Consider the following 96,888-nt stretch of genomic DNA (forward strand, 5'->3'; position numbering starts at 1 on the left):
GACTCGTCGGCGGCATCCCCTGGTTCGTCCCACCACCCCACGTCGACCCCCGCCGAAGACCCCGCCGCAACACCCTCCACACCAGACACCCGGCCCCACTCGCCGCCTGACCAGCAACCAGCCGCCGGGAGACGAGCGTGCCCCGGCTCGCCCGCCTACCCGGCGGGGATACCCAGCCAGCGGCCGTCGGTGCGGGGATGCCGCTGGCCGGACCGGCCGAGCTCGTCGCCGTGGGTGGACGACGCCCACCGCGGCCGCTGGCCAGGACGGCACCCGGTGAGGTGGCCGTGAACGTGCTCAGCCTTGGCGTGTTGGTCGCACTGCTGGTGTTGCTGGACGTCGACCGCCCGCTGGTCCGGTTCGGACTGCCGGTGGCGTTCGCCGGCTACGCCGCTGTCCGCATCGCGATCGTGGCCGGCAGGCAGCGACGGCGACGCTGAGGCCGACCCTGCCGCCCCGCCGCCCGAGGCGCCTCGAACCGCCCGTCTCGGCCGAGCCGGGAGCGCCGTGGCGACGAGGTCGCCCAGCTCGGGGACCCACGCGGCACTAGCCTGGAAATGATGGAGATCCAGCAGGCGATCGATCACGTGGGGTTCGGCCGGTTCCAGCGCAGGCTGTTCCTCGTCTGCGGGGTCACCTGGGCCGCGGACGCGGCGGAGATCTTCCTGATCTCCTTCGCGCTTCCCGGGTTCCGCGACGAGTTCGGCCTGTCGGCGACCGAGGCGGGTCTGGTCGTGACGGCGACCTTCGCGGGCATGCTGGCCGGGGCGTGGGTGTGGGGAGCCGTGGCGGACCGGGTGGGCAGGCGCCTCGGTTTCCAGCTCACGATCGCGATCTTCGCGTTCGCCGGGCTGGCGTCCGCGTTCGCCCCCGACGCGGTGTGGCTGGCGGTCCTGCGTGCGCTGACCGGGTTCGGGCTCGGTGGCGCGCTGCCGCTGGACTTCTCCCTGTTCGCCGAGTACCTGCCGACGCGCAACCGGGGACGATGGCTGGTCCTGTTGGAGAGTTTCTGGGCCGTCGGCACGGTGATCGCGGCCGTACTGGGACTGCTGCTGGTCCCGACACTGGGCTGGCGCTGGCTGCTGGCCACCTCGGCCGTCGCGGCGCTGCTGGTGCTGTGGGTGCGGCTGCGCGTCCCGGAGTCGGCCCGCTACCTGCTCACCCGAGGCCGCCAGGACGAGGCCAGACGGCTGCTGGACCGGATCGCCACGGAGAACGGGACGCGCCTGCCGCCCGGCGAGCTCACCGTGCCCGAGGGCAGCGGCCGGACCGGCCTCGGCCAGCTGCTCCGAGGCGGGCTACGCCGCACCACCCTGACGTTGTGGGCGCTGTGGCTGCTCATCGCCTTCTCCTACTACGGGATCTTCGTCTGGCTGCCGGACATCTTCGCCGAGCGCTACGGCTACGACCTGCTGAACAGCTACCGCTACGTCTTCTACCTCGCGCTCATCCAGCTCCCCGGGTACTTCAGCGCCGCCTGGCTGGTCGACCGGTGGGGACGCAAGCCGGTCCTCGCCACCTACCTCGCGGCGAGCGCCGTCGCCACCCTCCTGTGGTCGCTGGTCGCGGGCGTGGGGCCGATTCTCGCCACCGCCGGGCTGATGAGCTTCTTCACGCTCGGCGCCTGGGCGGCGCTCTACGCCTACACGCCGGAGGTCTACCCGACGCAGCTGCGCGCCGGGGGCATGGGCATCGCGAGCGGCTTCGCCCGGATCGGCGGCACGGTCGCCCCACTGCTCGGCGGGGTGCTGCTGTCGATCTCGCTGGTCGCCGCCCTCAGTGTCTTCGCGGTGGCGTTCGCGGGGGCCGCGCTCGTGGCGCTCGTCTTCGCCGGCGAGACGCGCGGACGTCCCCTCAGCGACACCCTCACCCAGCTCTCCGCGCTCGCTCCCGGCCGCACCCGGAATCCACGGAAGTAGGGCTGGACGGCCCAGACCTCGCTGCTCCGACTGGCGGACCGGCACGGGATCGCCACGGACGTCCCGGCTCGGCGGCTTAGGATTCGCCCGATGAACTCGAGCTCTCGCCAGGAGGAACGCATGTCAGCCGCCGGTCAGCCACGACGGTTCGCCACGGTGGACGCGTACAACGTCGCGCACCCCGGCCGCCGCATGCCCTCGGAGGCGCCCGAACGGCACCGCCTGCGCGGCTTCCACGCGGCCATGGCCGGCGTCGAGGACGATCTCACGGGCAGCGGAGCGTCACTGACCATCGACTTCCTGCCGGGTGGAGCGCCGAGGCCGGGCGAGGAGGACCGGCTCGGCAACGTCGTCGCCTCGCACTGGGGGCAGGCACCGATCGTCGTCCTCGCCGAGGAGGTCTCCTTGCGGGAGGCGTGGCGGGCCATCACCGGCTCCTGGCCCGCCCGCCTCTCCCAGGCCCGCCAGATCCTCGCCGACCTGCGCGCGGACGCCCGGCCTGCACCGGCAGGCTGATCGCCGCCCGCGTGGTTGACCCGCCCGCCCAGCGGGCGAACGATCGTGGCACTTCCCGCTCACCGTCCCTCCGGCGCGCCGGACGTGGGGGACCCGTTCCACGACGCCGAGGACGTCGGCACCCGGATGGCGAGCCTGGACCACGGCGCGCTGACGATCACCGGGCCACAGAGTGAGGCGGCCAAGCCGAGGCGGATCCCGACCTCCGGCTCGTGACGCGCCTCGCCGGGCGGTGTCTCCGGCGACCCGGCGTCATCGCTCGCCGTCGAGCACCTTGTCCGGAGCCGGGTGCTCGACGAGCGCGAGCACCCGGCTGGACATGAAGCGCGCGGTGCGCACAGGCGTGCCCGTGCGCGTCACCTCGGCGACCTCCACCACGCCGCGGCCGATGGTCACCTCGACCCGGCGCCCGATGCGGGTGGCGGCGATCTCGTAGGCACGGTTCCCGTCGCCCGCGTCGATCACCACTTCGACTCGGTCTCCACGCATCCCAGATCCACCGCCGACCGATTCTGTCCTATCCGGACGATTCTTCCGGGCTCTCACCGTCCGGCCGCGCCCAGTCCGCGAGCCTCGGTTCGAGTGCCGCGTAGACGTCCGGGTCGAGGCCCATCGCGGTATGACAGCTGCGCACCTCCACGCACTCGGCGTCCGGGTCGCGGCACAGCCGCCACGGCACGACGGCGTCGTTGCGGGAGTAGACGGCGACCGCGGGAACGTCGGCGGGCAACGGCGCCGCCAACCGCCGCACGTTGTCCCGGTAACAGGTCCCGGTGAAGCAGTCGTCGTCGAGCAGGCCGGGCACGCCGACCGCGGACAGACGCGTGAGCGCCCTGGCGATCCGCACCGTTCCCGGGTGGGCGCCGAGCGGATCGAGGACGGGGCTGGCGAGCATCACCAGGCCACGGACCAGGTCGGGTCTACGCACGGCCACGAGCCTGCCGAGCCAGCCACCCCGGCTCTGTCCGAGCACGACCACCCTCCCGCCGGTGGCCTCGGCATGGTCCTCGAGCCGCCGCTCGACCCGTTCCAGCAGGGTCGTCGTGCACCCGATGTTCAGCCCGATGCGGGCTCCCTCCGGCCGATAGCCGCGAGACCGCAGCCACCGGTGCGCGACCATCAGGCTCCGGTCACCGAAGCCGAAGCCCGGAACGAGCAGCACACCGCGGCCCGCGCCCTGCCGGGAACGTCCGCCGCGCCACACGGGATGCCGCAGCAGGCGCGGCAGCATGGCGGCGGTAGCGAGCACGACCTGTTCCCGGCCCGCCGCGCGCAGCGCGCCGACGGCACCGCCGGGCCGTTTGAGCGACCACATACCGAGGGATACCACGTCCGGACTGGACCGACACCCGCTCACCCGGCCGAGTCCGGGCAAGCCCTCGGGGAGGGAGATTCCCGTCCCGTCACGACCGGGCGGCGTGCCAGGATGCCCGCGTGAGCCGTTTCGCGTGGGACCACAACGCGTACTACCACCGGACCCTGCTGCGCACGCTCCCCGCCGCGCCCGGACGCGTCCTGGACGTGGGTTGCGGCGCCGGAGCCCTCGCCACCGCGCTCGCGGCCAGGTCACGGCACGTCGACGCGCTCGACCGTGCCCCGGAGATGATCGCCGCCGCCGAGCGGGCCGTACCGGGCAACGTCCGCTGTGTACACGCCGACTTCCTGCGCGACACCCACCCCGGCGCCGCCCCGGCCGGCCACTACGACGCGGTCGTCTCGGTCAGCGCGCTGCACCACATGCCGCTCTCGGACGCGCTGCCCCGCATGGCGAACGCGCTCCGGCCCGGCGGGGTGCTCGCCGCGATCGCGCTCCCCCGCACCGACCTGCCGCGTGAACTGCCGGTCGAACTGGCCGCGTTCGCCGCGCAGCGAGTGCTCGCCGCGACGTTCGCCGTGGCCAGGACGGTGGGCCGCGGCCGGTGGTACGCGCCGGAGCACTCGCACGACGCGATGCCCGTGGTGCTGGATCCGCCGCTCACCACGCGACAGGTCCGCGCGCGGGCCGCGGCGATCCTGCCCGGCGCCCGGGTGCGGAGGCTGCTGTTCTGGCGCTACCTGCTGGTCTGGCACAAGCCCGGAGGCTAGCGCCACTCCCCCGACGTCGATCCCATCGCCGTCAGGGGAGACCTCCGTCTACACGAGCAAGCCCAGGACATGCCGGCACGTTCGCCTACCACTCATACGGCCGTGCAGGACATGATGGGTCTGGTCGGCGCGATCACCGTGCTGCCGCGCAGCCAGCGCCAGTCGGTGAAGGCCGACGTGGACGTCATGCTGACCATGCAGCAGTGGTGGTGGGAGGCCGAGGGAGCGCTGGTCAACCCGTTCGGCAACGACGGCCACTTCGGCTGGTTCACCATCAACGGCCGCACCGGCGAGGCATCGGGTGGGCCGATCGACATCGCCGCCGGGGACCTCGTGCGGCTCAGGCTGTACAACGCGGGGCAAGGTGTGCACGCGATGCATCTCCACGGTCACGACCAGTTCCGGGTGGCCAAGAACGGCCACGCCGTGCCGGTCGTCCGCCAGACGACCCAGTCCATCAGCCCCGGCGACTTCTTCCTGGTCGAGTTCGTCGCCAGGCCGGGCAACTGGCTGTTCCACTGTCACTTCCCCCACCACACGGCCAACCGGATGCTGTCCGGCTGGCGGGGTTCACCGGTCGGCATGAGCCGGATCTTCCACACCGCAGGCGCGCCCCCGGTGCCGCCCGAGTACTTCAGCGACAACTACTACCTGCCCCCGCCCGGGGTGCCTCCCCGGTGAGCGCCCGCGGGCCCGAGCACGTCCGGGGTCAGCGCAGGCGCAGCCGGCCGAGGAACCCGTCGAGCTGGGCCAGCTGCCGCACGGGGGTGCTCTCGGCCGGCGAGAGCACCCCCTGGATCTGCAGGCCCATCAGCATGGCCAGCAGCTCGTCCACCGCGGCGGGGACGTCGACGGACGCGGCGACGGTGCCGTCGGCAACGGCCTCTTCGATGCGCTGGGTCATCTCGGCGCGCCACCGGTTGGTGGAGTTCGTGTAGAGCTCGGCCTTGTCGCTGGAGTTGAGCGCCTGCTGCCAGAAGGTGATGGCCAGGCGCGCCTCGGCCAGGCGCTCCTCGTCGAGCGGCATGATCTCCAGGCAGAGCGTGCGCAGGCCGGAAAGCCCTCTGCGGTCGGGCTCGACCTTGTCGGCGCGGGTGTTGGTGGCGTCGAAGATGTGCTGGAACGCGGCTGTGAGCACGGCGTCCTTGTTCGGGAAGTAGTACAGCAGCGCGCCGTTGGCGAAGCCGGCGGCCTCGGCGATCCGCCGGGTGGTCACCGACTGGATGCCCTCCTCCGCGATCAGCCGCCAGACGACGCCGATGATCTCCCTGCGGCGTGCCTCGTGGTCCACGATCTTCGGCACGAAACCCCCGTCCGGACGTCCTTCGCGGCACGGTGACCCCGCCGAGCCTACGCCCGGTCAGCTCGACGTTCGCCGTAGCCCCTTTTATTTTGTACGCTTGCTCAGAATAATGGGGCGCACCCGACTTCGGAAGGACCGCCAATGACGTCGCACACCCATCCGCTGTCCTCGCTCAGCCCGGCCGAGATCGCCACCGTCCGCCAGGTCATGGCCGATGCCGGGCTCGTCTCGGACACCACCCGGTTCGCCTACGTCGGACTCGACGAACCCGGCAAGCCCGACGTGCTCGCCGGCACCGTGACCGACCGGCGCGCCAGGGTGCTCCTGCTCGACATCGCGACCGGCAAGGCGGACGACGTCCGGGTGTCCGTCGCCGAGGGCGCGGTGCGGGAGGTGACCCCGATCGACGGCGCCGCGGGCCAGATCGCGATCCTCAACGAGGAGTTCGGCGTGATCGACGGGATCCTGGCCGGCTGCGCCGAGTGGACGCAGGCGCTGCGGGCACGGGGCGTCGACCCGGACACCGTGGTGTACGCCCCGCTGTCGGCGGGCAACTACGGGTACCCGGACGAGGAGGGCAAGCGCATGATGCGCGTGCTCGCCTTCCGCCAGGACCACCCCGGCGACCACTGCTGGGCGCATCCCGTCGACGGACTGTGCGCGTACGTCGATCTCATCGCGAGGTCCGTCCACAAGATCATCGACCACCGCGTGCACCCGGTACCGGCCGAGCCGGGCAACTACCACGATCCCGCGGTCGCGGGCCCGCCCCTCGAAGGCCTCCGGCCGATCTCGATCACCCAACCGGACGGACCGTCGTTCCGGTTCGACGGGGAGCGGCTGACCTGGGCGAACTGGTCACTGCGCGTCGGATTCGACATGCGCGAGGGCCTGGTCCTGCGCCAACTGTCCTACCGGGACGGCGACACCGAGCGGCCGGTCGTCTACCGCGCCTCCATCGCCGAGATGGTGGTGCCCTACGGCGACCCGTCCCCGGTCCGGTTCTGGCAGAACTACTTCGACACCGGGGAGTACCTCTACGGCCGCTACGCCAACTCGCTGCGGCTGGGCTGCGACTGCCTCGGGGAGATCACCTACCTCGACGCCACGATCGCCGACGAGTTCGGCAACCCGCACACGATCGGCAACGCCATCTGCGTCCACGAGGAGGACTTCGGCACGCTGTGGAAGCACAGCGACCTGTTCACCGGGGTGTCGGAGGTGCGCAGGCAGCGCAGGCTGGTGATCAGTTTCTTCACCACCGTCGGCAACTACGACTACGGCTTCTACTGGTACCTCTACCTCGACGGCACGATCGAGTGCGAGGCCAAGCTCACCGGCATCCCGTTCACCTCCGCCTATCCGGAGGAGGGATCCGCGTTCGCCACCGAACTCGCACCGGGCCTGGGCGCCCCGTACCACCAGCACCTGTTCTGCGCCCGGCTGGACATGACCGTGGACGGGGTGGAGAACGCGGTGGACGAGGTCGACGTCGTCCGGCTGCCGATGAGCGAGGCCAATCCGTACGGCAACGCGTTCACCAGCCGCACCACCCGGCTCGGCAACGAGCGGGACGGCGCGCGCGAAGCCGACGCGGCGGTCAGCCGCACGTGGCACATCGTCAACCCGGGCACGCGCAACCGCATGGGCACCCCGGTCGGCTACGCGCTGCTGCCCCAGCAGGCACCGACGCTGCTCGCCGACCCCGGTTCGGTGATCGCCGCCAGGGCGGCCTTCGCGACGAAACACCTCTGGGTCACCCGGTACTCGGCCGACGAACGCTACCCCGCAGGCGACCACGTCAACCAGAGCCCCGGCCACGGCGGGCTGCCCGGCTACACCGCGGCGGAACGGGACATCGACGGCCAGGACATCGTCGTCTGGCACACGTTCGGCCCCACCCACCTCCCCCGGCTCGAGGACTGGCCGATCATGCCGGTCGACTACGCCAAGTTCACCCTCAAACCGTTCGGGTTCTTCGACCGCAATCCCACCCTGAACGTGCCCGCGACACCGGGCGGCCACTGCCACGCCGACTGAGCGCCACCCCGCTACGCTCACCGCGTGGGCGGCGAGTCCCGGCGGAAGGCCCTGCGCGGGTACCTCGACCGGAAGATCCGGATCAGGCTCCGGATCTTCCTGCGCACGGTGGCCGGCAGGGTCGACGCGGTCGGCGCGGTGATCCTCGTGGCGTACCTGGTCTTCGCGGTCTTCCGCACCCGGATCGTCGGGCTGCGGGTGCACGGCCCCGCGGGCGGAGCGACCAGCGTGGCCGTGCTGGCCGGGGTGATGGCGGGCCAGGTGCTCGGCATCAGATACGGCCTGCGCCGGCTGTACCGCGAGGTCACGGGCACCTAGCCGGCCGGAGGCCCGGTACCGCGCCGGGATAACGACGCCGGTGCGTCCCGGCTATCGCGATTCGCTGACGGCCGTGAAAAAGACACTCTGGGTATCGCCGTCATTAACCCGAACAGCCCTTGTGGCGAACCGAAACGCGAGTTTGGGTTGCCAGGCGCGAATCGGACGATCCGCGGACCGCGGAGAACCGGAGGAAGAAATGAGAGCGATACTCGCCACCGCGACGATCGCAGTGCTGGCGGCGGTCCTGAGCGCGCCGGCCGCGTCGGCCCACGAGCAGGCGTTCGACCAGGTCTCCCCTCCGACGGCGGAGGAGAGACGCGCGGAGCTGACGGCGGCCCCGGACGGACAGGCCAAGTGCGTGAACGGCGTCGCGGCCGACACGTACGCCTGCGACGGCATCGACATGCTCGACCACCTCTGGCTGGAGGACCTCGGGCTCAGCTTCGCCAACGACATGTGGGGCTGGACCGATCCCGCCACCGGCAGGGACTACGCGATCATCGGCGGCACGGAGGGCACGGTGTTCGTCGACATCAGCGAGCCCACCGACGCCACCGTGGTCGGCATGCTGCCGGCGCACGTGCTCGACCCCAACCGGCCGTTCTGGCGGGACATCAAGGTCCATGACAACCACGCGTTCGTGGTGTCCGAGCAGATCCCGCACGGCATGCAGGTCTTCGACCTGACCCGGCTGCGGACCGAGACGGGCACGTTCACCGAGGACGCGCACTACCCGCTGTTCGGCAACGCCCACAACATCAACATCAACACCGACAGCGGCTACGCGTACGTGATCGGCACCAACACGTGCGCGGGCGGCCTGCACATGGTGGACGTCTCCACGCCGACGAGCCCCGAGTTCGCGGGCTGCTTCGCCACGCACGGCTACATCCACGACACCCAGTGCGTGACCTACTCCGGCCCGGACGCCGACTACGCGGGACGCGAGATCTGCCTCAACTCCAACGCGGCGAACGACGGCAACTTCGTGTCCATCGTGGACGTCACCGACAAGCTCGCGCCGCGGCCGATCGCCCGCGTGCCGTACACCGACAGCGGCTACAGCCACCAGGGCTGGCTCACGCCGGACCAGCGGTACTTCCTGCACGGTGACGAGCTGGACGAGCTCGACCACGGGATCAACACCAGGACCCGGATCTGGGACATGTCCGACCTGGACAACCCGCGGCACATCGGCTCGTTCGACAACGGCACCACCTCGATCGACCACAACATCTACACCGAGCGCAGGCTCGCCTACGCGTCGAACTACACGTCGGGGCTGCGCGTCTACCACACCGGCAAGATCGCCGACGGCGAGCTCAAGGAGGTCGCGCACTTCGACGTGTACCCGGAGAACGACAACGCCTCGTTCGAGGGCGGCACGTGGAGCAACTACGGCTACTTCAAGCGGGACGTCATCGGCGTCAGCACGATGGACAGGGGGCTGTTCATCCTCCGGCTGAGGTGACCACACCCGCGCGCCGCCGGGGCGGGCCGTCGCGGCCCGCCCCGGCGGCACCCGGCGTCAGGGCTGTTCGCCCGGCGGCGCCGCGTTCGCCCCACTGACCACGACGGCGACACGCTCACCCTGGCGGGGCCGGTACGCACCCGAGCGCAACGCGGCCACGCCCACCGCGGCCGCGGGTTCGGCCACCACCCGCACGGCCTGCCAGAGCTCCCGCTGCGCGGCCCGGATGTCGTCGTCGTGCACGAGCACGACCTCGCTGACGTACTTGCGCGCGAGGGGAAAGACCTGCGCCCCCACCCGGCGGGGAGCCAGCGCGTCGGCGGCGATGCCGCCGGTGGGCGCGTCGGCGGGCCCACCCCGTTCCAGCGCGACCGTCAGGGTCGGCGCACCGGCGGGCTCCACACCGACCACCCGGACCGCGCCGGCGAAGGCGGCGGCCACACCGCCGATCAGCCCGCCGCCACCGACCGGAACCAGCACGGTGTCCACATCGGGCACCTGGTCGGCGAGTTCCAGCCCGAGCGTGCCCTGGCCGAGCAGCGTCTCCCGCTGGTCGAACGCGTGGACGCCGAGCGCACCGGTCTCGGAGATCCACCGCTCGGCCGCGCCGAGCGCGTCCGCGTACCGGTCGCCACCCACCACGAGCTCCGCGCCGAGGGAACGGATGCGGTCGATCTTGGCGGGCGCCGAGATCGTGGGGACGTACACCCGGGCGGGCACGCCCAGCCGGTGCGCCGCGTACGCGACCGCCACGCCGTGGTTGCCGCCGGACGCGGCCACCACCCCGGCCCCGGGCACGGTCCGCAGCAGCAGGTTGGCGAACGCGCCGCGGACCTTGAAGGAGCCCGCCCGTTGCAGCTGCTCCAGTTTGAGGACCAGCCCCGCCCCGTCGGCGCCGGTGACTCCGAGGTCCGCGGGCTCCACCGCGACGACGGGAGTGCGGCGCACGTGGGGTGCGATCACCACCTGGGTTCGCGCGACGTCTTCCGGGGTGATCACGCCGCGGCCCGTTCCGGGTCGAGAATCGCGACCGCGTCCACCTCGACCGGGGTGCCCAGCGGGAGGGAGGCGACCCCGACGGCGGCGCGGGCGTGCGCGCCCGCGGGCCCCAGCACGTCGCGGAACAGCTGGGAAGCGCCGTCCGCCACCTGCGGATGCCGGGTGAAGTCCGGGGTGCTGGCGACGAACACCGTGACCCTGACCAGCCGCGTGACGGCGTCGAGCCCGCCCGCCGCGGCGGCGAGCTGCGCGAGGACGTTCAGCGCGCAGGCCCGGGCGGCGTCCTGCCCCGCCTCGACGTCGAGACCGGCACCGAGCACGCCGTCGGCGACGAGCGCGCCGTCGCGGGTGGCGATCTGCCCCGAGACGTACACCGTGTCACCCGCGCGGACGTAGGGTTCGAACGCCGCCACGGGAACGGGTGGCGGCGGCAGCTCCAGGCCCAGCGCGGAGAGCCGCTCGGCGGCGGTCGTGGGTGTGGTCATGGCGGACTCCCGTCGTTCGCTCGGTGTCACCAGCCACCGCCGAGGAGCCGTTTCACCTCGGCGATCCGTTCCTCGTCGCGCTGGTAGAACACCCATTGCTTGATCTTCTTGCTCCGCACCAGCCCGGCCCTGCTGAGCACCTTCAGGTGCTCGCCACAGGTCGGCTGGCTGACGCCGAGCTTGTCGGCGATGAACACCGAGCACACGCCGTCGCGGACGAGGTCGCCGTCGCGTTGCGGCGGGAAGTGCGCCTCCGGGTCGCGCAGCCAGTCGAGCACCAGCAGGCGCTTGTCGTTGGCCAGGGCCCTGAGCACGTCGACGTCGAGCACTTAGCCATTATGCTAATTAGCTAATCAACTGTCCAGCGCTCGCCGGTCCGGCCCCTACCGCGGCACCTCGTGCAGCCGCGCCAGGACACTGTCGACCGCGGCGGCGACGCGGTCGGGGTGGTCCTCCGGGGTGAAGTGCCTGCCACCGTCGATCCGGTCCAGGTCGGCCCCGAGGTCCTCCGCCAGCCGGACCCCATAGGAGACCCGCTGGAACTGGTCTGCCGCGCCCCACACCACCCGCGCGGGAACGCCGATCCCGGGAAGCCGGTCCGCGACGGCCAGCGTGTCCCGTGCCCGCAGCGCGGCCGCCTGCCGGGCGAGGCCGCGGGTGGCGCCGTGCGTCACGTAGTGCCGCCAGTGGATCCCGATCGACTCGGCCGCGCGCGCCCGGTCGTCGTGGCCGCGCCGCAGCAGGTTCACGAACGCGGGATAGAGCGCGGTGTCGGGCAGCAGCGGGAGGACACCCGCCAGCCGCTGGAGCACCCGGACGCTCGGGATGGGCCAGGAGTCGTAACAGACGGCGTTGGTCAGCACGAGCCCGGCGACCCGGTCCCGTTCGGTGGCGGCGAGGATCTGCGCGACGCCGCCGCCCAGGTCGTGCCCGACGAGCACGACCGGGCCGAGGTCGAGGTGGCGCAGCCATGCCGAGAGGTACCCGGCCTGCCGGGCCACCGCGATGTCGCGGCAGCGGCCGTGCGGGATGCTCGCCCCGTAACCGACCATCTCCCAGGCGAGGCAGCGGGCTCCGGGCACCCGGCCCAGCACGTGCCGCCACAGTTCCGGGGACGTGGGCACTCCGTGCACGAACACCACGGGCGCGCCCTCACCCCGCTCCAGCCAGCGCATGGGGATGCCGTCCACCGTCGCGGTGCGCTCGATCATGGGAATCACCTCCGCAACCGGCTCTCCCGGCCACGTTAGGCGCGTGCCCACGGCGCCGCAGCGCACCGGAACGGCCCGGCGGGCGCGCCTCTCCTCAGCGCCGGTCGGCCCGCCCCAGCACGGGCTTCACGTCGAGCACGGGGGTGCCGTCGATCGCCTCGAGCCCGCTCACCGTCACGGCGCCGTCCTCGACGGCGGTGACCGTGACCGGGTGGACGCCGATCGGGTTGGGCCGATCCGCCGAGCGGGTGCTGAACACACCCTGTCTCGGCCTTCGCTCGTCGTCGCGCGGATGCACCGACAGCGTGTCCCTCCGCGCGAGGTGCAACCACGTGAGCACGAGCACCTCGGCTCCCTCGCCCAGATCCGCCGCCGCCTCCCTGACCTCGGGCAGGAACACGATGCGTGCGACCGGTGCGCCCTCGTCACCCTGTCTGGGGGCGGCGGCCCGGTCGGTCAGCGGCGACTCCACCCGGCCCACCGGCCGCAGCGACGGCGGCTCCGCCGGGTCCCGGCCCGCCGCCGCGGCCTCCGGGGGCACCAGCCACCGGCCCTCGCGCATGAGCTCCCGGCCGGCGATCTCGTTCACCTCCCGCCAGGCCTGCACGCGCCGGGGCCGGATGCGGAAGAACTGGTACGGCGTGTCCAGCCCGCGAGGGTCGAAGCCGGTCTTGTCCACGAACGCCTCGGCGACCGGTGCGGCAGGCTCCGGAACCGCCTCCGCGACCCCGTGGAGGAGCACGACGTCGCGGGTCGGCCCGATCCCCACCCGCACCCGGCGGCTCTCCCGCAGGTTGCGGGCGGTCACACTGTCGACCGGTGTGGCGACGAGCAGCGACTCGCCGTCCCACCGGAACGACAGCGGCACCAGGTGCGGGCGGCCACCGCCGGCCGTGGCGATCCACGCGTCGACGTCGTCCTCCAGCCTGCGCAGGGTGTCCCGCATCCGCTCCTCGGGGCCGCGGGGTGCCGCCGTGCCACTCATCCGTGTCTCCTCCTCGTCGCCGCACACGACCCGGCTCGGGCCATGGCGATCAGCCTGCCAGCATCGGGCAGGGCGGAACGGCGCCCATTGCCCAGACCGAACGATCGTGCTATAAGTTGGGCATGAGTAAGGGCGACTCCACCAAGCGCGTGATCCTCGACGAGGCGACGGAGATCGCGAGCAAGGTGGGGTTGCAGGGACTCACCATCGGCACCCTCGCCACGCGTACCGAGCTGTCCAAGAGCGGGCTCTTCGCGCACTTCCGGTCCAAGGAGTCACTGCAGCTGGACGTGCTGCGGCACGCCAGGGAACGGTTCGTCGACCTGGTCGTGCGTCCCGCGCTCGCCGCGCCGCGCGGGGAGCGGCGCGTGCGGGCCCTGTTCGAGCACTGGCTCGCCTGGTGCCGGGGCGACGTGCTCGGCGGGGGATGCATCTTCACCGCCGCCGCGGCCGAGTTCGACGACCAGCCGGGCCCGGTGCGCGACCTGCTCGTCAACGACGAGCGCGACCTCGCCGACACGGTCGCCCAGGTGTTCCGCACGGGCATCACCGAGGGCCACTTCCGCGCCGAGGCCGATCCGTACCAGTTCGCCCAGGACCTGCACGGGATCCTGCTCGCCTACATCCACAGCGCCCGCCTGCTCGGTGACCCGATGGCCGAGCAGCGGGCGGCCCGTTCCTTCGAGGCACTGCTCGCGGCGGCCCGCTGACCGTCCGCGTCACTCCCACCGACCCCACCGTCCCCCGAGAGGCGGCACCGCATGTATCCCAGCCCGGAACTATCGGCCATAAATAGCACGATCGATCGGTTTTTTCCACGGGCACAGCCGCCCTCCGTGGTCGTGCGCGTACTGGAACCCGCCGATGTGCCGCTCGTCGACGCGATGTCGGACGCGCTCACCCCGAACTCCCTCTACCTGCGGTTCTTCGCCGGCACTCCCCGGATTCCCACCGCGCTGCTGCGCCAGCTCGCGGCGCTCGACCACGACACCCGTGAGGCGGTGCTCGCGGTCGCCGACGGGAAGGCCGTCGGGATGGCGCAGTACGTCCGCGACCCCGACGGCACCGCGAGCGCGGAGATCGCCGTGCTCGTCGCGGACGCCTGGCAGCGGCAGGGCATCGCCACGGCGCTGGTCAGCCACCTCACCGAACTCGCCGTCGCCCGCGGCATCACCCGGTTCGACGCGGCCGTGCTCCCGGAGAACGAAGCGGCCCACCTGGGGATCGCCCGCCGGTGGCCGGGAGCACTGGGCACCGCGACGGAGGACGGGATCGACTACCGTCTCCCGGTCGCCGCCCGGCGACCCCCGCGCGAGTCCCCCGCTCAGGCTCGCGAGTGCCGCGTTCGGATCGCGGAGTGACCCCTTCCCGGACCCGCCGCCGGTGGTGGTGCCACCGCAGCTCGGTGACCTTGGCGGCGGCCCGGTCCCTCCCTTCCGTGCCGATGTGTGGTGCTGGGGGCGGCACGACGACGGTGAGCCGGACGAGGTCGCCTGACGCCGAGCCGTATAGGTCGTTATACATCCGGCTGGGGAGAGCCGTCCCCGGCGGCCAGCTCCAGGGTCAGCAGGAAGTAGCTCAACGTCTTGCCGTGCCCGTCCAGTACCGGCGAGGCCGTGACACCGCCGCCGAGCACACCGGGCACCCGGAACACGAAGCCCGGCAGCCGCGGCAACACGTGCCTGCGCACCTCGCCCGCCACCGCGGGACCGAAATGCGCCCGCACCACCTCCGCCGTCAGGCACCGTTCCAGCACCGCGAACGCCGCCCGGCCCCGGGGCAGCACGGCGAGGATCAGCGTGCCGCCCTTGTCCCCCGCCCGCACGTCCGCGAGATCGTCCAGCCGCACCATCGAGCTCACCGCCCCAGCACCCGCACCGCGCCGCGGACCTCCTCCCGCGGCAGCACGCACGACCGCACGCTGACGAACTCCCGTGCGTCGGTCCGGGCACCACCGCCTCCGGCGGGACCGTTGGTGTACAACGACTCCACCTCCCAGCCGACCGCGCGGGCGGCCTCGGCCGAGGCGGCCCGCGCGGTCACCCGCAGCCGCACCTCCGCCGGGTCCGGCACCGGACACAGCCCGCGGAACGCACCGGCCGCGCCGACGTACTCGACGTCGACCGCCTCCTCCGCCAGTCCGTGGACACCCACCAGGCGCTCCCGGACCACGTCCGCGGCCAGCCGTGCCCGGTCGAGGCAACGCGGCCCCGCGTAGCCGATCTCCCCCTCCCCCAGCCAGCCGCCCCGGAACCCGAGCGTCACCTTCAGCTCGCCGGGGCGGGCCCGCCCGCGCGCTCCCCGCGCGCGGACCGTGTCGGGACCGAGCTGGTCGAACTCCACACCGGTGAAGTCGGCGACCACGTCCGGGGTGACATAGCCGGCTGGGTCGTCCAGTTCGTACAGCAACTGCTCGGCGCAGGTCCTGGTGTCGAGCACACCGCCAGTCCCGGCGAGCTTGCGCAGCACCGCCTCCGCCCCGACGTCGACGTCCGCGAACGGGAAGCCGAGCCACGCCAGCCCGGGCACCGGCTTCGTGCCGGGGTCGGCGAAGTACCCCCCGGTCAGCTGGCCCGCGCACTCCAGCAGGTGCCCGACCAGCGTCGCCCGCCCGAGCACGTCGACGTCGCGAGCACTCCACCCGAACCGGTGCCACAGCGGGCCGACGTACAGCGACGGGTCGGCCACCCGCCCGGTGACGACCACGTCCGCGCCGAGGTCCAGCGCCTCCACGACGGGTTCGGCGCCGAGGTAGGCGTTGGCCGAGATCAGCTCCTCCGGGCACGCGGAAACCCGCAGCCCGGTCTCCCACACCACCGGGTCGCGCTCGCGGACCGCGGCGAGCGCGTCGTCCCCGGTGACCACGGCCACCCGTGTGGCCGCCGCACCGACCTCGTCCGCGACGCGGACCGCGAGCGCACCCGCCGCCTCCGGGTTGGCGGCGCCCGCGTTGGTGACCACCACCGTGCCGGAGCGGGCACAGTGCGGCAGCACCGCGCGCAGCCGGGTACCCCACAGCGGGTCGTGCCCCTGTCGCGGGTCCCGCAGCCGCCGGGTCTGCCCGGCCGCCACCGTCCGCTCCCCGAGACACTCGAACACGAGGTAGTCGAGCTCCCCCCGGCGGGCCAGGTCCACGGCCGGATCCAGCCGGTCCCCCGCGAACCCCGCTCCGGCACCGAGCCGCACCGTGCGGGCGCTCATGCCGCCCACAGCGGAACCGCACCGGTGGCCAGCGCGACCGCCAGCATCACCACACCGGTGAGCCACGCCCAGCCGAGCAGGTGCCGGATGTGCCTGCCGATCTCGACCCCGCTGAGCCCGACCAGCAGGAAGAACGACCCGGTCAGCGGGCTGATCGGGAACCCGACCGTCTCCTCGCCGAGGAGGGACGCCTGGGCGATCGCGACCCCGCTGACGCCGAACTGCTCGCCCACGCCGATGAGTACCGGGAGCACTCCGAAGTAGTACGCGTCCGGACCGAACAGCAGGCTCAGCGGCACCGCGACCAGTCCAGCCAGCACCGGCAACGCGGGCGCGGCGCCCCCGGGGACCAGCGCCGCCGCGCTCCGCGCCATCGCCTCGATCATGCCGGTGCCCTCGAGAATCCCCAGGAAGACACCCGCCGCCAGCAACGTGGTCGCCATCAGCATGGCGCCCCGCGCGTGCGCCTCGATCCGCGCCGTCTGCCGCTTCAGCCCCGGGTAGTTCACGACCAGCGCCACCACCACGGCGGCGAGGAACAACAGCTCCGGGGGCGCCACGGCGGCCACCAGGCCGGCGACCACGGCGCCGGTGAGCACGACGTTGAACCAGAGCAGGCGCGGCCTGCGCAGCTCCTCCTCGGCAGCGTCCGCGGGCCCGTCCGCACCGGCCGCGGGCGGGCCCGCCGCACCGCCGGGCACCCCGGCACCACCGGTCGGCACGGTGCCGTCACCACCGGCGCCCACGGCCACCCCGTCGCGCGCGGCGACGGGGTGGCCGATCCGGCGGCTCTCCCTGCGGCCCAGGAACCACGCGATCGCCAGCGCGGCCACGATCCCGGCCACCTGCGCCGGGATCAACGGCACCCACAGATCGTTCACCGGAACGCCGGTGGTCGTGGCGGCCCTGGCGGTGGGCCCTCCCCACGGCAGCAGGTTCATCACGCCCGCACCCAGCCCGACACAGGTGGCCAGCACGAGCCTGCGCATGCCGAGCCGGTCGAAGACGGGCAGCATCGCCGGGATCGTGATCAGGAACGTCGTCGCCCCCGCCCCGTCGAGGTGGGCGGCGGCCGCCAGCGCCGTGGTGGCCACGCACACCGTGGCGGGTGCGCTGCCCGCGAAACCGACGATCCGCTCGATGACCGGATCGAACATGCCCGCGTCCCGCATCACTCCGAAGTAGACGATGGCGAAGACGAACATCGCGGTGACCCCGGCGACGTCGCCGATCCCCGACTCGACGAACTCGCCGATCTCCGCGGGGGCGAACCCGGCGACGAGGCCGGTGACCACCGGGACGCCCGCGAGCGCGACCACGGCGGCCACCCGGTTCGTCAGCAGCAGTACCAGGATCGCACCGACGGTCAGAAACCCCATGAGCGACAACATTGTCCGGGACCTCTCACGAGACGACAGGAAACGGCTCGCGCCGTGCGTGGAAGTGTGCTGGCCCCCGGCCATGGCGTCCAACATTGATCGGACATAGATTGATGCGTCATGAGCATAGATCTGTCGATCCGCCAGCTCCGGGTCGTGGTCGCGGTCGCCGACGCGGGCGGGTACACGGCGGCCGCACGCGACCTCCACCTCGCGCAGTCGTCGCTGAGCCGGGCCGTGCTCGACGTCGAACGCCGCGTTGGCGTCCAGCTGTTCGAGCGCACCACCCGGCAGGTGCGGCCGACACCGGACGGCGCGGAGTTCCTCGCCATCGCGCGGCGGCTGCTCGGCGAGTTCGACGCCGCCCTCAACCACTTCCACGGCTACCTGGCGGGCACGAGGGGTTCGGTGTCCGTCGCGGCGTTGCCCTCGCTCGCGGCGAGCATGCTCCCGCCCGCACTCGCCGCGTTCCGCCGCGACCGGCCGGATGTCTCGATCACCGTCCACGACGGACTGTCCGCCGAGGTGCTAGACCACGTGCGTTCCGGTGTGGTCGACATGGCCGTGACCGTCGCGCACACGGTGCCGCGCGCCCTGCGCGCCGAACCGGTCGCGGTCGACGCCTTCGTCTGCGTGTTCCCACCGGAGCACCGGTTCGCGCGCCGGGAGCGGGTTCGATGGCGCGATCTCCGCGGCGAACCGTTCGTGGCGTTCGACCACAACACCAGCATCCGGTCCTCAGTGGAACGTGCGCTGACCGAGCAGGGGGTCGAGCTCGGGCCCGTGACGGAGGCCCGCAACGTCGGCGCCGTCGCCGGGCTGACCGCGGCCGGGCTCGGTGTGTCCATGGTGCCCGCTCTCGTGCTGCCGATGATGGGCTTCGCCGGCCTGCGCTCACGTCCGGCGGCGGAACCGGCCGTGGAACGGGACATCCGGCTCGTCCACGACCCGAGGCGCCCGCTCTCCCGCACCGCCCGCGCGCTCATGACGCTGCTCGGCCAGGCCGCCGCGCAGGGGCTCGGCCTGCCCGACGGCGCCCGGTGGGTGCCCACCCGGCCGGGATAGGCAGCGGGCACTCCGGGTACCCGGCGACCATGACGACCTCCGAACCGTTCGAACCGAACCTGCACCCCGACCGCGACCCGATCCCGGCGGCCGACCCCGGCCGCGGCGCGCCCGACACCGCACCCGGTTTCGGCGCCGAGGGCGACGAACCGGAGGACGATCCCCGGCGCACGCCGCCCGGCGAGGACGGCGACCGGGACGACCCGCCCGCCGGCTGAGGGCGGCGCACGCGACCCGCCCGGCATCATGGGCCGATGACCATCGCCCCGCGCGTCCCCCGGCTCACCTCCGCCCGGTTCGTGCTCCGTGAATGGACCTACGCCGACGTGCCCACCGTCCGCGAGGCAGGGCGCGACCCCTACATCCCGCTCATCACGACCGTGCCGGGCAACGGCGACGACGAGGAATGCCGGGCGTTCGTCGAGCGCCAGTGGCGGCGGGCCGCGGAAGGCTCCGGGTACTCCTTCGCCGCCGCGGAATGGGGCCCCGGCCGCGCCATCGGCCACGTCAGCGTGTCGCTGCGGGACGCGGACCAGGGCCGCGCCTCGCTCGGCTACTGGCTGCTCGCGGGCGGTCGCGGCCGGGGCGCCGCCGCCGAGCTCCTGCGCACCGTGGCGGACTGGACACTGACCGAACTCGGCCTGCCGCGTCTCGAGCTCCACATCGAACCGTGGAACCGAGCGTCGATCCGCACCGGCGAGCGCGCCGGGTTCGTCCGGGAGGGGCTGCTGCGCCGTTGGCGCGAGATCGGCGGCGAGCGGCGCGACCTGTATCTGTACTCCCGGCTCGACACCGACCCGTTTCCCCCGGCTCACCCGGAAGGGCAACCGCGGTAACGGCGCGGCGGTGCGGGCGATGGTGAGGGCATCGCCCCCGCGATTCCCGCCGCTCCCGAAAGGCCCGCCCGTGTCCGTCCCCACCGCGGTACCCCCGCCCGCTCGCACCGTCGCCCCGCCCAGGTTCGGCGGGCTCGCCCGCGCCGCGGTACTGCTCGGCGTCGTCGGCCTCGCCGGCTCGGCAGTCCACTCGGTCAACCGGATCACCGTCCTCGCGGCGGTGGCGGGAATCCTCGCCGGGGCCGTCGCCCTGTTCGGTGGGCGCAGGGCGCTCGCCGCGATCGGCACGGCGTCCGGCGTGACCGGGGTCGTGCTCACCGTCGCGGTGCAGCTGTCCGGCTTCGACGCCGTCGACCGCGCACTCGACCGCATCAACTCCCGCGAGGTTCCGGCGGAGAGCGCGGTGGGCACCGTGCCCACCACGTATGTCCTCGGTGACACCCACCGCGGTGCGTCCCTCGACCTGACCGTCGCCAACCCGCGCACCCTGCCCACCGGGGCGCTCGCCTACGACGTGACCATCGCGAACAGGTCCGGCGAGGCGTTCCCCCTCGCGCTGCTCGACATCCGCGCCACCGTGGGCAGCACACCCGCCGCCCGGGACGCGGGCCTGCCCACGCCGTCTCCGCCGGAGCTGCCGCCGGGGCAGTCCGTCACGTTCGCGGTCGCCTTCACCGGCCCCGCGGAGGGCGAGGTGCTCCTGCAGCTCGGTTCGCCCCGGTCGGGCACCGTCTACTTCTCCCACATGCGCTGACCGGACGGCCTACGCACACCGGCGTACGCGCGAATGCCGTCGGCGAACCGACGCGGACCGGCAGGCCGGGCGCCCACGATGGGGGCATGACGACGAATCCCGTCGAGACCCACGGGCTCGGCAAGCGCTACGGAGGCACGGTCGCGGTCCGGGACCTCGATCTCACCGTGCGGCCCGGAGAGGTGTATGGCTTCCTCGGGCCCAACGGCGCGGGCAAGACGACCACCCTGCGCATGCTGCTCGGCCTCATCCGGCCCACCTCCGGCGGCGTCCGGCTGTTCGGGGCGCCACCGGGACCCGGCAGCCTGCGGCACGTCGGCGCGCTTGTCGAGGGCCCGGCCTTCTACCCGTATCTCTCGGGCCGCCGCAACCTCGCCGTGCTCGCCGACCACGCGGGGGTGCCCCGTTCCCGGGCCGGTACCGCGCTGGCTCGCGTGGGCCTGACCGGCCGCGCGGGCGACCGGTACTCCGGTTACTCGCTCGGTATGAAGCAACGCCTCGGGCTCGCCGCCGCCCTGCTCAAGGAGCCCCGGCTGCTCGTCCTCGACGAACCGACCAACGGCCTGGACCCGGCGGGCATGGCCGAGATGCGCCGGACGATCCGGGCCCTCGCCGATGGGGGCTGCACCGTCCTGCTGTCGAGCCACCTGCTCGCCGAGGTCGAGCAGATCTGTGACCGGGTGGGCGTGCTGCACGGTGGCAGGCTGGTCGCCGAATCCACTGTGGAGGAGCTACGGACCGGCGGTGCCCTCCGGGTGGTGGCCGGCCCGGAAGACCGGGCCAGGGACCGGGTCGTCGCGCTGCTCGGCGCGGAGCGGGTCCGCGCCGACGACGGTGGCGCGCTGCTCGTCGACGTCGAGCGCGACCAGGCTCCCCGGGTCAACGCCGAGCTGGTACGGGCCGGTGTCGACGTGCACGAGCTGTGCTGGAGCGAGCCGGACCTGGAGCGGAGGTTCCTCGAACTGACCGGAGGTGACCCGGATGTGGCGTGACGTGCGCGCGGAGCTCGCGAAGCAGGCCTACCGGCCGGCGAGCTGGCTCCTGCTGGCCATCGGCGTGGTGCTCAGCGCCACCTTCGCGCACGCGGTGCCGTACGCGGGCTACCGCGGCGCCGCGTCCGGGGCGCCCGGCGCGGGCCGGGGGCTCGCGGAGATGCTGCCCGCCCAGTTCGCGGGCAACGCGATCGCGGGCACGCCCGTCTTCGTCGGCGCGCTCGCGCTGATCTTCGGGGTTCTCGTGGCGGGCGGCGAGTACGGCTACGCGACGTGGAAGACCGTCCTCGTCCAGCAGCCGTCGCGGGCCACCGTCTACACCGCGAAGCTCGTCACGGTGGCGGTCGGCGCGCTGCTGCTGGTGCTGGCGCTGCTCGCGGTCAGCGCGGCCGCGAGCGCGGTGATCGCCGCGCTGGAGGACCAGCCTGGCGGCTGGCCGTCGGGCACCGCGGTCCTGCGCGGGGCGGGCGCGGGCTGGCTGGTCACCACGATGTGGGGCACGCTCGGGGTCCTCCTGGCGGTGGCCCTGCGCTCGGTGGCGTTGCCGGTCGGCCTGGGCCTGGTGTGGCTGCTCGCGGTGCAGAACCTGCTGGCCGCCATCGCGGCTCCGCTGCTGGACTGGGTCGCCGCACTCCAGAAGGGCCTGCCCGGCGCCAACGCGGGTTCGCTCGTGGCCGCGCTCGGCGCGCCCACCGGCACCCCCGGTGTGGCGCCGCTCGTCGGCGCCGGGCAGGCCGCGCTCGTCGTCGCCGGTTACCTGGCGGGCTTCGCCCTCCTCGCCGGGTGGTTACTGCGGGCACGGGACCTGGACTGACCCGGCCGTAGGGCTGTCTCATGCCGAGACGTATAGGTCGTTATACACCTGTCTGGGCGTGGCGACGTCGCGATCGCCGCCGGAAGGTCACCGAGCGGCCAGGTCCGCGGCCACCGCCGCCACGGCGGTGGCCGGATCGGGATCGGAGACCAGCGCCACCCCGTCGCAGACCACGGTGCAGGCGGCGGTCGCGGCGTTGAGCTGGCGTACGGACTCCCGCAGCGAAAGCCCGCGCCGCCGCGCGTCCCGCCAGACGGCGGGCAGCACCCAGGCGGTGTTGCGGGGATCGACGACCGTCAGCTCCACCTCCTCCGGGCCGAACCGCTCGCGCAGCGCGCGGTAGACGGCGCCCATCCGCTCCATCTCCGGCCGCGCGTGGGCGTACGGGTCGTCGCCGGTGTCGTGCAGCGCGCCCACGGCGTCCGCGCTGAGCCTGCCGCAACAGCCGGAACCTCCCATCTGCTGGTCCCACTCCCGGACCAGGAGCACCCGGTGCCGCGCCATGGCACTCACCTCCCCCGCCAGGATCCCACGGATCCGCGAGTCCGCCGTTCCAGAACGCGGATCCACGTCCGCCGCGTGCCGGACACCCGCCGCGAGCAGCGCGTTCGCCGCTACGGTCACCGCCGTCGCCGTACCGCCGGGAAGACGCCGCCGGTTCCCGATGATCGCGCCAGCACCGCGTCCAGCAGTGCCGCCTCGACCTGACCTCGCCACCCGCCCGGCCAGGACACCCACGGCGTCACACCGCACCCTTCGCCTCGGCCACGCTGCCCGGCACACGCCCGCCGTCCCATGCGGGGCGGGGGCACCGCGTTACACGATCGCGCAGCGGATCGTTACCGGCGCCCCGGCACGTTGTGCGTATCGGAACCTGGTGCGGGGTGGCGGCTCCTGCCAGAGTGAGGCGCGAGGGAGATCCACTGCGCCCTGCCCGGCGAACCTGTGCACGTGCTGTTCTTGGGGGTGAGCATGTTCGCCGGTCGGCTGGGCCAGGCGCTGACGATCCCGGCCTGCCCGTTCACTGCCCGGGTGGGCCGGGATCGGGTGCCCCGTCCCGCACCCGCAGCGCGAAGTACAGGTCGTACCGCACGGACGGCCCGTGCAGCAGCGAGCGGCGCAGCAGCGTCTCCGCGCGCACGAGCCGTTTGCGCACCGCGGGCACCGACACCCCGAGCTCGGCGGCAGCCGCGTCCAGCCGGGTGTTGTGCGCGAGCCAGGTGCGCACGGTCCCCAGCGTGCGCGGCCCGTCCTCGACCAGCGGCGCGAGCTGCCGCGCCGACCACTCGGCCGCGGCCGGGGTGCCGAGCAACGCGTCCAGCTCCGCGCGGCCGGCGCGTTCCTCCCCCGTCGCGTCCGCCGACAGGCGCAGCGCAAGATGCAGCGCCGCCTGCGTCGCCAGGTCGTGCACGTCCCGTCCCAGGATGCGCGCGACCCGTCCCAGGCGCGACGACAAGGTGTTGCGGTGGATCTTCAGCTGTGCCGCGGCCCGCCGGTGGAAGCTCAGCCACGAGTCCAGCGTGACCTCCAGCTCCGCGGCGGTGGGCTCCTTCGGCCGCGCGGGCACATGCTGCCGCAACGGCGCCAGCTGCGCGGCGGCCCACGCGTGCGCGGCCGGGCCGAGGACCGTCGCGAGGTCGTCGGCCGGGCTGAACTCGGCGTACCGCGCCGGGCCGCCGCGCGCGTGCGCCAGCGCGTGGAAGGCCTGCTCGTAGCCGTACCGCACGTTCCGCAGCACCACGGGTCCGCTCGCGCCGATCCGCGACCCGCCGCCGTCGGCGAGCTCGCGCAACGCCTCCCCCGCCCTGTCCGCGGCGGGCTCCGGCACGAGCGCGATGACGTGCCCCGGGTAGACGGGACAGCGCACGATCCACGCCGTCCCCGCCGTCAGCTCCGCGATGCCGGTGGCGAGCCGTTCCCGCGCGGCCGCGGCACTCTCGGCGACGAACACCCGCAACGTCGCGGGCAGGCGCGGACCGAGCGCGGCGGCGACCCGGTTCGCGGCGTCCCGCTCCCCCAGCATGAGCAGGTGCAGCACCGCCTCCCGCACGGCCACGTCCGCCCGGTCGACGCGCGCCCGGTCGCGCCGCGCGGCGTCCACCGCCCACCGCAGGGCGAGCAGCCGGGCTGCGTCGGCGACGACGCCGGACGCGGCCGCGAGGTCGTCCGCACCGGCCATCACGAGCAGCACCGGGCCTCCGGGGCCGTCGCTGATCGACATCGCGGACACCGTCGACCCACCGTGCCGGACGGTCGCCGAGCGGACCCGGCCCGTACGGATCCGCTCGATGTCCGCGGCGGCGGCCGGGAGCACGTCGGCCGGCAGGCGGGGATGCGCGTAGACGGGGGACCCGCCGCCGTCGAGGACCGCGGCCCGGCCGTTCACCTCGCGGGCGACCCGGCGGACGAGCCTGCGCAACCCGTCCTCGCGCGCGGCGTCGGCGTGCATGCGGCGGAGCACGTCGGTCTTCAGCCGCGAATCGGTCACCTCCATGGGACGCCGACAGTAGCGGACACGCGCTCCGGCTCCACGCCCGGATGCCGTGCCGAGCGGGGAAACGACGCGCCCGGCACGCGCGCCGCGCCGCTCGCACCCGGAACGGGGACTTCGCCGCCGTGAGCGCGGCACTCGCGCACCTGAGCGGGGGACTCGCGAGGGTGTCCTCAGTGGACTCTCTGGCGGTCCCAGGACAGCGGCAGGTGGGTGATGCCGTTGATGAAGTTGGACGTGAGCCGGGTGGGAGGTGCGGCGAGCCGGACCTCGGGCAGCCGGTCGAGCAACTCGGTGAAGAAGATCCGCAGCTGCATCCGGGCGAACTGGGCGCCGAGGCACAGGTGCGGGCCCTGACCGAAGGCGAGGTGGTCGTTGGGCGTGCGGGTGAGGTCGAACCGGTGCGGTTCGGGGAAGGCGCGCTCGTCGTAGTGCGCCGACACGTGGTAGACCACCACCTTGTCGCCGCGCCGGATGCGCTGTCCGCGCAGTTCGACGTCCCGCGTCGCGGTGCGGCGGAAGCTCAGCACGGGCGGGTGCCAGCGCAGCATCTCCTCGACGGCGGCGGGCAGCAGCGACCGGTCGGCGCGCAGCCTGCGGTACTCCCCCGGATGCTCGGCGAGCGCGAGCACGCCCCCGGGCAGCGCGCTGCGCACCGTGTCGTTGCCCGCGATCACCATGAGGAAGAAGAACATCTCGAGCTCGGCCTCGTCCAGCGAACGACCGTCCACTTCGGCCTGGACGAGCGCGGTCATCAGGTCGTCCCCTGGCTCCGCCCGCTTGCGAGCGGCGAGCCGCTGCGCGTAGTCGAACATGTCGCGCAGCATCGCGGGCGAACGCGGGTTGACGGGCTTGCCGTCGGGGCCGCGCACCACCTCGGCGTGCTCGGGGTCCTGGTAGCCGATGACGCGGTTGGTCCAGTGCAGCAGCAGCTGCCGGTCCTCGGCGGGCACGCCGATCAGGTCGGCGAGGTTGGCCAGCGGGAAGTCGTCGGTGACCTCCACCGGCAGGTCACACTCGCCGCGTGGCGCGACGGCGTCCAGCAGCGCCCGCGCCCGGCGCGCGATCCGTTCCGCCGAGCGTTCCAGCCTGCGCCGGGTGAACACCGCGGACACCAGCCTGCGCAGCCGCTGGTGCTCCGGCGGGTCCATGTTGAGGATCATGCGCCGGATGAAGTCCAGGTCGCCGGGCTCGGGATCGCGGATCTGGGTGGCGCCGAGCCACGACGAGTACACCTCGGGAGCGCGCAGGACGTGCCGGACGTCCTCGTACCGCGTGACGGCCCAGTAGCCGGGACCCGCGGGCCAGTCGAGGACCTCGTGTTCCTCCTGCCACGCGACCGGGGCGGTGTCGCGCAGCCGCCGGAACGCCTCGTGCGGGATGCCCTGGGCGAACACCCTCGGGTCGAAGACGTCCGGCACGTCGGGCGGCGCGGTCATCAGTGCGCCCCGAGGAAGCCCTCGACGGCCGTCGCGAGTGCCACCGGTGTCTCGTCCATCGCGTAGTGTCCCGCGTTGCCGAACACCTCGACCTCGCAGTTCGGATACCACGCGGCGAACGTGGCGCGCAGGGTCTCCGCCCCCAGGGCCGGGTCGTGCTCGCCCGCGATCACCTTCACCGGCACGGGACTCCCCTCGATCTCGGCGTGGAAGTCGGTGCGCGCCCAGGCGGGCAGGTACTCGGCGAACGCCCTCCGGTCGGAGTTCTCCAGCGAGTGCCGCACCATCGCGTCGAGCCAGACGCCGGAGAGGCGGTTGCCGGTCGTGAGGTCGATGATCGCCCTGCGGTTGCCGGGGTCCTCGGCGGCGCCGGCGAACAGGGCCCAGCCGTCGTCGTCGAACGGCACGCCGCTCGCCGGGACCGGGGAGACACCGACCAGGGCCCGCACCCGGTCCGGGGCGTCGGCGAGCACCCGCTGCATCACGCTGCCGCCCATCGAGTGCCCCACCAGGGAGAAGCGGTCGAAGCCCAGCCGGTCGGCGAGCGCCAGCACGTCGGCCGCGGCCTCCGCGATCGTGTGCTCGCCCGGCTCGTCCCGCCGGGCGCCATAGCCGCGGTAGTCCGGGAAGACGTAGCTGAACCGGTCGCCGTCGAGGTGGGGCCACAGCGGCCGCCACGCCGCCCCGGAGCCGAACCACCCGTGCAGGGCAAGCACGGGATGCTCGCCGTCGCCGACCCGCAGGACTTCCTCGGCCACCGGACCTCCTAGTGCTATATTCGCTCTTCCAGTGCTTTTTTCGCACACGTGAGGTGATGGTGAAACAGCCCACACCGGGTGTCAACACCACGGGCACGGCGTACTCGCAGACGCTCGGCAGGGGGCTGCGGGTGCTGGAGCTGCTGCGCGCCCACCCGGACGGACTCGGGGTGCACGCGGTGGCGGAACGGCTGGACCTGCACCGCACGGTCGTCTACCGGCTGCTCGGGACGCTGCGCGCGCACGGGCTGGTCATGCAGGGCGAGGGCGGGCGGTACCGGCTGGGCGCGGGCCTGCTGGCCCTGGCCGGCGGCGTGCGTGCCGACCTCCGCGCGGCGGCCGAGCCGCGGCTCGGCGCGCTCGCCGAGAAGGTGGGGGCCACCGCCTTCCTCACCCTGGCCGAGGGGGACGAGGCGGTCAACGCCTGCGCGGTGGAACCCCGGCACGCCCGGTTGCACGTGGGCTACCGGGTGGGCGTGCGGCACGCGCTCACGGTGAGCGCGGCCGGGCTCGCCATCCTCGCGGCCCGTCCCCCGGTAGCCGGTGAACGGGCGGCGGTCACCCGGGCCAGGGCCCGCGGCTACGCGGTCACGTCGGGCGAGCTCGAACCGGGCGCCTGGGGGCTCGCCGCCCCGCTGCCCGCGGCGGGAGTGGCGGCCAGTGTCGGCGTGGTCGCGCTCACCGAGCTGGCCGAGGCCGGCGTGGCGCGCGCCGTGCTGGACACGGCGCGCGCCATCGCCACCGACCTGTGAGACCGGCCGGGCCGGGAGTTACTGCTGGCCCGACTTGACCGAGTCGATGAAGTCGGGGTTGTCCTGCAGCCACTGCTCGACCGACTCGGCGTTCTTCTCGCCGTCGTTCTCGAAGAACATGATCTTCTCGAGCGAGCTCAGCTGCTCGTCGGTCATCGTGAAGTTCTTGATCCACTGGGCGGCCTCGGGGAAGTCCTCCGAGAAGCCCTGCCGCGCGAAGGCGTGGATCTCCTCCGGGTCACCGAGCGCGTTCTTCGGGTCCTCCAGGTCCCGGATGGGGAACGCGTCGTAGGCCCAGTGCGGCCGCCACAGCGTGACCACGACGTTCTCGCCGCGGTCGATCGCACCCTGCAGCTCGGCCAGCATGGCCGGGGTGGACGACTCGACGAGCTTCATGTTGTCCAGCCCGTACTGCGGGATCACCTGTTCCTTGGTGATCCGGGTGAGGCCGGCGCCCGGCTCGATGCCGACGATCTGGCCGCCGAACTCGTCGGCGTGCTCGCCGAGCTCCTCCAGCGACTGGATCGGGGCGTCCTCGTTGACCGCGATGGTCAGCGGCGCGTTGTCGTACCAGACGCCGAGGTCCTCGATGCTGTCCTTGTGCTCGGCCCAGTAGTCCTCGTGCGTGGCGGGCAGCCACGCGTCGAACGACACGTCGAACTGGCCCTGCGCCACCCCGGCGTAGACGGGGCCGGGGTCGGCCGTCTCGTAGCTGACGTTGGCACCCGCGTCCTCGAGGATGTGACCCCACAGGTACGAGGCCGCGATGCCCTCTTCCCAGCCGCTGAACACGCCGATCGTGACGTCCTTGCCCTGCAGCGGGCTCTCGCCGCCACCCTGGCCCTGGCCGCCGTCGTCACCCGCGTCGCCACCGCCGCCGCAGGCCGCGAGCACCAGTGCGCTGGCGGCGGCTCCGGCGATCAGGCGCGCGGACCTTCCGAACTTGCTGATTCGCATGTCATCTCTCCTTGGGCGTCCGAGACGGGACTGCGCGACACCCGCGTCGGTGACTTTCGATAGTGGCGTTCACGCGACCTTCTCCAGGCGCGCGACCGCCGACCGCGACCCGAGTGCCGCGGTCACCCTGTCCAGGTAGATCGCGAGGATCACCACGGACAGTCCGGCCTCGACACCGAGGCCGACGTCTAGCTGCGAGATGGACGAGATCACCTGCTGTCCCAGGCCCGGCGCGCCGACGAACCCGGCGAGCACGACCATCGACAGCGACAGCATGATGACCTGGTTGACGCCCGCCATGATGGTCTGCAGCGCGAGCGGGAGCTGGATGTCGCGCAGGATGCTGCGCGGCGTGCTGCCGAAGGCGTGCCCGGCCTCGACCACCTCCGCGTCCACCTGCCGGATGCCGAGCTCGGTCAGCCGGATGCCCGGGGGCATCGCGAACACGACGGTGGCGACCATGCCCGCCTGTGGCCCCACGCCGATGAGCACCACCCCGGGGATCAGGTAGACCAGCGGCGGCATCGTCTGCATGAAGTCGAGCACCGGCCGCACGATGTTGCTGACCAGCCGGGACCTGGCCGCGAGAATGCCGATGGGGATGGCCAGTATCACCGCGACGAGCACCGTGATGATCACCAGCGCGAGCGTCTGCATCGCGTTCTCCCACTGGTCGATCAGCACGATCAGGGCCAGTGAGGCCGCACCGCCGACGCCGAGCCGCCAGCCGCGCGCGAGCCACGCGAGCGCGCCGAGCAACGCGACCATGGCCCACGACGGCGGGAGCACCAGCAGATCCGCCAGCTCGTCGAACGACCACCGCAGGAAGTCCCGCAGCACGTCGAACACCGGCTGGAACGTGTCGAGCAACCAGGCGACGAACTCGTCGACCCAGTCCCCGAGCGGAATGCGCCATTCAGCCACGGCTGACCTCCCCCTCTCCGGCCCGGACTCCGTTCGCGGCCCCGTCGGCCGTCATCGCGGCGAGCAGCGACTCGCGGTGGATCACCCCGACCATCCGGCCGTCATCCACCACGGCGACCGGCAGCGCGCTGCCCAGCGCGGGCCCGAAGACGTCCGCGAGGAGGGTGCCGGGCGCCACGGTCGGCTGACCCGCCTCCGGGCTCCCGCCCGCGGCGGGCTCCATGACCGTCGCCGCGGTGAGCACGCGGGCCCGGTCCACGTCCTGGACGAACTGGGCGACGTAGTCGTTGGCCGGTGCGCGCAGGATGCCTTCGGCGGTGTCGATCTGCACGATCCGCCCCGCGCGCATCATCGCGATCCGGTCGCCGAGCCGCATCGCCTCGTTCAGGTCGTGCGTGATGAATACGATGGTCTTGCCGAGCCGTTGCTGCAGCTCCAGCAGCTGATCCTGCATCTCCCGACGGATCAGGGGGTCGAGTGCGGAGAACGCCTCGTCCATCAGCATGATGTCGGTCTCCGCGGCGAGCGCGCGGGCCAGCCCGACCCGCTGCCGCATCCCGCCGGAGAGCTGGCTGGGCAGCCGGTCCTCCCAGCCGTCGAGCCCGACCATCTCCAGGGCGGCGCGGGCCCGTTCGGCGCGCTCGCCCTTCTCCACACCGCGCACCTTCAGCGGGTACGCCGCGTTCTCGAGCACTGTCCGATGAGGCAGGAGCGCGAAATGCTGGAACACCATGCTCATCTGGTCCCGGCGCAGCGCGCGCAGTGCGGCCGCGTCCAGCGCGGCCACATCGTCGCCACCGACGTAGACGTGCCCCGCGGTGGCGGGCAGCAGCCCGTTGAGCATGCGGATGAGGGTGGACTTGCCCGAGCCGGACAGTCCCATCACCACGAAGATCTCGCCCGGTCTCACCTCGAAGGTCGCGTCGATGACGGCCGGCGTCACTCCGAGACGCACCACGTCCTCCCGCGCGGCGCCGTCCCGCAGCCGGTTCAGCGCCTCGTTCGCTCGCCGGCCAAAGACCTTGTAGAGCCCTTCCGTCCGTATCGCGGCCACGATCACCTTTCACTCGGGGCAAAGGGAACGGGACGGCCCCGGCACGCGCCCTCACGCAGCGTGCCCATCGCACCACGGTCAGCACGACGGCCAGGGACCAGTCGAACACGCCCTTTCGTCGTTCCCCAGGAACCTACTCGCTCCGTGGTCCGTTTTTCGACCGAGGCCGGGCAATCGAGCCACGCGGATCGATCAATCGAGACCTGCTCGTGACACTCTGCGATCAACCCTGGCCGGATTACTCCGTTTGCCACGCTCCACTGATCCGGACGGACTGAGACCGGCCTCACGGACGCACACCGGGCGTGTCGGAACCCGGTGCGTGACCCCGCGACCGTTCGGCACCGTGCGGTCACCGTCGGCGACCGTGCGGGTGTGCGGGCGTGCGGGCGATTCCGTGGTGTCCGAAGTGGAGTCGGTGCGGCCGGAACAGCCGGGGACGACTCGCTCAGCGGAAAGACGGTGTCGGTCGCCGCCGCCTGAGTAGCATCCGTCCTCCATGGAGGCCGAGCTGCGGGACGACGAGCTGCGCGCATGGCGGGCGAGCGGCACCACCCTGGAGACACCCTGGGGAACGGTGTTCACGCGGCACCGGCGCGGGGCGGGCACGGACCCCGCGTTGCTGCTCCTGCACGGCTACCCCACCAGCTCCTACGACTGGCACGCCGTGCTCCCGCTGCTCGGCGACCGGACGGTCGTCACCCTCGACTTCCTCGGCTTCGGTCTCTCGGCGAAGCCGAGGCGGCACCGCTACACGCTGTTCGAGCAGGCGAACATCGTCGAGTACGTGGCGGGCGAGTACCTCGACGGCTCTGTCACCGTGGTGGCCCACGACATGGGCACGTCGGTCGCGACCGAGCTGATGGCCCGCGACTGCGAGCACGCACTGGACTTCCGGCTCGACCGGGTGATCCTGTCCAACGGCAGCGTGCTGCTGGACCGGGCGAGCCTGCGCCCGGTCCAGCGGCTCCTGCGCTCGCCCGCGGGCCCGCTCGTCGCCGCGCTGGGCAACCGCCGGGTGTTCCGCCGCCAGCTGGCCGCCGTGTACTCCCCCGCGCATCCGCTCGACCCGGCGGACGCGGACCGGCACTGGCAGCTGCTGGCCGCGGGCGACGGCCACCGCGTCCTCCACCGGCTGGCCGGCTACCTCGGGGAACGGGTCCGCTACGCACCCCGCTGGCACGGGGCGGTGCGGGAGTGGCCCGGCCCGCTCGGCCTGCTGTGGGGACTGCGCGATCCGGTCGCCACGACGTCGGTGCTCGACGGCCTGCGCGAGCTGCGTCCCGAGGCCGGCGTGGTCGTCCTGCCGGAGGCCGGGCACTATCCCCAGCTCGAGGACCCGGTCGGCTACGTGCGCGGGCTCGCGGACCTGTGGTGAGCGGGTGCGGCACCCACGCCGCGCCGTATAGGACGTTATACGGATGGCGGCGGTCACCGGGGGTTGATTCGGGCGCCCCCGGGTATCACTCCGGTAACGGAAGGAGGTTCGGTGTGCCGGAGACCAAGGACCGGGAGGACGTGATCTCGCTGCTGCGCAGGCAGCACGAGGAGATCAGGGATCTGTTCGGGCGGCTGCCCGGAGAGGAGGGCGACGCCCGCCGCGACACGTTCCACCGCCTGGTGCACCTGCTGTCGGTGCACGAGACCGCCGAGGAGGAGATCGTGCACCCGCAGGTACGCGAGCTGCGGTCCGGAGCGGGACGGCCGATCGTCGAGGCGCGGCTCAAGGAGGAACACAGCGCGAAGGAGCTGCTGTCCACCCTCCAGGAGATCGGCCCGGACGCCGAGGGCTTCGACACCCTGCTGGCCCAGCTCCGCGACGACGTCCTCGCGCACGCGGCCCACGAGGAGCGGGAGGAGTTCCCGCTGCTGCAGCAGGAGGTGGACGCCGAGCGGCTGTTCGACATGGCCGCCGCCGCCCGCGCGGCCGAGGCGGTCGCCCCCACCCGGCCGCATCCGGGTGTCGAGAGCCAGGCCGCCAACCTCGTGCTCGGCCCGGCGGCCGCGATCATGGACCGCGCCCGGGACGCGATCCGGACCGTGCTCGGCCGCTGAGCAGGCGGGACATCCGCCGCTTGGTGCGGGCAACCGGAACCCTGCGTCGGCTGCCCGCACCGTCAGCGGCCAGGCCCGCACCTCCGGCCCCTGACCGGAGTGCGCACCCGAGGCCGGCCCGGGATTCCCCGCCGCCGAACCGGCACCGCCAGGGCGGACACGACCGCTTCCGCCCCCACTGTTCTCCCGCGGCTCCCCCGCCGGCGAACGAGAACAGCATGACCGGCCCCCGGCCTCCGCGGACAGGGCCTAAAGCCCCGAATCCGCCGGAACGGCCGCGCGGGGGTCGCCGGCCGGAGCCCGCGGGTGGAGGGCCCGCAGCGGACGGCTCCGGCGGCTCACCGGCAGCACCCACAGCGGCTGCCGGGAGCGCACGCCGCCGACGGCGCTCCCGAGCTCCCACGAGCAGCCGGGACAGACGGGCAGCCGCCGGTGGATCGCGACGAGCGCCGCCTCCTGGTCGGACCCGCACTCGGCGCACCGGAACTCGACCAGCCGCGCGAGGCTGTGCAGCCCGACTCCATCGCGGACCGGATACGTGGACAGGATGCCGACGGACTGTCCCGCCACATCGATGATCGCACTGGCTGGGGCACCCGTGACGTGCACGGGGCCGGAGCCGAGGCGCACGGTGGCTGTCGGGTCGGGAACGGGGCAGGCCATGATCCCGACATACCCGCACAACGGCCGTTTCATGCGGCGACGGTGCGCGCGGTCACCACCCGGCGCCCACCCGCCCCGCGAGCCGGTCCAGGAAGGACCGCTGGGCGGTCACGATGCGCTCCCTCGCTTCCGCCAGCGGGAACCACGCGACCCGGTCGAGCTCGGGGAACTCCGCCATCCGGCCGGACCCGCGGGGCCACTCCATCCGGAAGGTGCCCGGCACGACCTCCGCCGGGTCGAGATCTCCCGCCAGCGCCCACACCGCCACGGTCTTGCCCCCGGACTGCCGGACCTCCCCCAGGTCGAGCGGGTCGCCGCCGGGCACCGGCAGCCCCAGCTCCTCGGTGAACTCGCGGCGCGCGGCCGCGAGCGGCTCCTCGTCCGCGCCGTACTCGCCCTTCGGCACGGTCCACGCCCCCGCGTCCCGCCGGGCCCAGAACGGGCCGCCCATGTGCCCGAGCAGCACCTCCAGTGCCGGTCCGGCCCCCCGGTACAGCAGGATCCCGGCGCTACGCCTCACCACCACCCCGCTGATTCTGCCCGGCGGGCGCCTCCCGCTCGTCCGCGGGCAGCCGGTCCAGCTCGGCGGGCAGCGACGGCAGCCGCGCCCCGGTGTACCGGGGGCGGGTGCGCTCGTCACCGTCGGTGTGCAGCCGCTGCCGGACCTCCACGTAGTAGCCGCCGGGCCGCGGCTCGAGGACGCCGGTGTGCGCTCCGCGCAGCAGCACGTCCCGGTCGGCGCGCTGCAGGCGCTGGCAGCTCAGGTAGGTCACCACGAACGCCAGCGGGGGCACGGCGAGAACGGCGATCCGGAACGTCCACACCAGGGTCTCGACCGGCACGTCGAAGATGAACGCCATCACGTCGTCGGTGCCGGCCACCGTGAGCAGGGTGTAGAAGCTCAGCAGCATCATGCCGAACCCGGTCCGCCCCGGGTTGTCGCGCGGCCGCTGCAGCAGGTTGTGCGCCGCGTTGTCCCTCGTGACCCGCCGTTCCAGGAACGGGTAGGCGAACAGCAGCGCGAACACGCCGAACGGCATCGCCACCGCGGGCCAGAACACCGCGGGGACGCGGTAGTCGCCGAGCACGAGTTCCGCCGACGGGAACAGGCGCATGGCGCCCTCGACCCACAGCAGGTACCAGTCCGGCTGGGCGTTGAGCGAGCTGTGCGAGGCCTCGTACGGGCCGTAGTTGAAGATCGGGTTGATCTGCAGCAACCCGCCCATGCCGATCAGCACGGCGGTGACGGCGGCGGCCAGCCCGGTGCTCTTCATCGCGAACGCGGGCACCGTGCGCGTGCCGACCTCGTTGGTCTCGGTCTTGCGCTTGCCGGGAAACTGCGTGTGCTCCTGGTACCAGACCGCGGCCAGGTGCACGGCCACGAGGGCGAGCAGCAGGGCGGGGATCACGAACACGTGCAGGGTGAAGAAGCGCGGGATGATCAGGTCGCCGATGTACTCCCCGTCGAAGACCATCCACTGCAGCCATGTGCCGACCACCGGGATGGACAGCGCCATCCCGGACATGATTCGCACCCCGAGGCCGGACAGCAGGTCGTCGGGCAGCGAGTAGCCGACGTAGCCCTCCGCGAGCCCGAGGAGCAGCAGGAACAGGCCGATCAGCCAGTTGCCCTCGCGTGGCTTGCGGAAGGCCCCGGTGAAGAAGATCCGCAGCAGGTGCACGAGGATCGCGGCGATGAAGACCAGCGCCGCCCAGTGGTGGATCTGCCGCACCAGCAGGCCGCCCCGGACCTCGAAGGAGAGCTGGACCGCGGTCTCGTAGGCGCGCGACATCTCGACCTCGTGCATCGGCAGGTAGCCGCCACGGTAGGTGACCTCCGCCATGGACGGGTCGAAGAACAGGGCCAGGTAGGCGCCGGAGATCACCAGCACGACCAGGCTGTACAGGGCGATCTCGCCGAACAGGAACGAGAAGTGCTCGGGGAACACCTTGTTGGCTCTCGGCCGCACCCCTTTCGCGGCCTTGAACCGCTCGTCCAGGGCGTCCGCGAACCTCGTCACGCCGACCATGCGTGCTCCTCCCGCGTGATCCAGCGCCAGGTGATGCCGATGGCCGCGAGCGGGATCGGCAGCATCCCGACGATCATGGCGAGACCGGCGGCCGAGTGGCCGATGATGATCACGTAGATGGCCGCGAGGTCGAGGGCGGGCCCGGCGACGAACAGGTAGACGCTGCGCAGCGCGTCCGGCAGCCTGCGGCCGGGGCCGAGGACCGGCAGCCAGAACACCATCGCGGCCAGCAGCAGCCCGGCGTGCAGCGCGAGATCGGCGCCGGCCGCAAGGTGGTGCCCGGCCGAGACCACCACGACCAGCCCGTGCAGCAGGACGAACCCGGTCAGGACGAGCAGCGGTGGCGCGGGGACGCGGTGCCACGGCAGGTGCCGGGCCGTGAGCAGGAGCAGCGCCGGGGCCACCACCGAGGTCAGCAGCCCCATCCCCGCCATCCGGAGCATCTCCGCGGTCACCGCCCGGCCCCCTTCCGCCGCCCGGTCAGCGTGCGCAGGGCCCGCGTCAGCAGCCCGGCGGTCGCGGCGGCCTTCGCCGCCTTCGGCAGGACGCCGCGCTGGTCGCGCACCCCGGGCTCGGTGGGCACCGCGGTGGGCCCGGGCAGCGCTCCGGCGGGCACCCGCTCCCGGCGCACGTGCAGCAGCGCCGCCACCGCGAAGTAGAAGGCGATCCCGGTCAGCCACTGCCCGAAGAGCACGCTCGATCCGGCGAGGATCACCGCGACCGCGAGGAAGCCGGCGGACAGGCTGTTGGCGGCCATCCGGACCGGCCCCTCGGCCCGCCGGCTCCTGCGGTACAGCCACACGACACCCGCCGCGGCCGCGGTCGCCGAGACCGCGAGCGCGTACATGCCGATGAACAGGGCGTTCTCCCGGTACGGGATCATCACCAGCATCAGCACGGCGTTCCAGCCCGCCCAGCCGAGCACCACGAGCGCGGGCTTCACGGCTCCCGCTCCCTCCGCAGGTCGAGCAGCGGGGCGTAGCTGCGGATGGGCGGGATCGGGTGCTTGTCGTCGAAGTTCAGCGGAGGCGGCGGCGACGAGGTGGCCCACTCCAGCGTGTGCGCCCGCCACGGATTGTCCGGTGCGGCGCGCTCCTTGCGCTTCGTCAGCGACCGGACGACGTTGACCGCGAACGCCAGCATGCCCAGCCCGAGGATGCCCGCTCCGATCGAGGCGATGAGGTTGAACGTGCTGAATCCGTCGGTGGGCAGGTAGCTCGCGACGCGCCGCGGCATGCCGGCGATCCCGAGCCAGAACATCGGCAGGAACGTCACGTTGGTGCCGACCATCATCAGCCAGAAGTGGGCGTGGCCCAGCCCCCTGCCCAGCATCACCCCGGTCGCCTTCGGGAACCAGAAGTACAGCCCCGCGAACAGCCCGAACAGGCTGCCCGCGACGAGCGTGTAGTGGAAGTGCCCGACGACGAAGTAGCTGTCGTGCATCTGGTAGTCCAGCACCGGGCTGGCGACCATGATCCCGGTGATGCCGCCGACCAGGAACTGCAGGATGAACGCCAGCGCGAACAGCATCGGCAGCTGGAATCTCAGCCGGGCGCCGATGATCGTGCCGAGGAACGCGAAGTACTCGATTCCCGCGGGCACGATCAGCAGGATCGACGTGAGCGAGTAGTAGTCGTCCGAGACCAGCCCGGTGGTGAACATGTGGTGCCCCCACACGCTCATCGACAGCCCGGCGAAGGCCAGCAGCGACAGCACCGTGATCGTGTAGCCGAAGAACCGGCGCTGCGCGAACGTGGCGAGCACCTCGGCCACCGCGCCCACGAACGGGAAGAACATCACGTACACGACCGGATGCGCGAAGAACCAGAACAGGTGCTGGTAGCCGATGTTGTAGAGGTTGCTGTCGAACAGGCCGGGCGTCATCCGGCCGACCGCGATCAGGCCCAGCGCGAACAGCAGGGAGGGAAACGCGGCGATCACCATGAGGTTGGTCGCCACGACCGACCAGCTGAACACCGGCATCCGCAGCATCGTCATGCCCCTGGCGCGCTTGAGCAGCGCCGTCCACAGCACCGTCCCGCCGACCAGGATCATGCCGACGGTCGTGACGAACGTGCCCAGCACCCACAGATCGGTGCCCATGCCCGGGGAGTACTCCGATGTGGACAGCGGGGTGTAGGCGGTCCAGCCCTCCTTCGCGGCACCGCCCGACGTGAGGAAACCGGAGAAGATCGCGACGGAACCGAACAGGTAGAGCCAGAACCCGAGCATCGTCGTCCGGGGCGCGGCGACGTTGGGCGCGCCCACCTGCAACGGCACGAGGTAGAGCCCGTACGCCAGCGCCAGCGGCGTGACGACCAGGTAGATCATCGCCGAGCCGTGGATGGTGAACAGCTGGTTGTAGCCGTCGTTGGTCACGAACTCCTGATCGGGCTGTGCCAGCTGCAGGCGCATGGTCAGCGCCAGCGCGCCGGCCACGAACAGCAGGAGCAGCGCGACCGCGGTGATCAGCAACGCGATCCGCTTGTGGTCGGTGGTGCCGAGCCACGACCGCAGTGATCGGTCCCGGGGCAGCTCCCGCTCCTCGGCGACGGCGAGCTCCGCCGTCATGCCACGGTCCCCTGTTGCTGGAACTGCTGGAACTCCTGCGGCGAGACGGCCCGGACCCAGAAGTGCATGGACGGGTGGTAGGGGCCGCAGAACTCGGCACACCGGCCGAGCCACCGGCCCTCCTCGTCGAACTCGACGGTGAGGGTGTTGGTGTGGTGCGGGTAGACGTCCATCTTGATGGCCTTGTCCGGGATCCACAGGGCGTGGACCACGTCGCTGGACCGCAGGCGCAGCTCCACCGGCTGCCCGGTGGGCACCACCAGGGTCGGCAGCCCGGAGTTCTTGTCCCGGCACGTTCCGGTGACGGACCGCCCGGTGTCCGGGTACTGGAACTCCCAGCACCACTGGAACGCGGTGACGTCGACCTTCGTCGCGCCCCGCTGCTCGGCGACGCTGTAGCCGGTGGTGCCGTGCTGCACCTCCTGGTGCGCGGACGCGGTGACGTACACGATCACCCCGGCCACCCCGGCGAGCAGTACCGCGTACCCGATCTCCAGCGGCTTGTTGCTGTCCCGTCGGCGCGTGTCCCCCGAGCGTTTCCGGCTGAGAAAGATCGCGAGCACGACGCCGAGCAGGACGAGGGCGAACACCACGGATGCCACCGCGATCTCGAAGGCGAAGACCCGCTCGAACACCCGCTGGAACTCCACGTCACCCTCCACTGTGCCCTTCGACCGCGGTCAGGCCTCGCCGTACCCGCTTTCGCCGTCCGGCAAACGCCGTCGGGCCGTGGCTCAGCGGGTCTCCACCGACTCCCGCAGGGTCTCCGCGGTGCGTTCCGCCTCGGTGACCGCCTCCTGGGGAACCGGATCGATCTCGCGCAGGCCGCGCACGCCGAGTGCGGCCAGCGCGGCGGCCGTGCCGCTCAGCACCGTCCCGGCCAGCAGCGCGGCCAGCCAGGGCGGCAGGCGCCTGGCCAGCGGCAGCACCAGCGCGGCGATCAGCGCCGCGCCGCCGTAGAGACCGAGCACGGCCGCACCCGCGAGCAGCCCGCCACCGAAACCGGCCTGCCTGGCCTTCGCCCTGGTCTCGCCGATCGCGAGCCGCAGCTCGTCCCGGACCAGCCTGCCCACCTGTTCGGGCAGCTCGTTCACCGCGCTCCGTTGCCTGCCGGCCATCCGTCGCCTCCGCGTTCGCGTTCCCGTAGCCGTTCACGCTGGGGAACGATCGTGTACTTGGGGTCCTCCGCCGACACCTTGCCCGCGTCGAAGATGCCCCATTTGGACAGTGCCGACGCGGCGAGCAGCCCGGCTCCGGACAGCGCGCGGGCGACCCGGCTGCGCCTGCCCAGCGTCGCGCCGGCCACCCCGGCGACGGCCAGCGCCTCCCCGGCCCTGACCATGCCGCCCGGCTTGCCGGCGCGGTAGGGCTCGGCGACCATCCCGAGCCGCCGCTCCATCCGCCGGAACGCGGCCAGTTCGAGCACGGTGCCGAAGAGCGCGAGGTTGCGGGCCGGGCCTGCCTCCCGGTCCGGCGCGGCCAGCAGACCCAGCCCGCCCGCACCGACGGCGGCCGATCCGGTGAACACGTACGGCAGTTCCCGGTGCCCGTCGTGCCAGGCCGGCACCGCGGTGTCGCTGACAAGGGCGGCGGTGTACGCCGCCACGGCGGGCCCGGTCAGGGCGGCGCCCGCCGTGGCGAGCGCGCCGATCCTCGGCAGCCTGCCCGTCACGGCCGACAGCGCCGCCGCGCCCGCGCACGGGCCGTAGGCGGTGAGCAGCCAGGAGCCCATGTTCATCGGCGAGGTCGGCTTGAACACCCTGAGCATGTTGAGGAAGCGCGCGGGGCGGCCCAGGTCGTGGATCAGCGCGCCCAGCGACACCGTCACCGCGCCGAACGCCCCGGTCTTGGCGGCGACCGCAAGGCGGTTCCGCCCGGTCGCGTGCGCACCAGCGCCGAGCACCGAGGAGGCGCCCGCGACGCCGCCGAGGAAGAGGTAGCCGGGGACGTCCGGCGACTTCCACACCGGGCCGTTGAGAACCGGCTTGCCGTAGTAGGAGGTGAACTCGGTGTCCGGGACGACCGGTTGCTCACCCTTGCGCTTGCGTCCGGTGTGAACTCCGGTCATCGCCTCCCGAGCGGGGCGCGAGTCGAGGCTGCCGTGTTCGGCGTCCTGGCCTTTCATGCTCACCGTCCCTTCCGGGCACCGAGGAAGGCGGCGACCGCGCCCGCGGCCAGGGTCGCCGCGGCGGAGGCCACGTGCCGCCACATCGCGGGCAGGTCCCTGGTGGTCACCACCGGGTCCGGCGGGAAGCCGTAGACCTCGGGTTCGTCCAGCAGCAGGAAGAACGCGCCGTCCCCGCCGACGCCGTCGTCCGGGTCGGCCCCGTACAGGCGAGCCTCGGGGACCCCGGCCTCGTGCAGCTGCTCGACCCGCCGCCCGGCCCGCTCCCGCAGCTCGTCGAGTGGTCCGAACTGGATGGAGTCGGTGGGGCAAGCCTTGGCACACGCGGGTTCCAGCCCGTCGCCGAGCCGGTCGTAGCACAGCGTGCACTTCCATGCCCTGCCGTCGTCCTTGCGCTGGTCGATCACGCCGTAGGGGCAGGCGGGGATGCAGTAGCCGCAGCCGTTGCAGATGTCCTCCTGCACGACGACCGTGCCGAACTCGGTGCGGAACAGCGACCCGGTGGGGCACACGTCGAGGCACGCGGCGTGCGTGCAGTGCTTGCACACGTCCGACGCCATCAGCCAGCGGAAGTCGTCCCCGGCGCCGGGCGTGGTCGGCGTCATGCCCGCCTCCGGCGGCTGGGTCGCCGTGCCGTGCTCGGCCATGGTGAGCACGTCCTGGTCGTGGTGCAGGCCGGGGTCCTGGCGGCCGATGGGCTTGCGCTGCTCGATGAACGCCACGTGCCGCCACGTGTCGGCGCCGAGGCCGACCGTGTTGTCATAGGACATCCCGGTGAGGTCGAGCCCGTCCTCCGGGACGGCGTTCCACTCCTTGCAGGCGACCTCGCAGGCCTTGCAGCCGATGCACACGGTGGTGTCGGTGAAGAAACCCATCCGCGGCGGGTGGTCGGCGTAGCCGCTGTCCCCCGCGGGATCGACGGGCGTGCGCGCGGTCGTCATGTCACACCTCGGTTCCGGTCTCGTCGGTGATGCCCGCCTCGCGCTGGTAGCGCTCCACCAGCTCGACCCGCTCCGGTCCCCTCGGGCGGCGTCCCGGCCTGATATCGCACGTCAGAGCCTTGACCTCCTGGATGTGGGTGTTCGGGTCGAGGGCCATCGACGCCAGCTCGTTCACCGCGTCGCCGGTGCTCAGTCCGTTGGGGCCCCAGTGGTAGGGCACCCCGACCTGGTGCAGCGTGCGGCCCTGCACCCGCAGCGGCGACACGCGGTCGGTGACGAGCACCCTGGCCTCGATCGCGGTCCGGGCGGTCACGATCGTCGCCCAGCCGAGGTGCTCGAGCCCGCGCTCGGTCGCCAGCTCGGGCGAGATCTCGCAGAACAGCTCCGGCTGCAGCTCCGCCAGGTACGGCTGCCACCGGGACATGCCGCCCGCCGTGTGGTGCTCGGTGAGCCGGTACGTGGTGAGCACGTACGGGAACACGTCGGCGCCCGGCTGCCCGTCGCTGGGCTGGAACCGGTTGTTCTCGTGCCGCAGCAGCTGCCGCACCGGGTTGCGCTGCTGGCCGTACAGCAGGTTGGCGAACGGGGACTCGTGCGGCTCGTAGTGCGTGGGCAGCGGCCCGTCGGTGAGCCCGGCCGGCACGTACAGCCACGCCTTGCCGTCGGCCTGCATGATGAACGCGTCCGTGCCGCGCAGCGCGTCCGGCCCCTTGGCGCCCTCCTCCGGCTCGAAGTCCGGCGCCTTGGTCGCCTTGAAGTCCGGGATGTCGTGCCCGGTCCACTTCTCCTGCTCGGCGTCCCACCAGACGTACGCCTTGCGCTCGCTCCACGGCTTGCCGTCCGGATCGGCCGAGGCGCGGTTGTAGAGGATCCGCCGGTTCAGCGGCCAGGCCCACGCCCACTCGCTCGCGACCCAGTTCTGCTCGGTGCCGGGCTTGCGCCGCGCGGCCTGGTTGACGCCCTCGGCGTACACGCCGCAGTAGATCCAGCACCCGCAGGCGGTGGAGCCGTCGTCCTTGAGCTGCTCGTAGGTGCTCAGTGGCTCCGCGTCGGCGTTCCACCCGTTGATCTCGGCCAGCACCGCCTCGGCCTCCGGCTCGGCATGGCGGCCCTTCGTCGGGTAGTCCCACGTGAGGTCGAGCACCGGCCGGTCGCGTTCGGCATCGGCCTCCTTCCGGGTGCCGTCCCGCGCCGCGGCGGCCAGCTTCTCCCTGATCCTGCGGCCCAGGTGGTAGATGAACCACAGGTCGCTGCGGGCGTCACCCTCGGGTTCGACCGCCTGGTGGTGCCACTGCAGCAGCCGCTGGGTGTTGGTGAAGCTGCCGTCCTTCTCGGTGTGCGCGGCGGCGGGCAGGAAGAACACCTCGGTGGCGATGTCCTCGGTGCGCAGCTCGCCGGTCTCGATCTCCGGGCCGTCCTGCCACCAGGTGGCGCTCTCGATGAGGGAGAAGTCCCGCACGACGAGCCAGTCCAGCGCGGCCATGCCGAGCCGCTGCATCTTGGCGTTGGCCGAGCCCACCGCCGGGTTCTCGCCCATCAGGAAGTAGCCGTTGCACGTGCCGTCGAGTTGCTCCAGCACGGTCTCGTACGTGCTGTGGCTGCCGGTGAGCCGCGGCAGGTAGTCGAAGCGGAACTCGTTGTCCGGGGTGGCCGCCGGTCCCCACCACGCCTTGAGCAGGCTGACCAGGTAGGACTTCATGTTGCCCCAGTAGCCCTTCTGCGCCGACTCCGCCTCGACGAACGTCGCCAGGTCCTCGTTGGTGTGCGCATGCGGCATCGGGATGTAGCCGGGCAGCAGGTTGAACAGGGTCGGGATGTCGGTCGAGCCCTGGATCGACGCGTGCCCGCGCAGCGCCAGGATCCCGCCGCCGGGCCTGCCGATGTTGCCCAGCAGTGCCTGCAGGATGCCGGCCGTGCGGATGTACTGGACGCCGACGGTGTGCTGGGTCCAGCCGACCGCGTAGGCGAAGGCGCTGGTGCGCTCCCGGCCCGAGTTCTCGGTCAGCAGCTCGCACACCTGGAGGAACTTCTCCCTGGGCACCCCGCAGATCTCCTCGACCCGCTCCGGCGTGTAGCGGGCGAAGTGCCGCTTGAGGATCTGGAACACGCAGCGCGGGTGCTCCAGGGTCTCGTCCGTCCTCGGCTCGGTGCCGATCTCCGCGCCGCCCGAGCCGTGGGCCTCACCGCGGCCGGACTGGCGCACGCCGTGCCGGGTCCGCTCCGCCCACAGCTGGTCGCGCTTGCCGGACGCGGCCTGCACCTCGGCGCCCTCGTACTGCCAGGTCGAGACGTCGTAGCTGCGCCGCTCGCGGTCCAGGCCGGAGAACACGCCGTCGAGCTCGTCGGCGCCCGCGAACCGCTCGTTCACGATCGTCGCCGCGTTCGTGTAGGCGAGCATGTACTCGCGGAAGTACTTCTCGTGCTCCAGGACGTAGTTGATGATCCCGCCGAGGAACGCGATGTCGCTGCCCGCCCGCAGCGGCACGTGGATGTCGGCCAGTGCGCTGGTGCGGGTGAACCGCGGGTCGACGTGGATGACCTTCGCGCCCCTGGCCTTGGCCTCCATCACCCACTGGAACCCGACCGGATGGCACTCGGCCATGTTCGAGCCCTGGATGACGATGCAGTCGGAGTTGGCCAGGTCCTGCTGGAAGGTCGTCGCGCCGCCGCGGCCGAAGGAGGTCCCCAAACTGGGAACCGTGGAGGAGTGTCAAACGCGGGCCTGGTTCTCGATCTGGACGGCGCCGAGCGCGGTGAACAGCTTCTTGATGAGGTAGTTCTCCTCGTTGTCCAGCGTCGCCCCGCCCAGGCTGGCGAAGCCGAGCGTGCGCCGGGTGCGGGCGCCGTCGACCTCCCACTGCCAGCCGCGCTCCCGGCTGGCGATGGTCCGCTCGGCGATCATGTCCATCGCCGTGTCCAGGTCGAGCGGCTCCCACTCGGTGCCGTACGGCCGCCGGTACAGCACCTGGTGCTCGCGGGCGGAACCGGTGGTCAGCTGCAGGCTGGCCGCTCCCTTCGGGCACAGCCTGCCCCGGCTCACCGGTGAGTCCGGGTCACCCTCGATCTGGGTGACCTGCTCGCCGGAGACGTAGACGTTCTGCCCGCAGCCGACGGCGCAGTACGGGCAGATCGACTTCACCACCCGGTCCGCCTGGTCCGTGCGTGGCCGCAACGAGTCGCTGCGGCGGCTCTTGGCGGCCGCGCCCCGTCCGCTGGGATCCTTCTCGGTCCACTGGCGGTAGACGGGCCAACCCTCGATCCACTGCCGAACACCCATCCGCTGTCCTCCGCGCGGTCGCTGTCTCGCCGTCGCCAGTTACCCGCCTCCCCGGGGAGGCAAACTCACGATTTCCCGGCCGCCCGCATCTGCTCGTCCGCCTGGACACGCCCGGCGATCCAGCGCCGCACGCTCTCCTTCGACGTGGGGTTCTCGTGGCCCGGGTTGGCCAGGTCCTGGCTGGCGGTGCGCAGTCCCGGCCGCCGCCCGCGCTCCTCGGGACTCGGCACGTCGCCCGCGTCCGCGGGCAGGCCCGTGGCGATCAGGTAGGCCAGTCCCGGTGGGATCCCGAGCCGCCTGCCCGCCTCGGGGTAGTCGTGTCCCTCGCGCAGCAGTGCCCGCACCTGTTCCCGCGTCGGCATGCGTGACCTCCCGTGATCCGGCTGTCGCACATCGTGTACGGACCAGGCTTCCCCGTCCGGGGGTCCTTCACACGGAGGACTGAAAGTGAAGGAGATTCCGCTTGTGTCGTGTGTCATGGCCGGTACGGGGTAACTGGCCGGGTGCCACCAACACCCCGAGTAGAGGAGTACCGACGTGGTACCGATAGCGAGTGGCACGACGATCCGGTTCACCGAAGCGCCGGCGGTCGTCTGCGGCGAGTGCGGCTACCGCACCGCCCGCGTCGCCGAGCTGACCGACGAGTCCGGGCACACCACCGGCAGCGCCGTGGTCTGCCTGCCGTGCCGCGAGCGGGAGCGGATCCTGCTCGGCGCGCGCTCGTCCCGAAGTACGAGGCCCGCTCCCGTCCCCCGCCCCCGCAGGCCCCACCCGCTCCGGTAACCGAACTGGCCGAACGTCCCGCGAGTCACGGCCCAACGACCCTGGGCCGCCCGGGCGATGCCCGCGATCGTCGGTGGCGGAGTCCACCGAGGAGGAACGATGCAGCGCGCACTCGTGGTGTTCGAGTCGATGTTCGGCAACACCCAGACGATCGCGAAGGCCGTGGCCGCCGGGCTGACCGGCCGGTTCGACGTCGAGCTCGTCGAGGCCGGTGACGCACCGGCGGCCGTGCCGGACGACGTCCGGCTGGTGGTCGTCGGCGGGCCCACCCACGCTTTCGGCATGAGCAGGCCGTCCACCAGGGAGGATGCCGCCCGGCAGGCGACCGAGGGACTGGTGTCGGCCGGCCGGGGCATCCGGGAGTGGCTCGCCGGGGTGCGCCTGCCCCGGGGGATCGGCGCGGCGGCGTTCACCACCAAGGTGCACAGGCCCGCCCTGCCGGGGTCGGCGGCGAGCAAGGCGGCCAGGTTGCTCCGGCGGCACGGCGCCCGGCTCGTCGCACCGGCCGAGTCGTTCTCCGTCACGGGAACGCGGGGTCCGCTGCTCGACGGGGAGGCCGAGCGGGCGCGCCGCTGGGCCGAGCGGCTGGCCGCCGGGCTCGGCTGAACCGGCGCGCCACATCCCGGCGGGGCGGATGGCCCGCACGAGCGTGTCGATCGCGGTGCCGGTGCCGCCGTGCCTGCCCGCGGGACGGCGAACCCGTTCCGCCCGCAGCACGCGCAGCGGCGCGACCTCCGCGGCGATCGCCTCCGGCGTGTACAGCACCGCCGGATCCCGCGGGCCGCCGGTCCCCTCCGACAGGTTGGCCAGGTCGTGCCCGACGACGAGCAGCGTGCCGCCGGGCGCGACGGCCGCCGCCGCGCGCGCCAGGACCCCCGCCCGCCGCTCTCCGGGCAGCTGGAGGTAGGCGACGAGCACCAGGTCGAACGCCGCGTGCTCGGGCTCGTGATCGAGCAGGTCGGCGAGCACCCAGTCCACCTCGGCCGCGCGCTCGCCGGCCAGCCTGCGGGCCTTGTCCAGGCCGGCCCGGGAGAAGTCCACCGCGGTCACCCGCCAACCCCGCTCCGCGAGCCAGACGGCGTGGCGGCCCTCCCCCGCTGCCAGGTCGAGCGCCCGTCCGGGCGGCAGGCCGGCCAGCTCGGCCACGACGAACCGGCTGGGCCGCGTGGTCCACGCGAACTCGGCGCCGCCGTACCGCCGGTCCCAGTCGTGCCTGTCCATGGGGGCAACCTTGCCCCACGCAAGGGTGTCCCCGGCGGGCGGCTGCCCGCCGGGGACCACGGGCGCGGCCGCGCCCTGTCGCTACGCGCCGCCCGCGGCGCGCAGCAGCACGTCCACGGCGGCGTCGTTGCGTGCGGTCTCCCTCGGGATCACCGAGGCCGGCGGGTAGAAGCCGGAGAGGCCGCTGCTGGTGCGGGGATACATCTCGAAGGTGTAGCTGAGAATCCCGTGCACGCCCCACATCCAGTCGTTCACCGAGCCGTCGGTGATGTAGAGGTCGCTGGACTGCTGCGGCGTGTAGCCGTTGGTGGCCGCCATCCGCCTGCCGATGTCGGCGAACCTGCGGGCCTGCTCCGCGTTCATTCCCGGTGCGGTGTCGGCGTAGGTGTAGCCGTAGGGCCACAGCACCAGCTCCGAGTACGTGTGGAAGTCGATGTGCGCGGTGATCTGCTGGCTGCCACCGACGACGCGCGAGTTGACGAAGTTCGCGACCGCCCTGGTCTCGGGCGCGGAGAACGGTGCGGTCCCCCGGTAGGTGTCGCTGCGCGGGTTGCCGCTGGAGCCGCCGCAGCAACCCCACCGGTAGTCCCAGTTGCGGTTGGGGTCGGTGCCGCTGCCCTGGCGGTTCTTCCGCCAGCCCTTGTACCGGCCGCCCGCGATGTCGTACTCGGAGCCGTCCGGATTGACCTGCGGCAGCACATAGATCTCCCGCGAGTCCACCAGCTGCCGCACGGTCGCGTCGGTCGCGTAGCGGGCGGTGAACCGCTGCACGAGGTGCAGGCACATCTCGGTGGTCAGGTGCTCCCGCGCGTGCTGGTTGCAGGTGAAGAGCACCTCGGGCTCGGCCTCGTCCCGGTCCACGTTGTCGCTGATCTTGATCAGATACAGCTCCCGGCCCTCGTAGGACCGGCCCACACTGGACAGTCGTGCCAGGCCAGGGTACGCCCGCTGGGCGGCACGCAGCGCCTCGGTCATCTCGGCGTAGGTGTGGTACGCCTCGTCACCGGGCGGGAACTCCGCGGCCGCGGCCGCGGCGCGCGGGGGGCCGCTGCGCTCGGCCAGCATCGCGTCGAAGTCCCCGACCTGGCCGAGCCGGAAGCCCTGCGCCCGCAGCGAACGCGCCTGCGCGGGCGTGGCGACGACGGTCATCGTGCCGTCGCGGGTGCCGAGTACGTCCACCCCGGAGCCGGCGACGGCCGTGCGCGCGGCCGCGTTCCCGGCGGGGACCGTGTAGACCCCCCGGTCGGGCGGGGCGCCCGCCGAGGGTTGGGCGCCTGCCGGGGCCGCCAGCAGCGCGAGCAGGATCACGCCGGCGCCCGCCAGGGCACCGAACACGCGGGGTCGTCGGAACATCGCACGCCTCCCAGGGGTCACCGAGTGCGGTGGTCCCTGAGCGTGGCGGTGGCTGGTCCGGACCACAACCGCCATAAGTCGGGTCGCGCGACCCAGGCCCCCGGCGGGCCAGCCGGGACGGCGGGGTTCCGCTCGGCCCGGGATCCACGGCGGTCCGCTGCCCGAGCGCGGCACTCGCACGCGAGGTGTCCCGGTCCCGGGTCACGGCGGTTCGGTGGCGGCGATCCGGTGCTTGGCGACGTCCGCGGCGCGGATCTCCGGCAGCGTTCCCGGTTCCGGGCCGGAGCCGCGGAACCGGAGGAGATCCTCGTCCGAGGACCACCGCTCGTACACGTTGATCCGGCCGGGATCGAGCAGGTCGGCCGACAGGGCGAAGTCGAGGCAGCCGGGCGTGGACCGCGCCCGCGCGACGGCGGCGCGGCAGGCGTCGAGGTAGCGCTCCCGCTCGGCGGGATCGACGTGCAGGGTTCCGGACACGATGAGCATGGCGGCCTCCCGGGCGGTACGGCGGTGTCCCCGGGACAGACCGCCGCACCGCCCGGAACTCACCGGCTCTGGCCCGCCGGCCTCAGGACTCGTCCCGGGACTCCGACATGGTGGGCACCGGTGCGCCGCTGCCGGTCTCCCGGTGCAGTCGCAGGAACTCCAGGTGCCGCTCGTACTGGTCGAGGATGTCGCCGATCAGCTGGTCGCGGTTGTAGCCCATGACGTCGTAGCCCTGGCCGCCCTCGGAGAGGAACACCTCGAACCGGAAGTAGGTGTCCTGGCTGCTCAGCGAGTGGGTCGCGAACCCGGGCGTCTCGGCCTCCCTCGGCCACAGGTGGTACCGGAACGCCTCCTGCTCGCCGAGGTCCACGGTCAGGTCCAGGTGCGGCAGCTCCAGCTCCGGCACGAGCTCCTCGGCGAGGGTCGCCTCGGCGCCCTGCGCCCGCAGCTCCTCGACGACCTCGGTGAAGGCCGGGCGGCACACGTCCTCGACGAACCGGTTCGCCGCGCGCCTGCCGGGGAAGCTCATCACCCTGGCCAGCCGTTGCCGCCAGGACGCCCTGGTCACCTCGCGACCGTCCAGTGTGGTGCGTTCGGACAGGGTGGACGGCAGCGTGGTGCGGAAGCTGTCCTCGCGGAAGCTCTCCACCCGCAGCGCCCGCCACAGGCCGAGCATGACCAGGAAGATCACGAACGAGAACGGCAGGCCCATCACGATGGTCGCGTTCTGCAGGGTGGGCACGCCACCGACGATCAGCATCGCCAGCGTGAGCAGGCCGATCGCGGCGGACCAGAAGACACGCACCCAGCGCGCCGCGTCATGCCGGGGCGTCTTCAGGTACGAGGTGAAGTTGCCCATCACCAGCGCGCCCGAGTCGGCCGACGTGACGTAGAAGAGCAGGCCGACGAACGTGGCGAGGCCCGCGATGAACGTCGCACCGGGATACTGCGCGAGCAGTGCGTAGAAGCCCTGCTCCGGCTGGTTCATCGCGGTCTCGCCGAACTGGGTGTTGCCGCCGCGCACCTCGCGCAGGGCGGCGTTGCCGAAGATCGACAGCCAGGTGAGCGTGAACAGGAACGGGATGACCAGCGTCGCGGCGACGAACTGCCGGATGGTGCGGCCCCGGGAGATCCGCGCGAGGAACAGCCCGACGAACGGCGCCCACGCGATCCACCACGCCCAGAAGAACAACGTCCACGAGTTCAGCCACTCGGTCGGCTGGTCGAACGCGAACGTGTTCAGGGTCAGGTCGGAGAAGCTGCTGACGTAGTCGCCGATGTTGAGCACGATCGCGTTCAGCAGGAACAGCGGGTCGTCGCTGAACAGGATGTAGAGCATCAGGCCGATGGCGAGCACCACGTTCAGCTCCGACAGCCGCCGGATGCCCTTGTCGACGCCCGCGATCGCGGACACCGTGGCCATGAACACCGCCAGCGCGATCAGCCCGATCTGCGCGGCCGTGCCCTGCGGGATGCCGAACAGGACCTCGAGCCCGAAGTTGAGCTGGACGACACCGATGCCCAGCGAGGTCGCGATACCGAACACGGTGCCCAGCACGGCCGCGATGTCGACGCCGTGCCCGATCGGGCCGTGGATCCGCTTGCCGATGATCGGGTAGAGCGCCGAGCGGATCGTCAGCGGGAGGCTGTACCGGTACGCGAAGTAGCCGAGCACCATGCCCATCAGGGCGTACATCGACCAGCCGGTGATGCCGTAGTGGAACAGTGTCCACACCAGAGCCTCGCGGGCCGCTTCCACGGTCTCCCCCGGCCCGACCGGAGGCGCCAGGTACTGGGTCACCGGCTCGGCCACGGAGAAGAACATCAGGTCGATGCCGATGCCCGCGGCGAAGAGCATGGCTCCCCACGCGAACAGGCTGAAGTCCGGAGTGGAGTGTTGCGGACCGAGCTTCACCTTGCCGTAGCGGGAGAGCGCGACGAACACCACGAACACCAGGAACAGCGTCGCGGCGAGGAAGTAGTACCAGCCGAAGCCCGCCGAGATCCAGCCGACGAGCTCGCCGATGGCGGCCGCGGCGGCGTCCGGTGTGATGATCGCCCAGATGGAGATGGCGAGGATGCAGACGGACGAACCGGCGAAGACAACCGGGTTGATCCGGTTCGGCTTCTCGGTCCCGGCAGTGCCGACTGCCCTGTCGTCGTCGTGAACGTGGTTCGTCGCCACGATCCGACCCCTTTCGATCTCGGTGTCCCGATCCGTGTGGCCCGGTGGCCCCCTGCCCGGAGCCCGGAGGACACTACCAGGTGGACTGTGCGACGGCCGGGTTCGGCGACGGCACGGGGTGAGCCGGGCCACCGTGCGGCCCGCGCGGGCTCACCCCGCGTCGTGGACCGGATGCGCGGAGTCCAGCGTGACGGTGCGGTCGGCGTGCCGGGCGACGGCGGGGTCGTGGCTGGCGACCAGCACGGCCGCGCCCCGGTCGGCGGCCGCCCGCAGCGCGTCCAGGACGAGCCCGGTCCGCGCGCTGTCCTGATGCGACGTCGGCTCGTCGGCGAGCACGAGCGACGGGCCCGCGGCGAGCGCGCGGCCGACCGCCGCGCGCTGGCGCTCCCCTCCGGACACCTCCGCAGGCAGCCGGTCCGCGAGGTCCCCGAGATCGAGCGCGCCGAGCAGGCCGGTGACGCGGCGCCGGCCGTCCGGTCCGCCGAGCCGCGCGGCGAACGCCAGGTTCTCGGCGATAGTGAGCTCGTCGAGCAGCCCGACCGACTGCGGCACGAAGCCCGCGTGCCGCCAGGAGATCGCGCCGAGCGGCCCGCCCGGCAGCGGCGGGTGGGCGGTGACCTCGCCGCCGTCCGGGGCCTCCCATCCGCCGGCGATCATGAGCAGCGTGCTCTTGCCCGAGCCGGACGGTCCGGTGAGGACGGTCACCGCACCGGGGGTGAGGACGAAGCTCACCGGGCGCAACACCGGCGAACCGGCGTAGGACTTGTGCACGCCGGACACCGTCAGCAGGGGTTCGGGCACGTCTCACACCTCCGTCCGGCTGCCGTCACGAAGCTCGATGACCTGGTCCGCGACGCCGCGCACCTGCGGGTCGTGGGTGGCGACGACCACGGCGTGTCCCCGGCCCGCGAGATGCCGCAGCGCGTCGAGCACGAGCCCGGTCGCGGAGCGGTCCAGCTGGGCGGTGGGCTCGTCGGCCACCAGCAGCGCCGAGTCGCCTGCCGCGGCGAAGGCGAGCGCGAGCCGCTGCTGCTCTCCCCCGGACAGCTGGCGGGGCCGGTGCGCGGCGCGGTGCCCGAGCCCGAGGGCGTCCAGCACCGCCCTGGCCCCGGCCGCGTCCGTGCCGGCTCCGCGCAGCCGGGCACCCAGCGCCAGGTGCTCGGCCGCGGTCAGGTAGTCGAGGAGGTTGTCCGCCGGATCCTGGAAGACGTAGCCGACGTGGGCGCGGCGCAGCGCGCGGCGGCGCCGGGCGGGCAGGCGTGCCGCCTCAGTGCCGGCCACCTCCACGGTGCCCTCGTCCGGGCGCTCCAGGCACGCCAGGATCCGCAGCAGGGTCGACTTCCCCGATCCCGACGGCCCGGTGAGCGCGGTCACCGCTGCGCGCTCCGCGGTGAGCCCGACACCGGAGAGCACCCGCACGACGCGGCCGTCGACGGGGTAGCCGTGCCCGACGCCCGCGCAGCGCAGGGCGGGCGCGTCAGTGCGGGTCACGCAGCACCTCCGAGGGCCGGGCGCGGGAGGCCGCGCGCTGGGCGGTGCCGGCGGCGACGGCCCCGGTGGCGAGCGCGGCACCCAGCAGCGCCGCGAGCACCACCCAGGGCACGTCCACCACCGTGCCGGGCGCAGTGGCCGCGTCGACGTCGTAGTCCGGCCGCGTCAGCAGCACCACCACGGAGGCGATCGCGGCGCCCGCGGCGAACCCGGCGAGCAGCAGGCCGCCGACCTCCAGCACCAGCGCACGCCAGTGGGCCAAGGCGGTCACCGCCATCCGCCGCAGCATCACGTACGCGGAGCGGCGGGCCCGCGCGCGGGCGTCGAGGTGCAGCAGCAGCCCGACCACGATGATCACCCCGGACAGCAGCGAGACCGCGGCCAGGAACGCGAACGTGTAGGTGATCCCGGTGTACACGCCGACCTGGTGCACCTGGTCGGCCCGGCTCACGGTGGACACCCCGAGCCCGGCCGCGGCGACGGCGGCCACGCTGCGGTCGGGATCACCCCGCACCCAGAGGTAGGGCCGGGCCGCGCCGGTCAGGCCGTCGAGCACCTCCCGGTGCACGAGCAGCATCGGATAGCCCGGTCCCTTGCCCGGCAGCTGGGGCGCCTCCGTGAGGTCGAGCGCCCGCCGCTGCCCGCGGACCTCGAGCACCGGGTCCGCGGGCACGGGCATCCCGGCGAGCACCGCACCGGGGCTCGGCGCGTCCGGATCACCGATCCGCGACAGCAGCTCGGCCAGGTCCGGCCCCGGCAGCGCGGGGTCCCAGAACGCCGCCCTGCCGAAGGTGGCGGGGTCCACCCCGAGCACGTGCACGGTGGTGCCGCCGAGATCGCCGTCGGTCCACAGTTTCGTGACGGTCGCGCGGTCGCCGAGCGCGGGCGGCACCGCCGTGGACCCGGTGAGCCCGAACACGGCGTCGGTGCCGACGATCAGCTGTCCCTCGGCGTGCAGGGTGCGCTCCACCGAGCCGATCACTGTGGCGCCGAAGGCCGACAGCGCCACGGGCACGGAGGTCGCGGCGACCAGGATCGCCGCGACGGCGGGCGTGGCCCGGACCCGCCGCCAGGCGAGGAACCTCGCGACGTGCCGGGGGAACGCGCCTGCCGGGTCTCCGGCGGCGCGCCGCCGCGCCAGTGCCAGTGCCCACCGGGTGAGCCGCGCGGTCAGCAGCGCGAGCCCGGCGGTGAGCAGCACCGGAGCCACGATGAGACGGGGCGGCAGATGCGCCACCATCCCGGCGGTGCCCACGGAGCTCGTCGTGGTCTCGCCGTCGAGCAGCGACCACGCCAGTCCGGCGCCGGCCAGGGGCAGCAGCTCCCACGGCAGCCGCCGCAGCACGCGGTGCCGGTGCGCGGGCGGGGCGTCGAACACGCGCGCGGCGCGGACACCGGCGGTGACCGCCAGCGCGGCGAGAGCGGTGAGCGTGGCCGCGGCCGCGGCGAGCACGGAGTCCCCCACCGCGGCGGGCGTGACGAGCGGGCTCGGGCCGGACCCGGCCACGAGCGTGCGGGCGGCGACCCAGCCGAGCGCCCCGCCGAGCACGACGGGGACGGCGGTCTCCAGCATCGCCTTCCCGGCGACGGCGACCGGGCCGACGCCCCGCGCGGACAGCACCGCCAGTTCCGTCCGCCGCCGGTCGGCCCAGAACGCACCGGCGGCACCGGCGATGACCAGGCCCGCGAGTGCGCCGGCGGCCGCCAGCGGCAGCACGGTGCCGGTGAGCGAGGCGACCACGAGCTCGGCGCGCGCCACGTCGCCGCCGAGCGTCGAGGTGATGTCGGGCCCGCCGGGGAACACCGCGGGCCCGGCCCGGCTGACCGCGTCCCGGAACGCGGTCAGCCCGTCGACGACCGGCCGGGCGCCGCTCGTGGTGAGCCCGGTGCTGTCGACGGCCATCTCCAGGCGCTGGCCCGCGTCGAACTCGCTGTCACCCGCGACCGTCAGCAGCGGCCCGGTGTCGACGAGCGCGACCGGGAACACCGGCTGGTTGGACAGCGGCTTGCCGCGGTAGAGCTCCTCCAGGCCGCACCAGTACGGCTGGTCCGGCAGCGACCGCAGGTCGCGGTAGACGGCGGCGACGCGCATCGGCACGGGCGCTCCCCCGGCCGTGCCGACCGCGACCCGGTCCCCTGGCTCCAGCCCCTGCAGCCGGGCGAACCCGTCGGGCAGCCAGATGCCGGGCCCTTCACCGCCGGCGAGCAGCCGCACGTGGCCGCGGAAGCCGTCGCGCGCCATCAGCACCACCGTGGTCCGGTCCGGCGCGACCGCGGGCCGCCGTGCCGGCACGACGTTCGCCGTGAGATGGGTGGTGACGACGGGCCGCGACAGCCGCGGCACGGTCGCGGCCGCCGCGCGGACCGCCTCGGCGCGCCGGTCCAGTGCCCGCTCCCCGGTGAGCCGGTCCCGGTCGAAGGGCGGGGCGGCGAAGGACAGCGGCGCCTCCACTCTGGCGCCGACCCGCCACTGGCACGAGCGGTCGATCTGGTTGTGCAGCGTGGCGTTGCCCGACGAGGACAGGAACAGCGGAGCGGCCGCGGCGGGGAGGGCGACCAGCAGACCGGCGACGACCGTCGCCAGCACCACGGCGGGCCTGCGCCACAGCGCCGCCGGTGCGCGCGACCACGGCGCGGGCAACCCCCAGTTGGCCATGCGAGCGAGTTTCACACACGGCCGCGGGGGTGGCCGGAACCGGGCGGTTCACACCAGCGGTCTGCCGGTCCGGAGCCGCCTGCGGAAATCCCAGAGGCAGGCGTTGTAGGGAAACTCGCGCACGATCCTCGGCGAGCGGCGGACAACGGCGCCCACCACGCGCAGGAGGGCGTCGAACCGGCGCTGGCTGCGCGCCGACCAGGGCAGGCGCATCTCTTCCCGGAACCGGGGCGGGAGGAACCCCGTCGTGACGAAGAGGTGGAACCGCGCGAACGGCTCCCGCACCACCCGGGGCAGGAACCGCAGACCGGCGATGTCGTGGAGGTACTCGCGCACCGTGTCGTCGATCGAGACCCGGTCGAGCATGGTCGTCCAGTACTTCTCGAACGCCGCGCGGTCGGCGGGCCAGTCGTCCGCACGCACCTGCAGCGTCGTGCCCAGCGGAGCCGCCGCACGGTACACCTCGTCGGCGGTGCCGGGGTCGAGCGGGCCGAGGAACGCCTGGTAGGTGTCCTCGAATCCGCGGTAGAGGCAGGCCGCGACCCACAGCTGCAGCTCCGGGTCGAGCGCGTTGTATTCGACCGGGCTGGACTCGGTGGAGCGGACGTGCGCGTGCACCGCGCTGACCGCGCGGCGGTAGGCCCCGCGTTCCTCCTCCGTGCCGTGCATGACGACGGCGAGGTAGGTGAGCGTGGTGCGCGTGCGCTTGATCGGGTGGTCGAACAGCCGCCCGCTCTCGACCGGGCTCTCGACCACGCCGTGCCCCACGGCGGGCAGCGCCAGCTGCATGATCACGTTCGCGGTCGCCGCCAGGAGACTCGCCCCGAGCAGGGCATCCTCGAACGGCTCCGCCACGGTTGCCTGGCCTGCCACAGCGGCCTCCTCCCGTCGGACCTGATCTGCACACAGGTGTTAGCAGATATGACACCGCGTCCGGCCGCGGGATGTCAAGATGGGCGCATGGAGCCGAGCACGCTGCGCACGTACGGCGGCATGTCCGGGGACGACCGGCGCGCGGAGCGCAGGACCGCCCTCATCGAAGCCGGGCTGGAGCTGCTCGGCGCGCGGGACGGGGAGCGTGCCCTCACCGTGCGCGGCGTGTGCCGCCAGGCGGGGCTGGCCGCCCGGTACTTCTACGAGAGCTTCGCCGACCGGGACGCGCTGGCCGTCGCCGTGCACGACCACGTCGTCGAGGGCATCGCCGCCGCGACGCTGGAGGCCGTCCAGGCCGCCCCGCCGGACGCCGAGGCCAAGACGCGCGCCGGGCTGGGCAGGCTGGTGCGTGCCGTCGCCGAGGACCCCCGGCGCGGCAGGCTGCTCTTCTCCCCCGCGCCCGGCGCCACCGTGCTCGCGCAGCGCCGCGTGGAGTCCACCCGGTGGTTCGTCGCGCTGCTCGGCCTGCAGGCGCGGGAGTTCTACGGGATGGGCGAGAGCACCCGCCTCGCCGTGGCGTCCGAGTTCCTGGTCGGCGGTTTCGCCCAGGCACTCACGTCCTGGCTCGACGGCACCCTGCGCGTCACCGAGGAGGAGCTCGTCGAGCACGGCTGCGCGCTGTTCCTGGCGGTGGCGCACCGCACCGTCGGCGGCTGAGCACACCGTCCGCCGCCCGGCCCGTGCTCGCCGAACCGGGCGGCTGAGCGGTCAGCGTTCCAGCAGCCGCTCGAAGAACGACCGGTACCGGCGCAGCACGAGCCGCAGCTCCTCGGTGGCCGCGTCGCCCTCGCTCCACTGGCGCTCCAGGTCCCGCCGGTGCCCGGCGAAGGTCGCCGCGAGCGACCGGATGGTGGTGGCGACCAGTTCGTCCGCCTCCCGCACCGCCTGTCGCGGATCGTCGACGAAACCCGTCTGGACCGACTGCCAGCGGTCCCGCAGCTCCGTGACCTCGCCGGGGGCGAGCAGCGGGTCCGGGCCGTTCTCCGCGCCGTCCCGGTGCCCGGCGCCGCCGGGCTCCCCCGCCGGAGCGGCCAGCAGATCCTCCGTGCCGAACCCCGGTCGCCGGGCGGCGTCGTCGGGCCCGGCCATCTCAGCGGCCCTCCCGCGCCGGGCCGCGGTCGCCGGTGTGCCTGCCGTCGCCGCCAGCACCGCCGGTGCCGCCGGTGCCAGCGCCGTCGGTGAGCAGGTCGTCGAACACGGTGCGGTAGCGCACCATCGCCTCCCGCAGGCGTTCGGTCGACGCCTCGGTGCGCTCGTGGGCGCTCAGGGTGCCGCGCGCGGCGCGGTAGTGCTCGATCGTCCGCGCGTGGCGCACCGAGAGGTCGGCCACCTGCTGGTCGTGGTCGCCGGTCGGGTAACCGCGCTCGGCCATCAGCTCGTCCAGCAACCGGTCCGCCTCGGCGACCGCCTGGGCGGGCCGGTCCACGAACCGTTCCTGCACCAGGTTCCACTCGTGCGTGAACCGCTCGCGCGCCGACGGCGACAGCGGGCGGATGTCCAATTCGGAATGCCGCCGTTCGCGTTCCTCGAGATCCTGCTCGGCGGCACGGGCGCTACCGTGCTCCTCGACCGCGCGGTCGTACTCCGCGCCGAACCGTTCCCGCAGCCTTCTGCGCCGCCGCTCACGGACCGCCAGCCAGGCGGCCAGCCCGGCGACGACGACAGCGGCGACGACGATCACGACGACCAGCCAGGTGGGCATCGCGCTCTCCTCCACAGACTCGAACGATCCCCCCGACCGTCGCGGGATGCCCAGGCCCGCCCACCCGGAAACGGCGGAACGCCGGAGCCCGCCCGCATTGCGCCGAACGCCGCCGCGCGTTACCCCGTTCGCCGGAGCCCGGCTACGGTGGTGGACATGCGCCGGATTGACTACGTGATCTGGTACGTCGAGTCGCTCGCGGCCTCGGTGCCGTTCTACCGCGACGTCCTCGGCCTCCAGGTCCGGATCGAGGGGGACGGCTACGTCGAGTTCGCGCTCGAGAACTCCAAGTTCGCGCTGTTCGAGCGGGCGAAGCTGCCGGAGCTGATCGGTGACCGGGCAGGCCGCGCACCGTGCGGCGAGATCGGTTTCCTCGTCGACGACGTCGACGCCGAGGCGGACCGGCTGCGGGCCGCGGGCGTGACCGTCCTGTCCGGACCGGTGGACCGTCCGTGGCGGGAGCGCACCCTGCACATCGCCGACCCGGACGGCAACGTCGTCGAGTTCGCCCAGAAGCTGCCGAGGACGTCGTGACCGCGGACCCCGCACCCAGGCCGCCGCTGGCCGAGGCGCTCGGCCTGGAACCGCATCCCGAGGGCGGCTGGTACCGGCGGACGTGGCAGACGGGCGTCCGGTTCCGGCCGGACGGCTACCCGGGGCAGCGCGACTCCGCGACCGGCATCCACTACCTCCTCGCGCCCGGTGAGGAGTCCCGGTGGCACCGCGTGCGCGGCGACGAGCTGTGGTTGTGGCACCGGGGCGGCCCGCTCACCCTCCTGCTCGGCGGCACCGGAGAGCGTCCCGCGGCCCAACCCGAGGCCGTGACCCTGGGCCCGGGTGTGGAGCACGGCGAGCGGCCGCAGGTGCTCGTGCCCGCGGGCACCTGGCAGGCCGCCCGCCCGGCGGGCGCCGGGGAGGTGCTCGTCTCCTGCGTGGTCTCCCCCGGCTTCGACTTCGCCGACTTCCAGCTCCACGACGACGACACGTGACGCCCCGACGCCCCCGACCTCCCCGACCTCCCCAATGTGGCATTCGGTGCGCTGGACGCACCGAATGCCACATTGGGGAAGCTCACCGCACCCGATGCCACATTGGGGGTACGCGGCGGGGCAGGTGGCACGCGGCGGGGCGGGTGGCGCGAGGCGCGCTCGTGCGGCGGCTCAACCCTTGACGCAGACCACCTGCTTGAGGTGGGCCACGACCTCCACCAGGTCGGTCTGCTCGGCGATGACCGACTCGATGTCCTTGTAGGCGCCGGGGATCTCGTCCACCACGCCGCCGTCCTTGCGGCACTCCACACCCGCGGTCTGCGCCGCGAGGTCGGCGGCCGTGAACGTCCTGCGCGCCTTCGTCCGCGACATCCGCCGCCCCGCCCCGTGCGCCGCGGAGCGGAACGACGCCTCGTTGCCGAGCCCCCGCACGAGGTAGGACCCGGTGCCCATGCTGCCCGGGATGATGCCGAGGTCCCCCGCGGCGGCGCGGATGGCGCCCTTGCGCGTCACCAGCAGCTCCACCCCGTCGTAGGTCTCCTCGGCGACGTAGTTGTGGTGACAGGAGATGGGCTCGTCGAACCGCACGCCGGGCACCGTGTCGGCGAGCGCGTCCTGCACCAGGGCGACCATCGTCGCGCGGTTGCGGGCGGCGTACTCCTGCGCCCAGAACAGGTCCCGCCGGTACGCCGCCATCTCGGGCGTCCCGGCGACGAACACCGCGAGGTCGCGATCCGGCAGGTCGGCGTTGTGCGGCAGCCGCGTGGCGATGTCGATGTGCCGCTTGGCGAGCTCGTTGCCGATGCCCCGCGACCCCGAGTGCAACATCAGCCACACCCGGCCGTCGTCGGCGCCACCCTGCTCCAGGCACACCTCGATGAAGTGGTTCCCGCCGCCGAGGCTGCCGAGCTGCCTGCGCGCCCGGTCGCGCAGGTGCCGCACACCCTCGTGCAGGTCGTCGAACGCCGACCAGAACGCGTCCCAGCCGACGGCACCCGGCACCCGGCGCGGGTCGACGGGCGTGCGGTGCAGGCCGAACCCGACCGGGACGGCGCGCTCGATCCGCCGCCGCAGCCGCCCCAGGTCGTCCGGCAGGTCCCCCGCGGTCAGAGAGGTGCGGACCGCAGACATCCCGCAGCCGATGTCCACCCCGACGGCCGCGGGTGACACCGCGTCCCGCATCGCGATGACGCTGCCGACGGTGGCGCCCTTGCCGAAATGCACGTCCGGCATGACCGCGAGCCCGTGCACCCACGGCAGGTTGGCGACGTTGTGCAGCTGCCGCATCGCCTGCTCCTCCACCGACCGCGGATCGGTCCACATCCGGATCGGCACCCGTGCGCCGTCGACCGCGGTGCGCATCGGCCCTCCCTCGTCACTCGCTCTACAGTGGACGAACGTCATTCTGCTGCCGGGGGAACCGGGCCGCGACCGGTTTATCCCGGCCCCTCCCGGCCCAGCGTACGTTCGGCTGTTCCCCTCCAGCATCGGCGAGCTCTACTGTCGGTACATGCAGCTGGAGCTCCGCCATCTGAAGGCCGTCTGCGCGATCGCGGAGGCGGGCAGTGTGTCGAAGGCCGCGTCGGTGCTGGGCCTGGCACAGCCCGCGCTCAGTGCACAGCTGACCCGGATCGAGTCCGCGCTCGGCGGCTGCCTGTTCGAGCGCGACCGGCGCGGGGCGCGCCCCACCGCGCTCGGCGAGCTGGTCCTGGCCAGGGCGCGGGTGCTGCTGCCGGTGATGTCGGAGCTGCAGCAGGAGGCCCGCCGGTTCGCCGGGGAGGCCGAGACCGTCGGCCGGTTCCGGATCGGGTCGACCGGCTGCCCGTTCCTCACCGGGTTCGTGCGCAGGCTGGAGGAGCGGTTCCCCACCGCGCTCGTCACCACGCACTCGTCGTGGTCCGCGGACGAGCTCGCCGGGCTGGTGGCGCAGGGCCGCGCGGACTTCGTGCTCGCGGGCGTCTGCGGCGATGCCGCCCCGCCCCGCGTCGAGGGACTGGTGTGGTGCACGGTGTCGGCGGACCCGGTGTTCGTCCTGCTGCCCGAGGATCATCCGTGCGCGCGGCTGGACGAGGTGGACCTGCGCGCGCTCGCCGACGTGAAGTGGGCCGTGACCCCGGGCGACGGGTGCTTCGAGACCTGCTTCGCCACGGCCTGCGCCCGCGCGGGGTTCACTCCGGCCGCCATCTACGAGGTCGACGCCGTCAGCTGCATCGAGCTCGCGCACAGCGGCTCCGCCGTCGCCCTGTGCCAGCCGATGTTCCGGCAGACCGCCGGACTGGTCGCCGCCCCCATCGCGGGCGCGCCGCTCATGTGGCGGCACGTCCTGGGCTGGCACGCGCGGTCGCCGGTGGCGGCGCTGGCCGATCGCGTCGTGCGGCACGCGAAGGCCGCCCACGCCGACGTGCTCGGCCGCAACCCACGGTACCCGGCCTGGCTCGCGCGGCACCCGAGGTTCGCTCCGGTCGCCTGACGCCGACCGCCCCGGCGGCGCCATCACCGGACGGTATGACCCAGTTGGTATTACCGCCGCGCCCTTCGCGGCCCTTACGTTGCGGTGGCCCCGCGGACACGCACCGTACCCGGCAGCGTCCGTGGGGTGCCGGCGGCGTCTCCCCCGCGCCTCCGGCAACCCTGCATCCCCACGAAGGAGACAACCCCCATGCCTCCAAGACCACTCCACGCAGTGCGCACGGCGGTGCTGGCCGCCGCGCTCGCCGTCGCGGGCACCCTTCCCGTGACGCTGGCGAACGCCAGCGCCGCCGACTCTCGGACCGAGGACGGCGGCGCCCCGGTCGACGTCTCCGCCGAGCTGCTCACCGCGCTCGACCGCGACCTCGGGCTCGACGCGCGCGAGGCGCGCGCCCACTTCGCCGCGCAGGACCGCGCGGGACGGACGGAGGAACTGCTGCGCGAGACACTCGGCTCCAGCTTCGCGGGCGGCTGGCTGCCCCGCGGCGGCCACAAGCTGGTCGTGGGGGTCACCGACCCCGCCGACGCGGCGCCGGTCCGCGCCGCGGGGGCCGAGCCGCGCGTGGTCGAGCACAGCGAGGCCGAACTGAGCCGGGCCGTGGCGACGCTCGACTCCCACCGGGCGAAGGCGCCGAGGGCCGTCGTCGGCTGGTACCACGACCTGCCCGCCAACGCGGTGGTGCTGCAGACCAAGCCGGGCGGCGAGGCGGCCGCCGAGCGGTTCCTCGCCGACGCCGGGGTGGACACCACGATGGTGCGCGTCCGCCGCACCCACGAGTCACCGCGGCCGCTGTACGACGTGCGCGGCGGCGACGCCTACTACATCGGCAGCGGCAGCCGCTGCTCGATCGGGTTCTCCGTCAACGGCGGGTTCGTCACCGCGGGGCACTGCGGCAACACCGGCCAGTCGACCTCGGGCCACAACCGGGTCGCGCAGGGCACCTTCCGCGGCTCGTCGTTCCCCGGCAACGACTACGCGTGGGTGGCGACCAACTCCAACTGGACGCCGCGGCCGGTCGTGAACAACTACGCGGGCGGCACCGTGACCGTGGCGGGCTCCCAGGAGGCACCGGTCGGGTCGGCGGTGTGCCGGTCCGGCTCCACCACGGGCTGGCACTGCGGCACCATTCAGGCCCGCAACGCCTCCGTGACCTACCCGCAGGGCACGGTCAGCGGCCTGATCCGGACCAGCGTGTGCGCCGAGCCGGGTGACTCCGGCGGCTCGCTGCTGGCCGGCAACCAGGCACAGGGCGTGACCTCCGGCGGCTCCGGCAACTGCCGGTCCGGTGGCACGACCTACTTCCAGCCGGTGAACGAGATCCTGCAGGCGTACGGGCTGTCGCTGCTGACCAGCGGCGGTGGCGGCGGCAACCCGCCCGGTGACGCGTGCGAGGGCGCGGAGTCGACCTACCGCGGCTCGCTGTCCTCGGGCAACGTGGCATACCAGCCGGACGGCAGCTACTACCAGGCGACCGCGTCCGGTACCCACAGCGGCTGCCTCGCCGGGCCCTCCGGTACGGACTTCGACCTGTACCTGCAGAAGTGGAACGGCTCGGCCTGGGCGACCGTCGCGTCCGGCACGACGCCTAGCAACAACGAGCAGGTGAGCTACTCGGGCACGGCCGGCTACTACCGGTTCGTGGTGCACGCCTACAGCGGCTCCGGCAGCTACACCCTCGGGGTCACCACCCCCTGACAGCCGCTCGTCCTCCCGGGTGGCGCGCCGTGGCCACCGGCGCGCCACCCGGGCACCACCCAGCCTCCGCGCAGGCAGTGAAGGCCACCTTCAGTGCGTTGAACGCAGTGAAGGTGGCCTTCACTGCCTGTCCGGGAAAGGCTCGGCCACCGGGACGTCGGCCCCCGCGCGCAGGAACACCGGGATGCGCTCCAGCGGGGCGTCCGCCTCCACCACGGTGCCGCCCTCGTGGACCTCGCCCGTCCCGGCGTCGGTCCACGTGGTGCCGCGCGGCAGGTACACCGAGCGGCTGCGGGCGCCCGGCTCCAGCACCGGCGCCACCAGCACGTCCGGGCCGAGCAGGAACTCGGAGTCCACGTCCCAGGTGGCGGCGTCACCGGGGAAGTCGACGAACAGCGGCCGCATGGGCGGCACCCCGGTCTCGTGCGCGACCCGCATCTGCGCGAGCAGGTACGGCCGCAGCCGCTCGCGCAGGGCGAGGGTGCGCCGGATCAGCTCCAGCGCCCGCTCGCCGTAGGACCACACCTCGTTCGGCCCGCCGGTCATCTCCGGGCCGAACGGCGTCCTCGGCTCGCGGACCCCGTGCAGCCGGAACAGCGGGCAGAAGGCGCCGTAGGAGAACCAGCGGACCATCAGCTCGCGGTACTCCTCCGACTCCGGGTCGCCGCCGTGGAAGCCACCGATGTCGGTCGTCCACCAGGGGATGCCGGACAGCGCGATGTTCAGCCCCGCCCGCACCTGCGCCCGCAGCGACTCCCACGTGGCCGGGATGTCGCCGGACCACACGGCGGCGCCGTACCGCTGGCTGCCCGCCCACGCCGACCGGGACAGCAGCACCACGTCCCCGTCGCCCTCGGCGAGCGCGCCCTCGTGGAAGGTCCGCGCGTTGGCCATCGGGTACAGGTTCGCCACCTCCGTGCCGGGTCCCGCGGCGAAGCTGAGGTTGTGCGGGTGGCCCGGCTGCAGCTCCGGCTCGCATCCGTCGAGCCAGAACGCGCGCACCCCGAGGTCGTAGTAGCCCCGCCGCACCCGGTCCCAGACGAACTCGCGGGCCCTGGGCTCGGTCGGGTCGTAGAAGGCGACCGGCATCTCGACGCCCATGCCCTTGTCGTGCCATGGCGCGTGCAGCGGGACGCCCTGCTCGGTGGCCACGAGCAGACCCGCGTCGCGCATCGCGGCGTAGTTCTCGCTCAGCGGGCTGACCGTGGGCCACACCGACACGAGCAGCCGTACCCCGAGCTCCGCCAGCTCCGCCAGCATGCCCTGCGGGTCGGGCCACTCGGCGGGGTCGAACCGCCAGTCGCCCAGGTGCGTCCAGTGGAAGAAGTCCACGACGATCACCGACAGCGGCAGCCCCCGGCGGCGGTGTTCCCGCACGACGGACAGCAACTCGTCCTGGCTGCGGTAGCGCAGCTTCGACTGCCAGAAGCCGCTCGCCCACTCGGGCAGCATCGGCGCGTGCCCGGTGGCGTCGGCGTAGCGGGACAGGATGTCGGCCGGGGTGTCCCCGGCCGTCACCCAGTAGTCGAGCTGCCTGGCGCTGTCGGCGACCCAGCGGGTGCCGTTCTCGGCGAGCTCCACCCGCCCCGTGGCCGGCAGGTTCCACAGGAACCCGTAGCCGCGGCTGGACACCAGGAACGGAATCGACACCTCGCCGTTGCGCTGCACCAGGTCGAGCACCATGCCCTTCTGGTCGAGCCTGCCGTGCGGATGCTGGCCGAGCCCGAACAGGCGCTCCCCCGGGTAGGCGCGGAACCGCTGCTCCAGCCGGGAGTAGCCACCGCCGTGTGGCTGGAACAGGCGGGCGCCCGGCCACCAGAAGTGCGCCCGCTGCTCGGCGAGCAGCTCCTCCCCGGTGGCGGTGCGCAGGAACCGCAGCACCGGGGTCACCCCGGTGTCGGTCGGCACCAGCTCGACCACCCCGGTGAGGGCGCCGTTGACGATCCGGCCGGTCTCCTCGGCCACCTCGATGTCCACATCGGACGGCTTGGCCGCGAGCAGCGCGCCGGGGACGTCGTCGGCGACGCCGTGCCTGCCCACCCGGACCCGCAGGCTGTCGGCTCCCCACGGCTCGATCCGAATGACCTCGTGGCGCACGCGCACCTCGAGTGCCTGCCCGCCGTCGCGGCTTTCGATCATGCGTGAACTCCTTGGGTGAGAGAGGGAAACGGAACGCGGGTCATTCCTTGACCGCACCGCCGGTGACGCCGGCGACGACGTAGCGCTGCGCGATGACGAGCAGGATGGCCGCGGGGACCGACGCCAGTACCGCCGTGGCGAGCACCGCGTTCCAGTCGGCGCTCTGGTTGCCGATGAAGCGGTAGATCCCGACGGTGATCGGCTCGATCGACCGGCCCGTCGTCAGCGTGACCGCGAACAGGAAGTCCGCCCACGCGAACAGGAACGAGAACAGCCCCGCGGTGACCATCGCGTTGCGGCTGACCGGCACGATGATCGACCGGAAGGTGCGCCAGTAGCTCGCCCCGTCGACGCGGGCCGCCTCGGTCAGCTCCCGGGGAATGGCGAGCATGAACGCGCGCAGCACCAGGATCGCGAACGGGATGGTGGCCGTCGAGTCGGCCAGGATCAGCCCGAGATAGTCGTCGATGAGGCCGAGGTCGGAGAACACCGCGTACAGCGAGTTGGCCATCACGATGCCCGGGATCATCTGCACGATCAGCAGCGCGAAGATCAGCGGCTGGGCACCGCGGAAGCGCAGCTGCGCCAGCGCGTACGAGGCGGGCAGCGCGATCACCAGCGACACCAGCACGGTGCCCCCGGCGACGACCAGGCTGTCCAGCAGCGGCCCGCCCTGCGTCGACAGCGCCTTGCGGTAGCCGTCGAACGTGCCGTCGACCGGCAGCCAGTCCGGGTTCGGCCGCAGCAGCGCTCCGCCCGGCTGCAGCGACGCGTTGATCATCCAGTAGAGCGGGAACAGCAGGACCACCACGATGACCACACCGGCCGCCGTGCGCAGCCACCCGCTCGCCGTGCGCGTGCCCCTCATGTTCCCGCCTCCGCGATCGAGGACCGGGCCGACCGCAGGTAGAACAACCCGAACACGGTCGCGACCAGGACGAGCAGGTTGCTCACCGCGGCGCCCTCACCGAAGGCGAAGCCGCCCCCGAAGGACAGGTGGTACGACCAGGTGGTCAGGGTCTGGGTCGCGTTCGCCGGACCGCCCCCGGTGACGACCATGATCACGTCGAAGACCTTGATGGTGTAGACCAGCCCGAGCATCAGCACCACGGCCGTGACCGGCCGCAGCAGCGGCCAGGTGACATGCCGGAACCGCTGCCACGGCCCGGCGCCGTCGAGCGCCGCGGCCTCGTACAGCGACTGCGGGATGGCCCGCAGCCCGCCGTGCAGGATCACCAGGTTGAACGGGATCCCGATCCAGATGTTCACGATGATCACCGCGGGCAGGGCCCAGCCGGGGTCGGTCAGCCACGGGGTCGGCCCGTCGGCCAGGCCCACGGCACGCAGGGCCGCGTTGATCACCCCGTGGTCCTGGTCGAGCATCCACCGCCAGACCGCGCCGCTGACCACCAGCGGCAGCAGCCACGGCAGCAGCAACAGCGAGCGCAGCAGCCCGCCTGCCGGGAACCGGCCCGCGAAGAACAGGGCCAGCGCCAGCCCGATGCCGAACTGGAAGGCGATGGAGCCCACCGTGAAGACCACGGTGTTGACGACCGCCTCGGTGAACAACGGGTCGCGCAGCACGGCCGCGTAGTTCTCCCAGCCGACGAACGGCGCCTCCCCGGTGTAGAACGAGCGGACCGTGTAGTCGCGCAGGCTCATCGAGACGTTGTTCACCAGCGGATAGCCGAAGAACAGCACCACGTAGGCGAGCACGGGCACCAGGAAGGCCAGCGCCACCCACCGCTGGCGGCCCGTGCCGCGCCTCCTCCGGCGCGGCACGGGTGCCGCCGTCTCGGCGGGTCGCTGCGCGACCACCGTCACGACCGGCCCACCTCCCGCTGGGCCGCGGCCAGCGCCTCCTGCGGAGACCGCTCGCCGGCCAGGGCGGCCTGCAGCGCGGTGGCGAGCGCCTGCGACACCTTCGGGTAACGCTCACCCAGCTCGGCGGTGCGGGACCGGGCGGTCTCCACCTCGGTGACGAACGGCCGCATCGCGGGGTTGTCCCGCGCGAACTTCTCCGCGGTCGCCTTCCTGGAGGGCACGTAGGCGTGCGCGGTGTCCCACGCGAGCATGTTCTCCTCCGCCAGGATGCACTTCAGCACCTCCGCGGCGGCCTGCTGCCGGTCGGCGCCGGTGGCCGGGATGGCCCCGACCTCGCCGCCGAGGGCGACCACCGGGTCGGTGCCGGCCTCCGGCGCCGGGACGGGCACGACGCCGTAGTCGAGGCCCTGCTCCTCGTCGAGCCGGGCGAGGTTCCAGGAGCCGTTGATCATCATCGCGGCGTTGCCCGCGACGAACTGGTCGGCGACGTCGTTCTGGTTCCAGTTCAGCACCGACTTCGACGCCGCGCCGGAGTCGACCAGCTCCGTGACGAAGCGCAGCGCCTCCACGGCCTCCGGGGAGTCGAGCGCGGACAGTTCGGCGCCGTTGCTCCAGAAGAACGGCAGGAACTGCCAGGTGCCCTCCTCGGACGGGATCGCCGAGAACGCGAGCCCGTACTTGCCGCCACCCGACAGCTTCCGCGCGGCGGTGGCGAGGTCCTGCCACGTCCGCGGGGGTTCGACGCCCGCCTCGGCGAGCAGCTTCTCGTTGTAGATCAGCGCGAGCCCGTTGACGCCGGGTGCGAGCCCGTAGACCTCGCCCTCGTAGGTGCCCGCCTTGATGATGCTGTCGTAGTAGCCGTCGATGGAGATCCCGTAGTCGGTGAGCGGCGTGAGCGCGCCGGTGCTGGCGATCTGCTGCAGCGTCGGGTTGTCGGTGAACACCAGGTCGGGCAGGGTCCGCGAGCTGGCGTCCTTGAGGATCTTCGGCAGCATCTGGTCGGTCGGCACCGTCTGCCGGTTGATCGTGATGCCGGTCTCCCGCGAGCAGGTGTCGAGGATCTGCTGCCAGGCGCGGCTGCCCTGCTGGTCGGCGTAGTAGTCGAGTTCGGAGATCTCCCCCGCAGGCTCGCCGGACGACTCCGTCGCGGGGCTCGGCCCGCAGGCCGTGACCACCAGCATCGCGGTCGCCGCGACGCTGCCGAGAACGAGGTGTCGAGCCACTCTGCTCATGTGTCTGCTCCTTCGCGGACTGCCTTCCGAGCACCTTCGAAGCGCTTCGATTGCGATTCAGTTGTGCGGGCCCCGCGCAGGGGCCGTTCTCAGGACCGGGGTGGCGGTGCGGTGCTGTGCCCTGGCGAGAGCCGGGGCGACAGCAGCCGCACCTCGGGCGCGGCCGCGCCGTCGAGCTGGCGGAGCACCATCTCCACCGCGAGCCTGCCCACGTCGTCCGACGGGATGGCCACGGTGGTCAGCGGCACCGAGTAGCTGACCGCCATGTCCTCCGGGCACACCGCCACGACCGAGAGGTCGGCGGGAATCCGGTGCCCGCGCCGTTGCAGCTCGGACAGCACGGTGCCGAGCACCGCCTCGTTGTGCACGACGAGACCGGTGACGTCGGGCTGATCGGCGAGCACCTTGTCCACGCACTCGCGGACCGCCTCGTACGACGGCGCGCAGGAGTGCGCCACCGCCGCCAGGCCGCGCTCCCGCGCGGTACCGGTGAACCCGCGCAGGAACCGCCCGGCGAAGCTGGTGCCCCGCTCGTAGACGGCGGGCGAAGGACCGATCAGCGCGATCCGCTCGTGCCCGAGGTCGGCGAGGTGATCCACACACCTCGCCGCGGCGGCGTGGAAGTCGAGGTCCACACAGGACAGTTCGGCGGGGTCGTCCGGGACGCCGATGAGCACCACCGGGCGCAGCAGCGACTGCAGTACCGGGATGCGCGGCTCCTCCGCCTCGACGTCCATCACCAGGATCGCGTCGGCGATGGCGGAGGCCGCGACCCTGCGCAGCCCGTCCGGCCCCTCGTCGTTGGTCAGCAGCAGCACGTCGTGGTCGTGCTCGCGGGCGGAGGTCACCACCGAGGTGACGAACCGCATCACGACCGGCACGTGGATGTCGGTGCGCAGCGGCACCACCAGCGCCAGCACATTGGTGCGGCTGCTCGCCAGCGCCCGCGCCCCGGCGTGCGGGTGGTAGCCGAGCCTGCGGATGCTGGCCTCCACCCGGCGCCGGGTGTCGGCCGAGATCGAACGCTTGCCGGACAGCACGTACGAGACGGTGCTCGCGGACACGCCCGCGTCCCGGGCGACGTCGGCGATGGTCACCATCGCGGTACCTCCGGTGGACTATCTTGTCGAAGCGCATCGACTTGCGCGGGATTTGTCGAAGGCTAGGCGACACCGAAGCCGCGCACAAGAGCCATCCGCGTTTTCCTTTTCCTCGCTGTAACAAACTGTTGACCGGGGCGGCAGGCGGTGCCATAGTCCGTCCACCGCACGTCTCGCCGCACGCCGCACTTGCCGTACAGAGTCGAATCGCTTCGACAGCCTATCGGAGGTGGCTTCCGCCCATGCGTCCCCGACCGGCCGACCAGACGTCCCCGCTGCCGGAACTGACCCGGCGCCACGCCCTCACCCTCGCCGCGGGCGCGGCCGCCGCGCCCGTCCTCGCCGGGCTCCCCGCCGCCGGTGGCCTGGTCCCCTCGGCCCGCGCCGACAGCCCGCCGTTCCGCGACCCCGGCCTGCCGCTGCCCGCCCGGGTCGAGGACCTGCTGGGCAGGCTCACCCTCGACGAGAAGGTCGCGCTGCTGCACCAGTACCAGCCGGAGATCCCCCGGCTCGGCATCGCCGCCTTCAAGACCGGGACCGAGGCCCTGCACGGCATCGCGTGGTCGACCGACCGGGACGCGGGCGGCGCCGTCCGCACCGCGACCGCGACGGTGTTCCCGCAGGCCATCGGCCTGGCCAGCACCTGGGACCCGGACCTGGTGCGCCGCGTCGGCACGGCCGTCGGCGTGGAGGCGAGGGGCTTCCACGCGGAGAACCCGCGCGTGTGGGGCCTGCAGTTGTGGGCACCGGTGGTGAACCTGCTCCGCGACCCGCGCTGGGGCCGCAACGAGGAGGGCTACTCCGAGGACCCGTACCTGACCGGCGTGATCTCCACGGCCTACGGGCACGGCATCCAGGGCGACGACCCCGACCGGCTGCGGGCCGCGCCGGTGCTCAAGCACTACCTGGCCAACAACAACGAGATCCACCGCGACACCACGTCGTCGGTCCTGCCGCCCCGGGTCAAGCGCGAGTACTACGAGGCCGCGTTCCGGCCCGCCGTCTCCGCCGGAGCCGCGACCGGCCTCATGTCGGCCTACAACCTGGTCAACGGCAGGCCGATGAGCGCGCACCGCGACTTCAACGACGTCGTCCGGGGCTGGACCGACCGGCCGCTGTGCAACGTCACCGACGCGGGCGGGCCCAACAACCTCGTCGGCAGCCAGGCCTACTACCCCACCCTGGCCGAGGCCGACGCCGCCACGCTCAAGGCTGGCCTCGACAGCTTCACGGTCGACGACACCGACTCCTCCCGCACCATCGAGGCGATCACGACGGCGCTGTCCACGGGCCTGCTCACTGAGTCCGATGTGGACACCGCCGTGCGGAACATCCTCAGCCTGCGGTTCCGCCTCGGCGAGTTCGACCCGGACGGCGGCCCGTACGGCGGCATCGGCAGGGACGTCGTGGACAGCCCGGCCCACCGCGCCCTGGCACGGGAGGCCGCCACCGGGGCGATCGTGCTGTTGAAGAACGACGAGGGCACGCTGCCGCTGGCCGCGCCGCGGCGGGTGGCGGTGATCGGGCCGCTCGCCGACACCCTCTACACCGACTGGTACTCCGGCGCGCTGCCGTACCGCGTCACGCCGAGGGACGCGCTGACCGAGCGCCTCGGCCAGGACGCCGTCGTGTTCACCGAAGGCGTCGACCGGATCGCGCTGCGCACCGCCGACGGCCGGTACGTCACCGCGCCCGCCGACGGCGGCCCGCTGCGGGCCGCCGCGCCGGAGGCGGGTGAGGCGGAGCGTTTCGACGTGTTCGACTGGGGCGAGGACGTGCTCACCCTGCGCGCGGTCGTCAACGGCAGGTACGTGTCCTTCGGCTCCGGCCGCACGCTCGAGAACACGGCGGACCAGCCGCACGGCTGGTTCGTGCAGCAGCAGTTCAAGCTCGTCCCCGCTGGCGGCGGGCACGTGCTCGAGTACGCGGGCAACGAGACCGACGACGCGTGGTTCGGCCCGCGCAGGTACGTCGTCGCCGGCGCGGACGGGCTGCTCACCGTGGACGCCGAGGATCCGGCCGCGGCCACCCCGTTCACCCGGGAGGTCGTGCGCAGCGGCGTCGAGGAGGGCGTCCGCGCCGCCCGCGACGCGGACGCCGCCGTCGTGGTGGCAGGCAGCATGCCGTTCATCAACGGCAGGGAGGACGACGACCGGCGCGACATGAGCCTGGCCGCAGGCCAGCACGCGCTGCTGGAGGCGGTGCGCGAGGCCAACCCCCGCACGGTGCTGGTGCTGGAGAACAGCTACCCGACCACGATCGGCTGGGCCCAGGAGCACGTGCCCGCGATCCTGTGGACGTGCCACGCGGGCGCGGAGACGGGCAACGCCGTCGCCGACGTGCTGCTGGGCGAGGCGAACCCGAGCGGGCGGCTGCCGCAGACCTGGTACCGGTCCGCCGACGACCTGCCCGGCATCCTCGAGTACGACATCATCAAGCACGCCCGCACCTACCAGTACTTCCCGGGCACCCCGCTCTACCCGTTCGGGCACGGGCTGTCGTACACCACGTTCCGCTACGGCGCGGTGCGGGTCAGCCGCCCGGTGCTGGACCACCGCGGCGAGGCCGAGGTGAGCGTCGACGTGACCAACACCGGGGAGCGGGCGGGCGCCGAGGTGGTGCAGCTCTACACGCACCAGCGCACGTCCCGCGACCCGCAGCCCAGGCTGCGGCTGCGGGCGTTCCGGCGGGTGCGCGTCGAACCGGGCCGGACGCGGACCGTGCGACTGCGGCTGCGGGCCGCCGACCTCGCGCACTGGGACGTCACCCGCGACCGGTGGGTCGTCGAGTCGGCCGTGCACGACATCCTGGTGGGCGCCTCGGCCGCGGACATCCGGGGCCGGTGCACGGTGCGGGTGCGCGGCGAGGTGATCCCGCCGCGCGACCTGTTCCGGGAGACCGGCGCGGAGACGTTCGACGACTACGCCGGGGTGACCCTGACCGACCGCAGCAAGGAGCGCGGCACCTCGGTGGGCGCGCCCGAGGGTGGCGGCTGGATCCTGTTCCGCGACGCCGCCCTGCGGCGGGGTGCGGGCCGGATCGCGGCCGTGGTGGCGAAGGAGTCGCCGGGCGCCACGACGATCACGGTCCGGCTCGGCGACCCGCGGACCGGTCGCGTGCTGGGCAGGATTCCCGTGCCCAGCACGGGTGACCGGTACCGGTACACGGGGGTGCACGCCACGCTGGCCAGGGCCGCCGGGCGGGGGGACGTGTACCTGGTGTTCGACGGGGAGGTGCGGCTGGCGACGTTCCGGCTGCTGCGCTGAACCGGCTCAGTCCGGCAGCAGCGGCACGGTCGGCCCCTCGTCGCGGCCGAGCAGCGTCGCCCGGGTGATGGCGGTGGTGCCGAACCGGCGGCGGACGTCGTCGAGCGCGGAGTCCAGCGCTCCCTCCGGCCTGCCGTCGAACGGCAGGGCGAGCTGGATCGCGCCGTCGTCGTCCAGGTTGGACAGCGCGACGCCGAGGAGCGTGAGCCCCTGGTTCTCGATCGTCGGCGTCGCGGCGGCCAGCAGGGCTCGCGCGGCGTCGAGGATGGTCTCCGTGTGCGCCGTGGGATCGGGCAGGGTGCGGCCCCGGGTGGCGCGGGTGAAGTCGGCGAAGCGCAGCCGGAGGGTGACCGTCCGGCACACCCGCCGGGCCGCGCGCAGCCTGCGGGCGAGCCGGTCGACGAGGGCGGTGAGGATCGCGTCCAGCTCCGCCGGTGCCCGCCGCCTGCTGCCGAGCGCACGCTGGGCGCCCATCGAGCGGCGCCTGCGGCCGGTACGGACCGGCCGGGGGTCGTGGTTGCGGGCGAGCGCGTGCAGGTGGCGGCCCGCCGCGCGGCCGAGCATCGCGACGAGCACGGCCTCCCCGAGCACGGCGACCTGGCCGACCGTCGTGATGCCCCGCTCGCGCAGCGTCGCCGAGGTGACCTCGCCGACGCCCCACAGGCGCTCCACGGGCAGCGGGTGCAGGAACTCCAGCTCCCGGTCGTGGGGCACCACGAGCAGGCCGTCGGGCTTCGCGACGCCGCTGGCGACCTTGGCGAGGAACTTCGTCCGCGCGACGCCCACCGTGATGGGCAGCCCGGCCCGCGAGGCGACGTCCTCGCGGAGCCGGGCGGCGATCTCGGCGGGGGGTCCCGCGATCCGCGCCAGGCCGCCCACGTCGAGGAACGCCTCGTCGATGGACAGGCCCTCCACGATCGGCGTCGTGTGCGCGAAGACGTCGAACACCGCGCGGCTCGCCTCGGCGTAGGCCCGCATCCGGGGCGGCACCACGACCGCGTCCGGGCACAACCGCCGTGCCGTCCGCCCGCTCATCGCCGTACGGACGCCCCGCGCCTTGGCCTCGTAGCTGGCGGCCAGGACGACACCGCCACCGACGATCACCGGCCTGCCGCGCAGGCGGGGATCGTCCCGCTGCTCGACCGACGCGTAGAACGCGTCCAGGTCGGCATGCAGGATCGGTCCCTCGTTCGGCACGGTCCGGATGGTCGCACCCGCCACCGACAAAGTGACCCGCATCACAGCGATGGCTCTGGGGTGCGGCGAACGGGCGCGGTGACCCCGGCCTGTCCGCGACCCGCGCCGGTGGCACCGGCGCGGGCGGGCTCGAAGCACCCCCGGTGCCGGGCCCGGGACGGCGCCGTTCCCGGGACGCCCGCGGCCGCGGTTACGCCGGTCCGGTGACGTCCGCGGCCCGCCGGTTTGGCGTTCCGGCGGGCCGGGCACCCGCGCGCTGCCGCGCCGCCTGCCCGAAGGGACGACCTTGCCCGAGAGCACGGTTCTCGCCACGCGCCCGGTCGAGGCCACCCCGGTGCCGCCGCCCGCCGTCGGGCGCCGGGTGCCGGAGTGGCTGCGCGCCCTCGCGCCGGTCCTCGCCGGCACCGCGCTGATCGCGTGGCACGGCAGCCGGTTCGGCCACTGGATCGTCGACGACGCGGCGATCACGTTCGCCTACGCGCGCAACGTCGCCGAGGGCAACGGCCCGGTGCTGCAACCGGGAGCCGACCCCACGGAGGGCTTCTCGAACCCGTCCTGGCTGGCCCTGCTCTCCCTCGGCAGGCTGATCGGCCTGTTCGACCACGGGACGATCCTGGGCGTTCCCGACTACGTCCTGTTCCCGAAGGCGCTCGCCCTCCTCTGCTGCGCCGGCCTCCTCGCGGCCTGCCACCTCGCCGCCCGCAGGGTCACCCGCCTGCCCGGCCTGGTCACCCTGGCCACCGGGGCGCTGCTCGCCGCCAACCCCTCGTTCGTCATCTGGTGCCTGTCCGGGCTGGAGAACGCGCTGTTCGCCCTCGCGGTGACCGCGCTGGCCGCGACGCTGTTCAGCGCGGTCTGCGCGGACCGCGACGGGCGGCTCACCGCCCCGCGCACGGCGCTCGCCGCCGGGGGGCTCGCCGCCCTCGCCGCGCTCACCAGGCCCGACGGGCTCGTCTACGTGGCGGCGTATCCGGGCACACTGCTCCTGCTGGCCCACCGCGGCTCGCTCGGCGCGAGCGCGCGGGCGGCGCTGATCTCCGTGGCCACGTTCGCGGTGCCCTTCGGCGGATACCTCGCGTGGCGCTCCGTCCGGTTCGGCGAGCTGCTCTCCCTGCCCGCACTCGCCAAGAACCAGGACCTGCCGGAACTCGCCGACCTGGCCCGCACCGGCGACCTCGTGTCGTACGTCGGCGCCCCGGCCGCGATCACCGCGGCCGTCCTCGTCGGCGCGGCGCTGATGCGACCGTCCCCGCTGCGCGCGGGACTGGTCCCGCTGCTCGTCACCGGAGGACTGGCCGCGATCGCGTACGCGGTGCTCAAGGACGACTGGATGGGCCAGTTGCGCTTCGCGACGCCGGTGTGGGCCGTCGGCGCGTTCACCGCGGCGCTCGCGGGCGCGGCCGTCCTGCGGCATCTCGCGACGCGGGCCAGGGCCGTGCTCGTCGCGGTGCTCGCGCTCGCGCTCGCGGTGTCGGGCTCGCTGTTCGCGACCGCGTCCCAGGAGTTCCGGGCTTCCCCGACCGTGGCGATGTGCGGGGTGGCCGAGCGGTTCGGCCGGACGTTCAACGCCTACGCCGGTGTCCTCGGGGTGGAGCGCGGATCGCTGGCCCTGCCCGATGTCGGCGGTACCGCGCTGACCAGCAGGCTCGACGTCGTCGATCTGGCCGGGCTGACCCATGCGCGGATCGCGGGGTTCTGGTCGCACCGCGACTGGGCAGGCCTGCGGGACTACCTCTACGAGGAGGCCAGGCCCACGTTCCTGCACGCGCACGGGTTCTGGAGCCGGCGCACGGGCGTGCTGCGGGACGAGCGGCTGCGGCGCGACTACGTGCCGGTCGTGCCGCGCGCGGGCGGCGCCGAGGACTGGGTGCGCCGGGACGCGGTGCCCGGGCCCGCCGCGCTGGCACGGCTGCGGGACTACGCCCGCGACCTCTCGCTCTCCGTGCCGCCCCGTGGCCACTGCGGCGCGGTGCTGCGGCCCGGCCAGCTCCCCCGGTACGCGGTGAACTGAGCCGAAAGGCGGTCGCCGCCCGGTGCGGAACTGGGACACTGGCGTCGTGCTGTGGATCGATCTCGAAGGCGCCGTCAACATCCGCGACGTCGGGGGCATCCCGACCGAGGACGGGACGACGACCGCGCCCGGCAGGCTGCTGCGGGCCGACAACCTGCAGGACCTCTCCCCCGCCGACGTCTCGTACCTGCTCGACACCGTGGGCCTGAGCACGGTGGTGGACCTGCGCACCAAGACGGAGGTGCACGCCGAGGGCCCCGCACCGCTGACCCGGGTTGGCCGCGTCAGCCACGAGCACCACTCGCTGCTGCCGGAGGGCACCTGGGACCCGGCCGCCGAGGCGCTGCTGGTCCGGCACAGGCAGGAGGCGGAGCGCTACCCGGACGATCCCGCCTGCGCGCACTACCTGTGCTATGTGACGGAACGGCCGGACAGCATCGTGGGCGCGCTGCGCGCGATCAACCGCGCCCCCGGCGCCGCGCTCGTGCACTGCGCCGCGGGCAAGGACCGCACAGGCGTCGTGGTGGCGTTCGCGCTGAGCGTCGCGGGGGCGCGGCGGGCCGAGATCGTCCGCGACTACGCCGCGACCGGGGAGCGGATCTCCGCCATTCTCGCGCGGCTGCGGTCGTCGGCCACCTACGCCGAGGACGTCGACAAGGTGCCGGAGCACCGGCACACGCCGCGCGCGGAGACGATGGCCGAGTTCCTGGACCAGCTCGACCGCCGCTTCGGCGGGGTGCCCGGCTGGCTGGTGGACAACGGCTTCGGTGAGGACGAGATCGGCGCGCTGCGGCGCAAGCTGCGCACCGAACCGTGACCGACGTCGCGTACACCGATCCCGAGCTGGCCGCGCTGTACGACGCGCTCAACCCGTGGGGCCCGGGGGACGACTTCTACCTCGGCCTGGTGCTGTCGGCGACGGCCGTGCTCGACCTCGGCTGCGGGACGGGCGCGCTGCTGCGCGCGGCCCGGGAGCGCGGTCACCCCGGGCGGCTGTGCGGCGTCGACCCGGCCCCGGCGATGCTCGACGTGGCGCGGGCCCGGGCGGACGTCGAGTGGGTGCTCGGCGACGCCCGGTCGCTCGGCGCCGTGGGCGAGTTCGATCTCGTCGTGATGACCGGGCACGCGTTCCAGGTGCTCACCGGCGACGACGAGATCCGCGCCTCGCTCGCCGCCGTGCGGGCGGCGCTCACCGAGCACGGCCGGTTCGCCTTCGAGACCCGCAACCCGGCCGTCCGGCCGTGGGAACGGTGGCACCCGGGGCACGCGACCGGCGTGACCACGGCGGCGGGGATCCCGGTCCGCGTCGAGCACGAGGTCCGGTCGGTCGACGGTGACCTGGTGACGTTCACCGAGACGTTCTCCGCACCCGGGTGGCCGCGGCCCCGGGTGAGCCGGAGCACGCTGCGGTTCCCCGGCGCCGCGGCCGTGTCGGGCTTCCTCGCCGGAGCCGGGCTGGCCGTCGAGCAGCGGTTCGGCGACTGGGCGCGCCGCCCCTTCTCCCCCGCCTCGCCGGAGATCGTGACGGTCGCGCGACGGGACCCCGCTACGACAGCGGCGTAGTAGAGTCGGGCCCGTGGGACGTTCGGAACGTGGCGCCGTCCTGGGTCCGCTGGAGTCCGCGGCGATGGACGTGCTGTGGCGCGCGGGCGACCCGCTGCCGGTGCGGGCGGTGCTGGCGGAGCTCAACCGCGACCGCGAGCCGCCACTGGCCTACACGACCGTGATGACGGTGCTGTCGCGGCTGGCGGAACGCGGGATCGCGCGCCGGCACCGCGCCGGCCGGGGCTATGCCTACGAGGCCGCGCTCGCCAGCCCCGCGGACATCGCGGTGCGGCAGCTGCTGGACGAGCACGGTGAGGCGGCCGTGGCGTCGTTCGTCGACCACGTCGACGGTGACGCGCGGCTGCGGGAGCGGCTGCGCAGGCTGGTGGAAGGGCGGTGACCCGCGACCGGCCGTTCCTGGTGCTCGTGGTCGCGGCCGCGGCCACCTACCCGGCGTTGTCGCTGGGCTGGTGCGTGGCCGCGCTCCTCGGGACGGAACGCTCGGCGTGGGAGATGTGGCTGGCGGGACATCCCGGCGCGCTCGCCGCACCGGTGCTCGTGCTGGCGGCGGCGGTGTCGGTGGGCGGCGCGGGCCGGGTGCTGGTCCGCGGCTGGTGGCGGACCCGGCGGTTCCGGCGGTGGGCGGAGCGGCACCGGACCCGGCCCTGCACCACCGTGTCCGCCGTGCTCACCGGCTTCCCCGCCCGGGACCGGGTCCGGGTCGTCGCCACGGACGCGCCGCTGGCCGTCACCGTCGGCGCGTGGCGGCCGGTGATCGTCGTGGGCGACGCGCTGGCGCGCGAGCTGGGCACCGTCGAGCTGCGCGCGGTCCTGGCCCACGAGCACGCGCACGTGCGGCGGCGGGACCCGTTGCGGTCGCTGCTGGCCCTGGTCCTGGCGGCACACCTGTGGTTCCTGCCGGCGGCGGCCGAGCTGCGCGGCCGCGCGTGGCGGGCGCAGGAACTCGCCGCGGACCGGGCGGCGGTCCGGCGCTCCGGCCGCGCCGCGCTCGCCGCCGCGTTGCTGCGGGTCACCGCGCAGGTGCCGGGGGCCGCCGTGTCCGCCCCGTTCGCGACGGCGGAACTGCTCGCCGCCCGCGTCGCCCAGCTGGAGTCCGGCGTCCCGCCCCGACCCGCCGCCGTGTCCCGCCGGTGTGGCGCGCTGACCGTGGCGGGGGCGTGCGCCTTCGTCGTGGCGGTCGCCGGGGCGTGGACGCTGATGGTGCTGACGTGCCCGTGCTGGTGACCGTCACGCCGCGGGTTTGCGCGCGGCGAGCCGCTCGACGATGCCGAGTTTGAAGCGCTCGTGCCGCTCGACGGTGAACCCGAGAGCGCGGACGTGCCGGATCGGCCTGCGGCGGAAGTTCTCGCCCCCGACCGGGACGCTGACCAGCTCCACCAGGCGCTGCAGCAGCCGCACCGGCGCGGAGGTGCTCACCACGTGGTCGGCCAGCAGGAGTGTGCCGCCGGGACGCAGGACGCGCCACATCTCCTCCACCGCGGCCCGCTCGTCGGGGACCGCGCACAGCGAGTAGGTGCTCACCACGGTGTCGAACGAGGAGTCCGGGAACTCCAGCCGTTGCGCGTCACCGACCCGCACGTCGACCTCCCGGCCGAGGTCCGCGGCCCGGCGGCGCGCGTGCTCCAGCATCTCCGGGCTGAGGTCGACGCCGGTCAGCCGCACGCCGCCGGGGTACCACGGCAGGTTCAGCCCGGTGCCGAGCGCCACCTCGAGCACGTCCCCGCTCGCCTGCCCGCAGATCCACTGCCGGGTGTCCCCGAAGAACTTGCGGTCGGCGAACGTCATCTGCCGGTCGTAGTGGCGTGCCTGCTTGTTCCAGTGGCGGCGCAGCCGCTCCAGGTCCTTCGCACCCACGGGATCACTCCTCTTCGTCGCTGGCTCCCTGCCACGTTACTACGTTGACGTAGTAGTCACGACCCGGTCCGGTACTACTACGCTGGATAGCAGCGAACAGGATGGAGCTCCCGTGGCACGACCCTCCCGGCGGACCGGACAGCGGCTCGCCACCCTCCTCGCCGCCGGACTGCTCGCCGGGGCGTGCGGCGGCGGAACGGGCGACGAGCACGCGCACCAGCACGACGCCGCCCACGAGGCCGGGACCGGAACCGTGTCGCTCGAGCACATCCACGGGCTGGGCGTCGATCCCGCCGACGGCACCCTGCACGTGGCCAGCCACCACGGCCTCTTCCGGGTGAGCGGCGAGGGGATCCGGTGCGGATCGCCGGGCTGACGCAGGACTTCATGGGCTTCACCGTGGTCGGCCCCGGCCACTTCCTCGGCAGCGGGCACCCCGGGCCGGATGACCGGGAGCAACCGTCGCACCTGGGGCTGATCGAGAGCACCGACGGAGGCGAGAGCTGGCGGCCGGTGTCGCTGTCGGGCGAGGCCGACTTCCACGCCATGGAGGCCGCACACGGCCGGGTCTACGGCTACGACAGCGTGTCCGGCCGGTTGCTGGTCAGCGAGGACCGGCAGACCTGGGACCCGCGCGCCGACCTGGCGCTCGCCGACCTCGCCGTGTCGCCGGACCGGCCGGAGGAGGTGATCGCGACCACCGAACAGGGGCCGGCCCGCAGCACCGACGGTGGCCGCACCTTCGCCCCGGTCGGCGGCGCACCGGTGCTGGTGTACCTCGACTGGCCCGCGAGCGGCCGGCTGGTGGGCGTCGCCCCCGACGGCGCGGTGCACGTCAGCACCGACGGCGGCGGGACGTGGGCCCGGCGCGGGCAGGTGCCGGGTACACCGCAGGCCCTCACCACGCACGGCGGTGCCGAGGTGTACGTCGCCACCGGCACCGGCATCCACCGTTCCACCGACGACGGCCGCACGTTCCGCGTGTTCCAGGAGCTCTGACCCCGAGCCGCACCCGAACGCGGCACTCGCGGTGCTGAGCGGCGAACTCGCGGGCGGGCTCAGGGCACGACGCGGTAGTGCGTGGTGACGCGCAGGTCGTCGCCCACCACGTGGAAGGCGAGCATCGGCGGGAGCGCCGGGTCGAAGAGCTCGCCAGGCTCCCAGGGCAGCCGCAGCGTGGACGCCACGCCGGGCGCGACGAGCACCGGCCTGCCCGCGAACGTGCTCGCCGCGGGGGTGTGCGCGTGGCCGCACAGGATCGCCGCCACCCGCGGGTGCCCGGCGATCACCCGGGCGAGCCGGTCCTCCTCGCGCAACCGGATCTCGTCGATCACGGGACTGTGCAGCGGCACCGGCGGGTGATGCAGGCAGACGAAGACGGGTTTGCCGTCCTCGTCCGCTGCCGCCGCCAGCGTCTCCCGCAGCCAGGCGACCGTGCCGTCGTCGAGGAACCCCTCGCTGCGGCCGGGAACCGTCGAGTCGGCCAGCACGTACACGGCGTTGCCGGTGGTGTGCACGGAGTTCACCGGCGCGTCGTCCGCCGCCTCGCCGAGCAGCACGCTCCGGAACGGTGCCCGCCGGTCGTGGTTGCCGGGGCAGGCCAGCACGGGCACGTCCGCCGTCAGCAGCGCCCTGGCCTGCTCGTACTCGGCGGGCTCACCCTGGTCGGCGATGTCCCCGGTGACGAGCACCGCGTCCACCGGTCGCGGCAGCACGCGGAGGTAATCCATCACGCGGGCCGTCCGGTCGGCCTTCCGTTCCGTGCCGTCGAGATGCGTGTCGCTGAACTGGGCCAGGACGAACATGGGCTGCCTCCGGTCGGGTGGTCGGGACGGGTTTGCTGCGAGCTCAGTGCGGATTCGGTGCGAACGTAGCCGCCGTCCCCCGCGCGCGTCGATCGAGATTGGAGCGCTCTATTGAGTAGAGCGCTCCAACGCGGTAGCGTGCCGCTCGACACAGCCGGGCACGCCGTCGTGCCATCGCCTTCCCGGAGGGACCGTTGGCCGGACCGACCATGGAGGACGTCGCCGCCAGGGCCGGTGTCTCCCGCGCGCTGGTCTCGCTGGTGTTCAACGATTCCCCGAAGGTCAGCGAGCGGCGCAGGGCGGCCGTGCTCGCCGCCGCGGCCGAACTCGGCTACCAGCCGCACGCGATGGCGAAGGCACTGGCCAGCCGGACGTCCACGGTGCTCGGCGTGCTCGTGTCCGACCTCCGCAACACCTTCTTCGCCGACGTCATCGAGGGCCTCGACGGAGCCGCCACGCAGGCCGGCTTCGAGCTCGTGCTGAACACCGGGTCCCGCAGTCCCGCCAGGGAGGCCGACGCCCTGCGCCGCCTGCTGTCGTTCCGCCCCGCGGGCGTGGTGCTGCTCTCCCCCGTGCTCGCGGCGTCCGCGATCGCCGCGGCGGCGCGGCGCGTCCCGGTCGTCCTGGTCTCCCGCGGCTCCCGGCAGCCCGGGGTGGACACCGTGAACGACGACGGCGTGTCCGGTGCGCGCCTCGCGGTGGAGCACCTGATCTCGCTCGGGCACCGCCGCATCGCGCACCTGGACGGCGGCACCGCCACGGCGGCCGCCGCCCGGCGGAAGGGCTACCGGCAGGCCATGGCGGCGCACGACCTGCCGGCCCGAGTGCTGCCGAGCGAGCACACCGACACCGCGGGCGAGAAGGCCGTGCGCGCCCTGCTGGGCACAGTGGAGGGTGATGACGTGCCCACCGCGCTGTTCGCGGGCAACGACTTCAACGCCTTCGGCGCCATCTCCGCGCTGGAGGAGGCGGGCCTGCGGGTGCCGGAGGACGTCTCCGTCGTCGGCTACGACAACACCTCGCTGGCCGCGCTGCGCCGCGTGTCGCTGACGACGGTGGACCAGCCCCGGATGGAGATGGGCAGGCTCGCCGTGGAGACCCTGCTCGAACGCGTGCGCGGGGAGCGCGCCGAGCCCGTGCGGCAGCTGCTGCGGCCCACTCTCGTCGTCCGCGGGACCACGTGCCCGCCGTCCGGATCCGACTAACAAAGCGGAGGAGCAGCACATGCGCCTGGGACTCGCCGGCACCGGCCGGATCGGCACCGCTCACGCGGAGACCCTCCAGGGGATCCCCGGCGTGGATTCCGTCGTGGTCGCCGACGTGGACGTCACCCGCGCGCGGACGGCGGCCGCGAAGCTCGGCACGGACGTCGTGGACAGCGTCGACGAGCTGTTCGCCCTGCGGCCGGACGGGCTCGTGGTGTGCGCGGCGACCGACGCCCACCCGGAGCTGATCATCCGGGCGGTGACCGAGGGAATCCCCGTGTTCTGCGAGAAGCCCGTCGCCGCCGACGTCGCCGGGACGCTGCGGGTGATCGAGCGCACCCGGTCCTCGGACGTGCCGGTGCAGATCGGCTTCCAGCGGCGGTTCGACGCCGGTCACGTGGCCGCGCGGGAGGCGGTGTCGGCGGGGCGGCTCGGCAGGTTGCACACGGTGCGCTCCACCACCCTCGACCCCGCTCCCCCGACCGCCGAGTACGTGCGCCACTCCGGTGGGCTGTTCCGGGACTGCTCGGTGCACGACTTCGACGCGATCCGGTGGGTGACCGGCCGCGAGGTGGCCGAGGTGTACGCGCTGGGCACCAACAACGGTGCCACGTTCTTCGCCGAGGCGGGCGACGTCGACACCGGTGCCGCCGTCCTCACGCTCGACGACGGCACGCTCGCACTGGTGTCCGCCACCCGGTACAACGGCGCGGGCTACGACGTCCGGATGGAACTGTTCGGCTCGGCCGGCAGCCTCGCCGCCGGCCTCGACCGGCGCACCCCGCTCACCTCGGCCGAACCCGGCGTGCCCGCCCAGGCCGGGCCGCCGTACCCGCATTTCCTGGACCGGTTCCGGGAGGCCTACGTGCGCGAGCTGACGACGTTCACCGAGGTCGTCGCGGGCCGGCTGCCGAGCCCGTGCACGCCGGCGGACGCGCTGGAGGCGTTCTCCGTGGCGGAGGCGTGCGAGCGGTCGCGGGCCGAGCGGCGTCCGGTGCGGCTCGCCGAGGTGCGGCGCATCTCGCGGCACACCTAGCCGCGCCCGGCCGTGCCGGGCGCCTCGCCCGGCGGGAGGTCCCCGAGCCCGGCCAGCAGCGTGCGGAGCAGCCGGGCGAGGTCGGCGCGCTCGTCCCTACCGAGCGCGGCCAGCAGCGACTCCTCGTTGCCGAGATGCCCCGCCACGACCTCGTCCACCAGTTCCCGGCCCGGTCGGTGAGCGCCACGAGCACGCTGCGGCGGTTGTCCGGGTCGGTCTGGCACCGACGAGCTCGTGGTGGACGCCCGGGCGAGTCGGCCATCTCCGTGGCGGACCTCGCCGTGGCCCTGCTCGACGAGACCGAGCGGCCCCGCCACCGCCGGCGGAGGTTCACCGTCGCCTACTGAGACCTGCGCGGACATGCGCGACCGTCCTGACCGCCACGCCGCGACGGTCGCGAATGTGACCTGAGTCACGCATGCTGGCGGGATGTCCGACGACACCTCCGCCGAACCCGCGGGCACGGACGTCCGGTCGAGCGCCCGCGGCTGGCACGGCATCCAGCTCGCGGCACTCGGCTTCATCGGCCTCTGCGGGGTCCTCCAGCGCGACCGCGACCTGCCGTTCCCACTCGAGGTGGCGGCCGCCGCACTGGCCCTGGCCGCGCTCACGCTCGCGTGTGCGGCGACCGTCCTCGTCGGCTCCGTGGCGTGGCGCTGTCCCCGCCGACCGGGAATCCACGGGGCGGCTGCGCGCGGGGATCGCGCTCACTTTCACGGCCGTCGCCGCGGTCGCCCTCTCAGCGAGCGCGGGCTGGTGGCCCACCCCGCACGCGGCCTCCTCGCTGGTCGAGGCGCGCGACACCGCGGGCAGGACATGGTGCGGCCGGCAGGTGGAACCGGCGGGTGGCGGGCTGTCGCTGGAGACGTCCGGCCGCACGGTGTCGCTGCCACCGGCCGTGGTGGCGGAGCTCCGCCCGGTCACCGGCTGCTGATCCGGCAGGCCGCGCGCACTGTGTGGACCGGGTGGTCCACACAGTGCTAGCCTGCAGCCGTGAATAGCAGGTCGATCGACGAGATGGCGCCGGAACGCCGTCGGCGACTGCTGGCGACGGCGGCCAGGGAGTTCGCCGTCGAGGGTTATCGGCAGGCCTCGCTCAACCGGATCATTCGCCTGTGCGGCTTGAGCAAGAGCTCGTTCTACTACTACGTCCGGTCCAAAGAGGAACTGTTCGAGCTGGTGGTGGACCAGCTGTCCGCCCAGCTCGCCGACGAACTCTCGGAAACGGGACCGGACGATTTCCGCGACGATTTCTGGGCGACCGCCGAGCGATTGTTACGCCGCCTGCTGGCCGTCGCCGAGCGCGAACCGCTGCTGACCGACCTGGGCCGGATGTTCTCCCTGCCGGGCGCCCCGGCGGGGCCGGAGTCCGCGGTCGGCCGGGCCACGGCGGCCGCGGAGTCCTGGCTGGACCGTGTCCTGGCGGCGGGCCGGGCGGCGGGAACCGTGCGCGCCGACCTGCCACCCGGCCTGCAACGGCACGTCACGTTCGCGGTGCTGCGCGCACTCGACGAGTGGACGTTGCGGCACCAGGACCTGTCCGACCGGCGCGGCACCGAACCGCTGCTGCGTGCCCAGCTCGACCTGCTGCACCGCCTGCTCGCGCCGTGACGGGTGCACCGAGGAAAGGAACCGGCGATGACGCTCGACCAGTCCACCGGGACGGACCGCATCCCCGCGATCACATACCCGCCCGGCGAACTGCTGGCGTGGGCGCACCGGCGGTTCGGCCCCGTCGTGCGGCTGGGCGCGGGGCGGCGGAGGTTCGCCTACCTCCTCGGTCCCGAGGCGAACCGGTTCGTCTTCGCCCACGACGACCTGTTCCGCGTCCAGGAGGCGTTCGCCGGCCTGGTTCCCGTCGACGGTCCCACGTCACTGATCGTGTCCGACGGCCCGGACCACCGGCGGCGGCGCAGGCTGGTGCAGCCCGCGTTGCAGCACCGCCGTGTCGGCGGCTACCTGCGGATCATGGCCGACTCCGCCGACGAGGCGATGGCCACCTGGCACGGGGGCACCCGGGTGGACGCCTACCAGGCTTTCCGGGCGGCGATCCGGCGGAGCACCGTACGGTCCCTGTTCGGACCGCGGCTGGCGCGCGGCGCCGAGGCGCTGTCGGCGGACCTGCAGCCGCTGCTCGACCTGGTCGACCGGCTCCCGGAGGTCGTGAGCCTGCACCGGAGGCTGCGCACCCCGCGGTGGCGGCGGGCCGCGGCGGCCAGGGCCCGGGTCGACGCCCGCATCCACGCGGAGATCGCGCTGGTCCGGAAGCACCGTGGGGAGGCGGGCGGACATGTGCTGGCCGCACTGGTGCACGGGCGCGACGGCGACGGCGACGGCCTGTCCGACGACGAGGTGCGTGACCAGGTGGTCACGCTGATCGCCGCCGGGTACGAGACGACGAGCGCGGCCATGGCGTGGATCCTGCACGCGCGCGGCACGCATCCGCGGGCCAGGGCGGAGGCCCGCCGGGAGGTGGCCGCCGTGCTCGGTGACCGGCCGCCGGAGGTGGACGACCTGGCCCGGCTGCCCTACCTGCGGGCCGTGATCACCGAGGGCCTGCGGCTGTACCCGCCCGCCGTGCTGTCCGCGCGGCACGTCGCGGCGGACTTCGCGTTCGCCGGGCACCGGATCAGGGCGGGCACCACCGTGCTCTACAGCCCGTACGTCACGCACCGGTCCACTGCGGTCTACCGGGACGCGCGCGCCTTCCGGCCCGAGCGATGGCTCGGCCGGGACGGCGAGCCCGTCCGGCCCGCCCCGCACGAGTGGCTGCCCTTCGGCGGCGGTACGCACCGGTGCGTCGGCGCCGCCATGGCCACCACCGAACTGTGCGCGCTGCTCGCCCGCTTCCTGGCCCGCCACGACTACCGGCTCCCGCCGCAGCGGATCACCCCGACCGGATTCGCCGCCATGCGCCCGAAACACGGCCTGTGCGTGGAGATCGCCTGGCCACGCCAGGCCGACCAACCCAGGATGACGAGGAGGCACGATGACCCGTCCGGCCACCACCGAGAACGGCCCGCCGGAGGGACTGGCGCTCGACTGGCGGATCCCGCCGACCCCGCCGGGCGCCGTGCGCCGGTTCTTCGGTCCCGGCCGTGGCCGCGCGGAGAACGTCGTCGAGCTCGCGGGTCAGCTGACCGGCACGGCGTTGCTGGCCGCGTACCTCGGGCACACCGGGGGCTGGAGCGGGCGGTCTCCGCTGGAGCTGGCCGTGCTGGCGGTCATGGTCGTCGACCTGGTCGGCGGGGTGCTGACCAACGCGACCAATCCGGCGAAGCGCTGGTACCACCGGCCGGGCGCGGGCACTCGGCGCCGCCTGCTGTTCGTGGGCTCCCACCTGGCGTACCTGGTCGCGGTGCCGCTCGTGCTGGACGCGGGCGGCTGGGTCTGGTTCGCGGGGAACGCCGCGCTGCTGCTCGGCTCCGCGATCCTGCTGGAGGCGCTGCCGGTGCACCTCAAGCGGCCCGCGGCGATGGGCCTGTACCTCGGCGCCGTGCTCGTCAACCTCACGTGGCTGCCGCTGCCGGCCGCGCTGCTGTGGTTCCCGGTGCTGTTCTATCTCAAGCTGCTGGTCTGCTTCCTCGTTCCCGAGGCGCCCCTCGTGCGCGCCACCACCACCCGTTGAGCACCAGCCCCGGCACCGAGGAGTCACCGTGGAGATCGTCAAGCGCGTCCGCCCGCCGAGGGGCCTCGCCAGGCTGCTGTTCCGGTTGCCGGTCCACGTCTACCGGCTGGGACTGGGCAGGATCTTCGGCACCCGGATGATGCTGCTGCACCACACCGGCCGGGTTTCCGGCCTGCCCCGGCGAACCGTCGTCGAGGTGGTCGAGCGCGACCCCGGTGGTTACGTGGCCGCGTCCGGGTTCGGCCCGAGGGCGGACTGGTACCGCAACGTCCGGGCGAACCCGGACGTCACCCTCCAGGTCGGCGGGCGCACCGTGCGGGCCACCGCACGGCCGCTGCCCGAGGCCGAGGGCGGCGAGGTGATGGCCCGCTACGGGCGGCGGCACCCGCGGGCCGCGCGGCGGCTGAGCGGGCTGATGGGCTTCGCCGTCGACGGGACCGAGGCCGACTACCGGGAGCTGGGCCGCCAGATCCCGTTCGTCCGCTTCGAACCGGGTGACTGACCGGCCGCCCGCGCAGCCCGGTGGCGGCCGTTTCGCCGGCCCCGGACGGGGAACCCCGTGCTCCCGGCGGAAGGAGCCAGCCATGCAGGACGACGAGCGCCACCGGAAGGACGCCTCCGGCCTTCCCGTGCCCGACCCGCCCGAGGGCGGACCGAACCGGGACGACGACAGCCCCGATCCGGCCGACCTCGCACCCGGCTTCGGTGGCACGTCGCGGACCCGGCCCCCGAGCACCGACGAGGACGAGGACGAGCCGACCGGGTGACCGAGGTCCCCGCGACCTGAGGGGCATGGCCCGGCCACGGCATCTCCCCCGTCGTGTTGGACGTTTCGTCCAGTGCGTTATACGCTGAGTCCAAACTCGGCGGGCGAACGGGGCGGGCATGGACGCGGAACGGGACGCGATACTCCGCGCGCTCGGGCCGGTCGCCGACGGCATCGCGGCGACGCTCGGCTCGTTCTGCGAGGTGGTGGTGCACGACTTCCGGCGGCCCGAACGCTCCGTCGTCGCCATCGCGGGCTCGGTCACCGGGCGCGGGGTCGGCGGTGCGATGAGCGAGATCGGCATGGGCCTGCTCGCGCGCGGCGACGACGCGGCCGACGAGCTGAACTACGTCACCCGGACCCGGGACGGCAAGCTGGTCAAGTCGTCGACGATGGTCCTGCGCGACAGCACCGGCTCGGTGTTCGGTGCGCTGTGCGTCAACCTCGACCTCACCGCCGTGACCCAGGCGCACGGCGTCCTCGCCGAGCTCACCGGCGTGACCACCGCGGCGACCGTGCCGACCACGACGTTCGGCGACGACATCGACGCCGTGGTCGACGCGGTGGTGGACGCCCACCAGCTGCGGGAGGGCAGGCCGTGGGCCGAGCTCAGCCGGGCCGAGCGGCTGCGGCTGTTCCGCGGGCTGCACGAGCGAGGCGTGTTCGCCGTGCGCCGGGCCGTCCCGCAGGTCGCCGCACGGCTCGGCATCTCCCGCGCCTCCGCGTACAACTACCTCGCCGAAGTGCGCCAGGAGTCCACTTCGGATGGTTCGGTCCCCCAGGAAGGATGACCATGTCCCCCACCGCCCCGGTCACGCTCGACGACGTCCGCGCCGCCGCCGCGCGGATCAAGGAGGCCGCGCACCGCACCCCCGTGCTGCGGTCGCGCACACTCGACGCGATCGCCGGTGCCGAGGTGTACCTCAAGTGCGAGAACTTCCAGCGGATCGGAGCGTTCAAGTTCCGCGGCGCGTACCACGCGATCTCCCGGCTCTCCCCGGAGCAGCGCGCGAAGGGCATCGCCGCCTACTCCTCGGGCAACCACGCCCAGGCGGTCGCCCTCGCCGCCAGGGAACTCGGCGGCACCGCCGTCATCCTGATGCCCGAGGACACCCCGGAGTCCAAGCGGGACGCCGTCGCGGGCTACGGCGCGGAGATCGTCACCTACGACCGCTACACCGGCGACCGGACGGCGATCGGGGAGGCGCTGGCCGCCGACCGGGGCCTCGCGCTCGTCCCGCCGTACGAGCACCCGCACGTGATCGCCGGTCAGGGCACCGCGGCCCTGGAGCTGATCGATGAGGCGGGTGAGCTCGACGCGCTGCTGGTACCGGTGGGCGGCGGCGGCCTGATCGCGGGCAGCGCGACGGTGGCCAAGGGACTGCGCGGCGGCGGCCTCGGCGTGCTCGGGGTCGAGCCGGCGGCGGGGGACGACACCAAGCGGTCGCTGGAGGCGGGCAGGCGCGTGCCGATCCCGGTGCCGCGCACGATCGCCGACGGCCAGGCCGCCGACATCCCCGGCGAGCTGACGTTCTCGATCAACCAGCGGCTCGTCGACGGCATCGAACTGGTCACCGACGAGCAGATCCGGGAGGCGATGCGGTTCGCCTTCGAGCGCCTCAAGATCGTGCTGGAGCCCAGTGGGGCCACCGCGCTGGCCGCCGTGCTGGGCGGCGCCGCACCGCGCACGGCCCGCCGCGTGGGCGTGCTCCTCTCCGGCGGCAACATCGGCGCCCGGCGGTTCGCCGAGATCTGCGGCTGACGGCGTTCCGCTCCGGCACAGGTCACAGCGGCGAGGCTGGACAGCGCTCTCTCGGTTGTTTAGGTTAGCCTCACTTAATCAACCGAGTGATCGAGGTGCGGGGTGCTGGACAGCGGAAAACCGGACGGCGAGCCGGGCGGGGCCACGGTCAGTGGCTCCCGGCTGGACATCGGCTACCACGGCACCCGGGTCGTCCACGGCGCGTCGATCGAGCTGCGGGCGGGCCGGGTGACCACGCTCGTCGGTCCCAACGGCAGCGGGAAGTCGACCCTGCTGCGGGCGCTGGCGCGGCTGCACCGGCCGGACCGCGGTGAGGTGCGGCTGGCGGACGGCACGTCGGCCTTCGCGTTGTCCGCCAAGGAGTTCGCGCGCCGGGTCACGCTGCTCGCACAGAGCAGGCCGACGCCGAGCGGGGTGACCGTCGCCGACGTCGTGGCCTACGGCCGCCACCCGTATCGCGGGCGCTGGCGTGGTGACGACCCGGAGGGGAGCCGCGCGATCGCCCGGGCCATGGAGGTCACCGGCGTCACCGGCATGGCCGACCGCCCCGCCGACCAGCTCTCCGGAGGGGAGCTGCAACGGGTGTGGCTCGCGACGTGCCTGGCGCAGGACACCCGCGTGCTGCTGCTGGACGAACCCACGACCTTCCTCGACCTGCGGTACCAGGTGGAGATCCTCGACCTGGTCCGCGAGCTGGCCGACGACCACGCCGTCGCGGTCGGTGTGGTGCTGCACGACCTCAACCAGGCCGCCGCGATCGGCGACCACGTGGTCCTGCTGCACGGCGGTGTGGTGCGAGCCGGCGGAACGCCTGCGGAGGTGCTCACCGGCGAGCACCTCACCGAGGTGTACGGCATCCGGATCGAGGTCGACACCGACCCCGCGACGGGAACGCTGGTCGCCCGCCCGGTCGGCAGGCACACCCGGCGGACGGCCGTGCCCCGGTAGCACCCGGCCCGCCCGAACACCACCACGAATCCCTGTCAGCGAACGGAGTTCTGTCATGCCCGGAAAACGCCTCGCCGCGCTCGCCGGCTGCGCCCTGCTGCTGCTCGGCGCGTGCGGCACCACCGAACCGCCCGCGGAAGGCGACCGTTCCCCGGCACCGGCGGGGGCCTCCGGCGGTCCGGTCACCGTCACCGACAGCCGCGGTGCGGAGATCACGCTCGACGCGCCCGCCGAACGGGTCGTCGCGCTGGAGTGGGCCGAGGCGGAGATGCTCGTGACCCTCGGCGTCATGCCCGTGGGCGTCAGCCAGGTCGAGGACTACGGCAAGTGGGTCACCGCCGCGAAGCTCGACGCGAGCGTGCGCGACGTCGGTACCCGCGCGGAACCCAATGTGGACACGATCGTCGGTCTCGAGCCCGACCTGGTGGTGATGGAGGGCTACCGCAGTGCGCCCCTCGTCGAGCAGCTGGAGCAGTACGTGCCCGTGCTCGTCACCGAGGGCAGCGACGCCGGGGACAACCTGAACCGCATGCGGGACGACTTCACCATGATCGCCGAGGCCGTGGGCGAGCGGGCCGAGGCCGAGCGGGTGCTGTCCGGCTTCGACGCCGCGCTGGCCGAGACCAAGCGGAAGATCGCCGACGCGGGCGCGGCCGGCGAGTCCTTCGTCATCGCCGACGGCTGGCAGGAGGGCAACGCGATCGCGATCCGCCCCTACGGCGAGGGCGCGCTGGCGTCGCAGCTGGCCATCGCGGCCGGGCTGCGCAACGCCTGGCCCGGCGAGGTGGACAAGGTGTGGGGGCTCGGCCAGACCGATGTGGAGGGTCTCACCACGATCACCGACGAGGACGCGCGGTTCCTCTACAGCGCCTCCGGCGGCGAGGACGTGTTCGCCGATGGGCTCGCGGACAACGCGATCTGGAAGTCGCTGCCGTTTGTGCGGGCCGGGCACGTGCACCGGATGAGCGACGGTATCTGGACGTTCGGTGGCCCGGCGTCCAGCGAGCAGTTCCTCGATGAGCTCGTCTCGGTCTTCGCCTCGTGAGCTCGACGGCCACGGCCGAGGCTCCCGGATCGTCCGACCCGGACCTCCGGCCCGCTCCCCCGGAACGCCCGGTCCCGGCGGCGCTCGCGCTGCTGGCGGCCGGGCTCGCCGTGGTCGCGCTGTCGGCGGTGCACCTCACCCAGGGCACGTCCGCCGTCGGGGCACTGGACCTGCTCCGGATCGCCTTCGGCGGCGACGACCAGGACGCCGCGCGCGTGCTGGTCGCGTCCCGGCTGCCCCGGTTGCTCGCCGGGGTCGCGGTCGGGGTGGCGCTCGGCATCGCCGGGGCGGTGCTGCAGTCCCTCGCCCGCAACCCGCTGGCCTCACCGGACACGCTCGCGATCAACGCGGGAGCGCATCTGGCCGTGGTGCTCTCCGCGGCGTTCGGGTTCTCGCTCGCGGCCGGGGTCCCCTTCCTCGGTGGCATGGCCACGCTGAGCGTGGCGTTCTTCGGCGGGCTGGCCGCGGCCGGGCTGGTGCTGCTGCTGTCGGCCGGCGGGGCGTCGGGCCCGACCCGGCTGATCCTCGCCGGTGCCGCGATCGCGCTGGCGCTCAACGCGCTCACGATGCTGTTCCTGGTGCTGAAGGAGCAGGAGACGGTCGGCCTGTTCGCGTGGGGCAGCGGCTCGCTCGTGCAGATCGACCTCACGGCCGTCACGCAGACCGCCCCGGTGATCGCGCTGGCGGTGGCGGCCTGCTTCCTGCTGGGGCATCGCCTGGACATCCTCGCGCTCGGCGACGACACCGCGTCGGTGCTCGGCGTGCCCGTGCGGCGGACCCGGCTGGCGGCGACGCTGCTCGCGGTGCTGCTGGCCACCTCGGCGGTCACGCTCGCCGGGCCGATCGGGTTCGTCGGGCTGTGCGCGCCCGCGATCGTCCGGCTGCTCGGCTCGCGGATCCCGCGGCTGCACCGGCACCGGCTGCTGTTCCCCCTCGCGGGGCTCACCGGCGTGGTGGTCGTGCTGGCCGCCGACGTCGCCGTCCGGGCCGCGCTCGGCGGTCAGGCCGGGGTGGACATCCCGACCGGCGTGGTCACCACGATCGCCGGTGCGCTGCTGCTGGTGTGGCTGGCCCGCGGGTACCGCGGCTCCGGACCGGCGCGGCAGCGCCCGGCCGCGCACGCGGGCACGGTCCGCGGCGGGCGGGCGGTGGCGCTGGTGCTGGTCGCGCTGTCCGCGCTCGTGGTGGCCGCACTGGCCGCCGGGATGCTGCTGGGCGACACGGGCGTGCTCACCGGGGACATCGTGAACTGGATGCGGGAGCGCACCGGTCCCGCGCTGACGTTCGTCCTCGACCAGCGGTACCCCCGGGTGCTGGCGGCGCTGCTCGCGGGCGCGGCGCTGGCGGTCGCCGGGGCCGCCGTCCAGGCCGTCTGCCGCAACCCGCTGGCCGAGCCGGGACTGCTCGGCATCACGGCAGGCGCCGGGGTCGGTGCCGTCGCGCTGATCACCCTCGTGCCGCTCGCGGGGGCGTGGACGCTGTCCGCCGTCGCGGGTGGGTGCGCGGTGCTGACGTTCGCCGCCGTGTACGGCCTGGCCTGGCGGGCCGGGCTGGACTCCGACCGGCTCGTGCTGATCGGCATCGGGGTGTGGATGGGCGGCAACGCCCTGATCACGTTCCTCATCGTCGCGTTCGACCCGTGGAACACGGCGAAGGCGCTGACCTGGCTGTCCGGATCGACGTACGGGCGGACCCCCGCGCACCTGCTGCCCGTCGCGGTGGCCCTGGTCGTGCTGGTGCCCGTGATCGCCCTCGCCCACCGTGAGCTCGACGTGCTGGCCCTCGACGACGACACCCCGCGTGTGCTCGGGATCCGGCTGGAGCGCACGCGTCTCGTCGTGCTCGGCGCGGCGGCGCTGCTCACCGCCACCGCGGTCGCGGCGGTCGGCGTGATCGGCTTCGTCGGTCTCGTGGCACCGCACATGGCCCGCGCTCTGGTCGGCGGCAGGCACTCGCGGGTCATCCCGGTCGCGGCCCTGCTCGGCGCGCTGCTGATCTCGCTGGCCGACACGCTCGGCCGCACGGTGATCGCCCCGGCCCAGATTCCCGCGGGGCTGCTCACCGCGATGGTCGGCACGCCGTACTTCGTGTGGCTGCTCTGGCGGACCCGCGCCGCCGCGGCCCGGTGACGGCCGGGTGGCGGCCCCGGCGGCCGCCACCCGGCCGTGGTCACCCGCGCGCCCGCCGTGCCGCGCGCCTGCCCAGCGCGAGATCGACGAGGAGGAACGCCACCAGGCTGAGGCCCAGCAGCGGTGCGAACCAGCCGACGAGGGCCACCACCACGGCGCCGCAGGCGAGTGCCGCGGGCGGGACGCGCCGCCACTGCCCGCGCGGGATGGCGGGGCCGAACGCGAGGCCGGTGGCCCTGGTCGGCCTGCGCTGCCACCACAGGCGGTAGCCGAGCACGACGAGGGTGGCGAGGCCGAGGCCGAGTGCCGCGAGCAGGACCTGGTTCGGCCAGCCGAACAGCACGCCCATGTGCGCGTCGATGCCCCAGCGGGCCAGCTTGGCCGCCAGCGGGTAGTCGGCGAAGCGCACCTCGTCGACGACGCCGCCGGTGCCCGCGTCCACCGCCACCGCGTCGACCTGCGTCGGCCAGCCGCGGTCGATCTCGGTCACCGACCAGGTGCCGCCGGGCTCCGCGGGTGGCTCGAGTTCGACGCGGCCCGCGTCGATCCCCGCCGAGCGCGCGACCGCCAGCACCCGGTCGACGGCCGCGGCGGGGTCGCCTCCACCGCCGGTGTCCCCCGGCGGGGCGCCGTGGCCCGCATGCTCGGCCGTCCCGGTCTCGAGCGACGGCGTGCTCCAGCTCAACGCGGCGCGCAGGTCGGCGACGTTGGCGCCCGCGTACGTCGACCAGGTCAGTCCCGTCGCGGACAGGAACAGCGCACCGACGAGCAGCCACGCGCCGAGCGTGCCGTGCCGGGCGAGGGTGCGGGCGCGTGGGGTCCGGTTCGGGCGGGTGGCGCGGCGGCGCGTCACCCACAGGACGAGACCCCCGAGGGCGACGACCCACAGCCACGAGGCCGCGAGTTCGCTGTAGAGCCTGCCCGGTTCGCCGAGGAGGAGGTTGCGATGCAGCTGGTCCAGCGTCATCCGCAGCGGGAGGACGCCGCTCGTGCCGTAGGTGGTGAGGTCGCCGGTGACCTCGCCGGTCCCGGGGTCGACGAAGACGGTCCGCCACTCCGAGGAGCCGAGGGCGTCGTCGGCGAAGAGGACCCTGGTGGTGTCGCCGCGCTCCGGCGCGGGCCGCACGGCGTGCAGGTCACCGCCGGGGACGGCGGCCTGCGCGGCGCGGACCTGCTCGGCGAGCGGCAGCGGCTCGGCGGTGGAGGTGGCGGTCAGCTCGTCGCTGTACAGCCACGACTCGAGTTGCGGGGTGACCGCGTAGAGGACCCCGGTGAGCGCGGCGACGAGCACGAACGGCCCGACGAGCACACCGGCGTAGAAGTGCAGGCGCAGCACGAGGCCGCGCCAGCCGCCGGGCCGTCGGCCCCTGGCGGCCGCGGCCGGTTCGGTGGCGGTTTTCTCGGACATGACAAGGACGCTCCGTTTCGCGCGTTCCGCGCGTTCTGGGGTGTTCCCGTTTCCGCGCAGGGAAAGGGCCGCGCGGGCGGTGGCTCCGCGCGGGTGGGTGGACGGTGGGTGACTAGAGCGTCCCCGGCGGGCCGCGCCGGGTGTGCACGCGCCGGTGCAGGATGTCGGTGATCGTCGGCTGCCGCGGCGGCGCCGGGCACCCGGCGGGGCGCCCGTCGGTCACCGGCAGCGGGCCGAGGCGGCGCGGCAGGCGTGCGGCCAGCGCGGCGAGGAGCGCGAACAGGACACGTTCCGCCCGGGTCATGGCCACGACCGTCACGGCGGTGGCGAGCACGTGGGCCAGCAGCATGGGGACGGGTTCGTGACCGGCGGCATGGTGCGCGTGACCGGAGGCGGTGAGCGAGAGGGCACCGTGCAGCGCCGCCTGCCCGGCGACCACCAGCGCGAGGATGGCGAGCGGACCGCGTTCGCGCCCGCCCAGCGCTGCGGCGGCCACGCCGACGGCGACGATCAGCGCCGCCACCTCGGGTGCGCCGGGCAGCGCCCCGCCGGCCCCGGCGTGGGCGAGGACCGCCAGCGCGCCCGTGGCCACGCCCGCCGTCGCCGCCCGCACCACGCGAGCGGTGCCCCTGACGAGGGCGGCGCGGGGCGACGACATGGCCGGAGAATAACGAACAGATGAAGTCGGCAGTACCGCCGCGCGTCGGTCGCCGCCCCGGCTCCGCGTCGGTCACCGCCCCGGCTCCGCAAGGAACGGCGCCCGGCCGGGTTCGGGACCCGCCGGATTCGGCACCCACCGGGTTCGGCACCCACCGGATGCGGCGCCCGCCGGGTGCGGCACCCACCGGATGCGGCACCCACCGGATGCGGCACCCACCGGGTTCGGCACCCACCGGATGCGGCGCCCGCCGGGTGCGGCACCCACCGGATGCGGCACCCACCGGATGCGGCACCCACCGGATGCGGCACCCACCGGATGCGGCACCCACCGGATGCGGCACCCACCGGATGCGGCACCCACCGGATGCGGCACCCACCGGATGCGGCACCCACCGGATGCGGCACCCACCGGATGCGGCACCCGGCCGCATCGGTGACCAGCGGACCCGATGTGCACGGTTCGGTGTCGATCGGTTCGGTCAGCCGGGCGGATCAGCGATGACGCGGACCGGCCGCCGAGCGGGGCGGCCGCCGAGAGAGGCGGTGCTGAGGGTTCAGCAGTCGGGCGGATCGCCGCGGCCATGCCCGCGAGTGCCGCATCCAGACAGACGAATGCTGCGTTCCGGCACGCGAGTGCTGCACTCAGACACGCGAGTGCCGCGCCCAGACACGCGAGTGCCGTGTTCGGGCACGCGAGTGCCGCGCTCAGGCAGGCGAAGCCTGCGTTTCGGGCGGCCGAGTGTCGCGCTACGGCGCCCGAGATCCGCGCTTGGCTGGGACGTGCAGCGCTCAGGCACGCGAGCGCTGCACCCAGGCAGGCGAGTGCTGCGCTCAGGTGGGTGCTGCGCTCGAGCACGCGAGTGCCGCGCTCAGATGGGCGGGTGCCGCGCTCAGGTGGGCGGGTGCTGCGCTCGGGTGGGCGGGTGTGGCTTTTTGGGCTGTGGGGGTGGCGTTGCGGAGTTCGGGTCTGGCACCGCTGGTGCGCGGGTGTCGTGGCCGGGTCGGCATGGCCTCGGCCGGCGGCGGCTGGGTCGCTGCCCGCGCTGTGCCGGGGATGCGGCGGAGGGCGGGGCACGGTATGCGGTGCGGCGTCGCGCGCGGGGTGGCGCGTGCCGGTGCCGCCCGGGTCTCGCGGGGTGCGGTGGGTGGCTCGTTGCCCGCGTGAGGCGCGGGGATGTGGCGTTCACCGCTCACTGTGGCGGGGTTCGTGGAGGGGTTCGGGGTCGCTGGTGAACGTCGCTCCGGCCGGGGTGGTGACGGTGAGCCGCCCGGTCTCGGGGCACAACTGGTGGTGCCAGGTGGGGGTGTGTTTGGTGCGGTGGTGGCGGCGGCAGTAGCCGACCAAATTCTTGGTGTCGGTGGTGCCGTTGCGTGCGCGGGGGTGGGCGTGGTCGAGGTCGCCGAACTGCGCCGGACGGCGGCAACCCGGGTGGCGGCACACCCGGTCCCGCACCCGCACGAAATCATCCGTCACGGCCGGTGGCCGGTAGCGTTGGCGTCCGGCGTCGACGGGCGCGCCGGTGGCGGGGTCGGTGATGATCCGCCGCCACGTACTCCCCGGCTCGTGCGCCAACTGGCGGGCCAGCCACGCGGGGATCGGGCCGTGCCCGGCCACCTCCGCAGGCTCAGCGTTGAGCCCCGCGAGGGTGGTCAGGTCGACATAGATATGGATGTCGGCTTTCGGGCCCGCGGGCAACCCGGCGCCGGTGAGCAGGGTGTCGGCCAGCACGTCGGCCCGCAGCTGATCCAGGGTGCGGGTTTCCCCGGCGCTGCGGAGTTTGCGCGCGGTGTGGTCGAGGCGGGCGTAGATGCTGCTGGCCACCTCCACCGGCAGGTCCGCCACCAGCGTCGCCATCCCGTCCTCACCGTGCACCAGCTCCACCCGCCGCTCAGCCCGCCGACGCCGGGCCCGCACCGCAGCACCCCCGGG

General features: G+C 73.5%; 100 protein-coding genes and 2 pseudogenes. 49 read left to right on the plus strand and 53 right to left on the minus strand.

Annotated elements, in window-relative coordinates:
- Positions 1–137 precede the first annotated feature (137 nt).
- The 4 genes from B0I33_RS28790 to B0I33_RS30115 all read left to right on the plus strand — a co-directional run bounded on the left by B0I33_RS28790 (position 138) and on the right by B0I33_RS30115 (position 2,651).
- Positions 138–440, plus strand: coding sequence for a hypothetical protein (locus tag B0I33_RS28790; protein ID WP_146147577.1), 303 nt, complete (start codon positions 138–140; stop codon positions 438–440).
- Positions 441–560: 120 nt separating this feature from the next.
- Positions 561–1,919, plus strand: a complete 1,359-nt coding sequence (locus B0I33_RS28795) for an MFS transporter (protein WP_219927282.1) — start codon at positions 561–563, stop codon at positions 1,917–1,919.
- Between the two features lie 90 nt (positions 1,920–2,009).
- Complete coding sequence (locus tag B0I33_RS28800; protein ID WP_245901167.1) at positions 2,010–2,435, plus strand: hypothetical protein; 426 nt, start codon at positions 2,010–2,012, stop codon at positions 2,433–2,435.
- Between the two features lie 45 nt (positions 2,436–2,480).
- Positions 2,481–2,651: an Hsp20/alpha crystallin family protein gene (locus B0I33_RS30115; RefSeq protein WP_181193494.1), complete on the plus strand. Its 171-nt coding sequence runs from the start codon at positions 2,481–2,483 to the stop codon at positions 2,649–2,651.
- 36 nt (positions 2,652–2,687) lie between these two features.
- On the opposite strand, the gene B0I33_RS28805 is transcribed toward B0I33_RS30115, so the two are convergent.
- Together B0I33_RS28805 and B0I33_RS28810 are read right to left on the minus strand one after the other, a co-directional pair.
- Positions 2,688–2,924, minus strand: a complete 237-nt coding sequence (locus tag B0I33_RS28805) for a hypothetical protein (RefSeq protein WP_106182388.1) — start codon at positions 2,922–2,924, stop codon at positions 2,688–2,690.
- A 28-nt stretch (positions 2,925–2,952) separates the two neighbouring features.
- On the minus strand, positions 2,953–3,666 hold the full coding sequence (locus B0I33_RS28810; RefSeq protein ID WP_106182513.1) for an alpha/beta fold hydrolase: 714 nt from the start codon (positions 3,664–3,666) through the stop codon (positions 2,953–2,955).
- Between the two features lie 203 nt (positions 3,667–3,869).
- On the opposite strand from B0I33_RS28810, the gene B0I33_RS28815 reads away from it, so the two are divergent.
- Together B0I33_RS28815 and B0I33_RS28820 are read left to right on the plus strand one after the other, a co-directional pair.
- Entirely contained in the window at positions 3,870–4,520 is a 651-nt protein-coding gene (locus B0I33_RS28815) for a class I SAM-dependent methyltransferase (protein WP_106182389.1), read from the plus strand.
- Positions 4,521–4,631: 111 nt separating this feature from the next.
- Complete coding sequence (locus tag B0I33_RS28820; RefSeq protein ID WP_245901192.1) at positions 4,632–5,201, plus strand: multicopper oxidase domain-containing protein; 570 nt, start codon at positions 4,632–4,634, stop codon at positions 5,199–5,201.
- A gap of 28 nt (positions 5,202–5,229) precedes the next feature.
- Here B0I33_RS28820 and B0I33_RS28825 read toward each other — a convergent pair whose 3' ends face one another.
- Complete coding sequence (locus tag B0I33_RS28825; RefSeq protein WP_106182392.1) at positions 5,230–5,823, minus strand: TetR/AcrR family transcriptional regulator; 594 nt, start codon at positions 5,821–5,823, stop codon at positions 5,230–5,232.
- Between the two features lie 141 nt (positions 5,824–5,964).
- On the opposite strand from B0I33_RS28825, the gene B0I33_RS28830 reads away from it, so the two are divergent.
- The 3 genes from B0I33_RS28830 (at position 5,965) to B0I33_RS28840 (ending at position 9,655) form a co-directional block, all read left to right on the plus strand.
- Positions 5,965–7,863 carry a primary-amine oxidase gene (locus B0I33_RS28830; protein WP_106182394.1) on the plus strand — a complete coding sequence of 633 codons (1,899 nt, stop codon included), beginning with the start codon at positions 5,965–5,967 and terminating at the stop codon, positions 7,861–7,863.
- Positions 7,864–7,887: 24 nt separating this feature from the next.
- Positions 7,888–8,181 carry a hypothetical protein gene (locus B0I33_RS28835; RefSeq protein ID WP_106182396.1) on the plus strand — a complete coding sequence of 98 codons (294 nt, stop codon included), beginning with the start codon at positions 7,888–7,890 and terminating at the stop codon, positions 8,179–8,181.
- A gap of 199 nt (positions 8,182–8,380) precedes the next feature.
- Positions 8,381–9,655, plus strand: coding sequence for a choice-of-anchor B family protein (locus B0I33_RS28840; protein WP_106182397.1), 1,275 nt, complete (start codon positions 8,381–8,383; stop codon positions 9,653–9,655).
- A gap of 57 nt (positions 9,656–9,712) precedes the next feature.
- Here the strand turns inward: B0I33_RS28840 and B0I33_RS28845 are convergent, their stop codons facing one another.
- The 5 genes from B0I33_RS28845 to tsaA form a co-directional block, all read right to left on the minus strand.
- A complete protein-coding gene (locus tag B0I33_RS28845; protein ID WP_106182399.1) occupies positions 9,713–10,654 on the minus strand; it encodes a threonine/serine dehydratase in 942 nt (313 codons plus the stop codon).
- A complete protein-coding gene (locus tag B0I33_RS28850; protein ID WP_106182401.1) occupies positions 10,651–11,139 on the minus strand; it encodes a RidA family protein in 489 nt (162 codons plus the stop codon). Before B0I33_RS28850 ends, B0I33_RS28845 begins: the two co-directional genes overlap by 4 nt.
- Before the next feature lie 26 nt (positions 11,140–11,165).
- Positions 11,166–11,468: an ArsR/SmtB family transcription factor gene (locus tag B0I33_RS28855; protein WP_106182403.1), complete on the minus strand. Its 303-nt coding sequence runs from the start codon at positions 11,466–11,468 to the stop codon at positions 11,166–11,168.
- A gap of 54 nt (positions 11,469–11,522) precedes the next feature.
- A complete protein-coding gene (locus B0I33_RS28860; protein WP_106182405.1) occupies positions 11,523–12,350 on the minus strand; it encodes an alpha/beta fold hydrolase in 828 nt (275 codons plus the stop codon).
- A 94-nt stretch (positions 12,351–12,444) separates the two neighbouring features.
- Positions 12,445–13,335, minus strand: a complete 891-nt coding sequence (gene tsaA / locus B0I33_RS30630; protein WP_245901169.1) for a tRNA (N6-threonylcarbamoyladenosine(37)-N6)-methyltransferase TrmO — start codon at positions 13,333–13,335, stop codon at positions 12,445–12,447.
- A 122-nt stretch (positions 13,336–13,457) separates the two neighbouring features.
- On the opposite strand from tsaA, the gene B0I33_RS28870 reads away from it, so the two are divergent.
- Positions 13,458–14,045 (plus strand): TetR/AcrR family transcriptional regulator, encoded by a 588-nt coding sequence (locus tag B0I33_RS28870; RefSeq protein WP_106182406.1) that lies wholly within the window; start codon positions 13,458–13,460, stop codon positions 14,043–14,045.
- Positions 14,046–14,171: 126 nt separating this feature from the next.
- Entirely contained in the window at positions 14,172–14,696 is a 525-nt protein-coding gene (locus B0I33_RS28875) for a GNAT family N-acetyltransferase (RefSeq protein ID WP_245901171.1), read from the plus strand.
- 155 nt (positions 14,697–14,851) lie between these two features.
- Here the strand turns inward: B0I33_RS28875 and B0I33_RS28880 are convergent, their stop codons facing one another.
- Genes B0I33_RS28880 through B0I33_RS28890 form a run of 3 tightly spaced genes read right to left on the minus strand, consistent with a single transcriptional unit; the run spans position 14,852 to position 17,915 of the window.
- The gene (locus B0I33_RS28880) at positions 14,852–15,187 is read right to left on the minus strand and encodes an AtuA-related protein (RefSeq protein ID WP_106182516.1); all 336 of its coding nucleotides are present in this window, start codon (positions 15,185–15,187) and stop codon (positions 14,852–14,854) included.
- Between the two features lie 5 nt (positions 15,188–15,192).
- Entirely contained in the window at positions 15,193–16,536 is a 1,344-nt protein-coding gene (locus B0I33_RS28885; RefSeq protein ID WP_106182518.1) for an acyclic terpene utilization AtuA family protein, read from the minus strand.
- Positions 16,533–17,915, minus strand: a complete 1,383-nt coding sequence (locus B0I33_RS28890; RefSeq protein ID WP_245901173.1) for a CitMHS family transporter — start codon at positions 17,913–17,915, stop codon at positions 16,533–16,535. Before B0I33_RS28890 ends, B0I33_RS28885 begins: the two co-directional genes overlap by 4 nt.
- Before the next feature lie 120 nt (positions 17,916–18,035).
- Between B0I33_RS28890 and B0I33_RS28895 the strand changes: the two genes are divergently transcribed.
- The 6 genes from B0I33_RS28895 (at position 18,036) to B0I33_RS28920 (ending at position 22,376) form a co-directional block, all read left to right on the plus strand.
- Positions 18,036–18,980 (plus strand): LysR family transcriptional regulator, encoded by a 945-nt coding sequence (locus B0I33_RS28895; RefSeq protein ID WP_106182411.1) that lies wholly within the window; start codon positions 18,036–18,038, stop codon positions 18,978–18,980.
- A gap of 29 nt (positions 18,981–19,009) precedes the next feature.
- Positions 19,010–19,198: a hypothetical protein gene (locus tag B0I33_RS28900; protein WP_106182413.1), complete on the plus strand. Its 189-nt coding sequence runs from the start codon at positions 19,010–19,012 to the stop codon at positions 19,196–19,198.
- 36 nt (positions 19,199–19,234) lie between these two features.
- Positions 19,235–19,816 carry a GNAT family N-acetyltransferase gene (locus B0I33_RS28905; protein ID WP_219927283.1) on the plus strand — a complete coding sequence of 194 codons (582 nt, stop codon included), beginning with the start codon at positions 19,235–19,237 and terminating at the stop codon, positions 19,814–19,816.
- Positions 19,817–19,886: 70 nt separating this feature from the next.
- Positions 19,887–20,570 (plus strand): hypothetical protein, encoded by a 684-nt coding sequence (locus B0I33_RS28910; RefSeq protein ID WP_106182415.1) that lies wholly within the window; start codon positions 19,887–19,889, stop codon positions 20,568–20,570.
- A gap of 86 nt (positions 20,571–20,656) precedes the next feature.
- On the plus strand, positions 20,657–21,562 hold the full coding sequence (locus tag B0I33_RS28915) for an ABC transporter ATP-binding protein (RefSeq protein ID WP_106182416.1): 906 nt from the start codon (positions 20,657–20,659) through the stop codon (positions 21,560–21,562).
- Positions 21,552–22,376 carry an ABC transporter permease subunit gene (locus tag B0I33_RS28920; RefSeq protein WP_106182418.1) on the plus strand — a complete coding sequence of 275 codons (825 nt, stop codon included), beginning with the start codon at positions 21,552–21,554 and terminating at the stop codon, positions 22,374–22,376. The genes B0I33_RS28915 and B0I33_RS28920 overlap by 11 nt, the downstream gene beginning before the upstream one ends.
- An 87-nt stretch (positions 22,377–22,463) precedes the next feature.
- Here the strand turns inward: B0I33_RS28920 and B0I33_RS28925 are convergent, their stop codons facing one another.
- The 4 genes from B0I33_RS28925 to B0I33_RS28940 all read right to left on the minus strand — a co-directional run bounded on the left by B0I33_RS28925 (position 22,464) and on the right by B0I33_RS28940 (position 27,064).
- Positions 22,464–23,000, minus strand: a complete 537-nt coding sequence (locus tag B0I33_RS28925) for a hypothetical protein (RefSeq protein WP_245901174.1) — start codon at positions 22,998–23,000, stop codon at positions 22,464–22,466.
- Between the two features lie 397 nt (positions 23,001–23,397).
- The gene (locus B0I33_RS28930) at positions 23,398–24,870 is read right to left on the minus strand and encodes a helix-turn-helix domain-containing protein (RefSeq protein ID WP_106182420.1); all 1,473 of its coding nucleotides are present in this window, start codon (positions 24,868–24,870) and stop codon (positions 23,398–23,400) included.
- Positions 24,871–25,040: 170 nt separating this feature from the next.
- Positions 25,041–26,306 (minus strand): cytochrome P450, encoded by a 1,266-nt coding sequence (locus B0I33_RS28935; protein ID WP_106182422.1) that lies wholly within the window; start codon positions 26,304–26,306, stop codon positions 25,041–25,043.
- The gene (locus B0I33_RS28940; protein WP_106182423.1) at positions 26,306–27,064 is read right to left on the minus strand and encodes an alpha/beta fold hydrolase; all 759 of its coding nucleotides are present in this window, start codon (positions 27,062–27,064) and stop codon (positions 26,306–26,308) included. The genes B0I33_RS28935 and B0I33_RS28940 overlap by 1 nt, the downstream gene beginning before the upstream one ends.
- 56 nt (positions 27,065–27,120) lie before the next feature.
- Between B0I33_RS28940 and B0I33_RS28945 the strand changes: the two genes are divergently transcribed.
- Positions 27,121–27,816, plus strand: coding sequence for an IclR family transcriptional regulator (locus tag B0I33_RS28945; RefSeq protein ID WP_106182425.1), 696 nt, complete (start codon positions 27,121–27,123; stop codon positions 27,814–27,816).
- A gap of 18 nt (positions 27,817–27,834) precedes the next feature.
- On the opposite strand, the gene B0I33_RS28950 is transcribed toward B0I33_RS28945, so the two are convergent.
- The 3 genes from B0I33_RS28950 to B0I33_RS28960 all read right to left on the minus strand — a co-directional run bounded on the left by B0I33_RS28950 (position 27,835) and on the right by B0I33_RS28960 (position 30,757).
- Positions 27,835–28,773 carry a glycine betaine ABC transporter substrate-binding protein gene (locus B0I33_RS28950; RefSeq protein WP_106182427.1) on the minus strand — a complete coding sequence of 313 codons (939 nt, stop codon included), beginning with the start codon at positions 28,771–28,773 and terminating at the stop codon, positions 27,835–27,837.
- A 69-nt stretch (positions 28,774–28,842) separates the two neighbouring features.
- Positions 28,843–29,697: an ABC transporter permease gene (locus tag B0I33_RS28955; protein ID WP_106182429.1), complete on the minus strand. Its 855-nt coding sequence runs from the start codon at positions 29,695–29,697 to the stop codon at positions 28,843–28,845.
- Entirely contained in the window at positions 29,690–30,757 is a 1,068-nt protein-coding gene (locus B0I33_RS28960; protein ID WP_219927284.1) for a quaternary amine ABC transporter ATP-binding protein, read from the minus strand. Before B0I33_RS28960 ends, B0I33_RS28955 begins: the two co-directional genes overlap by 8 nt.
- A 493-nt stretch (positions 30,758–31,250) precedes the next feature.
- Here B0I33_RS28960 and B0I33_RS28965 point away from each other — a divergent pair, with 493 nt between their 5' ends.
- A complete protein-coding gene (locus tag B0I33_RS28965) occupies positions 31,251–32,129 on the plus strand; it encodes an alpha/beta fold hydrolase (protein ID WP_106182430.1) in 879 nt (292 codons plus the stop codon).
- A gap of 113 nt (positions 32,130–32,242) precedes the next feature.
- Positions 32,243–32,806, plus strand: coding sequence for a hemerythrin domain-containing protein (locus tag B0I33_RS28970; RefSeq protein ID WP_106182432.1), 564 nt, complete (start codon positions 32,243–32,245; stop codon positions 32,804–32,806).
- Positions 32,807–33,055: 249 nt separating this feature from the next.
- On the opposite strand, the gene B0I33_RS28975 is transcribed toward B0I33_RS28970, so the two are convergent.
- The 12 genes from B0I33_RS28975 to B0I33_RS29030 form a co-directional block, all read right to left on the minus strand.
- Positions 33,056–33,502, minus strand: coding sequence for a hypothetical protein (locus B0I33_RS28975; protein ID WP_146147578.1), 447 nt, complete (start codon positions 33,500–33,502; stop codon positions 33,056–33,058).
- A gap of 19 nt (positions 33,503–33,521) precedes the next feature.
- On the minus strand, positions 33,522–33,992 hold the full coding sequence (locus B0I33_RS28980; protein WP_425440531.1) for an NUDIX hydrolase: 471 nt from the start codon (positions 33,990–33,992) through the stop codon (positions 33,522–33,524).
- Positions 33,979–35,499 carry a cytochrome bc1 complex cytochrome b subunit gene (gene qcrB / locus B0I33_RS28985; protein ID WP_106182438.1) on the minus strand — a complete coding sequence of 507 codons (1,521 nt, stop codon included), beginning with the start codon at positions 35,497–35,499 and terminating at the stop codon, positions 33,979–33,981. The genes B0I33_RS28980 and qcrB overlap by 14 nt, the downstream gene beginning before the upstream one ends.
- On the minus strand, positions 35,487–35,954 hold the full coding sequence (locus B0I33_RS30125; protein ID WP_245901176.1) for a hypothetical protein: 468 nt from the start codon (positions 35,952–35,954) through the stop codon (positions 35,487–35,489). The genes qcrB and B0I33_RS30125 overlap by 13 nt, the downstream gene beginning before the upstream one ends.
- The gene (locus B0I33_RS28995) at positions 35,951–36,442 is read right to left on the minus strand and encodes a hypothetical protein (RefSeq protein WP_106182440.1); all 492 of its coding nucleotides are present in this window, start codon (positions 36,440–36,442) and stop codon (positions 35,951–35,953) included. The genes B0I33_RS30125 and B0I33_RS28995 overlap by 4 nt, the downstream gene beginning before the upstream one ends.
- The gene (locus B0I33_RS29000) at positions 36,439–38,070 is read right to left on the minus strand and encodes a cytochrome c oxidase subunit I (RefSeq protein WP_106182442.1); all 1,632 of its coding nucleotides are present in this window, start codon (positions 38,068–38,070) and stop codon (positions 36,439–36,441) included. The genes B0I33_RS28995 and B0I33_RS29000 overlap by 4 nt, the downstream gene beginning before the upstream one ends.
- Positions 38,067–38,720, minus strand: coding sequence for a cytochrome c oxidase subunit II (locus B0I33_RS29005; protein WP_106182526.1), 654 nt, complete (start codon positions 38,718–38,720; stop codon positions 38,067–38,069). Before B0I33_RS29005 ends, B0I33_RS29000 begins: the two co-directional genes overlap by 4 nt.
- A gap of 84 nt (positions 38,721–38,804) precedes the next feature.
- Positions 38,805–39,164: a phage holin family protein gene (locus B0I33_RS29010; protein WP_181193496.1), complete on the minus strand. Its 360-nt coding sequence runs from the start codon at positions 39,162–39,164 to the stop codon at positions 38,805–38,807.
- Entirely contained in the window at positions 39,161–40,195 is a 1,035-nt protein-coding gene (nrfD, locus tag B0I33_RS29015) for an NrfD/PsrC family molybdoenzyme membrane anchor subunit (RefSeq protein WP_106182445.1), read from the minus strand. Before nrfD ends, B0I33_RS29010 begins: the two co-directional genes overlap by 4 nt.
- Positions 40,196–40,197: 2 nt before the next feature.
- Positions 40,198–41,136 carry a 4Fe-4S dicluster domain-containing protein gene (locus B0I33_RS29020; protein WP_106182447.1) on the minus strand — a complete coding sequence of 313 codons (939 nt, stop codon included), beginning with the start codon at positions 41,134–41,136 and terminating at the stop codon, positions 40,198–40,200.
- A 1-nt stretch (position 41,137) separates the two neighbouring features.
- On the minus strand, positions 41,138–44,413 hold the full coding sequence (fdh, locus tag B0I33_RS29025; RefSeq protein WP_106182449.1) for a formate dehydrogenase: 3,276 nt from the start codon (positions 44,411–44,413) through the stop codon (positions 41,138–41,140).
- A gap of 65 nt (positions 44,414–44,478) precedes the next feature.
- On the minus strand, positions 44,479–44,775 hold the full coding sequence (locus B0I33_RS29030) for a hypothetical protein (protein WP_106182450.1): 297 nt from the start codon (positions 44,773–44,775) through the stop codon (positions 44,479–44,481).
- Positions 44,776–44,950: 175 nt separating this feature from the next.
- Between B0I33_RS29030 and B0I33_RS29035 the strand changes: the two genes are divergently transcribed.
- Complete coding sequence (locus B0I33_RS29035; RefSeq protein ID WP_106182452.1) at positions 44,951–45,196, plus strand: hypothetical protein; 246 nt, start codon at positions 44,951–44,953, stop codon at positions 45,194–45,196.
- A 99-nt stretch (positions 45,197–45,295) separates the two neighbouring features.
- Entirely contained in the window at positions 45,296–45,802 is a 507-nt protein-coding gene (locus B0I33_RS29040; protein ID WP_106182454.1) for a flavodoxin family protein, read from the plus strand.
- A gap of 225 nt (positions 45,803–46,027) precedes the next feature.
- On the opposite strand, the pseudogene B0I33_RS30960 reads toward B0I33_RS29040, so the two are convergent.
- The 8 genes and pseudogenes from B0I33_RS30960 to B0I33_RS29080 all read right to left on the minus strand — a co-directional run.
- Positions 46,028–46,417 (minus strand): annotated as a pseudogene (locus tag B0I33_RS30960) (class I SAM-dependent methyltransferase); the annotation flags it as partial.
- Between the two features lie 81 nt (positions 46,418–46,498).
- The gene (locus B0I33_RS29050) at positions 46,499–47,770 is read right to left on the minus strand and encodes a M14 family metallopeptidase (RefSeq protein WP_106182455.1); all 1,272 of its coding nucleotides are present in this window, start codon (positions 47,768–47,770) and stop codon (positions 46,499–46,501) included.
- Between the two features lie 201 nt (positions 47,771–47,971).
- Entirely contained in the window at positions 47,972–48,256 is a 285-nt protein-coding gene (locus B0I33_RS29055) for a putative quinol monooxygenase (protein WP_106182457.1), read from the minus strand.
- Positions 48,257–48,338: 82 nt separating this feature from the next.
- A complete protein-coding gene (betT, locus tag B0I33_RS29060) occupies positions 48,339–50,372 on the minus strand; it encodes a choline BCCT transporter BetT (protein WP_281259459.1) in 2,034 nt (677 codons plus the stop codon).
- Positions 50,373–50,591: 219 nt separating this feature from the next.
- On the minus strand, positions 50,592–51,242 hold the full coding sequence (locus B0I33_RS29065; RefSeq protein WP_245901178.1) for an ABC transporter ATP-binding protein: 651 nt from the start codon (positions 51,240–51,242) through the stop codon (positions 50,592–50,594).
- Positions 51,243–51,245: 3 nt separating this feature from the next.
- On the minus strand, positions 51,246–51,932 hold the full coding sequence (locus tag B0I33_RS29070; RefSeq protein ID WP_106182459.1) for an ABC transporter ATP-binding protein: 687 nt from the start codon (positions 51,930–51,932) through the stop codon (positions 51,246–51,248).
- Positions 51,919–54,588 carry an ABC transporter permease gene (locus B0I33_RS29075; RefSeq protein WP_106182461.1) on the minus strand — a complete coding sequence of 890 codons (2,670 nt, stop codon included), beginning with the start codon at positions 54,586–54,588 and terminating at the stop codon, positions 51,919–51,921. Before B0I33_RS29075 ends, B0I33_RS29070 begins: the two co-directional genes overlap by 14 nt.
- A gap of 48 nt (positions 54,589–54,636) precedes the next feature.
- Positions 54,637–55,461 (minus strand): oxygenase MpaB family protein, encoded by an 825-nt coding sequence (locus B0I33_RS29080; protein ID WP_245901179.1) that lies wholly within the window; start codon positions 55,459–55,461, stop codon positions 54,637–54,639.
- Between the two features lie 87 nt (positions 55,462–55,548).
- Here B0I33_RS29080 and B0I33_RS29085 point away from each other — a divergent pair, with 87 nt between their 5' ends.
- Positions 55,549–56,178, plus strand: coding sequence for a TetR/AcrR family transcriptional regulator (locus tag B0I33_RS29085; protein ID WP_106182463.1), 630 nt, complete (start codon positions 55,549–55,551; stop codon positions 56,176–56,178).
- A gap of 51 nt (positions 56,179–56,229) precedes the next feature.
- Here B0I33_RS29085 and B0I33_RS29090 read toward each other — a convergent pair whose 3' ends face one another.
- Together B0I33_RS29090 and B0I33_RS29095 are read right to left on the minus strand one after the other, a co-directional pair.
- Positions 56,230–56,610, minus strand: coding sequence for a hypothetical protein (locus B0I33_RS29090; protein ID WP_106182464.1), 381 nt, complete (start codon positions 56,608–56,610; stop codon positions 56,230–56,232).
- A gap of 1 nt (position 56,611) precedes the next feature.
- Positions 56,612–57,223, minus strand: a complete 612-nt coding sequence (locus tag B0I33_RS29095; RefSeq protein WP_106182466.1) for a hypothetical protein — start codon at positions 57,221–57,223, stop codon at positions 56,612–56,614.
- Positions 57,224–57,379: 156 nt separating this feature from the next.
- Here B0I33_RS29095 and B0I33_RS29100 point away from each other — a divergent pair, with 156 nt between their 5' ends.
- Positions 57,380–57,757: a VOC family protein gene (locus B0I33_RS29100; protein ID WP_106182468.1), complete on the plus strand. Its 378-nt coding sequence runs from the start codon at positions 57,380–57,382 to the stop codon at positions 57,755–57,757.
- Complete coding sequence (locus B0I33_RS29105; protein ID WP_106182469.1) at positions 57,754–58,212, plus strand: cupin domain-containing protein; 459 nt, start codon at positions 57,754–57,756, stop codon at positions 58,210–58,212. Before B0I33_RS29100 ends, B0I33_RS29105 begins: the two co-directional genes overlap by 4 nt.
- A gap of 171 nt (positions 58,213–58,383) precedes the next feature.
- On the opposite strand, the gene B0I33_RS29110 is transcribed toward B0I33_RS29105, so the two are convergent.
- Positions 58,384–59,574 (minus strand): RtcB family protein, encoded by a 1,191-nt coding sequence (locus B0I33_RS29110; protein WP_106182471.1) that lies wholly within the window; start codon positions 59,572–59,574, stop codon positions 58,384–58,386.
- A 148-nt stretch (positions 59,575–59,722) separates the two neighbouring features.
- On the opposite strand from B0I33_RS29110, the gene B0I33_RS29115 reads away from it, so the two are divergent.
- Entirely contained in the window at positions 59,723–60,682 is a 960-nt protein-coding gene (locus B0I33_RS29115) for a LysR family transcriptional regulator (RefSeq protein WP_106182472.1), read from the plus strand.
- A gap of 189 nt (positions 60,683–60,871) precedes the next feature.
- The gene (locus B0I33_RS29120) at positions 60,872–62,377 is read left to right on the plus strand and encodes a S1 family peptidase (RefSeq protein ID WP_106182474.1); all 1,506 of its coding nucleotides are present in this window, start codon (positions 60,872–60,874) and stop codon (positions 62,375–62,377) included.
- A 120-nt stretch (positions 62,378–62,497) separates the two neighbouring features.
- Here the strand turns inward: B0I33_RS29120 and B0I33_RS29125 are convergent, their stop codons facing one another.
- The 5 genes from B0I33_RS29125 to B0I33_RS29145 all read right to left on the minus strand — a co-directional run bounded on the left by B0I33_RS29125 (position 62,498) and on the right by B0I33_RS29145 (position 68,672).
- Positions 62,498–64,516 (minus strand): glycoside hydrolase family 31 protein, encoded by a 2,019-nt coding sequence (locus B0I33_RS29125; protein ID WP_106182476.1) that lies wholly within the window; start codon positions 64,514–64,516, stop codon positions 62,498–62,500.
- Positions 64,517–64,556: 40 nt separating this feature from the next.
- Positions 64,557–65,384 (minus strand): carbohydrate ABC transporter permease, encoded by an 828-nt coding sequence (locus B0I33_RS29130; protein ID WP_106182478.1) that lies wholly within the window; start codon positions 65,382–65,384, stop codon positions 64,557–64,559.
- Positions 65,381–66,340: a carbohydrate ABC transporter permease gene (locus B0I33_RS29135; RefSeq protein WP_425440530.1), complete on the minus strand. Its 960-nt coding sequence runs from the start codon at positions 66,338–66,340 to the stop codon at positions 65,381–65,383. The genes B0I33_RS29130 and B0I33_RS29135 overlap by 4 nt, the downstream gene beginning before the upstream one ends.
- Positions 66,337–67,572: a sugar ABC transporter substrate-binding protein gene (locus B0I33_RS29140; RefSeq protein ID WP_106182479.1), complete on the minus strand. Its 1,236-nt coding sequence runs from the start codon at positions 67,570–67,572 to the stop codon at positions 66,337–66,339. Before B0I33_RS29140 ends, B0I33_RS29135 begins: the two co-directional genes overlap by 4 nt.
- An 89-nt stretch (positions 67,573–67,661) precedes the next feature.
- Positions 67,662–68,672, minus strand: a complete 1,011-nt coding sequence (locus B0I33_RS29145) for a LacI family DNA-binding transcriptional regulator (RefSeq protein WP_106182481.1) — start codon at positions 68,670–68,672, stop codon at positions 67,662–67,664.
- Positions 68,673–68,914: 242 nt separating this feature from the next.
- On the opposite strand from B0I33_RS29145, the gene B0I33_RS29150 reads away from it, so the two are divergent.
- Entirely contained in the window at positions 68,915–71,938 is a 3,024-nt protein-coding gene (locus tag B0I33_RS29150; protein ID WP_106182483.1) for a glycoside hydrolase family 3 protein, read from the plus strand.
- 6 nt (positions 71,939–71,944) lie between these two features.
- On the opposite strand, the gene dinB is transcribed toward B0I33_RS29150, so the two are convergent.
- Positions 71,945–73,135: a DNA polymerase IV gene (dinB, locus tag B0I33_RS29155; RefSeq protein WP_219927285.1), complete on the minus strand. Its 1,191-nt coding sequence runs from the start codon at positions 73,133–73,135 to the stop codon at positions 71,945–71,947.
- A 286-nt stretch (positions 73,136–73,421) separates the two neighbouring features.
- Here dinB and B0I33_RS29160 point away from each other — a divergent pair, with 286 nt between their 5' ends.
- From B0I33_RS29160 to B0I33_RS29180, 5 genes are read left to right on the plus strand one after another with little or no spacing between them, the layout of a single operon-like run.
- The gene (locus B0I33_RS29160; RefSeq protein WP_106182486.1) at positions 73,422–75,146 is read left to right on the plus strand and encodes a hypothetical protein; all 1,725 of its coding nucleotides are present in this window, start codon (positions 73,422–73,424) and stop codon (positions 75,144–75,146) included.
- Between the two features lie 46 nt (positions 75,147–75,192).
- Positions 75,193–75,963: a tyrosine-protein phosphatase gene (locus B0I33_RS29165; protein WP_106182534.1), complete on the plus strand. Its 771-nt coding sequence runs from the start codon at positions 75,193–75,195 to the stop codon at positions 75,961–75,963.
- Positions 75,960–76,709 carry a class I SAM-dependent methyltransferase gene (locus B0I33_RS29170; RefSeq protein ID WP_106182488.1) on the plus strand — a complete coding sequence of 250 codons (750 nt, stop codon included), beginning with the start codon at positions 75,960–75,962 and terminating at the stop codon, positions 76,707–76,709. The genes B0I33_RS29165 and B0I33_RS29170 overlap by 4 nt, the downstream gene beginning before the upstream one ends.
- Before the next feature lie 13 nt (positions 76,710–76,722).
- Positions 76,723–77,091: a BlaI/MecI/CopY family transcriptional regulator gene (locus tag B0I33_RS29175; RefSeq protein WP_245901181.1), complete on the plus strand. Its 369-nt coding sequence runs from the start codon at positions 76,723–76,725 to the stop codon at positions 77,089–77,091.
- Positions 77,088–77,936 (plus strand): M56 family metallopeptidase, encoded by an 849-nt coding sequence (locus B0I33_RS29180; protein ID WP_106182491.1) that lies wholly within the window; start codon positions 77,088–77,090, stop codon positions 77,934–77,936. The genes B0I33_RS29175 and B0I33_RS29180 overlap by 4 nt, the downstream gene beginning before the upstream one ends.
- Before the next feature lie 3 nt (positions 77,937–77,939).
- Here B0I33_RS29180 and B0I33_RS29185 read toward each other — a convergent pair whose 3' ends face one another.
- Positions 77,940–78,566 carry a class I SAM-dependent methyltransferase gene (locus B0I33_RS29185; protein ID WP_245901182.1) on the minus strand — a complete coding sequence of 209 codons (627 nt, stop codon included), beginning with the start codon at positions 78,564–78,566 and terminating at the stop codon, positions 77,940–77,942.
- 112 nt (positions 78,567–78,678) lie between these two features.
- Between B0I33_RS29185 and B0I33_RS30635 the strand changes: the two genes are divergently transcribed.
- Both B0I33_RS30635 and B0I33_RS29190 read left to right on the plus strand, forming a co-directional pair.
- Positions 78,679–78,942: a hypothetical protein gene (locus B0I33_RS30635; protein ID WP_245901184.1), complete on the plus strand. Its 264-nt coding sequence runs from the start codon at positions 78,679–78,681 to the stop codon at positions 78,940–78,942.
- Positions 78,924–79,565, plus strand: coding sequence for a F510_1955 family glycosylhydrolase (locus tag B0I33_RS29190; protein WP_245901185.1), 642 nt, complete (start codon positions 78,924–78,926; stop codon positions 79,563–79,565). The genes B0I33_RS30635 and B0I33_RS29190 overlap by 19 nt, the downstream gene beginning before the upstream one ends.
- 59 nt (positions 79,566–79,624) lie before the next feature.
- On the opposite strand, the gene B0I33_RS29195 is transcribed toward B0I33_RS29190, so the two are convergent.
- Complete coding sequence (locus B0I33_RS29195; protein ID WP_106182493.1) at positions 79,625–80,371, minus strand: phosphodiesterase; 747 nt, start codon at positions 80,369–80,371, stop codon at positions 79,625–79,627.
- 194 nt (positions 80,372–80,565) lie between these two features.
- Here B0I33_RS29195 and B0I33_RS29200 point away from each other — a divergent pair, with 194 nt between their 5' ends.
- Complete coding sequence (locus B0I33_RS29200; protein WP_106182495.1) at positions 80,566–81,576, plus strand: LacI family DNA-binding transcriptional regulator; 1,011 nt, start codon at positions 80,566–80,568, stop codon at positions 81,574–81,576.
- A gap of 19 nt (positions 81,577–81,595) precedes the next feature.
- Positions 81,596–82,612 (plus strand): Gfo/Idh/MocA family protein, encoded by a 1,017-nt coding sequence (locus B0I33_RS29205; protein ID WP_106182496.1) that lies wholly within the window; start codon positions 81,596–81,598, stop codon positions 82,610–82,612.
- Here the strand turns inward: B0I33_RS29205 and B0I33_RS30130 are convergent.
- Complete coding sequence (locus tag B0I33_RS30130) at positions 82,609–82,758, minus strand: hypothetical protein (protein ID WP_219927286.1); 150 nt, start codon at positions 82,756–82,758, stop codon at positions 82,609–82,611. The genes B0I33_RS29205 and B0I33_RS30130 overlap by 4 nt on opposite strands.
- Between B0I33_RS30130 and B0I33_RS30255 the strand changes: the two genes are divergently transcribed.
- From B0I33_RS30255 to B0I33_RS29255, 12 genes and pseudogenes are all read left to right on the plus strand, one after another.
- On the plus strand, positions 82,747–82,959 hold the full coding sequence (locus B0I33_RS30255) for a hypothetical protein (RefSeq protein WP_146147580.1): 213 nt from the start codon (positions 82,747–82,749) through the stop codon (positions 82,957–82,959). The two genes, B0I33_RS30130 and B0I33_RS30255, sit on opposite strands and share 12 nt — an antisense overlap.
- A gap of 272 nt (positions 82,960–83,231) precedes the next feature.
- Positions 83,232–83,546 (plus strand): hypothetical protein, encoded by a 315-nt coding sequence (locus B0I33_RS29785; RefSeq protein WP_146147581.1) that lies wholly within the window; start codon positions 83,232–83,234, stop codon positions 83,544–83,546.
- A gap of 59 nt (positions 83,547–83,605) precedes the next feature.
- Positions 83,606–84,223, plus strand: a complete 618-nt coding sequence (locus B0I33_RS29210; protein ID WP_245901187.1) for a TetR/AcrR family transcriptional regulator — start codon at positions 83,606–83,608, stop codon at positions 84,221–84,223.
- A gap of 27 nt (positions 84,224–84,250) precedes the next feature.
- Positions 84,251–85,441 (plus strand): annotated as a pseudogene (locus B0I33_RS29215) (cytochrome P450); the annotation flags it as partial.
- Between the two features lie 160 nt (positions 85,442–85,601).
- A complete protein-coding gene (locus B0I33_RS29220; protein ID WP_106182499.1) occupies positions 85,602–86,240 on the plus strand; it encodes a hypothetical protein in 639 nt (212 codons plus the stop codon).
- 28 nt (positions 86,241–86,268) lie between these two features.
- On the plus strand, positions 86,269–86,742 hold the full coding sequence (locus tag B0I33_RS29225) for a nitroreductase family deazaflavin-dependent oxidoreductase (protein ID WP_106182501.1): 474 nt from the start codon (positions 86,269–86,271) through the stop codon (positions 86,740–86,742).
- Positions 86,743–86,824: 82 nt separating this feature from the next.
- A complete protein-coding gene (locus B0I33_RS29230; protein WP_106182503.1) occupies positions 86,825–87,007 on the plus strand; it encodes a hypothetical protein in 183 nt (60 codons plus the stop codon).
- Positions 87,008–87,125: 118 nt separating this feature from the next.
- Positions 87,126–87,797, plus strand: a complete 672-nt coding sequence (locus B0I33_RS29235; protein ID WP_106182505.1) for a helix-turn-helix transcriptional regulator — start codon at positions 87,126–87,128, stop codon at positions 87,795–87,797.
- Positions 87,798–87,799: 2 nt separating this feature from the next.
- Positions 87,800–88,768 carry a pyridoxal-phosphate dependent enzyme gene (locus B0I33_RS29240; protein WP_245901188.1) on the plus strand — a complete coding sequence of 323 codons (969 nt, stop codon included), beginning with the start codon at positions 87,800–87,802 and terminating at the stop codon, positions 88,766–88,768.
- 102 nt (positions 88,769–88,870) lie between these two features.
- The gene (locus tag B0I33_RS29245; protein ID WP_181193498.1) at positions 88,871–89,716 is read left to right on the plus strand and encodes an ABC transporter ATP-binding protein; all 846 of its coding nucleotides are present in this window, start codon (positions 88,871–88,873) and stop codon (positions 89,714–89,716) included.
- A 55-nt stretch (positions 89,717–89,771) separates the two neighbouring features.
- A complete protein-coding gene (locus tag B0I33_RS29250; RefSeq protein WP_106182508.1) occupies positions 89,772–90,761 on the plus strand; it encodes an ABC transporter substrate-binding protein in 990 nt (329 codons plus the stop codon).
- Complete coding sequence (locus B0I33_RS29255) at positions 90,758–92,890, plus strand: iron ABC transporter permease (protein ID WP_106182510.1); 2,133 nt, start codon at positions 90,758–90,760, stop codon at positions 92,888–92,890. Before B0I33_RS29250 ends, B0I33_RS29255 begins: the two co-directional genes overlap by 4 nt.
- A 40-nt stretch (positions 92,891–92,930) precedes the next feature.
- On the opposite strand, the gene B0I33_RS29260 is transcribed toward B0I33_RS29255, so the two are convergent.
- The 3 genes from B0I33_RS29260 to B0I33_RS29270 form a co-directional block, all read right to left on the minus strand.
- Entirely contained in the window at positions 92,931–94,298 is a 1,368-nt protein-coding gene (locus B0I33_RS29260; protein WP_106182511.1) for a PepSY-associated TM helix domain-containing protein, read from the minus strand.
- Between the two features lie 112 nt (positions 94,299–94,410).
- Complete coding sequence (locus B0I33_RS29265) at positions 94,411–94,956, minus strand: hypothetical protein (RefSeq protein WP_245901190.1); 546 nt, start codon at positions 94,954–94,956, stop codon at positions 94,411–94,413.
- A gap of 1,185 nt (positions 94,957–96,141) precedes the next feature.
- Positions 96,142–96,888: HNH endonuclease (locus B0I33_RS29270; protein ID WP_146147582.1), on the minus strand; the 747-nt coding region annotated here is incomplete at its 5' end.

Origin of the sequence: Prauserella shujinwangii, from assembly GCF_003001955.1 — a bacterium.
GTDB classification, from domain to species: Bacteria; Actinomycetota; Actinomycetes; order Mycobacteriales; family Pseudonocardiaceae; genus Qaidamihabitans; species Qaidamihabitans shujinwangii.

What these genes read in the sequence shown, in the direction of transcription:
- B0I33_RS28915 (WP_106182416.1), top strand. Translation starts at nt 20,657, where the DNA reads ATGACGACGAATCCCGTCGAGACCCACGGGCTCGGCAAGCGCTACGGA.
- B0I33_RS28905 (WP_219927283.1), top strand. Translation starts at nt 19,235, where the DNA reads ATGACCATCGCCCCGCGCGTCCCCCGGCTCACCTCCGCCCGGTTCGTG.
- B0I33_RS29195 (WP_106182493.1), bottom strand. Translation starts at nt 80,371, where the DNA reads ATGTTCGTCCTGGCCCAGTTCAGCGACACGCATCTCGACGGCACGGAA.
- B0I33_RS29265 (WP_245901190.1), bottom strand. Translation starts at nt 94,956, where the DNA reads ATGTCGTCGCCCCGCGCCGCCCTCGTCAGGGGCACCGCTCGCGTGGTG.
- B0I33_RS29050 (WP_106182455.1), bottom strand. Translation starts at nt 47,770, where the DNA reads ATGTTCCGACGACCCCGCGTGTTCGGTGCCCTGGCGGGCGCCGGCGTG.
- B0I33_RS29140 (WP_106182479.1), bottom strand. Translation starts at nt 67,572, where the DNA reads ATGAGCAGAGTGGCTCGACACCTCGTTCTCGGCAGCGTCGCGGCGACC.
- B0I33_RS28895 (WP_106182411.1), top strand. Translation starts at nt 18,036, where the DNA reads ATGAGCATAGATCTGTCGATCCGCCAGCTCCGGGTCGTGGTCGCGGTC.
- B0I33_RS29040 (WP_106182454.1), top strand. Translation starts at nt 45,296, where the DNA reads ATGCAGCGCGCACTCGTGGTGTTCGAGTCGATGTTCGGCAACACCCAG.
- B0I33_RS28880 (WP_106182516.1), bottom strand. Translation starts at nt 15,187, where the DNA reads ATGGTGCGGCTGGACGATCTCGCGGACGTGCGGGCGGGGGACAAGGGC.
- B0I33_RS29240 (WP_245901188.1), top strand. Translation starts at nt 87,800, where the DNA reads ATGTCCCCCACCGCCCCGGTCACGCTCGACGACGTCCGCGCCGCCGCC.
- B0I33_RS29120 (WP_106182474.1), top strand. Translation starts at nt 60,872, where the DNA reads ATGCCTCCAAGACCACTCCACGCAGTGCGCACGGCGGTGCTGGCCGCC.
- B0I33_RS29145 (WP_106182481.1), bottom strand. Translation starts at nt 68,672, where the DNA reads ATGGTGACCATCGCCGACGTCGCCCGGGACGCGGGCGTGTCCGCGAGC.
- B0I33_RS29095 (WP_106182466.1), bottom strand. Translation starts at nt 57,223, where the DNA reads ATGCCCACCTGGCTGGTCGTCGTGATCGTCGTCGCCGCTGTCGTCGTC.
- B0I33_RS29220 (WP_106182499.1), top strand. Translation starts at nt 85,602, where the DNA reads ATGACCCGTCCGGCCACCACCGAGAACGGCCCGCCGGAGGGACTGGCG.
- tsaA (WP_245901169.1), bottom strand. Translation starts at nt 13,335, where the DNA reads ATGAGTGGCACGGCGGCACCCCGCGGCCCCGAGGAGCGGATGCGGGAC.
- B0I33_RS29150 (WP_106182483.1), top strand. Translation starts at nt 68,915, where the DNA reads ATGCGTCCCCGACCGGCCGACCAGACGTCCCCGCTGCCGGAACTGACC.
- B0I33_RS28890 (WP_245901173.1), bottom strand. Translation starts at nt 17,915, where the DNA reads ATGGGGTTTCTGACCGTCGGTGCGATCCTGGTACTGCTGCTGACGAAC.
- B0I33_RS28830 (WP_106182394.1), top strand. Translation starts at nt 5,965, where the DNA reads ATGACGTCGCACACCCATCCGCTGTCCTCGCTCAGCCCGGCCGAGATC.
- B0I33_RS28810 (WP_106182513.1), bottom strand. Translation starts at nt 3,666, where the DNA reads ATGCTGCCGCGCCTGCTGCGGCATCCCGTGTGGCGCGGCGGACGTTCC.
- B0I33_RS29260 (WP_106182511.1), bottom strand. Translation starts at nt 94,298, where the DNA reads ATGTCCGAGAAAACCGCCACCGAACCGGCCGCGGCCGCCAGGGGCCGA.
- B0I33_RS29130 (WP_106182478.1), bottom strand. Translation starts at nt 65,384, where the DNA reads ATGAGGGGCACGCGCACGGCGAGCGGGTGGCTGCGCACGGCGGCCGGT.
- B0I33_RS28900 (WP_106182413.1), top strand. Translation starts at nt 19,010, where the DNA reads ATGACGACCTCCGAACCGTTCGAACCGAACCTGCACCCCGACCGCGAC.
- B0I33_RS29085 (WP_106182463.1), top strand. Translation starts at nt 55,549, where the DNA reads ATGGAGCCGAGCACGCTGCGCACGTACGGCGGCATGTCCGGGGACGAC.
- B0I33_RS28870 (WP_106182406.1), top strand. Translation starts at nt 13,458, where the DNA reads ATGAGTAAGGGCGACTCCACCAAGCGCGTGATCCTCGACGAGGCGACG.
- B0I33_RS29100 (WP_106182468.1), top strand. Translation starts at nt 57,380, where the DNA reads ATGCGCCGGATTGACTACGTGATCTGGTACGTCGAGTCGCTCGCGGCC.
- B0I33_RS28805 (WP_106182388.1), bottom strand. Translation starts at nt 2,924, where the DNA reads ATGCGTGGAGACCGAGTCGAAGTGGTGATCGACGCGGGCGACGGGAAC.
- B0I33_RS28850 (WP_106182401.1), bottom strand. Translation starts at nt 11,139, where the DNA reads ATGACCACACCCACGACCGCCGCCGAGCGGCTCTCCGCGCTGGGCCTG.
- B0I33_RS29000 (WP_106182442.1), bottom strand. Translation starts at nt 38,070, where the DNA reads ATGACGGCGGAGCTCGCCGTCGCCGAGGAGCGGGAGCTGCCCCGGGAC.
- B0I33_RS28965 (WP_106182430.1), top strand. Translation starts at nt 31,251, where the DNA reads ATGGAGGCCGAGCTGCGGGACGACGAGCTGCGCGCATGGCGGGCGAGC.
- qcrB (WP_106182438.1), bottom strand. Translation starts at nt 35,499, where the DNA reads ATGGTCGGCGTGACGAGGTTCGCGGACGCCCTGGACGAGCGGTTCAAG.
- B0I33_RS29115 (WP_106182472.1), top strand. Translation starts at nt 59,723, where the DNA reads ATGCAGCTGGAGCTCCGCCATCTGAAGGCCGTCTGCGCGATCGCGGAG.
- B0I33_RS29030 (WP_106182450.1), bottom strand. Translation starts at nt 44,775, where the DNA reads ATGCCGACGCGGGAACAGGTGCGGGCACTGCTGCGCGAGGGACACGAC.
- B0I33_RS29235 (WP_106182505.1), top strand. Translation starts at nt 87,126, where the DNA reads ATGGACGCGGAACGGGACGCGATACTCCGCGCGCTCGGGCCGGTCGCC.
- B0I33_RS28885 (WP_106182518.1), bottom strand. Translation starts at nt 16,536, where the DNA reads ATGAGCGCCCGCACGGTGCGGCTCGGTGCCGGAGCGGGGTTCGCGGGG.
- B0I33_RS29075 (WP_106182461.1), bottom strand. Translation starts at nt 54,588, where the DNA reads ATGGCCAACTGGGGGTTGCCCGCGCCGTGGTCGCGCGCACCGGCGGCG.
- B0I33_RS30255 (WP_146147580.1), top strand. Translation starts at nt 82,747, where the DNA reads ATGCCCCGCCACGACCTCGTCCACCAGTTCCCGGCCCGGTCGGTGAGC.
- B0I33_RS28920 (WP_106182418.1), top strand. Translation starts at nt 21,552, where the DNA reads ATGTGGCGTGACGTGCGCGCGGAGCTCGCGAAGCAGGCCTACCGGCCG.
- B0I33_RS28950 (WP_106182427.1), bottom strand. Translation starts at nt 28,773, where the DNA reads ATGCGAATCAGCAAGTTCGGAAGGTCCGCGCGCCTGATCGCCGGAGCC.
- B0I33_RS29125 (WP_106182476.1), bottom strand. Translation starts at nt 64,516, where the DNA reads ATGATCGAAAGCCGCGACGGCGGGCAGGCACTCGAGGTGCGCGTGCGC.
- B0I33_RS28820 (WP_245901192.1), top strand. Translation starts at nt 4,632, where the DNA reads ATGATGGGTCTGGTCGGCGCGATCACCGTGCTGCCGCGCAGCCAGCGC.
- B0I33_RS29250 (WP_106182508.1), top strand. Translation starts at nt 89,772, where the DNA reads ATGCCCGGAAAACGCCTCGCCGCGCTCGCCGGCTGCGCCCTGCTGCTG.
- B0I33_RS29090 (WP_106182464.1), bottom strand. Translation starts at nt 56,610, where the DNA reads ATGGCCGGGCCCGACGACGCCGCCCGGCGACCGGGGTTCGGCACGGAG.
- B0I33_RS29020 (WP_106182447.1), bottom strand. Translation starts at nt 41,136, where the DNA reads ATGACGACCGCGCGCACGCCCGTCGATCCCGCGGGGGACAGCGGCTAC.
- B0I33_RS28930 (WP_106182420.1), bottom strand. Translation starts at nt 24,870, where the DNA reads ATGGAGGTGACCGATTCGCGGCTGAAGACCGACGTGCTCCGCCGCATG.
- B0I33_RS29055 (WP_106182457.1), bottom strand. Translation starts at nt 48,256, where the DNA reads ATGCTCATCGTGTCCGGAACCCTGCACGTCGATCCCGCCGAGCGGGAG.
- B0I33_RS29110 (WP_106182471.1), bottom strand. Translation starts at nt 59,574, where the DNA reads ATGCGCACCGCGGTCGACGGCGCACGGGTGCCGATCCGGATGTGGACC.
- B0I33_RS28935 (WP_106182422.1), bottom strand. Translation starts at nt 26,306, where the DNA reads ATGACCGCGCCGCCCGACGTGCCGGACGTCTTCGACCCGAGGGTGTTC.
- B0I33_RS29205 (WP_106182496.1), top strand. Translation starts at nt 81,596, where the DNA reads ATGCGCCTGGGACTCGCCGGCACCGGCCGGATCGGCACCGCTCACGCG.
- B0I33_RS28800 (WP_245901167.1), top strand. Translation starts at nt 2,010, where the DNA reads ATGAACTCGAGCTCTCGCCAGGAGGAACGCATGTCAGCCGCCGGTCAG.
- B0I33_RS29230 (WP_106182503.1), top strand. Translation starts at nt 86,825, where the DNA reads ATGCAGGACGACGAGCGCCACCGGAAGGACGCCTCCGGCCTTCCCGTG.
- B0I33_RS28860 (WP_106182405.1), bottom strand. Translation starts at nt 12,350, where the DNA reads ATGATCGAGCGCACCGCGACGGTGGACGGCATCCCCATGCGCTGGCTG.
- nrfD (WP_106182445.1), bottom strand. Translation starts at nt 40,195, where the DNA reads ATGAAAGGCCAGGACGCCGAACACGGCAGCCTCGACTCGCGCCCCGCT.
- B0I33_RS28945 (WP_106182425.1), top strand. Translation starts at nt 27,121, where the DNA reads ATGGTGAAACAGCCCACACCGGGTGTCAACACCACGGGCACGGCGTAC.
- B0I33_RS28975 (WP_146147578.1), bottom strand. Translation starts at nt 33,502, where the DNA reads ATGAAACGGCCGTTGTGCGGGTATGTCGGGATCATGGCCTGCCCCGTT.
- B0I33_RS28840 (WP_106182397.1), top strand. Translation starts at nt 8,381, where the DNA reads ATGAGAGCGATACTCGCCACCGCGACGATCGCAGTGCTGGCGGCGGTC.
- B0I33_RS28795 (WP_219927282.1), top strand. Translation starts at nt 561, where the DNA reads ATGGAGATCCAGCAGGCGATCGATCACGTGGGGTTCGGCCGGTTCCAG.